The organism is Embleya sp. NPDC020886 (assembly GCF_044333915.1).
Lineage (GTDB): Bacteria > Actinomycetota > Actinomycetes > Streptomycetales > Streptomycetaceae > Embleya.
On the sequence record NZ_JBIRRX010000016.1, the window covers coordinates 56,716 to 170,186 of the forward strand.

The window sequence follows — 113,471 nt, forward strand, 5'->3', positions numbered from 1 at the left end:
CGAGTCGGACGGCGGCAACGACTCGATCGGCAGCGACGGTTGGACCACGTACCACGAGTCGTATCGCACCGCCGACACCGCCGCGGGCTGGGCCTTCCTGCTCCTGATCGCCGCCGCCGGCCTGGCCATCGCGGTGGTGGCCCGGATCACCACGTTCCAGTCCGAGTACGAGCGCGCCTTCCACGCGGCGGCCGGCCTGCACCCGATGGCGCCCATGCAGCCGATGGTGCACCCGATGTACACGATGCAGCCGATGTACCGCCCGTACCCCCCATATACAGCGCCCCCGGTACAGCCCGCACCCACCGCCTTCCCGACGTGGCAGTCCCACCCGGCGCCTCCCGACCACGGGCGGCCGGCCGAGGACCACTCGGCGCCGCCGGTCCCGCGCCAACCGCCGGCCAAGCCGCAGCACCCACCGGCACCGTTCTGATCGAGCCGGCGAAGTCCATCGCCTCGGGCAACCCGCGCGTCCCGCGCGGGCACCGGCCCGACCGACCCGTCCCTCACCCGCCCCCGCGCGCCGAGCGCCGGGGTCGGGGGTTCTCGGTCGCGGCGGCGATCTCGCGCAGGGCGAGGGTCGCCGCCTCGATCGCCGCCGCAGGCGCGCCCCGCCAGACCTCGGCGTGCGCGGCGGCGTTGGCGCGGACCGCGTCCTCCGCGACCTGCACCCCGCGCGCGGTCAGGCTGATCAACGTGCCCCGACCGTCGCCCTGGTCCGGGAGGCGCTCGGCGAGGCCCTCGGCGACCAGGTGATTGGTGATGTTGCTGGTACCGCCCGAGGACAACAACAACGCGCGGCTGAGTTCGGTGGGCTTGAGCCGATAGGGCGCGCCGGCCCGACGCAGCGCGACCAGTACGCCGAACTGGGCCGGGGTGAGGCCGAATTCCGGCAACTCACGGCGCGTGGCCTCGTCCAGGTCGGCGGCGAGCAACATGATCCGCTTGCTCAGTTCCGTCGTCGCGTCCAGCACGTCGGGCAGTTCGGTCTGCCACGCGTTGACGAGTGTGCTCGCGCGGTCCTGTGGAGCGGTCATCTTGACAGCGTATTACACACACCTGATAGCTTTCTAAAAAGCTTTCAGGTGAACATCACTCTGTCGGAGGCCCCGATGCCCACTCGACCCACGCCCGCCGCGCCTCTTGCCACCTCGCCCTCCCCCACCCGGCTGCTCCTGCGCGGCGGCACGGTCGTCGACACCGACCCGCACGTCACCGCCCGGCCCGACACCGACGTCCTGATCGAGCACGGCACGATCGTCGCCGTCGGCCCGTCCCTGTCCGCCGAGGGAGCCGAAGTCGTCGACGCCCGGGACCGGATCGTGCTGCCCGGATTCGTCGACACCCATCGCCACGTCTGGCAGTCGGTACTGCGCGCGGTGGCCGTCGACAGCGACCTCGGCGACTACCTCGGCCGGGTACTCGGCCGGCTCTCCCCCGCGATGCGCCCCGAGGACGTGTACACCGGCAACCTCGCCGGCGCGCTCGAATGCCTGGACGCCGGCATCACCACGGTGCACGACTTCTCCCACGTCCAGCACCGCGCCGAACACGGCGACGCGGCGGTACACGGACTGCGCGCGGCCGGCATCCGGGCCGTGTTCGGCTACGGCCACCCGCCGTTCGACCCCGCCGCCCGCGACCCTCGCCTCGTCCGCGACCTGCGCGACCGCCTGTTCCCCGGCGACGACGACCCGGTCACCCTGGCACTCGCCCCCGGCGGCCCCTCGTACACCCCGATCGAACTGGTCGAACAGGACTGGCGCCTGGCCGCCGACCTCGACATCCCACTGGCCGTACACGTCGGCAGCGGCCCGGTCGCGCAGCGCCCCATCGAAGCCCTGCGCGATCGCGGCCTGTTGAACGCGCGCACGCTCTACATCCACGGCAACTCGCTCCCCGACGACGAACTCGCGATGATCGCCGACTCCGGCGGCACGCTCTCGATCGCACCGCACATCGAGGCGCAGATGGGGCACGGCGCACCGATGATCAACCGCGCCCGCGCCGCGGGGCTGGTCACCGGGCTCGGCGTCGACGTGGTCACCAGCGGTCCGGGCGACATGTTCTCGCTGCTGCGCGCGGCCCTGCTGACCAGCCAACTCGCGAACGGCCCACGGTTGTTCGCGGCCGACGTGTTGCGCATGGCGACCATCGGGGGCGCCACCGCACTGGGCCTGGCCGATCGCATCGGGTCACTGGCCGTGGGCAAACAGGCCGACCTGATCCTGCTGCGCGCAAACGCGATCAACCTGGTCGGCGCGGCACACGACATCGCCGGTGCCGTGGTGGCCTCGGCCCACCCGGGCAACGTCGACACCGTCCTGGTGGCCGGCCGGACCCTCAAGCGGGCGGGCCGCCTCACCCACCCGCACCTGGCCGACACCATCGCCGAGGTCCGGAGATCCGCAGCGCACCTGGCCGGTACGGCCTGACCCGCGCCGGAAAACGACACGGGGGCGACCCGGGCACCTCATGTGGCCGCGAAATTCACACCAAACTCCAACGTTCCGTTCGTTGACCAGCAAGCGGTCGTCGTACAGGCTCTGGATCCAGGGTGCGGGGGATCGTCACGGGAGGCACAGGGTGGGGTACTGCGGGGGTTGTTCCGGGCAACGCTGGATCCCGATGGACCAGATCTGCAACGGCTGCGGCGGATCCGGCCAGAACGGCATGGGCTCGGACAGCAACTGGTCCTGCTCCGGATGCGGCGGATCCGGCCGAATGCAGATGATGCAGCCGTGCCCGAGCTGCGGCGGATCCGGCGAGCAGGGCGGTGACGGCGGCCCGATCTACGCACCCCCGAGCGCCCCACTCACCCGCGCCCAACGCGTGAAGTCCCGGCTGATCTCCCTCATTGTCTTCGGCGGCCTGGCGGCGTACGTCTACCACACGACCAGGTAGCCGCCACCGAGCCCGGACGTCGGGCTCAGGACGCCGAGCATGTGTCGTCGAAACGTGAGCAGCCTTGGTGCGGCGCGACGAAAGTTCGTTGGATAGGGAGAAGTCCGCCCCGGCGCGTATCAGTAGTGGGCAGTACAGGGCGCCGTTGTTGTCGACGGCAAGGGCGGCAAGTCGGGCAACCCCCGAAGGATCGTCAGCGCGTCGTCGGTCAGGTCGTCTCCGCCCACGCTCCTGAGCCGCTCGGTCCAGCGAGCGGCGAACTCACGCAGCGCGCCGAGGTCGGCGTTGGCGAGCGCGCGATCAATCTGCGCGGAAGAGCAAAGACGCCGCCCCGCCCTCGTCGCTGCCGCAGCGTTGTCGGCGGGGACGAGGAAGAAGGCCATGTCGGTGGCCACGTCGGCATGATGCCACCGCGCCGACTCGCGCGTCGTCCGGCTCGGAATGTCGTTTCGCCCGGGATCCGGATCGTCGCTCGGCCGCCGGTCCCGGCGGCCGGCCTGCGATGACATCCGCCCGGGATTCGTTCACCGGGCACTGTCCGAGCGCCCGGCTAGTCTCGTTTTCCCGGTAATCGAACAAGGATTCGAATACTCAGCGACCCGCACGCACTTCCCTCCACTCCCCCTCCACTCCCCCTCCCTCGTCGAGTGCTCGGAAAGGGCCCCTGTGAAGGTACGGATAACCCGCGACCGCCTCGTCGAGGGCATCGGCTGGGCCGTGCGCGCACTGCCCGCGCGGCCGATCGTCCCCGCTCTCGCCGCGTTCCGGCTCAAGGCGGCCGACGGCACCCTGGCCATCTCCGCGTACAACTACGAGATATCGGCCGGCATCGAGGTCGCCGCCGAGGTCACCCGGGTCGGCGAGATCCTGGTCCCGGGTCGACTGCTCGCGGACATCGCCCGGGCACTCCCCCGCGACCAACCGGTCGACCTCACCGTGGACCCGGCCCGGGCCCGGGTGACCTGCGCCGGGGCCTACTTCGCGCTGCCGCTGCCGGCCCTCGCCGACTACCCGGCCACGCCGTTGCTCCCGGAGAGCACCGGCACCGTGGACGCGGCGGCGTTCGCCCAGGCCGTCGCGCAGGTCGCGATCGCCGCGGCGCGGGACGAAAGCCTGCCCGTGCTCACCGCGATCCGGTTGCATCTGGCGCACGACGCACTGGTCCTGGCCGCCACCGATCGATATCGGCTGGCGGTCCGTAGGTTGCCCTGGCGGCCGGCTACCGAGGATCCGGCCCGGACGGCCCTGGTGCCGGCCCGGATGTTGGCCGAGCTGACGAAACACTCCGGGATCGACACAGACCTGCACCTGGCACTCGGCCCGGAGCCGGGCCGCCGCGGCCTGCTCGGCCTGGCGGGCAGCGGGCGACAGGCGACGACGCGGCTGCTCGATCACGAATTCCCGCGCTACGACTGGCTGTTCGACAACGAGACCACCGCCGTCGCAACGATCGAGACCGCCGCGCTGATCGAGGCCCTTCGGCGGGTGTCGCCGGTGGTCACCCGCAACGCCCCGGTCCGGTTGTCCTTCGGGCGGGAGTCGCTGCGGGTCGAGGCCGGCAGCTCCGACGAGGCCGAGGCGGGCGCGACGCTGCCGGTCGCCCTGACCGGCGAGCCGACCAGGGTCGCCTTCAATCCGGCCCATCTCCTGGACGGCCTGGCCGCGCTCCGCACACCGACCGCACGCCTGCTGTTCAGCACTCCGACGAAGCCGACCATCCTGACCGACGGCGCACCCACCGAAGCCGACGCCACCCTCCCCCACCGCACATCCGGGCCGGGCGAACCCGACGACCCGGACTATCGCTACCTCCTGATGCCGATGCGCGGCGCCTGATCGACCGGCCGGGGCGAACCGACCCGCACCGGACGGCCGGTCGGCCCGCGTCGGTGGATCCCGCCCGCTCCCCCACTCACCGGGGCGGACCCAGCAGCGCGCCGAGCACCGCGTCCGTATCGGCCAGATCCGCCAGGACCACATCGGCGCCCGCCGCCGTCAGCGCCGCCGCACTCGTCGTCCCGGTCGCCACCGCGACGGACCACGCGCCGACGGCTTGGGCGGTGGCGACGTCGCGCAGGGTGTCGCCGACGATCACGGTGTCCGCGCCGACGTGCCGCCGGCCGAGGTGCTCCTCGGTACGCGCGAAGGCCCTGGCCGGCAGGTCGACCCGCTCGTAGGCGTCCTCGCCGTAGGCCCCGATCCGGAAGTCCACGTGCTCGGCGAGGCCGAAGACCCGCATCTTCAACATCGCGAGCGTGTACAGATTGCCGGTCAGCACCGATTGGCACACCCCGGGTGTCGCACCGAGCGCGACGAGCGCCTCGGCAGCACCGGCGAGGACCCGACCCTCTGCGGCCAACTCGGCCTCGCGGTCCTGGAGTTCGGCAACGATCAGGTCCAGGAACGCCTCCAGCATGCCCCCTTCCGGCGGCAGTCCGTGCGCGCGCAGCACGTCACTCGCCATGGCCAACTCGGTACGCCCGTCGAACTGCCAGGGACTGTCCAGCGAACGCCCGGACACCTGTCGAAAAGCCGCCGCATACGCGCGTCGGGCCACCGTCCCGCCGTCGATCAGCGTGTGGTCGATGTCCCACAACACCAGCCTGGAATCGGCTCCATCAGTCGTCATGAACACTCCGATCATCGACAACCACCCAGCGGGGCGGTTGCCCAGAGCATCGCATTCGGCGTGTTCCCTCCCGACGCCGGGGTCCACTTAGCGTGGCGGACGGATCACGGGGTGCGATCACCGTTCCGCTTCGGTTGGCCACGCGACCCCTCCGCGACCCCGGCCCTCGCACCCCCGGAGCCCAGCGTCGGCCCTTCGGCCGCACTGGCATATCTCGCGAAAAGCGCAATACATAAGCTTTTCAGGCACTTTCACCTTATTTACCGCACCGGTCGATGCGGCCCGGAGCACGGGCCCGGAACGCGTCGGTGCCGACAATTCGGCGCCGTTCATCCTCGGCACGGTCCGACGGCGCCCGGTGAATCGGCTCGATCGGAGCGGTCTTTCGATCGCCTGCGGAATCGGCTGTGAATGCCCTTCAAATGGCGGTTGACCTGCAACTTGCATGGCGAGCTGTGCGGTGATCCGCACGGGAGATTGTTTGGCGATCTGTGCGTGGTGCTGTCCGGGACTCTGCATGGCGAACTGGGTCCCAACCCGTTCGTCAAAGCGCATGGCTGTATGTGCGGGTGTGTGGGCGGCTGTGTGGCGCGGACGACGGATGCACGGAGACGTGGGTGGCCGGTCGGAGCAACGGGCGAAACGGCGGCCCGTGCGGTGGAGCCGCCGGTAGGTCTCGCGGCGGGTGGCACGACGGCGCGTCGGCGCGCTGGAACGGCGGGGCGAACGCTGGTCCGAACGGTGGATCCGACGCTCGCTCAAGCACTGGATCGAACAACGGAGCGCACACTCGGCGCCTGGGTATTCATGCGTGACAGGGGATGGATGTGCGGGTGGATCTTCCAACATGCAGATCGAACACGGCGCTAATGCCTTACTTTCTGGGCTTTTGCGCTGTTCTTGTGATGACCCCATAACGACGGGCGACACGCCGACTCTCCTGACAGGAAGTTATTTGCCAGAGATAGCGATAGGGTTCAGTCGTTGACACGAAAGGACGGTCATGGCCACTTCCCGGGAGCGTTGGACCGTGGCGAGGCTCGCGGCCATCGCGGGTCTGCCCAGCAAGGTGGGCTACGAGGCACGGGACCGAAACGTGCTGCACCCGACGGTGCTCTCGCCCAGCGACGTACTGCCCCTGCTCACCTTCGAGGCATTGCGAAGGATCAGCTGGCCGGGGGAGAACTATGCGCGCAACACGCCACAACGCCTGCGCCTGTGGGAACACCTGGCCATCGAGCACTCACGAGTGGGCGATCTCGCCGATGTCGACCCGATGACCGGCCTCTACGTGCATCCCTCGGGAGCCGACCTGGCCGTTCGACCCAGCGAACACGCCGCGCTCGCGCTGCGGTTCGTCGAGGAAAACACGCCTTACCAGTACCTCACGCTCGGCGCGTGGGCCCAGCAGGCTCTGCGGGCCCTCGCCGCCGAACAGGAGCAGGTCGGACGACGCCACGGTGCCGCCTGACCGCCGCTCGGAAGTACGGCCGCAAAAGCAGAGCGAGTGGCCTAGGAGTCCAGCCCTAGTCCACTCGCTCGCAGCTCAGCGCCCCTAGGGGCGCCGTCGGAGAAAGGAGGCCCGCCGGCCGCTTACACAACCGAACAGTAAGACCCAGCCGTTCCGGTACTTCCACGCGCCGAACGGTCGGGTCGCCCTTACCTCTTTCTCTTCACCAGCTTCAGGAGCAGATCATACCTGCGATCCCCGAGGCAGGCCCAGTGCTGTCTTCAGCCAGGTCCTTGCCCTCTTCAAGTGTGCCCGAATCCTCTGGATTCACGATGCAGGCTCGGGTGCGTGCCGCCTTGCGCGCGGCGCGAGTTCGCGTCGGCGGCGCCCGAGGCGTCGATCCGACCATGCCGGACTCGGTCCGTCGGGCCTCGGTCAAGGTCCCGCTGCGGGTGGTGACCGGCGAGGCGTACAGCGACCTGGCCTTCGTCTTCGCCGCCAAGGTCGGCCACCTGGCGGCCGGCCCCAACCAGCCCGGCTGCATCGCCGACCTGACCACCATCGCCCGCTACCTGGGCCTGACCGTCCGCTCGGTGACCCAGCCCGACGGCCGCGTCGCACTCAAGGCCCCGTCCTCGCTGTACGCCGCGCAGAAGCAGCTCACCGCAGGTGAGGAACTCACCGTCGTACGCCGCACCAAGCCTTCCGGGACCGGGACTTCGGCGGTCCGCCGGTTGCGTACGCCGGAAAAGGGCGAGCCGTGGGTGATGGTGCCCGTCGCCCTCCTGGGCGCGGTCCCGCACCGGCATGCCCGGGCGTACGCGGTCATCTGTTACGCCCGAGCCCGCGGCCACCACCTGACCTATGCCGAGCTGGCCGACATGCTCCGGCACCAGTCCGGCCGGCGGATCGGCGAGCCGGTGAGCGTGCGCGCCGCCCGCGGCGTGGTCTCCGACCTGGAGCGTTGGGGCTGGGTCGAGGTGGGCCGCCGGGAAGGGTGGCAGGGCCGCAACATGCTCATCCCGCTCCGACCGTTCGAGCACCCGAACGACCACGAGCCGGACGCCACCGCCGGTGTGGACACCGAGGCGACCGAGCCCGTCGACATTTTCGCCGCGGCGCCCGAGGAGGAGGCTCGGAATGTCACGGAGATCGCGGAGATCACGCTGGTCGAGGCACGGCCGGTGACACGTGCGGAGACTCCCGAGCGCACGACCGACTGGACGACCGATGGGGCGCGGGTCGTCGTGGGTGCTCGTGTCTCGGCGCGCGGCGCCGTCGGCGCCGTCGGCGCGGACGCCACGGATGTGGCCGCGACTCGCCCGGTGCCGGTGGGGGAGTCTCGAGTGACTTCCGCGACACCTGCGGAGGCCGGCTCGAAGACGGGTTCGGAGGCTGCCGTCGAGGACTCGTCCGAGTCGGTCCGGAACGGCATTTCGGCAGGTCGGAGCCTGGGTGCGGAGGGTCAATGGACGTCGGGTCCGCAGGGGGTTGGGACCTCCGTCACGTATAAGGAAGACACTCCGATTGACCTACGGATGAACGCGGATTCCCGAGGGGGTTCCGCCCGCAGGGCGTCTTGCGTGGTAGACGGGCACGAGCCCGCGACGAGCCCGCAACCGGCTTCGGCGGCGGCACCCGCGTTCGGAACGCCTGCGGCGGAACCCCGTCGAGTGCGCCCGGTCCCGATGCCGGATCACCGGACCACCATCTCGGCGACGGCGGCCAGGGCATTCGCCGGGATCGGGCCGCTGGTGGCCGGGATGAGCACCGGGCAGCGGATCGCGGCCGCCGGGTTGGTCGATCGGGCCGTGGCGGAAGTCGGCGACGCGGAGAGGGTCTTCGCCCGGCTGGCGGACCGCTGGCGGACCCGGGACGGGGCCGTCCGGAGCCCTGTGGGCTGGCTGAGCGGCCGCGGACTGGCCCGGCGGGGGTGCGAGGACCCGAACTGCGAGGACGGCCGCCTGTGGCTGCCTGTGGCCGCTTCCGACGCGGGTGTGGCCGGGGACCCGTTCGCGTGCCGCAACTGCGCTCGGCGGGACCAGGATCGGCGGGCCGAGGCGGACGAGCGTTTCGGGGCCGAACGGCGGGCCGCGCACCGGGCTCGGCAGACGGCGGCGGCGCTCGCGGCGGTGACGCCGGTGGCGGAGGTCCGGTCGACGGGGGCGCCGGTGCCGATCGGGACCTGCGAGGACTGCGATCGGGCGGTTCGCGGGCTGCGGGCGGACGGCGTCTGCGCCGACTGCCGCGAGGACCGGGAACTGGCCGCCGAGGCTGCGGAAGAGGCGCCTCGAACGCTCCAGACGGCCTTCTGAGCGCCTGGGCGGCGTGGGTGGGTCTCGTTGGGTGGCCGGCGGGTCGATGTGCCGTCAGGAGGCCGCTCGGCGGCTCGCTCGGCGATCCCGGCGGCGGCCCGCAGCGGGAGTCGGTCCATCGGGGAGTTCCCGGCGCCCGGCATGAAAGTGCCGTCGGCAGGCACGGGGGACTGGGTGTCCTCCGCACCCGCCGACGGCGGATTACTGCTGGGGCGAGAAGATCTCGGGTCGGCCGAGGGCGCCCTCGGCGTCGAGGCGTTCGAGGAACAGTTCGACGGCGGCCGAGAACAGGTACACGACCAGGCCGCGCTTTTCGGTCGCGGTGAGTTCGGTGTCCAGGTCGCGCGCGAGTTCGTACACGGCCGGGCTGACCCGGTAGCTGGAGGACTGGCTCGGGTCGGTGATCCCGCCCCTGGCACGCAGGAACGAGCGGATCATTTCGATCTGCTCGTCGTTGTCGTCCGGGAGTTCGAGCAATGCCGCGTTGAGGTAGTGGCCGAGGGCCAGCCGGCGGTTCTGCGACGAACGTTTGTCGGCGGTGAGCCGCTTGCCCAGGCGTGCCTTGACGTCGGGCAGGAGCCGGAATCCCCAGGTCTCCCAGCCCTTGGAGTTTATCCGCGCGTCGAGAAAGCTATCCAGCAACGACGCGTGTGCCGACTGCCCTTCGGTGGAGCCGGTGGCGACCGGGGCCGGTGTGGCGGGCGCCGGAGCGGGGGTGCTGCGACGGGAGGAGCGGGCGGCCGGGGGCTTCGCGGACGTCGACGCCTTGGCGGGCTGGGTCGCCGGGGCCTGGACCGGCTCCGGTGCACGGGGCGGCGGCTCGGCGACCGGGGGCTGGGGCTCGCTTTGGGCCTGGGTGGGCTGGGGGGTGGGTGCGGGGGCCGGGGTGGGCTCGGGTGTCGGCTCCGGGGCGGGGGTGGTGTGGGCTGCCGGCTCGGGGCGCGGGGTGTGGGCCGGCTCGTGGGTTCGGGCCTGGGCCGGGGCCGCCGGTTCCGGGGTTGCCGGCGCGGTGGCGGCCGGCGTGGGTTCCGGCGTGGGTTCCGGCGTGGGTTCCGGGGTGGGTTCCGCGATCTGCTGTGGGGCGGGGGCCGGTTCCCGGGCAGGCTGCGATGCCGCCTCGGGGGCCTGCGGCGCTTCGACGCGTGGGGCCGCCGGGAGCGGGGTCTCCTCGGCGGTGGGTGCGGCCGCCGCGTGGACCGGCTCGGGTTCCGGTACGGGTTCCGGGGTCGGCTCGGGTACGGGTGCCGGTACGGCCGGTGCCGCGTTCTTGAACGGTGGCCCCGAGGTGGTACCGGCGGACCCGTTGCCGCCGCCCATCTGTGCCAGAAGCGCTGCCGTCGAGTCGGTGCCCGAGTTGAGGAAGCTGCCGTTCATGGCGTCCTGGAGCGCCGCGGCCAGGACGGACGACTGGACGGCAGGGGCCTTTCGCGCTTTGGCCCTGGACTTGGGCGCGGGCTTCTCGTCTGTCATCAGGCTGCCTGCTTCACACGGTCGAACAGTTCGATGGCCAGCTCGGTGTAGGCAACGCTCGCGGCGATGTTCGGTTGCTCTATGCAGACGGGGCGCCCGATCTCGTACGCCTGCGAGATCCGGCTGTCCCGGCGGATCTGCGTCTGGAAGGGGTCGAGGCCGTAGTCGGCCAGCCGCTGCTCGACCTGGTCGTCCTCGCTGGTGCGGCGGGACGGGGCATTGGCCTTGTTGATGACCGTGCCGATGAAGCGCGGCTCGCACTCGCCGAGGGTGCGCTCGGAAGTGGCCGCGGTCAGGCCCTTGATCACCGCGGCGCCCTGAACGGTCGCGTACAGCGGTTCGCACACCGCGACCACGAAGTCGGCGGCGGCGAGGGCGACCGCGGACAGGGCGCTGACGCTGGGCGGGGTGTCGATCAGAATGATCGTCGGAGTGCGCCGGATCGGTTCGAGGATGCGACGCAGGATCCCGGTGGTGGAGAAGTCCATCCCGGCGATCTTGCGCTCGGCGTCGACCATCGTGCTTTGCACCGAGCCGAAGAGGCTGAGGCTGCCGGTGGTCTCGAAGGACTTGAGCAGCTCGCTGCGGTCGAAGATCATCTCCGGCACGTCGGGCGTCATGCCGTTGAGCTGCGCGTACAGCGCGAAGCCGACCGAGCGCTGGGGCTGCGGGACCACGCCGAGGGCGACGCCGGCCTGGGCCTGGGGCTCCAGGTCGACCACGAGAGCGTGAAAGCCGTTGATCGCCAGAGCGCTCGCGAGGTTCACCGTCGTCGTCGTCTTCCCGGGACCCCCCTTCTGGCTGGCCACCGCCACAACTGCACCCATCGTGCGTCCTCTCGAAGTAGAGCGACCGAACGCCTGCGGGAGCCGGGTTTCTGCCGGTGGCCTGTCAGAGCCGTCCGCTGCACCTGACAGGGAAGACGACGCACCTCCGGGGTAGCTGCTCGATACTTCCGTCGGAAGCCCGAAAGCGCAACGAACCAGGATCTAGCGGGCAGAACCTTCAAGACGTCCTTGAGGGGTCCGGCCTAAGTTTTGTCTGTCAGGTTAGCAGCGGAATCCCAAAATTCACTGTGACACTCGGAAAACCCACCCGTATGTCCCGGTTAACCCGTTTGGTCGGCCGAATCAACGCCCCCAACAGACTCTTTTGGCGCACGAATTGGCGATGGAACTCTCGATTTATGGGCCATCTGTTCGACATATCGAGACACAGGCCGAATCCTCACCTCCGCCGGCCGACCCCAAGGACACCCGGACGGGCCGGCCACATCACCCCTTCGCGCGTGGTCTGTCGCTCCGGGGGGCGAATCGGTCGGGAGACGGCCCTTGGGCGGGCGGACGGATTGCGCACACCGGGCTGCGGAGTTGGGCGGGTTGCTTGGGCTGATCCGGGCTGATCCGGGCTGATCCGGGCTGTGCCTGCTGTGCGGTGCGGGGGCTTGGGTTGGGTTGGGCTGTGAGGGGGTGGGTGGCCGGTCCGGTTCCGGGTGGGGCGGCCCGGGTCGGGTTGGCTTGGTCGGCGTGAGATGCGCTGGGTCGCGTCGCCTGGGTTGGGCTGCGTCGTGTGGTGTGGGCCCAGGCGGGTTGGGCCCAGGTGGGCTGGGCGGGGCCGGGTTGGCCCGGCTTGGGGCGCCGTGGCTGGGTTGGGGCCAAGTCGAGCCGGTTGGGCCGGGTCATGCCGGTCCGGAGTGTGTCGCGCGGGGTTGTGACGTGCCGAGTCTGGCCCGTGATGGGTTGGGGCCTGGTCGGGCCTGGCCATGCCCGCCACACCGGGTTGGGTCGGGCCGGCAGGGCTGCGCCGCCGAGTTGGGCCGAGAGTGGACGACCCAGGCAGGTGGGGCTCCCCCGCATCCGGGCGGCGCAAGCCGGTGCGCCGAGCCGTGGGTCCGAACGCGAGACCAACCCACGGACGAAATGGCGACGTTGCGAGACCGCCCCCATCTGTGCCGGCCGGGAGCAACCACACACGCTCGTCCGTCGGTTTGTCCGTCTGTCCGTCCGCCCGCCTGCCCGTCCGCCCGTCCAGGTGTCTGTCCGGGCATCCAGGCACTCGTTGCAACAGGCGCTCGTCGGTGCGTGTGTTCGCCCGTCCGTCCGTCGAGTGTCGGTGCCACGTGACCAGCGGGTGTGCGACGGATCGTTCTGTCGTCCGTGAGAGGCGTCCAGCGGTCGTTCCGACGTTCGGCTGTGTGCTTCGCCCGTCCGGGCCGCCACAGAGCCGCAGAGAGGCCCTGCCGGCCGTAGCTCCGTACAGCGCGAGCTTGTGTGTGTCGGCCGCACGCCGATACGAAGGCCGACCCGCCTGTGGTTCGTTCGGGCCGTCGGTCGGTCGTGTGCGGCACGGTTCGAGCGAGCCATCGTGCCGGTCGCAGATCGCGCCGACCGTCCCGTGAGCCGTGGCTCGGTTGTTCGCAAGACTGTCGGATCGGGCCGAACGTAGGTCCGGCCACAGGTCCGGCCACAGGTTCGGCCACCCAGCGCGCGGCCCACCGTGCGGGCGGCGGATCGATCGATCCGCAGACACGGCCGGCCGTCCGCTCGTCGTTCGGCCCGACCGCCCGCCGTTCCGGCCGCACACCCGCCGACACCAACGCAGAGCGTCTCGTCCACCCGGCCGCTGCTCCACCGTGCCGACCGTCCGAACGCTCATCCGTCGTTCCGTGCGCCCGAAGGCCGACCGAGCCACCGCTCGCTCCGTCCGTCGGTCCATCCGCACGCCCGCAGAGCCGTCCCACCGCCCATCCATTCGTGCACCCGTACGCCCGCACCTCCGCACCTCCGCACGCCCAGCCACGCACCCGCCCGAACACCCGCTCACCCACCCGCAGACCCACAGGTACGCCCACCCGAAGATCTACCCGCCCATCCGGCGATCGCTCGATCCATCCACAGAAACACCCGCCCATCCGAAGGAACGTCCGCCCGCCCCGACATCCCTCCATCCAGCCGCACATACATCTGTGCGCCCACCCGGCCGTCCACCCGGCCGGCCACAGATCCGTAGATCCATCCGACCACCCATCGTTCGGCCCGCCCGCCCGTCCTCCCGAATACCCGTCCACCCGTCCGCACACAGTCACAGCCATCGCAATGCCCGCATCACCATCCGTCGTTCGCTCCATCCATACGTCCGCACATCCATCCGTACGGTCACCCGCCCATCTGCACATCAGCCCGTAGATCCATCCGCCCGTCCATAGATCCGCACACCCATCCATACGGCCGCAGCAACACCCGCCCGCACACACGCCCGTACACCCGCCGTTTTAACGTTGCAAGTTAAAGAACATATCCCGTAGCAGTTTGCAGAATACTTCTCGCTCTATCATCACGCACATCTTCCCATGCGATCTACGATCCATCTTCCGACCCAGTGTCATGGACATTCATCCGAACATGTTGCCATGCAGTTCACGCCTCAGTCTCCGTTGCATGTTGCGTTGTATGAGTTGTGAACTTGTGAAATATGCAGCTCGGAGCCATGATCATCTGGACTCCAGTCGGTTGGTCTCGGGCGTGCCAAGCCGTGATACCTGGCCACTATTCCACCGAGATTGACATCAAGGATCCGCTCCAAAAGCCGTCCCTGCCCCTTGCTGAAGCCGTGGTTCTTCCGCGCTTCAGACCTTCCCAGCCCTGAATGACCCTTCCGATTACTGTCTTCAACAGCACCTCGATAGCAGCTCGCGCGCCGCAACCGTGCTCGCACCCACATTGAACGCACGCCTCATGACGGCGGATCCCACCCGATCCACACAGGCGCGATTCGCAAGAGATACAGCCCGCACGCGTGCCACCCAGAGGTGATCAGATGGGGATCAGCGATGTCCCTCATCCCACGTGTCCCGCAGAGTATCGCGAGCTCTGCGCACCATCGGCACGCTGTGAACAGGTTCCCCAGCCTGTAGGGACGCGTACAGAAGAGAATTGAGGGGCCGTCCAGTGACGGTCAAGCGGCTCGACGCCAAGCGGCTTGGCGGCCACCACCCTGGCAAGGATCCCCCCGCGCCAAAGGATCCATCCGGCGAGCCCACACTCGGGGTTCCTCACTCGGATGTTGATGGGCCATCATCACGGCCAACTCGACGGACCTAAGGATGACCATCACCCGTCAATACCCGGGTCTGCCGCACATCAGCACGCCGACCACCACCCCTCGCCGCCGTGCCTTCTCGGCGCACTCCCCTGCCGACCCCTCCGGGAAGAGCGCCGCCTGACGACTGCAAAGCTGCCGAGCAAAGCAGGTGGACGCGCGCGGACTCAACCGTACGGAGGCTCGACCGCGAAGCAGATGCCATCTCACATGAGCGCGCGCACGCGACCACAAGTAGCAGAAGGGTCACTCCACACGCAGATGATCTATGCGTGCAAGGCCCACGCGCCCACCGCCCGCTCCGCACGATCCGAACGGCCTTGGCCTGGGAGCTTTCCCGAACGACGACATTTCTTGGGTCCCGCCCTCAAGCAAGCAATCCCCCACGCGGTGCCGAACCGACCCGGTGTCGACTCGCAGGTTGTCCTGGACCGATCAGCCGCGAGACGTCACTCGCCCCAACGCACCTGGCGCTTGCACCTCACCAACGCACCCGACCGCCTCGCGCCCCCCACCCACCTCGAAGCACCCTTCGGCCTCCGCCCGGCACACGTGAGAGTGACGATTCGGCAGGATCGGTCCGAGACCTGCCCTCGGGGCCCGATGGACCCCCTCTGACCTGCGTATATGCGGGAATTCCTGTGTATGCCCGCAGCCGCCCGTGGTCGGTATGATCCCCTGCGCCCCTCAGTTTCGGCCTCTTAGACCGGCACACACGGCATCGTCGCAGGTCAGAGCGTCGTCGAAAACGCTTTCTCATGCCTTTCAGCCAGTGTGAGAGACCCGGCCGGCCGCCAAGCAATGACGGCTCACCGGTGACGTAGTCGTCTGGAGGTGTCAGAGGTGCGCGGTAACGTCGCCGTATCTGACAGGGAGGGCCGCATGACGATCAGGTGGAGCCTGACGATCGACTGCGCGCAACCAGCGAAGCTCGCCAGGTTTTGGGCGCTTGCCTTGGGCTATGCGGAGAAGCCCGCGCCCACAGGGTTCGGGAGTTGGGAGGAATGGTTCGCTCACCATGGGATCCCGGAGGACGAGTGGGATGAGGGTGCGTACCTCTCGGATCCGGACGGGGCGGGTCCCAACCTCTCCTTCCTGCAGGTGCCCGAGCCGAAGGTTGTGAAGAACCGGCTGCACTTGGACGTGCAGGTCGGCGGCGGTCGTGAAACACCGTGGGAGGTGCGATGGCCACGTGTGGTGGAAGCGGTGGGGCGGTTGACTGCTGCGGGTGCGACCGTGGTCCGGGAGGACGATTTGCAGGGCAGGCCCGATCACGTGGTGATGTGCGATCCGGAAGGAAACGAGTTCTGCCTGGTCTGACGGATGTCGGCTGGGGTCGGCCTGCGGTGGCGGCCTGTTCTCGCGCCGCCCCGGTGCCGGCGAGCCGGTAGGACTCGGCGCCGGTCCGCAGCTTTCCGCAGCTCCGGCCAGACCGACTCCAATGCGGCCTTCACCGCCCGGAATCCGACTCCGTGCTCCCGTATCAAGGCCCGGTACGACACCCCGGGCATCAGGCGGATTGCGGCGTCCAAGCCGACTTTGGACTTCGGCGGCGCCACCGCAGCCTGCGTCCTGCAGAACACGTCTGTGCTCCCACCCCAAGCGCCGAACCGCTCCCGCCAAGAGCGGGGTCCGGGATGGGATGGTCATTTGATGTGATGTGATGTGGGTGTTCGTGGGGGCTCGATCAATGGCCGGTGGAAGCTGATCGAGCCGTTGTTGCCGGATCGCACGCCTCGGCGGGCGGGCGGTGGACGGATCATCGTGCGGTGTTCGACGTGGTGGCGTTCAAATACCGCAACAACCTCGCCTGGCGTGACCCGCCGGCGGAACGCCCGCCGTGGCAGACGGTGTTCGACCGGTTTGCCTGCCGGGCCCGAGACGAACCCGGCAGCGCGTCCCGTCGCGCTGCAATCCCGGGCGGATGCCGACGGGGATCCGAATCGGCTCGTCGGCGTCGACTACACGACGGTCCGTGCGCATCGGCACGTGGCGGCGCTCGAAAAGGGGCGCCCGTCGGCGAGCCGGCCGACCATGCCCTCGGCGATCTCGCGGTGGACCGACGATCAAAGCCCACGACGCGGCCGACGGCCGGTGTCGTTCGCTCGCGTTCGTCGTGATCGCCGGACAGGCGGGCGACGCGCCGCAGTTCGAGAACGTCATGGCCGTGATCCGGGTCCCGTGCGCGGTCGGTCGCCTGCGAGTGCGCCCGGACGTCGTTGCTCGCCGACCGCGCGTACTCGTCCCGGGCGATCCGCTCCCACCTGCGCAGACGCGGGATCCGCGCGGTGATCCCGGAACCCGCCGACCAACGAGCCGATCGCACACGACGCGGCCGCCGGGGTGGCCGGCCGCGCTGCCTACTGTCTGCGCAACCCTGCCGGTCACAGCCACTCGTTGATGGCCGCTACGAGGACGGTGGCCTCATGGCGGATTGCGGGCTTGCTAGTTGCCGGGCCGTCCTGCCGTGAGCACGAGGGGCATGGGCTTCTGTCCCTGCTTGATGGCCGGGTGCGGCTTGGTGGTGAAGCCGCCGCGCGAGCGTCCGAGGGCGTGATCATCGGGCTCGGCGACGACCCCGACTGGTGGTTCCTTCCGCAGTTCACCCTGCTTGCGCCCGGTCGCGTGCTGATGAGCGCGGCACACCGTGGAGTGGAAGATCCCGTGCCGGGTGCCGTCCCTCTGCCATTGGCGGAACAGGTCATGGACCCGGCCCCATGGTCCGTACTCGACGGGCACGTCCCGTACGGAACACCGGTGCGCAGCCGGAATCGTATGCCGTCGATCGGCCGCCGCCGAGGCCGGACGGGCGGTTGTTCTGTCCGCGTCGCCTTCGGCAATAACGGCTCCGGCACCGCCCACTGGTCATCCGTCAGATCTCCGCGCCCCATGAACCGTGATCATCCAACGTTCAAGATCCACTTTCGGCACACGGCCCAGACCGGTGCGAACCGTCCGGGCTTTGCTCGGCCGCACCGAGGCTGCCCGTGCGCGGCGAGTAGTTGCGGCGCGACCGGCTGGAGCCAGGCACCAACCTTGCCGAGGCGACGAGGGCCTGCGAGGACGCCAAAAGCGCCTGCGACGCCTTCGTGGAGGCCGCCGCCGTGTACTTCGCCCGCACCGCCCGAGCGTCCCGCCACCCAGGCCGGCCACGTGCTCCTTGGCGTGAACGGCAGAAGCTCAGGACCTCCGATTGTCCGGGGCCAAGCCGAGCATTGCGCTGCGGGCTCGGGGCCGCCGAGGTCACTCACTGTAGTCGTTGCTGGGGTCGAAGTCGTAGGCGGGGTCGGTGAACAGCCGACCCGGCCGGTGATGCGGACGATCCCGGATTCCACGAATGCGCAGGTCATTGGGTGCAGGGTCATCCGAAAAATGCAAGGGCTCTGCCGCCCTCGCGCTTGACTGTGATGTCCCTCACATTTTTGGCCCACCATGATGAAACGATTCCATAGACTGTTCTTACGGTGAGTGATTGCCGTGGATCAGGCTTTACCTGGAGGTTTGCATGACCGATCTAACATTCAGCTCCGCAGGTCAGCTCGCTGCCGCCGTCGCGGCGAAGGAGGTGTCGAGCGTCGAATTGCTCGACCACTACCTCGCCCGGGTGGAGAAGCTCGGTCCGCAGGTGAACGCCGTTGTCGCCCAGGACGAGGAGGGTGCGAGGGCTGCGGCGCTGGCGGCCGACCACGCGGTCTCCCGCGGTGAGCCGCTCGGCCGCCTGCACGGTGTCCCCGTGACGATCAAGGACAGTCTTGAGGTTGCGGGCATGCGGACCACCGGAGGTTCGACCCGCTGGGGACATCACGTCTCGACGCACGACGCCGAGTCGGTCGCGCGGATCAGGAACGCCGGAGCGATCGTGTTCGGCAAGTCCAACATGCCGCCCGACGCCCGGGACTGGCAGACCTACAACGAGATTTACGGGACCACGAACAATCCGTGGGACCCGACCCGCGGACCGGGCGGTTCGTCCGGCGGATCCGCCGCGGCACTCGCCGCGGGACTGACCGGACTGGAACTCGGCGGCGACACGGCAGGCTCGATTCGGGTGCCTGCCCACTTCTGCGGCGTCTACGGGCTGCGCCCGTCGTTCGGGATCGTGCCGAGGTACGGGAGTGTCTCTGGACATGCTCCCGGGACGCTCGCCGATTTCGACATGGCGGTACTCGGCCCGCTCGGCAGGCACGCCGATGACCTCGACCTGGGTCTCGACGTGCTCGCAGGAGCAGACCACGACCGCGCCCCGGCATGGCGACTGGAGCTGCCCGCCGCCAGGGCGAACTCGCTGCGGGAGTTCCGGGTTGCGGCATGGCTCGACGACCCGTTCTGCCCCGTCGACAGCGAGTTGGTCGAGATCATGCAGGCGGTGCTGGAGGCCGTTCGGGCCGAGGGCGCTGCCGTGGTCGAGGGCAAGGGGCCGGTCGGGCTCGACGAGACGATGGCTCTCTATCAGCCGTTGCTGATGGCGCAGAGCGGGCTGGTCGAGCCGGACGAGTCGTATGCCGGGCTTGTGGACCTTGCCGCGGCCGAAGGGGCCGCGGGCGGGTTCGCGTCGGACCTGACGGTCAGCTTCCGTGAGTGGCACGCGCTCGACGAACGGCGGCAGCACTCCCGCCGCCGCTGGGCCGAGTTCTTCCGCGACGTCGACGTGCTCCTGTGCCCGGTGAGTCCTACGGCTGCCTTCCCCCACGACCATCGACCCGATCCGAGCTGGTCGGTCCGAACACTGCGGGTCGACGGCGCCGAGCGGCCGTATCGCGAGATGCTCACGTGGATGGCGCCGTCGTCGGTCAACCATCTGCCCGCGGCGGTGGCGCCTGTCGGGACGACCCGGGACGGGCTGCCGGTCGGCATTCAGGTGATCGCGCCGTACCTGCACGACCGCACCGCGGTCCGGTTCGTGCAGCGCCTTGCGGAGGTGATCGGCGGGTTCCGCCGTCCGCCGGGATTCTGATGCCGCCACCGGGCTGCCCGCCTGCGCTGTAGCGGCGGGCGACCCGATCGCCGCGTGATGGTCGAGTGCGGAGCACTTCGCCGGCCGAGGGTGCCTACGGGCAGGCACCCTCGGCCGGCTCGGTCGTGGTCGACCCGGTCCACGAGCGGGGAGGCCCTTGGCGCGGAGATGCCTGGCGCGAGTGTCGCCGGGTCAACCGTGGACGGGCTGAAGGGGGTGGCCTCGACTTCCAGTGGTCCGGCGAGCGGTAGTGGCGATACCTGAGTACGCCGCGTGATGGCAGCCGGTGGCTGTCCGGCTCGGCCGCTTCCGGGTGCTTGCGGGGTGCAAGGCGACAGTGGCGGCTTGGCCGAGGGGCTGTCGAGCGGTTGGCAGTGGCCGAGGAGTTGGTGGTGGGTCGAGGGCACAGCGGTGACGCGCGGGGTGCTGTCCCGGCCGCGCCGCCGTACGGTCACGCCTTGGTCGTGCGGCCCGCTCGGCGGGCTCCGGGTCGCTGGTGCGGAGGCAGTCCGCGACCTTGCCTGGCATGTCGAGAACGACCGGCAGCTCCGGGGCCGCGGCGCCTGGTGGGCAGTTGTGCGCCGGCACACCGCGTCCCGCAGCGCGATCAGGATGTACAGCTCGTACGGGATGCGCTCGACCCGGCCCTTGTCGTTCACCACGCCCGCCCGCTACAGCCCGGGCATCACCCCCGCAAGCGCCACCGTTTGTGCCGGATCGATGAACGCCCCTCCTTCAACGGCTGCTTCGGATACAGCTTGAGCAGGTCGATCGCATCCATCACCGGCCGGTACGCGGGTTGTTGCACTCCAGCTCCAGCGCACCCGGCAGCGGCGAGAGCATTTGCCGCCAGTGCGCCGAGTACGACGACCACAGCACTGTGCGAACCCGCGCCTTGTACGGGTTTCGTTCGTCGCAGCCTCCGCAGCCAGGGCTCAAGCGTTGTCTCCCCGCCGACCACCGGGTAGATCACCCGCCGCACCGTGCCGGACGGCTCGGACAATGCCGGCCCGGCAACCCACAGCAAGCATGTCCTCCTTGCCCCGGATCCTTCCTCAGCTCGGCGTTCGGCTCCCTGTCGACCTTCCGCTCTGCTCGCGTGTTGATCTTCGGCACGAGCTGCATGAGCGGGTCCATCCGCGAGTCGGTGATCCCCGTTTGCCGCACATGGCACAGCGCGGCTGGGAGCGTGAGGCTGCGGGCGGGCTTCATTCGCTCCGGATTCGCCGGGTACTCCTTCAACGCCCGGCGCCCGCCACGCCTCCACCAGCTTCTCCTGCACGTCCGCGAATTGGTCCGTGGGCAGCTCCAGCCACCGCACCTGCTCCAGCTTGTTCACCTCAGCGAGCAGGCTCTCCAGCCTCGGCGCCCGGGCCCGGTCTTCAACTCGGCGCAGTGCGAGGGCCCTGCGGCCGGGAGCGGGTGTATGCGAGATTCGCTCACTCTGGTGCGGCAGAACCGGGCCTCGGAGTCCGTGACCGCCCGGCCCACCAGCCGCTGGACCTTCGCCGGGGCCGGCGGCTCAATGCGGCTATTGCGGCACCGGGCCACCACCGCTGCCATCGGGCGCTCGCGACAGAGCTCCATCAAGTACAGCTCCGCGGCGGGCCACTCTGCCGGTCGTTCCTGGTTCTCCTGAGTACCCGCGCGGAATCCTTGGTGGGCGCCGCTTTCGTTCTCGTGTGGGCTACTCGGCGGGGGCGTGTGGGACGGTGTTGCGCCGAGTCGTCGTCGGCGTTCGGTTCGGTGGTTCGCGGTCGAGGACCGCCGGCTACGGTTGGACCGGGCTCGGGATCGGCGCGTCCCCCCGATGGCGAGGCCGCGCCGTGCGGCCCCTTTGTGGCTGCCCACGGCCGCGTGTTGGCGAGCGGGGCCGGCTCGGTTGGGGTGTGGGTGGGGGTGGGAGGGGTCGCGGTTACCGTGGGGACAGGCGGTTCAGTGCGGACTGGCTTTCGTCGTCTGCGGCGCGGTAGATCACCAGACGTTGGTCCTGGTCCTGGAGCGGCGTGAGTACTTCGAAGTGCAGTGCGATCGCGCCCACGTCGGGGTGTCGCATCAGTTTGTGTCCTCGGCCGTTGACCCGGACGTCCTGTTCGTCCCACAGTCGCGCGAATTCCTCGTCGTGTGCGGTGAATTCGGCGATGAGGTCGGTCAGTGCCCGATCCTCGGGATGTGCGGCCCAGGCGGCGCGCAGGTGGGCGATCCCCTCTCGCACGACGCGTTCGCGGTCGACGTAGAACTCGCGAATCTCCGGATGCATCAGGCACAGCCACATCGTGTTGCGCTGCGACGGCGGCAGGGTGTCGAAGTCGACCAGCAGCATGGCCATTTCGTTGTTCCAGGCCAGGATGTCGTAGCGGTGGTTCAGCAGCATGGCCGGCAGCGGCGCCAGGTCGGCGACCAGTCGGGCCAGCGGCGGTGCTGCGGCGGTTGCGAGCTTCTCGGCCTTGCGGGGGCGGTGCCGGGCCAGGTCGAAGAGGTAGGCGCGTTCATCGGGGGCCAGGCGCAGCGCTCGGGACAGCGCTTCCAGTACGTCCACCGAGGGCCGCAGGCCGCGGCCCTGTTCGAGTCGCACGATGTAGTCGATGCTGACCCCGGCCAGTTCGGCGACCTCTTCGCGGCGCAATCCCGGGGTCCGCCGGGACTGCCGACGTGACGGCAGCGCGAAATCGTCCGGGTCCAGGCGTTCGCGCCTCGTTCGCAGGAACGCGGCCAGTTCGTGTGTCGCATCCATGGTGCGGGTCATCACCGTCGAGCGTACATCCAGGGTGGGACCGGCCTTCCCAGGAAGTTCCTTCCCTTATCCCCGGCTCGCGGCGTCCACAGACTGATTCTCGACGACGGATCACGAGCACAGGAGGACACGATGTCACTCACCCTCGACAGCTACCGGCTGCTGGGCCGTTCCGGGCTGCGGGTCTCACCGCTGGCTCTGGGTGCGGCGACCTTCGGCACGGAGTGGGGCTGGGGCGCCGAGCGGGACGAGTCGCGCAGGTTGTTCGACCGCTACATCGAGCACGGCGGCAACTTCATCGACACCGCCGACACCTACACCGGTGGCAGTTCCGAGCGCCTGCTGGGCGAGTTCACCCGCGACAACCGGGAAAGCCTGGTGCTGGCGACGAAGTACTCGACGCTGCGGCGGCCCGGCGATCCCAATTCCGGGGGCAACCACCGCAAGGCTCTGTTCTCGTCGGTGGAATCCAGTCTGGGGCGGTTGAATACGGACTACATCGACCTGCTCTATCTGCACCTGTGGGATTTCACGACGCCGGTCGAGGAGATCCTGCGCGGGATGGACGATCTGGTTCGGCAGGGCAAGGTCTTGTACGTGGCGATCTCCAACATCCCGGCCTGGCAGGTGTCGCGCATGCAGGCGATCGCCGACCTGCGCGGCTGGTCGCCGCTGGTCGCGTTGCAGATCGAGTACAACCTGATCGAGCGCACCGGGGAACGCGACCTGATCCCGATGGCCCGCGAGATGGGGTTGGGGGTGATTCCGTGGTCACCGCTGGCCGGCGGGGTGCTCACCGGCAAGTACGGCCGCGACGACCTGAACGCCGCTGCCACCACCGCAACCGGCGACGGCACCCGCAGGAGCGTCACCATCGCCAATGGCGCGCTCACCGAACGCAACCTCGCGATCGTGGACGTCGTGAGGGAGGTTGCCGCAGAGTCCGGCCACACACCCGCCCAGGTCGGGCTGGCCTGGACTTTGCGGAACCCGGATGTGACGGCAGCGATCATCGGCGCGCGCACCTCCGCGCAACTGGAGGACAATCTGGGCGCGCTGGGGGTCGACTTCACCGCCGCCCAGGCGGCCCGGCTGGACGCGGCGAGCGCGATCGACCCGGGCTTCCCGCACGCCATGCTCGCCCGGGACACGACCCTCGCGTTGACCCGCGGTGACCTGAGGGTCGAACCCCGCCGCTGAGGTGCGCGCGGTGGGGCGGTCGGCGCGTGGGTCGTGGGCGGTGGGTCCAACGCGTGGGTCGTGGGTGGTGAGTCCAATTGGACTCATTGGACGGGCGGCTGTGGGCGGACCGCTGTTGCGTCGACCTCGAAGAGCATGTCGGGGAGGGCCAAGGCGGCGACGCCGAGCAGGGTTTGGGCCGGCGGCCGGTCGCCCCAGATGCGGGTGATCACCGCGAGGAGGGCTTCGAGCTTCGCGTGGTCGTGATCCACGATGTAGGTGCCGAGGCGGGCCACGTCCCGGAAGCCCAGGCCGGCCGCGGCGAGGGCGGTGCCCAGGTTGGCGAAGGAGCGTTCGACCTGGGCCGCGAAGTCGGCCGATTCGACGGCGCCGGTCGGGTCGGAGCCGTACTGGCCGGCGATGATGACCAGGTCGGGGTTGGGGGCTTCGACGATGTGGCTGTAGCCGAAGGTCACCGGGTTGTGCAGGTCGGCCGGGTTGGTGATGCAACACCCGGCGATCCACCCCGGCGGCCGACACGGCGATCACCGGCGCAGCGAACGCCGCAACGATCCCGGGCGCGGTGACCATCAGCCCGCCCGCGCCTTCCGAAACGCCGAACGTGTCGCCGACGGGCGTCAGGAGGCCCACGGGCAGCAACTCGGACGTCATGAGCGAGAAGATGCCAAGCGCGACGGCCCCCACAGCGAACGAGGCCCGCAACATCGAGGGAGGTTCCGGCGACGGCGGCGGCCGCGGCCGGGATGGTGCTGGTGACGGAGGTTGTGACTCGGCATGGGCTTGGGGTCTGGGGCGGGGGCTGGAGCGTGACGGCGTGGGCGCATTGGAGGGGTGCCTGGGCCGGGGAGGTCAGTTTCGGAGGGTGAGGGAGCTGGGGGATCCGGGGGTTCCGGGGATCAGGCGTGTGGTGGGGGGCCAGGGGCCGCCAGCGTTGGAGATGCCTCCCCAGGGGACGACTATGGCGCGGGTGGCGTTCTTCTTGTGGGTGAAGACGAACAGGGCTCCGGCGCTGGAGAAGTAGTCGGAGCCGCCGGCGCTGCCGTCGGGGAGGTCGAGGCGGTCGCCGGTGGCGGTTTCGATGTCCTTCGCGGAGGCGCCTTCGAAGAAGACGTACACGTCGTCCCAGGCGAGGTGGTCATGTCGCGGATGGCGCCTTCGCGGCCGTGTTCGCCCAGGTCCTTGATGCCGGCGACGAGTCGGTCGTAGGCCTTGCCGTTGATTTCGACGTCGATGCGGTTCGAGTCGCCGCATGCGGCCAGGAGAAGGCCGAGGACCAGCGCGAGGGTCGCGGCGGTGGCGCGGGTGCGGTGGCGCGTCGACTGACGGTCGATTCGTTGGCGACGCGGCTTTCGGGGTTGCAGCCGCTGTTCCGGGGCTGGTCGTGTGGGGCGTCTGCGGGTGGCGCTCCGTCGGTGGGGGCAGGGGTGGGGCGGGTTTGGGGATCACGGTGGGATGGCTGATTTGTTGCGGGTCGCTGTCGGACGACGAGGTCGTTGTCGTACAGGTCCATGGCCTCGTTGCTCATTGCCCTTCCCGGGGCTGACGCAGTCACGTTGAGCGCGAGGCCAACAGCGCCCGGGGCCGTTGGGACGGGTTTCGGAAGTGGATCAAGGTCGGGTGCCGCGTGCGGATTCCCTTGTGGGCGGGGGAGGTTCGGGACCGCGACGCGGGAGCGGGTTGGTGAGGGCCATGGCTTGGGCTTGCTGTCTCGGCCGGCCGGCGGGCGACCTTGTCGCGGTCCGGTGGGTGCGCGGGGGCGAGGGTGCGGTGGAGGTTGTGAAGCATGGATCCCGTGGCCGATTGCTCTGTGGGTGGGGCGGGAGAAGTGGTTGACGGTCGGTTTACGGTGGGTGGATGACGAGCGCGCTTCGGTTGGGTGCGGTTACGGCGGACAACGTCGATGTTGCGATGGGGTTGAAGGTTCGGCCCGATCAGGAGCACTTGGTTGCGCCGGTTGTGAAATCCCTGGCTCAGGCGTATGTGTATCCGGACAACGCTTGGCCTCGCCTCATCTTCGACGGTGATCGAGCTGTCGGGTTTGTGATGGCCTTCTTCGACATCGATTTCGCGGAGGACGGCGCGGGCCCCGATGTTCGCTCGGGGTTGTGGCGGCTCAACATCGCGGCCGGCGAACAGGGCCGGGGCTACGGGCGTTTCGCCGTCGAGTCCGTGGCCGCCGAGATCCGCCGTCGCGGCGGTACGCGCCTGACCGCCACCTGGCATCCGGGGGAAGGCGGTCCCGAGGGCTTCTACCTGGGGCTCGGCTTCCGCCTGACGGGCGAGCTGCGCGGGGACGAGATGGTCGGGGAGTTGGGGTTGGCCTAGAGCATGTCTTGGGTCTCCCGTCGGGTACCACGACCCCGGCATCCGCCCTTCGGGCTCCTCGCTCGGTTCAGCCGACCCAACGCGTCGTAGGCGAGCGTGCGTTCGGCGGCGTCCCAAGGCAGTCCGCCCGGCACGATCGTGGGGCGGTAGGTCGGGTGGGTGGGCGCCGACGGGTGATACCCGGTGCGTCGACGGCCCGTCGCTTGGCGAGTCCCTTGTGGCCAACGGAAGTTGCGCGTCGGACGGCGCGGCGGGACCGGCGGCCGGGGTGGGCCGACGGCGGCGGCGCGCTCGGCCCGGCCGAGCGCGCAACACGCCCCGGCCGAGTCGGGTCAGGGGGTTTCGTCGGTCGTTGGGGTTGGAGCGGTTCGGCCGTGGCGGTGGGTGGTCATCGCGTAGGCGGTCGGGACGGTTGCGGCGAGGAGTGCGGCGGCTGCCGCCAGGGCGTGTTGTGCGCTGGGGCCCGCGGCCTGTCCGGAGCCGTGGCCGGTCAGGTAGATGCCGCCGACGACGGCGACGCCGAGGGTGCCGCCGAGTTGTTGGGCGGCGTTGAGCAGTCCGGCCGCGGAGCCGGTCTCCTGCGGCGAGACGTGGCGCAGCGCGGTGGTGAAGAACGGCGCGGTGAACAGGCCCACGCCGAGGCCGGCCAAGGCGAGGGCGAAGGGCAGGCCGAGTGGGTAGTGGCCGGCGGGCGCGACCCGGTAGGCCAGGGCTGCGGCGGCGATGCCGGCGGCGAGGCAGCCGATGCCGGCGTGCAGGACGCGGGTGCCGTAGCGGGGGAGCAGTCGGCTGCCGGCGGCCCAGGAGGCGACGGCCAGGCCGGCGGACCAGGGCAGCAGGGTGAGGCCGGCGGCGAGCGGGCCGTTGCCCAGGCCCAGTTCGAGGTGCAGTACCACGGTGATCATGACGCCGTTCATGACGGCGAAGAACAGCGTGGAGGTGGCCAGCGCGGCGGGAAAGACACGGCCGCGCAGCAGGGACGGCTCGACCAGCGGGGTGCGGCCGGCCGCGGCGGCGCGGCGCTGGTGGGCGGTGAATACGATCAGCACGAGGGCGCCGAGCGCCGCGGCGGCCCAGGCGCCGGGACCCGGTGCGCCGGTGCCGGCGGTGAGCGGGCACACCAGCAGGGCGATGCCGACCATGGCCAGCGCGGTGCCGGTCGGGTCGAGGCGGGGAGGTACCGGTGCGCGGTCCTCGCGCAGCCGCGGGGCGATGGCCAGCACGGCGGCCGCGAGCGGCAGGTTGACCAGGAACACCGCGCGCCACGAGGTGCCGAACAGGTCGGCGTGGGTGAGCACACCGCCGAGGACCGGGCCCAGGACCGCGGACAGCCCCATGACCGGGCCGATGGTGCCCAGTGCCTTGGGCAGTTCGGGGCCGTCGAACATGGCGCGGATCAGGCCGAACGTCTGGGGGATGATCAGGGCGGCGGCGGCACCCTGCGCCGCGCGTACGCCGATCAGGACGCCGGCGGTGGGGGCGAGCGCACACGCCAGCGAGGTGAGGGCGAACGCGGTGACGCCGATGCGGAACACCCGGCGGCGGCCCGCGATGTCGCCGAGGCGGGCGGCGATGAGCAGGCCGAGGGCGAAGGTGAGGGTGTAGGCGGCGCTGTACCAGGGGATCGCGGCGGCGGGGCCGCCGAGATCGGCGTGGATGACGGGGCCGGCGACCTGGACGATGGTGGCGTCGAGGAGGTTCATCGCCTCGGCGGTGAGCAGCGCGATCAGGGCCGTCCACCGCCGGCGGTAGGCGACGGGAGCCGGCGGGCCCGGTGGCGCGGCCGGGGTGTCGTGGGTGGCGGTGCCGCCGGCGGGCGTGGTGGCGTGCTCGGTCATGGGATCCCCCGTGAGTGGTGTGCCGCGCCGGTCGACGTCCCGGCGTCCTGCCTGACATCACCCTGGTCCGGCGTCCGGATCCCGTTCCACTTTTGGTGCTCGGATCGATGATTTCATCCATCCGAGTCGGATATTTTGAGGAGCATGCTCGAACTGGACGATCTCGACCGGGGCCTGATCCACGCCCTGCACGTCGATGCCCGCGCTCCGTTCACCCTCATCGCCGACGTCCTCGACTCCTCGACCCAAACCGTGGTGCGTCGCTACCGCCGCCTGCACGCCGAAGCCGGCCTGCGGGTGGTCGCCCTGCCGACCCCGCGCAGCACCCGCGCCCACCAGTGGTTCGTCCGCCTGACCGCGGCCACCCGCACGGCGCACGACATCGCCGTCGCGTTGGCCCGCCGCCCCGACACCTCATGGGTCCGGCTGACCTCCGGCGGCACCGAGATCGTCGCGATCATCCACACCGCGCCCGGCGGCCCGGACGCGCACTCCCTCCTGCTGCGCGACATCCCACGCACCGCCGGCATCACCGCGGTCTCCGCGCACTACCTGCTGCACACCTACCTGGGCGGGCCCACCGCGTGGCGCGGCCGGGTCGGCACCCTCACCTCCGAACAGCAGGCCCGGCTGCGCGCCCACGACGCCCCGGCCGCCGACGCCGCGGACGGCGACCCGTACCCGCTCACCGATGCCGACCTGTGCCTGCTGGCCGCGCTGCGCGAGGACGCCCGGGCCGGCTACGCGGACCTGGCCGCCGCGACCGGTTCCACGCCCGCCACCGTGGCCCGCCGGCTGAGCCGACTGCGTTCGCGCGACGCGTTGTTCTTCGACATCGACATCGAACCGGCCTTCCTCGGCGCCGGCGTGTCCGCGCTGCTGTGGATGCAGGTCGCGCCCAGCCGCCTCGACCAGGTCGCCACCGAGCTGGCCGGTCACGCGGAACTCGCCGTCGTCGCCGCCACGACCGGCCCCACCAACCTGGTCGCACACGCCCTGTGCAGCGACGCGGAGGCCCTGCACCACTACCTGATTCGCCGGGTCGCCCTGGACGCCATCACCCGCATCGAGACCGCGCCGGTGCTGCGCACCTTCAAGGCCGCCGCCACGCTGCGCGGCTGACGTGGCGCCGCCGGCGCGGGAACGCGGAACGCGGCGAAATCGTGGGCGGTTCGCTCAGCCGGCCTTCACCGTCGTGTGCAATCGGGCCAGGGCCAGGCGTAGTTCGCGCTCCGCGCCGATCGGCACGATGGCGGCTCGACCCGGTACCCGGACCCCACCGGTGAGCGCGACCCGGGTCGTGTCGTGCTCGGCGACCGCGGCCATGCCGATGATCACGAATCGGCTCTGCAGCCAGCACCACCCCGGGCGCAGGATCCCGTCGAAGCGGGCCCGCATGCCGTAGCGGCTGCGCGCGTGGGCCTCGACCCGATCGCCGTCGCGCCGGGACACCCGGACCCGGCGCATGTCCGGCTGGAACCGGCCGAAACCGTGCTCCAGGTCGCCCATCACCGCCCAGACCTCGGCGAACGGCGCGGGCAGCACACCCTCGACCACCCGGGCACCCGCGATGCCGGCGGTCAGCGCCCGCAGCCGGGCCACCGCGTCGACGTGGACCGGCCGGATGCCGGTGGCCTCGCCTGCCGCCGGTGTCGTTTCGGCGGGTTGTCCGTCGGGCGATCCGGTGTTGTCGGGGTCGAGTGGCTCGGTCATGCCGTCCACATCCTTCGGAATCCCGCCCGGGCGCGATGCAACCGGGACTTGACGGTGCCTTCGGGGACGCCGAGCAGGTCGGCGGCGGTCTGTTCGTCCAAACCCTCGACGTCGCGCAGGACCAGGACGGCGCGGTGCTCGGGCGACAGCCTGCCCAGTACGTCGTCTATGTCGGTGGCCAACTGCGGGTCGCCGGGCGCGTGCGGTTCGGTGGCCTCGACGGGGGTGTCGCGCCCGGCGCGGCGGGCGATCCGGATCGCCTCGCGCACGGCGATCGCCCGGACCCAGCCGTACAGCGCCTCCGGTTCGTCGAGGTTGCGCAGCGCGCGGAAGACCACCACCAGCGTCTCCTGGACCGCGTCCTGACGGGCGTCCGGGGCGATCGGACCGCAGATGGCGGAGACGTAGGGGATCAGGTGGTCGAGCAGGTCGCTCATCGCGAGGGTGTCGCCGCGACGGGCGGCGCGGGCGAGGGCGACGCCGCGGGTGCGCCGGTCGGCGGCGCGGGCGACGCGGTCCTCGGCCCGACCCCGGGTCGGGTCCCGGCTCGGGTCTTCGGTCCGGCGATCCGGCACGGTGGTGATCATCTCCCGGTGGCCCGGGGCCGGGGCGCTCGGCTCGACGTCGGGCGGAATCCGGTCCGGGCCAGGCGCGCCGCCGCGTAGCCGAAGGTCAGGCATACCGGCGTGTAGACGGCGAGGTTGAGGCGGTGGAACGTACTGTCCGGGTCGGTCCCGATGCCCGCCGCCCAGACCAGGCCCACGGTGCCCCGGATCGCGAGTCCGGCGGCGACCGCCGCGGTGATCAGCGCGCCGACCCGGCCGCCTCGACCCCGGCTGTGCGCGAACACGCCGACGGCGCCGGTGCCGAGCAGCGCGCAGAGCGGCAGCAGGGTGCGCGGGGTGAACGGGACGTCGGCGTTGAGCAGCCCGCGGGAGAGTGCCTCGGTGCCGTCGGCGGGCCAGGTCGAGCCGGTCGCCCAGAACGCGTGCAGGAGGGCATCGGCGGCGAGCAGCGCGGCCACCGCCGTGCCGGCGCGTCTCGCAACGCCGGCGGTGGCAGTGGAGGCGGTCGGCGCGGCGGTTCCGTCGGGTCGGGTGGGTTCGGCCGGTTCGGTGCCTTCGGCACCTTCGGCAGGCTCGGTGCCTCCGGCGGCTCCGGTGGTGATGTCCACGACGCGGTCCCCTCTCCGGGCTGACGAGTTGTCAGCCGGTCGTCGGGAAGAGGACGCCGGGCCCGAAAAGGTTCCGTGTGACGCCAAGCACACCGCAGGGAGGGTGGTGGCGAAGCGTGACGACCGATTGCCGCCGGCGGGTGGGTGGTTCGAGTGGTCACGATGGGTTCATGAGTTTCGACAGGACGGCCCCGACGAGGACGACCGAGTCCGCGTCCATGCCCCGACCCGAGCCCGGATCCGAACCCGAGCCCGCACCCCGACCCGAACACGATGCGCGTGCCGTCCTGGAGGCGTTCTTCGCCGCCGAGGCCGCCTATATCGGCGCCGGTGGTCGAGGCAGGGCGAGCTTCGCCGAACTCGCCGCGTGTCTCGCGCCGGACGTGGTCATGTACCAGGCTCCGGGACTGCCCTACGGCGGGCCCCGGTACGGTCCGAGCGGGATCGAGGACTTCATGGCCGCGATGAGCGAGGCGTGGCGGGAGATGGAGTTCCTCGAACAGCGCTTCGCGGTCGACGGGGAGTCGGTGGCGATCCTGAACCGGGGTCTGCTGACCGCACGGGCCACCGGGCGGGTCCTGGACACCTGGGTGATGCAGATGATCACCGTTCGGGACGGCCTGATCACCGAGATTCGCCCGTTCTACTGGGACACCAAGGCGGTGGACGCGGCCCTGACGCCCTGATGTCGCGGCGCCCGGGCCTGGGCTCGGGCGCGGATCGCTCGGTCAGGCGATGTCGGCCGGCTGCAGGGCCGGTGTCGACGACGGGGCCGGCTCCGGGAAGCGGTTGCGGAAGGTGAAGGCGTACGGGGTCGGGCCGTGTTCGCGCAGATGGTCCAGCCGGGTCCGACCGTCGGCGGAGGTCGGGATGATGCCGGCCGGGAGCCACCACAGGACCTGGGACATCTCGGCGATGTGCGCGAACCAGTCCTGGCGGCGGCGCAGGTATTCCAGGTGGCCGCTGCGGTAGACGAACTCCCAGAGCTGGTCCGGGGTTTCCCAGACCGACATGGTGACGATCGTGTCGGCGTCGTACGGACGGATGTCCGTCGCGTCGCGGGCACCCTCGTCCTCGCCCTTCAGCCGCCAGACGAAGCCGGGCGCGTGGTCCGCGAGTTCGTTCATCGGATCGAGGCCGGCGACGAACTCGGCCATCGTCGGGGTGTCCAGCGGGGCGAGCATGCGGGCGACGTTGAACTGGGCGATGTGGTGGGTCGAAGGCATGGGATCACCTCACCAGGCGCCGAGCTCTATGTCAATGAGAATTGTTTTTAGAGATTCGCGGGCCGCTCCCGGGATTGGCCGGGGGATCCGTCGCGGAACCGTCCGCGACACCCGGTGCGTGCGGATCATCCGGTCGAGCCCTCCTGGTTCGCCCCCGTCGCCCGTTCGACGACCACGCAGCAGCGACCCGGCACGGAGTCCAGCCCGGCCCGGTATCCGGACGCGCCCAGACCGTCCAGGAGCCCTTCGAGGAGGGCCAGATTCATGCCGCACACCAGCGGCGGGAAATCCTCGGCCAGTTGGTGGAAGGGACAGTTCCGGAGCAGGATCCGGGAGGCGCCGTGCGGCTCGTCGGCCGCCGCCGGGACCGGTTCGTATCCGCGTGCCGTCAGCGCGGCGACCACCCGATCGTGCTCGTCGGCGCCCTCCGCCGGCGGCCCGCCGAGCGTGCGCCCGGCGACCAGTCCGGTGTCGTAGGCGGCCCCGCGCACCGCCCGATCCGCACCCGCCCGCTCGACCGCGTCCGCGAGGATCTGCCCGGCCGTGTCGTAGGCCCGCGGCGGCAGGCTCACGCTGGTCTCGACGGCGCTGCGCCGGTACAACTTCGCCGGTCGACCGGCACCCGGGCCGCTGCGACCCGCCGGCCGCGCGAATTCGGTACTCAGCAGCCGTGCCTCGACCAGTTTGTCCAAGTGAAACGCGGCGAGCGTGCGCTGGATCCCGACCGCGTCGGCCGCCGCCGCTCGTCCGACGGGCCCCTGGGCCGCGGCGACGTGGCGGTACAGCGCCCGGCGTACCGGGTCGGCGAGCACCGCGACCGCGTCGAGTGCGTCGTCGCCGGGCGGGGGAGGCGGGGGCGGGGAGGTCAGGTCGGACACAACCGGAGTGTAGGCGAGTCGGCGCCACCGACCCCGGGACGGTCGGGCGCGCCGCGACGGCACGGGCGGGATCGGGCAGGTGCTTCGGGGCGGGCGTCCGGTGGCGCACTTCCCACGGGAACCCGCGTCGTGGCGCCGGGCGAGCCGGAGCGGCCGTCGTCTCGGCCGCGCGGGTCCGGGGCCGTGCCGGGAGTGCGTCGGGCCTGCTGCGATGATGCGGGCATGTCCGATCCCGAGAACCTCGCCGACGTGCGGGCCCGCATCGACGCGCTCGACCTGGAGCTGACCCGGCTGCTCGCGCGACGCCAGGAGCTGGTGCGCGCGGCAGCCGACTTCAAGGCCGACGAGGCGGCGGTACGAGCCCCCGACCGGGTGGAACAGGTGGTGGCCGCCGCCCGGGAACGGGCGACGGTCGAGGGCCTGGCCCCGGAGGTGGCCGAGGCCGTCTGGCGCGCGATGATCGCCGCCTTCATCGAGTTCGAACTGGCCCGACACCGGGACTCGACCCGCTGATCCAGGTGAACGCGCGGTGGCATCGCGACGAGTGGGGCCGGCGCCCGGGAACCGGCCGGCGACGAGGCGGTGGTGTCGGTGGGGCGCGGTAGCGTCCGGCGGATGAGTATCGAATCAACCCGTGCCGGTGGGGCCGAGGTCCGCGTCAACCTGTCTCCCGAAGCGGTGGAACGTGTGCGCGCGCTGATCGGGCTCGGGCTCGCCGCGTCCATCGAGGACTACGTGGCCGACTCCGTCCGCAACCGCCTCGCCGGCTTCCAGGACCTCGCCGCCGGCACCGTCCGCCGCCCCGACGGCGACCCGAGGGAATGGGTGCTGCCCGGGCGGTAGTCCGCGCTCCCTCCCACCGCGCGGGAAGGCGTTCGCGGGTCGGGCTCCCGCGCGCCGTCGCGCGCGGAGGGCGCCGCCCGCGCACCCGGGTGCGCCCGGGTTCACGAGCTCGGCGGTGCGCCGGTCGTGGGTCCTGCCGTCGAGTCCTTCGGGGCGGGCACCACGACCTCCTTGCGGAACTGGAGGCAGTCGGCGGCCGGATTGTCGCGGGTGCATTCGAGCATGTAGTGCAGGTAGCCGCGGGCGGTGTCGAGTCGCTGCATCTGCGCGTCGAGGGCGGCGATCCTGGAGGTGACGGTGTCCCGCCAGGTGTGGGTCGCGGTGCGGCCGGCCAGGACGGCGGCGATCTCGTCCAACGACATCAACCCGGTGTCGCGCCACAGCCGGATCAGCGCGATCCGGTAGAGCTGCTCGGCGTCGTAGTACCGCCGGCCCGCGAGCCGGTGCGGCGTGACCAGCCCGCGGCGCTCCCAGTAGTGCAGCGTCGAGATCGGCAGGTCGAAGCGGTCGGCGACGTTGCCCACCGGTACCAAGGTGTCGCTCATCGGTTCAGTTGACCTCAACCCGGGTTGAGAAGGCAAGGTCGTTCCCACGCGATCCGGCCCCGAGCGCGAAGGTCCGCATCGGCGGCGCGCCGGTCGATCACGCACGCCTGGGGAGGATCGATGAAAGCCGACGTCACACCCTCGATCGAGCAGCGGACCGAGCGACGGCGCGAGCGCCTGGTGCTGGTCCTGGCCTGTGCGGGCACGTTCGTGGTGGTCCTGGACGCGACCATCGTGTCGGTGGCGCTGCCCGACATCCGGGTCGACCTCGGCTACTCCGCCGCCGCGCTGCCGTGGGTGGTCAACGCCTACACGCTCGCCTTCGCCGGGTTCCTGCTCCTGGGCGGGCGGTGTTGTGATGTGTACGGGCTGCGCCGGATCCTGTGCCTCGGCATGGCGTTCTTCACCGCCGCCGGCCTGTTCTGCGGCCTGGCCGTATCGCCCGCGATGTTGTCGGCGGCCCGGGCGGCACAGGGGTTGGGGGCGGCGTTCCTGATGCCCGCCACGCTGGCCGCTTTGACCGCCACCTTTCCCGAAGGGCCGCGTCGTGCCCGGGTGTTGGGCACCTGGAGTGCGGTCGGCGGGATCGCCGCCACGGCCGGGCCGGTGCTCGGCGGGGTGTTGACCCAGTGGCTGGGCTGGCGGTGGGTGTTCCTGGTGAACGTGCCGTTGGGCATCGCCGCCGTGCTCGTCACGCCGGGCGTGCTCGCGCCGAGTGCGGGCGGTACCGGCGGGCGCCGACGGCTCGACGTGGTCGGCGCGGCGCTGGTCACCGCCGGGTCGGCGGCGGTGGTGTTCGCGGTGATGCGCTCCGAAAGCGCGGCGTGGGCGAGCCCGTCGGTGTGGCCGGTGCTGACCGGCGGGCTGCTCGTGCTCGGCCTGTTCGTGGTGCATCAGGGACGCTGGGCCGCGGACGCGCTGCTGCCGCCGGGACTGTTCCGGCTCCGGTCGGTGCGCAGCGCGAACGCGGTGATGTTCCTGCTGACCCTGGGGTTCGTCGCGACGCTGATCCTCCTGTCGTTCGATCTGCAGTACGTACACGGCTACGCGCCGCTGCGGGCCGGGGCCGGCTTCCTGCCGATCGGCCTCGGCATGATGATCGGGGCCCGTACCGCCGGGCCGCTCAGCCTTCGGCTCGGCCCGCGAGGGGCCGTCGCGCTGTATTGCGCGCTGGGCGCCTTGGGGTTGGCCGGGTTGGCGGCGGGCGCGACCACCGGCCCGGACGGTCCGTATTGGTCGACCATCGCGATTCCCGGAGCGCTGTTCGGGATCGGGACGGCGGCGGCCTTCACGCCGATCACGCTGGCCGCCACGGCCGGGGTCCCGCCCGCCCGAGGCGGCGTGGCGGCCGGGCTGCTCAACACCGTTCGGCAGGTCGGCGGCGCCGTGGGCCTGGCGGTGCTGAGCACGGTGGCGGCCTCGACGACGGCCGCGCGCGCCGGCGATCGTGCACCGACACCGGCCGCGCTCGCCGACGGGTACGCCGCGGCGTTCGCCGTGGCCGCGGGGTGCGTGGCCGGCGCGGCGGTGTTGGCGCTGGTCGCGATGCCGCGAGCGGTGGCGGGCTCGGCGAGCCGAAGGGGCTCGGCGAGCCCGGAGCAGGAGGGCAGAGGGAGGGTCAGGGCCGGGGGGTAGCGCTCGCCCGGCCCTTGCCCGGCTCGGCCGAGGCCGCGAGCGTGTCGGTGGCGGCGCGGGTGAAGGCTTGGGCGAGGGGCGAGTAGGCGGCCGTGCGCCAGACCAGGCCCCACGCCAGGGTGGGCGCGTCGTCGATGGGGATGTAGGCGATGTCGCCGCGCGGGAAGTACTTGACCGCGTGCAGGGGCACCGGCGAGATGGCCAGCCCGGCCGCGATCGCGGTCAGCGTCTCCTGGGCCGTCGTGCTGGCGGGGCCGCGCGGGATCGGCCTGCCACTGGGCGTCTGGCTCGGATTGATCGCCTCGGCCCAGTACGCCGGGACCGAGTCGTCGATCCGGAACACCGGCCCGATCGCCAGGTCTTCGAGCGAGACGGAGGTACGCCCGGCGAACTCGTGCCGGGCCGACACCGCGAGCACCAGCGGTTCGGTCAGCACGATCGGACCCACCGTCAGATCGGGCTCCTCGACCGGCAGCCAGACCAGTTGCAGATCGACCTCACCGCTGCGCAGCAGCCCGAACGGGTCACCGAGGTGCGCCTCGCGGATGCGCAGCTCGCAATCGGGATGCCGGGTCCGGAAGGTGTCCAGGACGTCGGGGATCTCGGCCAGTGTCGCGTCCATGGTGCCCAGCCGCAGCGTCCCGGACAGGCCGCGCGCCGCCGCCGCGGCCCGCTCGATCCCGTCCTGGATGCGCTGATAGCCCACCGCGAGGTCGTCGCGCAGTTGCCGGCCGATCGGGGTCAGCGCCACGCGTCGGCTGGTCCGCTCGAACAGGGGGGCGCCGATGCGGCGTTCCTGCTGTTTGATCGCCTGACTGACCCGGGCGGAGGAGACCAGCAACCGCTCGGCGGTGCGGCCGAAGTGCAACTCCTCCGCCAGCACCAGGAAGATCTCGATGTCCCGCAGCTCCATACGCCCCCGCCGTTCGTCGCTGTGCCCAGTCACGCCGTGCGGCGCCCTGCGGTGCCCGGTGGGATCGGCCGATCGCAGCCGGTCTCGATTCCCGGTTCCCTCTCGTCATCGGTAACCCCTGGGTTAACCGGGGTTGCGAGCATCGTCGTTGCTCGGGCGCCGCCCCGGCACGATCGTAGAGATACGCCGAGCGGAACGCTCGAACAGGGAATCGGGGATCACCATGGCCAAGACCGCGCTCGTCACCGGCGCGACCGGCGCGCTGGGCCTCGCGCTGGTGCGCGGGCTGTGCCGCTGCCTCGGCGACGACGGCGTGGTCTACCTGACGTCCCCGGACCCGGAACGCGGGCGGGCCGCCGTCGCCCGGCTGCGCGCCGAGGGGTTCGCGCCCAGGTCGGCGACCCTGGCACCCGACGATCCGGCCGGCGTCGGCACGCTCGCCGACACCCTCGGCGCCCGACACGGTGGCGTGGACGTGGTGATCGCCGGCGCCGCCGCCCGGATCGCCTTCGGGGTACGCAACCAGGACCAGGTCGGGTCCTACGTACGGACCGACAACCACGACACCCACCGGCTGATCGAGGCGTTCCGGCCGCTGCTGCGCGACGGGGCCCGATTCGTACTCCTGGCGGGCGACTTCGGCGAACTGCGGCATCTGCCGTACCGGCTGCGCGCGCGTTTCGACGTGGAGCGGGCGAGCCTGGCCGACCTGGCCGAGGTGATGGACGACTACGTGCGCGCCGTCGAGGAGGGGCGGGCGGCGGCCGAAGGCTGGCCGGCGTGGATCGGCGTCCCGTCGATGATCGGCCGGGTCGCCGCGATGCGGATCCTGGCCCGAGAGCTGACCGAGGACGCCTCCCGGCGCGACATCCTCGTCAACGCCGCGAGCGTGTGCCGCGCGGATCCGGCCGAACCGATGGAGCCCGCCGAGCGGGACGCGGCGGTCGAGCGCGCCGCCGACGACGTGCTGTGGCTGGCCACACTGCCCGCCGACACCGCCGAGCCGTACGGGCAACTCGTCCGCGCCCGCGCGGTGTTGCCGCTCCGGGCGTGAGCGCGCCCCCGGGGGTCGGCACGAGGGGTCAGGGCCCCGGATCGGATCGTGCTATCACCGGCTGGCATCATCCGCGCCGCTTGCCGGCGGGGACACACTCGGCCTGACCGGAGTCCCCCCGGAGTGTGCCCGGTGTCCCACCGGCGACCGGGGATCCACCGGCACGAATGGAGTCTCCCCATGAATCGTCGCAAGACGGTGTTCTCGGCGGTGCCGGCCCTCGGCCTGGTCGCCGCCCTGATGGCGGTGCCCGCCGCCGCTGCTCCGTCCCAGGCCGCCCCCCATGCCGCCCCCCGGCACCATGCGACCTCGACCTACGCGGGCTCGCCCGCCCAAGAGGCCGCGAACAAGGCGTTCTTCGCCGCGGTGATGAAGTCCGTGCAGGCCAAGCAGGCCACCCACCCCGGCCTGCAGACCGTCACCATCACCTACGACGCCAGTCAGGCGCCGTCCTTCGCGTCCGAGATAGCGCAGAGCGCCCAGATCTGGAACGACTCGGTGGGCAACGTGCAATTGAGCGAGAGCAGCGGGAACGCCGACTTCGCCTACTACGAGGGCGACGACCCGCAGGGCTCGTACGCCGACACGGACGGACACGGCCAGGGATACATCTTCCTGGACTACGCCCAGAACCAGGAGTACTACTCGGTCCGCGTCACCGCGCACGAGACCGGCCACGTGCTCGGCCTGCCGGACGACTACTCCGGTCCGTGCAGCGAGTTGATGTCCGGCGGCGGCCCGGGCCCGTCCTGTACCAACCCGAATCCGGACGCCCAGGAACGCAGCACCGTCGAGTACCTGTGGCAGAACGGCCTGGCCGGCGTCACCGACCGGGCACCGATCTTCAGGACGATCCGCTGACCCGAAACACCGATCCGAAGGCACGGCAGCCCCCGGCCCCGCCGACCACGAACCGCTCGTGGCCGGCGGGGCCGCCGCCTTCGCCCGCCGGCGGCGTGCGGGAACGCACGTCCCGGCGTGGGGAAGTCGCCGGGACGTGCGCGCTGGTGCGGGGCCCCGCCGCGACCCGTCGGTCAGCCGCTGACGCTCTCCCGGCCGTTTTCGATGTGGCCGGCCAGGCGTCGGGTGAAGCCGTCGGAGCCCTCGATCGTCACCGTGACGTCGTACCAGCCGTCGGCCGAACCCGTCGACCAGTGCACCGTACGGTCCCGACCCGGCTTCAGGGTGATCGTACGCTCACGGTCGGAGCAGCCCTGACCGTAGGCGTTCGGGGTGAGCTTGAAGGTCACCGACTGGCGGCCGTGGTTGGCCAGTTCCAGATCCAGCACCCGGCCCGTGCCCCGGATCCGCGAGGTGACCTCGACGCCCGCCGTCGCGGTGGCGCCGGCGAACTCGCGGCGGAAGCCGTTCGGGCCCACCAGCGTCAGGTCGTAGCGGTCGCCCTTGAGCGCGATCGTCTCCGAGCGCCGCCCGCGCACGTCGTAGTGCTTGGGCTTGGGCAGGTCGCCCGTGTACGGGAACAACTGGAGGTGCACGCTGGACTGCCCGCCGTTGGCGAGGTCGAGCGTCAGCGTGCGCTTCCCCGCGTCCAGCCGGGCGGACGCGTCCGGCTGGTACGGCAGCGGGCGAGCCGGGCGGCGACCGCGCTCGGGCTCGGGCAACTTCTGGTCGGCGGGCGGCGTGGGCCGCCAGCGCGAGGTGAACGCCGGGGCCGGGGCCGGGCGCGGCGGTACGTGCGAGCGGCGGGCCCGATCGAAGTCGAAGACGCCGGTCAGGTCACCGGAGACGGTCCGTCGCCACTCGCTGATGTCCGGCGCGCGCACCCCCGTCCAGGTCTCCAGGAACCGGGTGACCGAGGTGTGGTCGAAGACCTCCGAGGAGACGTAGCCGCCCACGGTCCACGGCGACACCACCATCATCGGCACGCGGGCGCCGAACCCGATCGGCAGGCCGTTGTAGTACTCGTCCTGGACCCCTTCCGGCGGGCACGGCGCCGGCACGTGGTCGAAGAAGCCGTCGTTCTCGTCGAACGTCAGCAGGACGACGGTCGAGTCCCAGATCTCCCGGTTCGAGGCGATCGCGTCGAGCACCTGGTAGGTGAGTGTCGCGCTGGCGGCGGGCGAGGACGCGCCCGGGTGCTCGGAGTCGGCCGCCGAGGGCACCAGGTAGGACACCTCGGGCAGGGTGCCCGCCGCGATGTCGGCGCGCAGCGAGTCGGCCAGCGAGTGCGGCCGACCGCGACGCAGACCCCGCTCGTACAGCTCCCGGTCGGCGGCCGGCAGCGCGGCGACGCCCTGCTCCAGCTTGGCCAGCAGCGGTTCCTGCTCGGCGGCCGGCAGCTTGCGGAGCTTGCCGTAGAACTTGTCCAGGCTCTTGAAGTCGCCGGCGGCGGCCAGCGCCTTGCGGGCGACCTGCTTGAAGGAGACGTAGAACTCCAGGTTGTTGTCCTGGTAGTTGTCCCACTCCTGGTAGACCTTCCAGGACCGACCCGCACGCTGGAGCTGCTCGGCGTAGGTGGTCCAGGCGTAGCCCGCGTGGGTGTCCTCGGAGTAGGCGGCGTTGTCGATCGCGCGCCGGGTGCTGCTGCCGGGCTCGTAGCCGGTGTAGCCGCTGACCAGGTAGTTGCGGTTGGGCGACGTCGAGGACGGCAGCGCGCAGTGGTACGCGTCGCAGATCGTGAACGTGTCCGCCAGCTCGTAGTGGAACGGCAGGTCGGTGCGGTCGTAGTAGGCCATCGTGGCGGGCGTCTTGGCGCCGATCCAGCCGTCGTTCCAGCCGTCGTTCCACGCCTTGTGGCCGCCGTCCCAGCCATGGTCGAGGTCGCCGATGTACTGGAGGTCCTTGGACGCCTCCTGGGCCGCCTTGCGCACCGAGAACGGCAACACGCGACCGGCGGGGCCGCCCGGCTGCTCGAACACGGTGTGCCCGTCCCGCAGCCGGATCGCGTTGTGGTCGCCGAAGCCCCGGACGCCGCGCAGCATGCCGTAGTAGTGGTCGAACGACCGGTTTTCCTGGACGAGCACGACCACGTGCTTGATCGCCTTCAACCCGCCGCGTCGGGGCGGGGAGGCGAGGGCCTGCTGCACGGACGGCGGCAGGAGCGAGCCGGCGACGGCGAGTCCCGCGCCGCCCGCGCCGAGCTGGAACAGGCGGCGGCGGGACACGCCGGAGGGAGGCTGGGGGGAGGCCGACACGAAGTGCCCTTTCGGATGTGTCCGTGCGAGGGGTTCGCACGGAGGTGGTGCTACGGGTGTGCCGAGCCGCTCGCACGCGCCGCGGTGGGTCGGGCGTGCGGCGGTGTTCCAAAGTGCGGAAGGTTCGGACGAACGCAGTTCATCGCTCCGCCGTCGACCGGGGAGCGGATCACGGGTGACGGGCAGGCAAACTTCCGCCACCGCGCGGGGCACGGTCGCGCTGCGTACCCGGGTCGTCCGGGTGCGACGCGGCCGGGCCCGGTCTGCCGGCCTCGATCGGCACCGCGGGCGGGAACGTGTCTACGGTCCGGAGCCGATCGCGTGCAGCGCGGCCCGCACCAGGGGGACATCGACCGTGGGGACGGCGAGTTCCCAGTGGCGATCGGCGCCCTGCACGGCCACCAGGCGAAACCGGAGCCTGTCGATCGTGTGACTTCCCGGGCCGTCGACCGGTCGCACCCCGTGCACGTGGAACGGAGCGGCCAGGACGACGCCTTCGCCGGGTCGGCGGAGGGCTCGAAACCGCAGCCACACCGCCGGTGCGGGCGCGGCGGGATCGAGAATCGGCATGCCTTGCCGAAAGCGGCCGTCGTCGCGACTGAACGCGGCGACGGCGCGTGCCTCTCCGGCGTTCCAGGCGGCGAGGTCCGCCTCGGCGCGGGCCGAGGTGTCTCCGGTGAGCAGTTCGAGCATTCGCTTCGGATTTCGGATCAGCTCCGAAAACGTCTGCGTGCCCGCCGCCCGACACACGTGTCGTTCCATCGCTGCCCCCCGGCGCCGGAACCCGATAGGGCACGGACGGTACCTCGCGGCCACGGCGGGATGTCCGGAATTCGGCGGATGCCGGTGCGGCCCGCGTCGGTCACAGCGAACGACGAGGCCACAGCCGGTGGGCCGGGACCTCGTCGGTCGAGGAGCGGGGGGGTGGGGCTAGGCCGGCGCCGCATCCGGAGTGGCGGCGGCTGCGGCCTTGGCCGCTGCCTGGAGGGTCTGTACGGGGGTGTTCGTGCGCAGGGCTTCGACGTAGATCAGTGCGTCCGGGGCGATTCGGGCGCGCAACTCGCCTTCCTCGATCCGGGCCTCGGTCAGCCAGCCGTCCGTGACGAGGGTCTCGGCGGCGGTCGTCACCCGGTCGGCCGCGGTCGCGGTGAGGTCGGTGAGGAAGGCGACCTCCACCCGGGCCTCGCCGTTCGCGTCCGAGTGGGAGGTGATGCCGAGTGCGGCCAGCCGTACGTGCGCGGGTTGCTTGCGCAGCTTCTTGTGCGAGATCAGCCGGGCCACCCAACCCGAGGACCGGGTCCTGGGCAGCTTGCCCAGGGCGAAGCCCTCGGCGCCGGGGACACCGCACCCGACCGGGTCCTCCTCGGTCGCCAGCAGGTCCTCGACATCGACGGTGAGCCAGCCGGACGCGGTCAGCTCGCCGACCGCGAGTTCGGCCTCCTTGCCGCACACGCCGCGCAGGTCCGGCCCGGTCAGGTTGGCCACGCCGGAACCCACCCCGCGCAACAGGCAGACCAGCGCGAGCAGTCGGGCGACCGGCGCGGTGCCGGGGGCGGTCCGGCCGATGTAGGTGAGCGCGCCGCGCACCGGCTCGCCGAGGCCGCTCACCGCCCAGTGCCCACCGGGCTCCGCGTCCGGACGGGCGCTTTCCCACGGGATGCCGCGCTGCTGGGCCAACTGCTGGAGGGTGGTCTCGTACGCCCGGCGGGCCCGGTCGGCCTCGGCCCGGACCAGGCCGGTGCCCAGCGGATAGGGCGCGTCGGCCCACAGGGTGAGTGCGGCCGCCTTGCGTTTGGTCAACTCCGCGACGACGGTCAGGTCGGCGACCCCGCCCGCCTGGTGCGCGCGGAACCCCTCGACGATCGCGGTGAGTTCGGTGAGCAGCGGCTCCGGCAGGCCGGGTGGCACGGTGAGCACGCCGAAGCGCTTGAGGCCGGCCTGCTCGCCGCCCTTGGGCAGCTTGGGCTCGCGCGGCCGGCGGGCCTCCTTCGACGACCCCGGCTCGGGCGCGGTGCGCGCGCTGCGGGTCGGCGAGGCGGCGGCCGGCGCGGCGACCGGTGCGGTCGGCTCGCGCAGCTCGGGCAACAGCGGCGAGGCGGGGCGCGGCAGCGCGGGTGCGGGCTCCGCGGTGTCCCGGCCGGCCACGGACACCTGGATGGGCCCGTCCAGGCCGACCACGCCCAGGGGCGGGGACAGGGCCAACAGGCCGCTGTCGACCAGGTCGCCGGCGATGCTCATCGCGCTGCGCGAGCCGATCGTGCGGCCGTTGGGGCCGGCCAGCCCGGCGACCTCGCGGATGGTGATGCTCTGCCCCGCCGCGGCCGCCGCGGCGAACAGTGCGAACACCCGCAACTCCACCGGGGCCATGCGGTTCACATCCATCGAGCCGACCCGGGCGGCACGCGTCTTCAGAGGCATGTCCCCCTGTCTACCGCACCGGGCCCGGCCCCGAAGCCCCATTCGGCCCCAACACCCGAAAGGACTAACGAACACGACGTTAACGATCCGGAAATCGGATCGATTACGTTCGTTCCGGGGGTTGTTGTGGCGAATCCCCGCCGAAACCCCGCGCCGCGCCCCGGTGTTCCGTCGCCTCGCCGAGTTCCGGTACGTCCGCCACCGACCCGACGCACGCACCGGATTCACCCGCCCGCCAGACCCACCCCCGCCAACGCGAACCGCACCGTGTGCGCCGTGTCGTCCGGCGTCACCGCCGTGCCGGCGCGCAGGTGGTCGTGCAGCGTGGCCAGGGTCAGCCGGTAGACCGCGAGCGCGTCCGCCGCCGGCTCCCGGGTCGGCGCCGCGGCCAGAACCTCGCGCAGCGGGCGGACCATCGCCTCCACCGAGTCGCGTTGTTCGGCGGGAAACAGGTCGGCCAGCCGGTCCTGGTGCGCGACGAACGGGCGGGTACGCGCGGCGGCGACCGGATCGCCGGCCTGCGCGAGGACCCCCTCGATCCAGGCCGCGACCTTGCCCGAGGCGTCGGGGGCGGCCGACATCCGGCGGTCCAGGTAGTCGGCCATCCGCCGCCGGCCGTCGTCGAGCAACGCGACGAGCAATTCGTCCTTGGATCGGAAGTGCCGGTAGAACGCCTGATTCGACAACCCGGACTCGCGCATGATGTCGCGCATCGTCGGATCCAGGCTGCCGGTGCGCTCGACCACCCGGTAGGTCGCGTCGACCAGCCGCCGGACCTCCTCCTCGTACACCGCCCAGCGCGCCGCCAGCGGCCGGCGGACCGCATTGCCCATCAGACCGGCGGAGTTCGCCGCCGCTTCGATCCCGTCCACCGGCGATCCCCACCTTCGATCCCGCGCCGCTCTTGTTTGTCGGAACGCCGCATCCTACTATCCGGAACAACGTTCTGGGCCATCCGTACCTGCACTGTTCCGAGCCGCCCGGCCGGTCGCGAAGGGGTCTCCATGCAGCGTGAGGTTCTACTGACCGGGATCGGCGGCCAGGGCATCCAACTCGCCACCGCGCTGTTGGCCGCCGCCGCGGTGGCCGAGGGCCGGCACGCGATGTACTTCGGGTCGTACGGCGGCATGATGCGCGGCGGCAACTCGGACACCACGCTGGTCCTGGGCGACGACCCGATCGAGAGCCCGCCGACGATCGGCTCGGCCTGGTCCGCCCTGGTCCTGCACCCCGCACACGCGAGCGGCGTGTACTCGCGGCTGCACGACGACGGCCTGCTCGTGCTCAACACGAGCCTGTGCGATCCGGTCGACACGCCCACCGTCGGCCGACTGGTCCCGGTCCCGGCCTCGGAGTTGGCCGCGAGCAGCGGCAACACCTCGGCGGTGACGATGATCGCGCTCGGCGCGTACGCTGCGGCCACCGCGGTGGTCGGCCTGGACACGCTGCTGGCCGAGGCCGACCGGGTGTTGCCGCCGTACCGGAGGCAGCACGTCGAAGGCATCCGCGGCGCGCTGCGCACGGGCCACGCGCACGCCGGACCGGCGCTGCGGGCCTGGCCGGTGCACGCATGACCGCGCGCGGGTCGACCCCGGGGCCCGAGGAGCCGGTGCTCAGCAAGGGCACCCTCGTCATCGACGTCGACGCCTGCAAGGGCTGCGACCTGTGCATCGACGCGTGCCCTGCGGGCGTGTTGCGGATGACCGTCGAGGACGTCAACGACCGCGGCTACCGCTATCCGCAACTGCTGCCGGGGTGCATCGCCTGCAAGGCGTGTTCGGCGATCTGCCCCGACTTCGTCTTCCAGGTCTATCGCTACGACGAACCCCGCGACGAAACCGGAGGCACCCGCGGATGAATCCGACCGGTTCTCGGCCACCCGTACTGCCCGGCTCGGCCGCCATCGGCGAGGCGATGATCGCGGCCGGTTGCCGGTTCTTCGCCGGCTATCCGATGACGCCGTTCACCGAGGTGCTCGAACACATGGCCGCCCGGCTGCCCGAGGTCGGCGGGGTCTGCGTCAACGCGGAGAGCGAGTTGGAGGCGGTCGGGATGGCGTGGGGCGCCGCCGCCACCGGCACACCGGCCGCGACCGGGTCGACCGGGCAGGGCCTGTCGCTGATGCAGGAGTCGCTGGCCGAGATCGTGTACGCGCGGTTGCCGCTCGTGGTGCTGAACATGGCCCGCGCGCAGGGCGACTACTTCCAGGCCACGCGCGGTGGCGGGCACGGCGACTACCGGCACCTGGTGCTCGCGCCGTGCGATGTGCGCGAGGCGGTCGAGTTGACCCAATACGCCTTCCACCTGGCCGAGTTCCGGCGCAGCCCGGTATTGGTGATGGGCGACTACTACCTGGCCCACACGCACGTCTCGGTCGACGTCCGGCCGCGCGACTTCGGCCCGCTGCCCCCGCGGGACTGGGCCCTGGACGGCTCGACCGGCGGTACCGGCGCGGCCAGGCTCGTCTCGCCGCTGTCCGACCGCAAGCAGCGGCACGCCGGCGATCGCAGCGACGCCGGCTACGACCTGGCCGAGTTCTACACCCGGCACGGCGCCGCGATGGAGCGCATGGTCGCCGAGACCGAACCCCGCGCGGAGACCGGCTTCCTGGCCGATGCCGAGGTGGTGGTGGTCGCGTACGGAACGCCGGCGCTGTACGTGCGCCAGGCCGTCCGCGACCTGCGGGCGCTGGGCCTGCGGGTCGGCTACGTACGGCCGATCACGCTGGTGCCGTTCCCGAGCGAGATCGTGCGCGCCGCGGCGACGGGCGCGCGGGTGGTGGCCGTGTACGAGAACAGCGGAGGACAGATGGTGGACGACGTACGCCTGGCCGTGCTCGGCGCGGCGCCGGTGCGCTTCATCGGCCGACTCAGCCTGGATCCGTCCGGCTTCGGCATCGCGCCCGATCTCGACGTCGGCGCGATGCGGCGCCGGATCGAGGCCGCGTTCGGTCCGGTCGACGAGGGATCGACGGGCGCTCCGGCGGCCGGGGCCGGTCCGGTCGGCGAAACCCGGCGGGATCCGCGATGAGCGCCGGAACGCCGGCGGCGAGCCCGTCCGGCCCGCAGCCCGCCGGGCGCCGCGAGTTGCCCGTCCTGACCACCACGGCCGCCGCGCCCACCTGCGGTGCCCGGCTCGTGCACGACTTCACCCCCGACCTGATCGACGTCGGGGCGCACCACCTGTGTCCGGGCTGCGGCGAACCGATCGCGATGCGCTCGATGGTCGAGCAGGTGCAGGAGGTCGACCGGGTCACCAAGGCGATCGCGGTGTTCGGGATCGGCTGCTACACGGCCTACTCCAACAACCTCGACATCGAGGTGCTCCAAGCCCTGCACGGCCGGGCCCCGTCCCTGGCGACCGGCGTCAAACGTTGCCGGCCGGACACCCTCGTGTTCACCGTGCAGGGCGACGGAGACATGGTCGACGAGGGCCTCCAGGAGGTGCTGCACACGGCGGCACGCGGCGAGAACGTCACCTGCTTCATGCTCAACAACGGCGTGTTCGGCGAGACCGGTGGGCACATGACCGCCACGACCGTGCTGGGACAGCGCACGAAGAACACCCTCGGCGGGCGCGATGCGGCCCAACACGGCTATCCGATCCGGCTCGCCGACCTGATCGCCGGGCTCGACGGCGCCGCGTACGTCGCCCGCGGCGCGGTCGACGACATCGTCAACATCACCCGGACCGCCCGGATGATCAAGAACGCGTTCCGCACCCAACTGCGCGGCGACGGATTCTCGTTCGTGGAGATCCTGACCATGTGCCCGACCGGCTGGTTCGTCGACACCGCCGCCGCGCCGGACTATCTGGCGAACACCCACGCCGCCACCCACACCCTCGGCGTACTGAAGGACCGGAGGACCACCGCGTGATCGACGCGTCCGAAAGCCGCAGGCCGGCCCCCGACGCCCCCGAGGCGGCGCCCATCGTCGTCGGCATCATGTACCCGGCCGGGTGGGACATCCGTCCCGCGCACGAGCTCGCGGCCGACCTGGACGCGGTGCGGGCCCTCGATCCCCGGCTGGAGATCGTGGACTGCCGCTACGTCGAGCCCGAGGGGCTGCGCACCGCACGCGGCCGGCCGGGCGCGGCGGACCGGCCGGAACTGCGCGACTTGGCACCGGTGTTGACCGCCGAGCAGCGCGACCTGCTGGCCCGGGCCGAGATCGTCCTGGTGGCCGATCTGCCGTTCGACGTGGCGGATTTGGCGCCGAGGTTGCGCTGGGTCCAGAGTTGTGCGGCGGGCAACGGGCAACTGCTCTCGGCCGGGCTGCCGAGCGAGCGCATCCGGCTGACCACGGCGGCGGGCGTGAACGGCGCGCCGATCGCCGAGTTCGTCTTCGCCCGGCTGCTCGCCTTCGTCAAGCGGCATCGCGACCTGGACGCGCTCCAGCGCGCGCGGCGCTGGCAGCCGACCTTCGGCGGGTCGATCCAAGGCGGCACGTTGGGGCTGATCGGCGTCGGCGGGATCGGTTCGCAACTGGCGCGCCGGGCCAAGGCGTTCGGGATGACGGTGCATGCGACCCGGCGGCGGGTGCAGGTGCCCGCCGAGCACGTCGACCGGCTCTTCCACCCGGACGACCTGCACGAGATGTTGGCCGGTTGCGACGCGGTGGTGTCGGCGGCGCCGGAGACCGCGGACACGGTCGGCACGATGGACGCCGCCGCGTTCGCCGCGATGCGCGAGGGCGCGTTCTACTGCAATGTCGGGCGCGGCTCGTTCGTCGTCGAGCCGGACCTGATCGCGGCGCTGCGGGCCGGCCGACTGGGCGGCGCGGCGCTGGACGTGGTCGCGACCGAACCGCTGCCGGCCGACGACCCGCTGTGGGATGCGCCGAACCTGTACCTGTCCGCGCACTGCTCCAGCGCGGCCCTCGAACACTTCACCGAGGTCTTTCGGCTCTTTCGGGACAACCTGGCCCGGTATCTCGCGGGCGAGGAACTGCGCAACCGGGTGGACGCGCAGGCGGGGTGCTGAACCCGACCCATTCACTCACCTTCACCGGAGGCAGTTCGCATGAGCGACGAAATCGCACCCGTCGGGGACGAGCCGGCCGCCGAGCGCACGCTCGGCGGGATCGGTACCCGCGTGTTGTTCGAGGACGACAAGGTCCGGATCTGGGAGCTGGAACTGGCTCCGGGCGCGCGCAGCGACGCGCATCGGCACGAATTGGACTACTACCTGGTGCAGATCGCGGGCGACCGGATCGCGGTCGAGCCGGAGCCGGACAGTCTGGGGGAGTACCGCGAGTACTTCGCGGCGGACGTGGTGCCCGGCGTGGTGGTCCCGATGCGGCGCGGTGGCGTGGAGACCGCGGTCAACGTGGGCGAGCAGCGCTATCACGAGATCATCGTCGAGCTGAAGGACCGCTGAAGGGGGCGTGGTGATGGCGCGGGACGGTCTGGTGATCGGTGCCGTGTTCACGGGCGCGGCCCGGGCCGTCCCGGATCGGCCGGCGGCGGTCCTGGGGGAGGACGTGCTCACCTTCGGCGAACTGGACGCGGCGGCGGACCGGGTGGTGGGTGCGCTGCGCGGCGTCGGCGTCCGGCGGGGCGACCGGGTGGTGTGTTGGAACCGGACCACGCTCGACGTGTTGCCGGTGTTCGTGGCGCTGGCCCGGATCGGCGCGGTCCATGTCCCGCTCGGCCCGGCCCTGTCCGCCGACGAGGCGACCGCGACGGCCCGGGTGGCCCGGCCCGTGTTGCTGATCGCCGACGACACCGTGCCGGGGGCGACGGTGGGGGCCGCGATCGGGGTGGCGGTGGTCGGGCTCGACGGGTCGGCGGGTCCGACGGGTGGCGCGCCGACGCCCGAGGGCGCGACTGCGCCCGATGTCGCCGAGGGGCCGGGCGAGACCGACCCCCACGTAATCTTCTTCACCTCCGGCAGCACCGGCCGCCCCAAGGGCGTGATCCTGTCCCACCGCACCAACGTGCTGCGCACGCATCCCGGTTCGCAGCTCGAACCGCGCGGCGCGATGGTGTGTCCGTATCCGCTGTTCCACATGGGCGCCTGGACCATCGCGCTGCAACAGTGGCAGGCGCGCGACACGGTGGTCCTGGTCGCCAGGGCGGACGGCGCGGAGATCGTCGCGGCCGTGCGTCGACACCGCGCGACTCGGCTCAACTGCGTGCCGGCGGTGTGGCAGCGAGTGCTGGACACGCTCGCGGCCGAGGGCGGCCCGGGGCTCGCCGGCGGCACGCTGGAGACGTTGCGCTTCGCCGACACCGGGACGTCCCGGACGCCGCCGGAGTTGCTCGCGGCCATCGCCGAGGCCGCGCCGAACGCGGTGCTCCGGGTCTTCTACGGCTCGACCGAGGCGGGCAACGTGGCCGCGCTCGACGGCGTGGACGTAGCGCGCAAGCCCGGGAGTTGCGGTGTGCCCGGCCCGTTCCAGGAGGTCGAACTCGGCCCGGACGGCGAGGTGTGGGTGCGCGGACCGCTGCTGTTCGACGGCTACTTCGACGACGAGGCGGCCACGCGTGCGGTGTTGCGGGACGGCCGGTACCACACCGGCGATCTCGCGACGATGGACGCCGAGGGGTATCTGAGCATCGTCGGCCGGGTCGGCGAACTGATCCGCACCGGCGGCGAGGCGGTCGCACCGGGGGAGGTCGAGGCGGTGCTGACGCGGACCGACGGTGTTCGCGAGGCGGCCGTGGTCGGCCTGCCGGACGCGACCTGGGGCGAGCTGATCTGCGCGGTGGTGGTGCCGAGCGATCCCGCGAATCCGCCCGACCTCGCCGCGTTGCGGGCCGGCTGTGTGGGGCGTCTGGCCGCGCACAAGCACCCCCGCCGGGTGGTGTACGTGGACGAGTTGCCGCGCACGCCCGCGACCGGCCAGGTGCTGCGCCGGCGCCTGGCCGAGCGGATCACGGTGGCGGCGGTGGAGGCGGGGCCGGCTGCGGTGCGTCGATCGCCGACAATCCCCCCGGATCGCGCTGAGCGTTTCGCTATGCTCGCGGGGAACGGTCGATCGACGGGAAACTCCGCCGCACATCGGGTGGTTCGGGGGCGCGATGACGAACGGAAACGAGCCGCAGGGGCCCGGTGGGCAGGTACCGCCGTGGACTCCGCTGGACGACTTCTTGCTCTACACCTGCGATGTGGTCGCCGACGTGATCGAGGACCGCGTCGCGCAACGGCCGCCGGTGCCCAGCCCGATCCGGCTGGATCCGGGCGATCGGGCGCTGGCCACGGGCCAGGCGGAGCGGTTCACCATGCGGGCGGCGGGCGACGGCAGCTACCGACACAGCAACATGTTCGTGTTGGGTGGCCCGGCGTTCGTGGTCGGCGCGCTGGCGGCCAACGCGATCGGCAACAACGTCCGGCGCAACAACGCCGCCCGGGACGCGCAGCCGCGCTGGATGCCGGACGGCTTCGGCGAGGCCACGGTGACCCTGCAACACGTGCGCCTGGTACATCCGATCGCGCCGCTGTCGTTGTACTGGAACGGCCTGGACGCGGTGGACCTGCCCGGTCCAGGCGTCTTCCAGGCGTCGTTCCAGGACACCTACGGCAACGGCTACATGAGCATCCGGCTGCACTCCGGGTGGGCCTCGCTGATGTTCGCCCTGGCCGCGCTCGACTCCTTCCCGGCACACCCTCGACTGCTCGCCGGCACCTGGCTCCCACCACACTTCGAACACCACGCCGCCGTGCACGGCCGCTACTGCCGCCCGGCGGCGAGATTGGCGACGCACCGGGCAGGTGGCTGAAGCACCGGTGAACCGTCGGGCGCAGGTGGGTCGGTGGTTCAACCCGTGCCGGTGGGTGTCAGGCGGTGGATGACGTCGCGGTCGGCGATGGCGGCACGCAGGCCCTCGCTCGCGAGCCATCGGGCGAGGCGGGTGTGGAGTTCGCCGGCCTGGTCGATGGTCAGGCCGGCGATCGGGATCGGGCCCAGGCACAGGCGCGGATCGGGCGGCGTGACGGTGGGGATCAGGTCGGGTCGATGCCGGGCTAGGTGGTGCAGAAGCACGAGCCGGTGGTGCTCCTGGACATGCGCGATCACGCCGGCCTCCCCGTCGGCAGGCGCCACCAACACCCGCAACCGCAGCCCGAATCCGTCCCGCACCAGCCGGGCGCGCCCCGGCGTGGGCTCGTCGGGATGTCCGGGCACCATCAGCGTCCCGGCAAAGTCGCCGGCCTCGGCATCGGTCAGGTGAACGGTGGCCCGATCGGGCTCGTCCCCGACGGGATGCACCCCGAGCGAGAAGAAGTCGACCCGCCAGACCCCCAGCCCACTCGGCCCGAGCCGAACACTCCAGGCGGGCAGAACCACGACCGGAAGCCCGGTGCCGGTGCCGGTGTCGGTGCCGGAGGCGGTGTCGGAGGCGGGGATGGCGTCGATGTCGGTCATGGGGGCTCCAGGGATGTGCGGGGAGAAGGCGGGCGCATGCTGCCGGACGGGCCGGCAATCGTGCCTCGGTCGGGAGAGCGAGTCGGCAGTCGTCCCGGTGCCGGCGCGTATGTGCACAGGTACCGAGTCGTCGTGATCCCTCCTGCCGAACGAAGGCAACTCGACCGTAATGGAGCTATTACGCAATGACAGGGACGGTTCGTCCCCCATCGCAATGGGGGACGAACCGTCCCTGTCGGGTGTCTCGGTTAGACGGCCAAGACGCCCACCTCCTCGGCGAGCGTCGCCACCTCCCGGTGCAGGGGACCGTGGGTGGTGCGCCAGAGTTCGGCGATCACGGCACGCGAGGCGGGTGTGTATCGCACGGCCTCGGGGCCCACCTCCACGGAGCGTCGCATCAGGTGCAACGCTGCGATCCGGTCGTCGCGCTGGAGGTGGCCGCGGGCCGCCTCGGTCCACAGACGCGACTGCCTTTCCACGCTGGGCATTGCGGCCGGGTTCGCGCGGTTCGCGTAGTCCAGTGCGGTACCCGCAGCCCGCAGATCGGCCGACACACTCACCGCGTGAAAGTCGACGTTGGCCTGTCCGAATACCGTCCAATGGTGCACACAGCCCATTGGCAGGCTCTTCGCGACGGCGTCGGCCCGGCGCCAACTCGCCCAGGCATCACCCTCGTTGCCCTGTCGGGCATGGGTGACCGCCGCATGCAGACGCAGCGCCCCGTACAGTCCCCGGGCGTCGTCCGAGGCGTCGTCGAGATACGGACGCAATCTCTCGGCGGCCTCGATCACCACGGTCAGTGCCTCGCCGGGATCGGCCGCCTCGCGCAGGGCATTGCCGTAGCACCAGGCCGCACCTGCGAGCGCTTCCGGCGTGTCCGCGTATTGCGCGGCGGACATACCGCGATCGGCCACCACCCACACGAGTTCGGCGGGCGCTATGTAGGCGATGTGCTGCTGGGCCAGGTGGTAGATGGTGGCCAGCACGGCATACGCATCGCGACGAGCGGGCCCGTCCAGAACACGAACGGCGGTCTCGCCGTCGGTGATCAGGTCCGGAAGGAGTGCGCCGATCCGCGTACGGTTGAATCGCACGCCGTGCCACAGTGTCCACGCCGCCTCCACCCGAGCCCGGAGCGACGGCACGTCCGGGGCCTCTTCGGCCGTGGGCGTGTGATTACGGCGCTTGACGGCACTCCAGACCTTCGGGATCGACTCGTGATGCAGCGCGGCCGAAACAGGTTGCAGGACGTCGCCGGTCCCGGTGAGGACACCGAGATCGGTCAGCCCAAGGTTCGCCGCGACCCGAAGCAGCAAACGATGGTCGCGCAACGAGCGTTCGCCGCTCTCGATCTTCTTGAGCCAATCGGGCCCGCGTCCACAGAGACCGGCGAGCACCGGTCGGCTCATCCCTCGACGTTCACGAAGCCAACGAATGCGCTCGCCCATGGTCAGGTCGGATGGCATGTTCATGGCGCCCCCGGGGGTGTGGTGTGTCTCTTCCGCCACGGTACGCCTCATATCGACCGATCAGCCGGCGTCCGCGCGAACTGTGGCGCCCGAGCCGCCTGTGCGGGGCGGGGTGATGGTCAGGAGGGCCCGACATACCAGAACCGAGATCAGTCGGCGTTGGTGTCGGCGCGCCCGGCTCGCGTCAATCGTCGCCGCCGAACCCAGGACGACTGCTGCCAAAGCGAGTTCGAACCCTCGAACATGCTCAACCGAAAGCACCTCCGGACCGCGCCCGCCCTCGCCCGCCGACGCGCCGACACGTCATCCGGGCCCTCGTGGCGTTTCGGCCCCGGACGACCCCGTCACGTCGTCCACCCACCCTGCCCCAAACAACACGCCAACTCCCCCACGAACAAAGAAAGATCCCCGATCACACCGCCGCCGGCCATAACGTGCGACACCGGTTCGCACAACATCGAGGTCGCGGCCCCGCCCCACCAACCGGGCGCCGCGACCGACTCGTGCCGCGCCCTACACGACGCACTCCCCACAAAGCGACAAACGCCGAGGCCCGCAAAACCTCCCCGAAGCGGTGCCCCACCCGCTCCCCACCACCCTGAACCGACCGAAGCCGACTGCCCCCACACCCCAACACCCGACACAGGCCCCCCGAACACCCACCCCCGGCGCGTCAGCGCCCCCGAGACAGGCAAGCCGCGCGATCGACGCGCGCAGCGCGGAGAGCGGCGGAGCCGCAAAACAAAGACTTCGTGACCCGTAGCGAAGCGAAGGGACACGAAGTCACGAGCGAGGGGCCACTTTTTTGTGGAGGAGCCCGCGACGGAACAAAAAAGTGGTGCCTCGCGAGCCGGCGCCGAAGGCGCCCAACAAAAAGCAGCGCTGCATCGCCGAAAGCCCCCCACCCCGCCCACCACACCCGCGACCCAGCCCAAAGACGCATGCGGTGCGGGCCATGACGAAGGTCGGCGCACGTGATCGAGCACAACTCGTCTCGTTCGCCTTCCGAGCCGGCCTCTACCCCTGACCCCGCCGAGCCGGCCACCTCGACGGCTCGCCAACGGCATCGGGAAGGCGGTATGCCGATCTCCTCGGGGAGGGTCGCCGCCGTGCTTCGGGGTCCACCGGGGTCAGGTGAGAGCGGGGTCGGTGAGGTCGAGGGTCAGGAGGTTTCTCCAGTCGTTGGTGAAGACGGCGCTTGCTCCTTCGTAGCGCACTCCCGTGAACGGGTTGGAGCAGAACATGGAGGCGACCCACCGCAGGCGGCGGTCGGCGTCGAGACGGGCGAGGTAGCCGATGTTGCCCATTCCGGCGCCGCCGCCGGACAGCCGACCCGACCCGTCCGGCAGCGCGCTCTCGAAGTAGGTGTCCACCTCGTTGGTGCCGCCCTCCTCGATGGCCCGGGCCACGTCGAGCGGGTCTCCGAGGCGGAAGGGGATCGGCTGCCCGGCATCCGGGTGGTAGGCCCCGGGGCCGTCCACATGGAGTTCCAGGCCGGTGTCGTCCGGCCGGTACAGCCCGTCCCACAGAGGTATCTCGCCGGCCGTCCACAGCCGCTCGATCATGCCCACGACCCCACCCTTTCGATTCGGCGGCCGGCTGGAGACGACCGGGAGCCCGCACAGCCCTCGACGGCGCATCGAACAGCCGGGACGGGGTCACCACTTCCGGCCGACCGCCGGTTGCCCACCGCGTGTTGCCGACGATAGCCCGCTGTCCGAGGGCATGGCCCGGCGCCGCCGCCGACCCGGCGGGATGGGCGGCGGAGCCGTTCGTGCGCGCCGGAGATCCGCCGTCCCCCGGCGCGCACGGGCGATGCCACGGCTGCTTTGTCAGCCCTGCGCGGTCGTCGCCGTCGCCGTCGCGTACGAACCCAGCAGGGTCGCATCGTCGCGGACGAGGTCGGCGGCCAGGCGGGTGCCGAGGTCGCGTTGGAACTCGCGGAACGCGGGCAACTCCGCGAGGCCCTCGCCGTCGACGACGTGGACGAAGGTGACGCCGTCGGTCAGCCGGAAGCTGCTGTACCGCAGGCCGGGCGGCGCCGTGCTCTCCAGTTCGGCGAAGACGTTCTCGACCAGGCGCTGGTTCTCCTCGGCGGCCTCGGGCCTGGTCCGGTAGCGGATGACTGCTGTGGTCATGGGTTCGGGCTCTCCTCGCTCGATTTCGCTGTCACCGACTTCGACAACGCGAAACCCGCGAACTCATCGCAACGAGTGCCACGAGTGTCACGCCCACCACGCCCACCACGCCCACCACGATTACTTCGCCCCTCCGCAGTTGTCGGTACCGATGAGAGCGGACTTCTGGAGGGACCTTCGTGAGCAGCAGGGAACGCACGACCGTCGAGCAGCGCTGGGTGCTGGGCCTGACCGCGATCGGCTCGGTGATGGTGGCACTCGACGCGCTGGTGGTCGCGGCGGCACTGACCACCATCAGGCAGGATCTCGGCGCCTCGATCGAGGAGTTGGAATGGACGGTGAACGCCTACAGCCTCACCTTCGCGATGTTGTTGCCGGTCGCGGCGGCGATCGGTGACCGGTGGGGTCGGCGTCGGATGTTCGCGACCGGCCTCGCCATCTTCTCCGTCGCCTCGATCGCGTGTGCGCCGGCGACCTCGGTGTCGTGGCTGATCGCGGCCCGTGTCCTCCAGGGCATCGGGGCCGCCGTCGTGATGCCCCTGGCGATGGGTCTGCTCGGCGCCGCCTTCCCGCCCGAGCGTCGCGGCTGGGCGATCGGCATCTTCAGCGGCCTGACCGGCCTGGCCGTACTCAGCGGCCCGATGGTCGGCGGCGCCGTGACGGAGGGCCTGGCCTGGCAGTGGATCTTCTGGATCAACGTGCCGGTCGGCGCGCTCGCCATCCCGCTCGTGCTCCGCAGGATCCCGGAGAGCCGAGGGCCGGCCCGCCGAGTGGACGTCCGCGGCGCCGTCCTGATCTCGTCGGCCGTCCTCGGCATCGTCTGGGGCGTGGTTCGCGGCCGAGCGGCCGGCTGGGCCGGCGTCGAGGTGCTCGGCTCGTTCGTCCTGGGCGCGCTGCTGCTCGCGGCGTTCGTGGCCTGGGAGCGGCGTGCGCCACAGCCGATGGTGCCGCTGTCCTATTTCCGTACCCGGGCGTTCTCGGCCGGCAACGCGGCCGGCTTCTTCCTCACCGCCGCACTCTTCGGCGCGGTCTTCTTCCTCGCCCAGTACATGCAGACCCTCTTCGGTTCCGGACCGATGGAGGCCGGCCTGCAACTGTTGCCCTGGACCGCCACCCTCTTCCTGACGGCACCGATATCCGGCCGCCTGGTGGACCGGATCGGCGAACGCCCGCTCGTGGTGGCCGGACTGGTTCTGCAAGCCGTCGGCATGTTCTGGATCAGCCTGGTCACCGACGCCTCGGTCCGCTACGTCGAACTGTTGCCTGCGCTGATCGTGGCCGGCTGCGGTGTCTCGATGGCGATGCCGGCGACGCAGAGCGCCGGTGTCGGAGCACTGCCCCGCGAAGCCGTCGGCATCGCCTCCGGCATCTACGGCATGATGCGCCAACTCGGCGGTGTCGTCGGAGTCGCCGCCCTGGCCACCGTGTTCGCCGACGCCGGGGGCTACGCGTCGCCGACCTCGGCGTTCGCCCGGGCCCTGGCCGGGTGCGGCGTACTGTCGCTGCTCGGCGCACTCGCCGGACTCGGCATCGGGGCTCGGCGCACCCCCGGCCCGGCGGGTCCGGCCGGTTCGGCGCCCCGCCGGGAGTCGGTCGAGGAGGCGGTATGAACCTGGAAGACGAATTCGCGCGACATCGGGGCGAGTTGATCGCGCACTGCTACCGCATGCTGGCATCGCGGCACGACGCGGAGGACGCGGTACAGGAGACGTACCTGCGGGCCTGGCGAGGGTTCGCGGAGTTCGAGCAACGCTCGTCGATCAAGACCTGGCTGTACCGGATCGCCACCCGGGTCTGCCTGAACGCGCTGAAGCACAGCAGCCGCCGGATGGTGCCGTCGGCGCTGGGCGCGCCCGGTACCGACCCCGACGACCTGGAGTCGCCGGCCGCGGAGGTGACCTGGTTGGAGCCGTTCCCGGATCTCCTCTCGAACGCCGATCCGGCCCTGGTCGTGGAGACTCGGCAGAGCCTCCGGTTGGCGATGATCGCCGCGTTGCAGCACCTGCCGCCACGCCGGCGCGCGGTGTTGATTCTGCGCGACGTCGTGTCGTGGCGGGCGTCGGAGGTGGCGAATCTGCTCGGCACGACGACGGCGGCGGTGAACAGCTCGCTCCAGCGCGCCCGTGCGGAACTCGCCCGACTCGCCCCGGAGGAGGACCAGTTCGCCGAACCGGACGAACCGGCACGCCGCGCGCTCCTCGATCGGTATGCGCAAGCCTTCGAGCAGGCCGACATGGCGGCCCTGGAGAGTTTGCTGACCCAGGACACCCGCTGGGAGATGCCGCCGATTCCGACCTGGTTCGACGGTCGCGCGAGCGTATTGCGGCTGCTCGCGGCGAAGCTGCGGCCGGGTCCGGGACAGCGGATCCTGGTCGAGACGTCGGCGAACGGGCAGCTCGCGTTCGCGATGTACGTCCACGGACGGGACGACGCGTTCCACGCACACGCGATCCAGGTGCCGACGGTGACCAAGGCGGGCATCTCGGCCGTCCTCGCCTTCCACCGAGCGGACCTGTTCCCGTCCTTCGGCCTGCCGATCGTCAGGGGTGCGGCGTAACGATCCGCGGTCGCGCGGAGCCGCTGCCCGGCGGGTGACCGTGGCGCGGCCTCGGGTGTTCCTCGCCCGGCCGGGGCCGACCGTCCCGGGCCGTCGCCGTCGTTCGCCGCGCCGTGCGCCCACGCGTCGCTTGCGGAAACGGAACCATGTTCCGTATGGTTTCGGAATGCGGTTCCGTTTTGGTGATGCTGCCGAGACGGGACCGGCAGGCAAGCCATGCACCGCACCACGCTTCACTCGCAATGAGGAGACACGGTCATGCAGTACCGCACCTTGGGCCGCACCGGCGTGCAGGTCGGCAGCCTCGCGCTCGGCGCGATGAACTTCGGCAGGATCGGGCGCACCACCCAGGACGAGACGACCGCCATCGTCGACGCCGCCCTGGAAGCGGGGATCAACCTGATCGACACCGCCGACGTGTACAGCGGCGGCGAGTCGGAGGAGATGGTCGGCAAGGCCATCGCGGGCCGCCGCGACGACATCGTGCTCGCCACCAAGGCGACCATGCCGATGGGCGACGAGCGCAATCGCCGAGGCGGCTCGCGTCGCTGGCTGATCACCGCGCTGGAGGACAGCCTGCGTCGGCTCGGCGTCGACCACGTCGACCTCTACCAAATGCACCGGTGGGACCCGAACACCGACGACGAGGAGACCCTGTCGGCGTTGACCGACCTGCAGCGCGCGGGAAAGATCCGCTACTTCGGTTCCTCGACCTTCCCGGCCCACCGCATCGTGCAGGCCCAGTGGGCCGCCCGCGAGCACCACCTGAGTCGGTACGTCGTCGAACAGCCCAGCTACTCGATCCTGCAGCGCGGTATCGAGGCCCACGTGCTGCCGGTGACTGAAGAGTACGGGCTCGGCGTGCTGGCCTGGAGCCCACTGGCCTCGGGCTGGCTGTCGGGCTCGATCCGCGCGGGCAGTGAGATCACCACCAGCCGCTCGACGTTCATGCCGCAGCGCTTCGACCTCACCATCCCCGCCAACCGGGCCCGGCTCGACGCCGTCGAGCAACTGGCCGGCGTCGCCGCCGAGGCCGGCCTGACGATGATTCAGCTCGCGCTCGGCTTCGTGACCGCGCACCCCGGTGTGACCAGCGCGCTCATCGGCCCCCGTACCCCGGCCCACCTGCACGCGCAGCTTGCCGCCGCCGACACCACGCTCTCGGCCGACGTACTCGACGCGATCGACGCGATCGTCGCCCCGGGCACCGACCTCGCCGCACACGAGAAGAACGACACCCCGCCCGCACTCCTCGACCCGTCCCTGCGGCGCCGCTGATCGCCCCGGCTGCAACCTCTCGCGTTCGGGTGGTGCCCGCCTGGGATCCGGAGCGACGTCGCCGCGTGCGGATCCGGTGGCTCGCGCGGACGGGCATGGCTCAGAGCGGGGGGTTGCGGCCCTGGCCGGGGACGGATCGTCGCGGTGGTCGGGTCAAGGTGATCTGGCGTACGAGTTGGTGCAGGCAGGCCGTGGTCGCCACCGCGGGAAGGATGGCGACGACGATGCCCTGGAGGGTCATGGGGGCGTGGGTGAGGGACAGCGCCATGGACAGGCCGGCGAAGGCGACGACCACGATCCACGAGTGCAGTGCCCGGCGACGGTGCAGGCTGGAACGCAGAATCGACAGCGAGGCCACCACCCACGGCCCCTGGACCAGGACGGGCCACCAGCGGGCCGGGCCGGCGGGCGTGTCGGCGGTGTGCCGCATCGGTGCCAGGGTGATCAACGCGGCGAGCACGCTGATCGTGGCGACCAACACGACGCTGACCACCACCATGGAGCGGCTGAGCCGGTCCAGTCGCCGAGCGCCGGTGATCGGGAGGGCGGTCTCCGGGGGGCGCCGGCGATGACTGCTCGGTCCCCGGATCGGGGTCGGCAGTTCGACGGTGGTGGGGGCGTCGTCGATCGGGCCGGCCAGGAGTCGGGCGAGGTCGGCCTCGAACGCCGGATCGCCCACCACCGCGAACGACGGGGAAAGCCCGTCCGGTGACACCGCCGTGTTCGCCGTCGGCCACTCCGCCACGTCGGGAGGCGGTGCGGCGCCCGGGGGGAATTGCCTGGCGGGCGGGAGATACGGGTCGTATCCATAACCTTGATACATATGCTTGATTCATTCATGTGATAGGGGGTCTTGGGATGCCGAATACAACATTTCGGATGCCGAATAAAACATTTAAATTGTCGACGGTGGTCCTGAAATTCAGGACTGTGGCTCGTCCAGGACGTCGTCGAGGCGGCGCGAGTACTCGGCGGCGATCAACACCATCGTCAGGGCGAACTGCTCCATGTCGGCGGAGCAATGACGAAGCGGGACGCGCTGCCCCGCACGCTCGATGAACGCGTGCGGGGACCGTTTGCGGAACGTTGCCGCGCGAGGGGTGAGGACCCAATCCCCCATGGGGAAGGCGCGTTGGGCGAGCGTGGGAGGAGCCACGGCGGAGGTGGATGCGCGGGGAGTCACGCCCGGGTAACGACACACCCTCCTGGTTGGATCTGCTCCGAATTGGTGAACAACCACCCGGATGCGCGTCCCGCTCGACTGCGCTCGTGCTTTTCCGAACACCGGGGCGACGGATTTTTCGCCGCCGAGAGCGCGAATTCCGTGCCGTTGCAGGGAAGATGGGCCGTTCGCCGACGGAGTCTTTACTTCCGCAATGGACAACTCACGGGTTGGTAAAGATTCGGAATGCCCTCCCGTCGGCAGTCCTATCTTCCGCCGTGCACATATTCGGCTGGAATCCTTGTCACCCCGGCCGCGCCCCCGAGAACTTTGCGCCGACCCTCTCGTGCCGTTCGGCCGTCAGGACGGCTGGACTTGGTCGAAGAGGGCCAGGGCGTCGGCGGGGTCCGGGCTCACGAGGCGGTCCAGCCCGGCCGTGGTGATCTCCGCCCACTTGCCGGCCCGTGCCCACATCTGTTCCTCGAAGGCGCGGACGGCCTCGTCCGGATCTCCCTGGCAGGTGGTGATGGCCTCGGCGAGTTCGGCGCCCTCCAACATCGCGAGGTTCGCGCCCGCCCCCAGCGGGGGCATCAGATGCGCGGCGTCGCCCAGGAGCGTCACCCCGCGGACGTGGGTCCAGGTGTGCGACACGGGCAGGACGTAGAGGGGGCGGTGCACGAAAGTGCCGCCGCGGTGGAGGAGTTCGAGGACGGGAGCGGCCCAGCCGTCGAATCGGGCCAGCAGACTCGATCGCACGGCCTCGGCGTCGGACAGGTCCAGGTTCGCGTGCCAGTCCAGCGGCGCGCGGAACTGGGCGTACACCCTGACGTGGCCGCCGCTGTTGCGCTGGGCGACGAGGGCTCGGTTCACGCCGTACACGGCCACGGAACCGTCGCCGACCAACCGGGCGAGGTCGGGATGGCGGGTGTCGACGTCGTCCAGGGAGGTCTCGACGAAGGTGACGCCGGTGTAGTGCGGCTTCACCGACGAGAGTGCCGGGCGGACCCGGGACCAGGCGCCGTCCGCGCCGACCACGAGGTCGAACGTCTCCTGTCGGCCGTCCGCGAAATGCACCGATACGCCGTCCTCGGTCCCCGGCACCACCCGGGTCACGCCCTGCCCCCACCGCACGTCGAGCGGGCCGAGCAACAGGTCGCGGAGTTGCCCGCGGTCGATCTCGGGATTGGCCCGGTCGTCCGGACCCGGTGGCCAGTCGCGCAGGACGGCTCCGGCGGTGTCCAGGATGCGCATGGCCTGCCCCTCGGGACGGGACAGCACGTCGAACTCCGCCGACAGCCCCGCCTTGTCCAGCGCGAGTCGGCCCAGTCCTTTGTGCAGGTCCAGCGTGCCGCCCGGGGGGCGGGCGTCGGGGGTGGGGTCGCGTTCGAGGATGGTGACGGGATGACCATGGCGATGCAGCACGCGGGCGAAGGTGAGGCCGGCGGGGCCGCTTCCGACTACGGCGATTCGGTGTCTCATGTCGATACACTGTATTTCCACGATACGTTGCATCGCAACAGTGCGGTGCGTCGGATCGATACGGTGTCCTGCATCGGTACGGTGCCTTGCATCGGTACGGTATGGCCATGACTGTGTGGGACCGGCCGGAGCCGCCGATTCGCCCCGTACCGCTCGACCGGGAGCGGATCGTCGCCGCCGCCGTCGCGCTGGCCGACGAGGGCGGGCTGGACGCGGTGTCGTTGCGCAAGGTCGCCGCGCGGCTGGACGCCGGCCCGATGCGGCTGTACGGATACATCTCCACCAAGGAGGAACTGTTCGACCTCATGCTGGACGAGGTCCACGCCGAGATCCTCCCCGAGGAACAACCCGGCGACTGGCGGGAGGCGCTGCGCGTCCTCGCCCACCGCACCAGGCAGGCCGCTCTCCGGCACGAATGGCTGGCCGACCTGCTCGGCGGTCGCCCGACCCTGGGCCCGAACGGCCTCGCCGTGGCCGAGGCCACGCTGGCCGCCCTCGACGGCCTCGCCGATGTCGACACCGTCATGCGCGCCGTGGAGACGGTCGGCGCCTACTACACCGGCGCGATCAGGCGCGAGGTCGCCAACCTGCGAGCCGAGCGCGCCACGGGGTTGTCCAAGCACGACTGGCAACGCGCCTTCGGCCCACATCTCACCAGGATGTTGGCCACGGGCCGCTTCCCGGCGTTGGCCAAGGCCGTGTACGACGGCACGGATGTGGACGCGGAGGCATCGTTCGTGACCGGCCTGGACTGGGTCCTCGACGCGGTGGCCGCCAAACTCACCGTGCCACCGGCCTGACGTTCGGCTCGCGCGGAAGGTGAGCGGGTCGTTGTCGGTGTCCACCGGCCGTCAGTGCTTCAGCTTTCGCCACCCACCGGCCCGGTTGTTCGCGATGATCTGCTTGAACATCGCCGTGAGGGCCGGCGCGTTGATGCTTTCGCCCTCGCGCACCGCCACGGTGCGAGCGGTCTTGTTGTCGTGCCCACCGGTGATGATCCCCTCGGGATCCGGGACGATCGCCCCGTCGTAGAGGAACACGTTGACATGGTCCTTGGCCGCCAACAGCGCACAGATGTTGCCCTGAAGCACGAAGTACGGCCGCACGGTGCGCTTGATGGTCTCCACCACCTCCGGATCCGCGCCGTGCACGAGATCCCGCACCTCCCGACAGACGGCCTGCTGCCAGCCGGGAAGACCCTCGATGTAGTCGTCGACCCGCGAGTCGGTGTCATACGTCATGACCCCGCACGCTAGCCGACCCCTCCCGCAAATCCCCCACAACGCGCGCGAGATGGTCACGCCCTGCGGATGCCGGCGCCCGGCCTGCCGGGGCGGCGACGCGGGCTGCTCGACCTGCCGGCCCGCCGGGTTGCGGCCTGATTCGAGTTCGCGACGCCCGCTCGGGCGGCCTTCGTCGGGTTGTCACGGAGTGCGGACCCTGTTCCGCGGGTGGCGCGACCTTGCAGGATGCACCCGTGGCCGAAATCATCAGCAAGGGCACCGACATCTCGTCCGCAGTGGCATCGGCAGCGAGCCGTCACCGGCTCGGCCGGCCGAAGGACACATTCGTGGTGCAGCGGTCCTGCTTGGGGATCCGCGGCGCGGGCTACCGGGTCCATCTGTTCGAGGAAGGTCTCGTCCGTGACGACGCGGGCCCGGAGCCCGCCGTCTTCCGCTGGGACAACGTCGTCGAGTGCCTTGTGCTCGTCACCACGATGCTCGACCACAATCGTTATGACGGCACCGTCTTCACGTGGGAGGTGGTCCGTACCGACGGCGTCCGCCTGAAAGCCGCCGGCGTGTATTGGGACCCGCGCCAAGGAGGCAACCCGAACACCCCCGTCGAGCCGGTGCAACGGTACGCCGCGCTCGGCCCGCTGATCGACGAACACGTGGCCCGAGCCCTCCTGCCCGCCGCCCGGGCGACGCTCGGCGCCGGCAAGACGCTCGCCTTCGGCCGGATCACCATTTCCGCCGCCGGCGTCCACGGCAAGCAGGGTGTGGTGCCCTGGGCGCGGATCAGCCACGCGGAGGCCCGGGGCGGCTTCGTGATCATCCGGCGCTTCGAGGCAACCCGACCCGTGGCCACCCAGGAGGTCGGCTTGACCCCGAACCTGTCCCTGTTCCCTGATGCCGGCCGACGCCTACCGGCACGGTGCCGGGCCCGCGCCGAGGTGACGGCGACCGTCGGTCGGTCCGAAGTCGCCTTGTGGTCAAGTGCGTTCGCGGCGTCGCCGGCGGCGGGGCGCAACTGCCCGCGCAGGCGGCGCCGGAGTCCCGCGTCGCCGTCGTGGTCGACCGTGCATCCACGGCAGGGGTGCCATCGATCTCAGGCGCAACAGTCGCAGTCGGGACGGCAGCCGCACGCGTCCGTCTCGGCTGCGACGGCTGCTGCGGGAGAGGCAACCCCGGTGGCCGAAGGCGCGCAGCAGCCTTTGCCCTGCCAGGCGTCGCGGCCTTCCTTCACGGCGACCACCGCGATGACCAGGGCGGCGATCGGGTCGGCCCAGGACCAGCCGAGGGTGGCGTTGAGGATCAGGCCGACCAGGAGCACGGCGGAGAGGTAGGTGCACAGCAGGGTCTGCTTGGAGTCGGCGACCGCGCCGGCGGAGCCGAGTTCCCGTCCGGCCCGGCGCTGCGCCGCGGACAGGAACGGCATGATCGCGAGTGACAGCGCGGCGATCACGATGCCGGGGATCGAGCGGTCGGCCTCGGCGGCGCCGGTCAGGGTGCGCACCGCGTCCACGCCCACGTAGGCGGCGAGCGCGAAGAAGGAGAGCGCGACGATTCGCAGCGTCGTCTTCTCCCGCGCCTCGCGCACGGCGTGCTCGTGGGCGGAGAACTGCCAGGCGACCGCCGCAGCGGAGGAGACCTCGATGACCGAGTCCACGCCGAACCCGACCAGCGCGGTCGAGGAGGCCACCGTCCCGGCGGTGATCGCGACGACCGCCTCGACGACGTTGTAGGTGATGGTCGCCGCGACCAGCAACCGGATCCGGCGCGCCAATACGTCCCGGCGGGCCGGGCCGGGGCTCAGGGACGTCACGGTCATCCGCAGCAGCCCTTCGTCGCGGTGTCCGGGCAGGTCTTGTCCGCCGCGACGGCGAGCACCGCGGTGCGCAGATCGTCCAGAGCGTGGCCGAGGCGCTCGTCGGCGAGTTCGTAGCGGGAGCGCCGGCCGACGGGCACGGCGACGACCAGGCCGCAGTCGCGCAGGCAGGCCAGGTGATTCGACAACCGGGTTCGGGAGATGCCGAGCCGGTCGGCCAGGTCGGAGGGGTGGGCCGGGGCCTCGCGCAACGCGAGCAGCAGCCGGCAGCGGATCGGATCGGCGAGCGCGCGGCCGAAACGGGCCAGCACCTCGATGTCGGGGGCGACGGTCAGCACACCCTGACGGTACACGTATTTCTGAATTCAGGAAATGGTGGATCGAAGGTCGTCGCCACGCCGGGCCCGAACCGTCCTGCGCGGCGGCCTCGTTGCACGCGCCCGGTGGCCGATGCGGGGCGGGGCCGCGGTCGCTTGTGGTTGGCCACCTGCGGCCGCGCTACGCGGGGATCGAGCAGGCGATTTCTGCGGAGGTGGGTCTTTCGGAAGCGGTCGAAGCCTTCGTTGTGCCGCTTTGGGCTCGTGGTCCTCCGCTGGAACTCGTGCATTTCCGAGGGGACTTCGGGGCCCGACCGAATGCCGTGGCGGGCGTGGTCTCGGGCGGACGGGCGGACAGGCGGGCGGCCGGATCGCACGGGGCGTGCACGTGACGGGAGTTGGCCAGGGGAGCGGCCGGCAAGCTGGGGAGCATGGGTGTCGACGAAGTGGGCGCAGTCGCGGATGGCGAACTCGCTGCCTACCTGGCGGCGGAGCGCCGCGCAGGTGGCCCCGGTGCGCGGGAAGTCGGTGCCGTCGAGATGCGGCGGCGGCAACGACAGCGCGTGGTGGGCGGGCCGGCCGGGCCCGAGTTGGCCGAGGTGCGGGACCTTCTCGTGGCGGGTCCTGCGGTTACCGTGTCGCCGATTCCGGTTCGTCTGTACCGGCCCACCCTCGATCCGCTTCCGCTGGTGGTCTTCCTGCACGGGGGAATGTGGACCATCGGCGGCCTGGAATCGCACGATCGGCTGTGCCGTCGGCTTGCCCTCGCCGCGCGGATCGCCGTACTGGCCGTCGACTATCGCCTCGCGCCCGAACACCCTTGGCCGGCCGGGCCCGACGATGCCGCCGCGGCCTTTCGCTGGGCCGCCGAGCACGCGCGTGAACTGTCGGGTGCGGCGGGGCCGCCGGCGGTGGCGGGGGACAGTTCGGGTGGGCATCTGGCGGCGTTGACCTGTCTGCGGATGCGCGACGAGGGCGGCCCGTTGCCGGCGGCGCAGTTCCTCGCGTGCCCCAATACCGACCTGACGTTGTCCCGGCCGAGTACGCGCGACAAGGCCGCCGGCTGGGGCCTGACCACCGACGCCGTCGCGTGGGGCGTGGCCAACTTGCTGCCGGACGTGGCCCGTCGTGCCGATCCGACGGTCAGTCCGCTGTTCGCCGCCGACCTGTCGGGCCTGCCGCCGGCCGTGGTCGTCACCGCCGAACACGACCCGCTGCGCGACGAGGGCGACGAGTACGCCGCCCGCCTCGCCGCCGCCGGGGTCCGGGTCCGGCATCGCCGCGAGCCCGGGATGATCCACGGCTTCCTGTCCATGGACCGGGTGGCGCCGTCCGCCGCCGCGGCCGCCGACCGCTTCTTCGCCGACGTCGCCGACGTCCGGTACGACTGAACCCGACCGGGCCGGCGTCCGGCAGGCATCGAGGAACACCCCGATCGGGGTGACGGACCTGTGCTGTCGTCGGCCGGTTCGGGAGCAATGGTCGGATCGCTCTCGGACATCCGGGATCGCCCGGTATCACCGATGTGGTCGACATCGCGGAGTGTCGCGTGTCCCGAAAGGGGGTTGCCGGTCGGGGCTCTGGCATGCTGGGCGGCGTCCGAGTACCCGTGATGGGGAAGCCAACGGAGGTCCCAGATGAGCCCTGCCCGTAGATCGGCGGCAGTGCCCAGAGCCAAAGTCGTGGTCGTCATCAACCGCAAGGGTGGTGTCGGCAAGAGCACCATCGCGGTGAACCTGGCCGCCGTGCAGGGGCAGAACTTCACCCCCACCGGGCCGATCGCCCCGGACGCCGACGCACCCGTGGTCGCCTGCGGAATCGACCCACAGGGGTCGATGGAGGACTGGGCGGATCGGGTACCCGAGGAACTCCTGCCGTTCGACTACATGTCCACCAAGGGCAAGCCCGGCATGCTGGCCGAGTTGAAGGCCGACCCGGGGGTCGCGCGCATCGTCGTGGACAGCCCCGGCTTCATGGACACCGACCCCGAGGCCGAACTCGCCACCGACCCACTCGGGCACGGCGCGGCGGCGGACGCCCTGCGCGACATGCTCGAAGTGGCGGACCTGGCGGTGGTCCCGATCACGCCGGAGTTCATGAGCTGGTCGCCCAGCGAGTACACGATCGAGCGGGTGCTCAAGCCGCGCGGTATCCCGTACATCGCGGTGGTGAACCTGTGGGATCCGCGCGACGGGGAGACCGATCGGGCCCGGGTCGAGGCGTGGATAGACGAACGCGGCTACCCCCGGGCGCGGGAGCCGATTCGCAAGTACAAGATTCACGCTCATGCGGCGGAGGGCGGGCTCGTGGTCACCCAATACAAGGAGAGCGGTACGGCGTTGCGTGCCCGCGAGGACTTCTACAAGCTCGCCCTCGCGATCGAGCAGGCGATCTGATGGGCCGTCAACGTACTCCCAGGACGGCCGCCGAGCCGCGTCGGCTGCGGACCGCCGCCGATATGGCCAAGGAACTGCCGGCGCCGTTTCGGCCGCTGTCCGACAGTCCGGTACTGATCGACGACGAGCAGCGGCAACTGGCCGCGTGCGAGGCGGCGATCGAGACGTTGCGGGTCGCGTTCTGGGCGGCCGGCAAGGCGTTGCAGATCGTTCGGGACGCTCGGCTGTACCGCACCCGCTACGAGAGCTTCGAGGACTACTGCCTCGACCGCTGGGACATGCAGCGCCGGTACGCGGACCGGTTGATCCAGGCGTGGCCGATCGCGGAAGCGTTGAGTCCGATCGGACTCAGGGCCGTGAACGAGGCCCAGGTCCGCGAACTGGTGCCGCTCGCGGGTCGGTACGGGAACGAGGCAGCGGTGACGGTGTACCGCACGGTCGCCGAGGCGGAGTCCGTACCGCTGACGGCGGCGGTGCTGCGCGGTGCGGTGGCGGCGGTCGGCGAGGCGTTCTCGCCGGCGGCGGCGGTCGAGCAGGTGCGGAGCTATCTCGACTCGCTCGGCATCGAGCCGGAGGCCGAGGGTGATCGGGTGGTCGACTACACGGCCAAGGCCGCGGACACCATCCCGCGGCGTTGGCTGACCACGCTGGCTCGGCAGGACCGGGCGGCGGCGGTGGCCTACCTGGACGAACTCGAACGTCAGGTGGCTCGGGTGCGACGGGAACTTGCGGAGACGGATGGGGTGGTCGGGGGCGGTGCCGATTCCGGTGCCGATTCCGGTTCTGGTTCTGGTTCCGGGGTGGATGTCGGGTCCGAATCGGGGGCGGGGTCGGGCGCGGTCCCGGGGGCCCGCTCGGATGCGGGTCGGGGCGTCGTGTCGGCGTAACGGGGGCGATGGCCGCCGGGGCGGGGCAGGCGGGGCGTTGCTTCGGGTGAGTCCAATTGGACTCGGCCGGGGCGCGGTTGCGGGCGGGGTGTGGGACGCGCGTCGTCGGGTCTCGGTGATCCGGGTCGCCCGGGCGCTCCTGCGTCTTCGCGGCCTGCACGCCAGGCACGCATGTGCGTCGGCCGCGTCGGCTTGGCCCGTCCGCGCGTCGGTCGGGTGTGCCGGCAGGTCGGCGGCGCGTACGTACCTGCCCGTCGGCGCGAGCGGGTGCCGGTTGTTGCCGGTGCGGTGAAGGTGATGTCTGCGGCGCCTGATCGCATTGCCCCGGGATGCGATCGTTCGTCGCCCCCTCGCCCCTGTTCCGTCACATCTCCGGCTGCTTCGTATCCACGGCCGCATCGAAAGTTGACGATCGCACCACCGACCGAGCCCACCGGCACGTGCAGCACACGCAGCGGCGTGCAGCACGTGAAGACGGGTGCCGAAAGTGGACGCTCAGCCCGCGAAGGTAGGTTCGCCCACCGAAGGACCGTCTCCATCGAACACACGGTCCCGTCCGAAGGATGGTCACTTCCGACCGTCGGAGGATCCTCCACCGGCGCTCGACCCCTCTTCCGCGACCCGAATCACCCATCGACACGAGCACTTCCCGAGTCGGACCCGTGCCTCCCGCGCGGGACGAAGGAGATGTCGTACACATGCTGGACCTCGCGCGCTGGGACTGGTCCCGGCACTGGCCCTATCTGGCCGGAGCCCTCGTCGTTCTCGCCTCGGCCGTCCTCGTCGAACGTGCCCGCCGCCGCGCGGTCGCCGAACGGGCCCGGGTCGCGGCCCTGCCCGAGGAGGCCCGCAAGGCACTCGAGAACGACCGGACCGCGACCAGGGACCGGCGCGGGCGGCGGGTCGAGGACCTGCTGACGGCGGCGGTCGCGGCCGCGGCGGCGGGTCTGTCGGCGGCCCAACTCGGCAAGTTCGGTCGGGACGTCATGGGCCTGTACGGGCCGTGGGCGTATCTGCCGTTCGTCGCACTGGACTTCGCCGCGGTGGTCTGCGCGCTACGGGCTCGCCGGCGGGCCGCGCGAGGCGCCGCGGCGGGCCTGTCGGGGGCTCTCGTGTGGGTGCTCGCGCTGCTGTCCGCCTCGATGTCGGCCAGTGAGGGGGCCAACGTCGGCGAGGCGTTCGCGCTGGGGATCTGGGCGCCGATCGCCGCCGTGTTGTGGGAGCTGGGTCTGGCCGAGGAGCGGCACGCGCGGACCGAACGGGCCGACCGTCGGGTCGGCTGGATCCGCTGGTTGCACCCGATCGAGCGGGTGCTCGTGCTGGCCGAACTCGCCGCCGACGAATACCTGGGCGCGGCGGACGCGACCGAACGTGTCCGCGAGCGCCGCGCGGCCCGCGCGCTGTACCGGCTGCGGCAGGCCACCGAGGCACGCGCCGTCGCCCGGGTCGACGGGACCGGTCGTTCGACCACACGGCCCAGGCGCGGCCTCGATCGCCGGTACCGCCGCGCCGAGGCATTCGCCCAACGCACGGCCGCGCGGGTACGCCTGGCCGACGCCGAGGTGGAGGCCGCCGTGCTCCCGCAACTACGCGTCCTGGTCGACGTCGGCCGGCTCGCCAACATGACCTGGCCCACCCCGGACGCCACCGCCCCGACCCACCACCGAGACGGCCGGCCGCACCCCGGCACGACGCCCCCCGAGGGCGGCACGCCACTGTCGACCCTGACCCGCCGTGTGGCCGGCGTCGCCGTCTCGACCCCCGCCGGCCCGGCGTCCACGACGCACGCTGCGACCGTCCCGGGCCCGCGTCACGCCGAGCACCTCGACCACCACCCGGCCCTCGGGATGCGCAACGCGGGCGGCCCGACCCCGACTTCACCCGCCGCCGTGGGAGATCCGAGCCGCGCCCCGAGGCCACCCTCGCCCGCTTCGGACACCCCGGCCGCAGCCCCCGGCCGACCGGCGACCGAGTCCCCGACCCGAGTCGCGACGAGCCGCCCGGCAGCCACCGCACCGATGCCGATGACCAAACCCGCGCCCCGGATCCCCCACTCCCACCCGGCCGCCCCGCTCGCGCCGACCGGCTCCGCGACCCCGGGGGCGACAGGCACGATGGAGCACCCGGACGGGTCGAGCCACACGCCGCTGCCCGCTTCGTCGGGCAGCGGAGACGCGGACGGCCGGCACGGGGGTTCGCAGGCCGCGTCGTCGGAGGCCGACGTGCCGTACCCGGGCGGTCCCTCGGTTCGTGCGGCGGCGGGTGTGCGTGAGTGGAACGGCGTGGAGCCGTTGGCTTCTTTGGACGGTGGAGACGGGGACGGCCGGTACGTGGATGGCGCGTATCGGGGTTCGCAGGCTGTGTCGTCGGAGGCCGACGTGCCGTACCCGGGCGGTCCCTCGGTTCGTGCGGCGGTGGATGTGGGGGAGTGGGACGGCGTGGAGCCGTTGGCTTTTTTGGACGGTGGAGACGGGGACGGCCGGTACGTGGATGGCGCGTATCGGGGTTCGCAGGCTGTGTCGTCGGAGGCCGAGGTGTCGTACCCCGGCGCGTCCTCCGGGCTCGGGGCGCCGAACGGGCGCGCCGAGGTCGGGCGGTTGCCCGCCCGGGACGAAGGCGTGGCGGCGCCTCCGCCGGATGAGCCGAGCTTCCGAGCCGGCGAGCCGGAGGTGTCGTGGGACGGGGCAACCGCGGTTCGCGGCACGGCGGCCGGCCTGCCGGGGCCTGCGGACCGCGACCCGGGCGCGGCGATGATCGCGACGGACACCGGAGCCCTCCGCGTCGGCAACGCGACCGGGTCGCCCGAGTCGCCGGAGCGCACGGCCGATCGCCGGACGGTTGCCGGGGGCGCCGTGGTCGCGCCTCGTGAGGCGGGGGCCGCGTCGTCGGGTGGCGGAGGTACCCGCCATGACGGCTCACGTGGCGCCGGTGGGCGTCGGCATGTCGCGGACCGGGCGGTGGCGGGTGCCACGAACCCGCCTCGTGACGTGCGCCCCGAGTCCTCCGGCCGAGCGGGCGCCCACCGCCAAACGACCGGCGCGTGGCCGGACGACGCGGACCCGGACCCCGACCCTGCGGCGCGTATCGCGGCATCGCATCCGGACCCCACTCGCGTCGACGCCCACCGCGCCCCCGATGCCCCGACCACCGCGCCGGATACCGAAGGACCGCTCCGCTCCCATGCGGCGGCCACCGACCTGTCGCCGGTCGGGACCGACGACGGTCGCCCTGCCGATGCGGCACGGACGGGCACGGTCGGCGCGTACCGGCAGGATGGGGCCGGGTCATGGGTGGACGGAGACCTGCACCAACCCCCGACCGCCGACGTGCGTTGGCAGGAGGACCCACACCACCCCGGGCCCGGCGCATCGCCGAACCCCACGCCCACCGACGCGGTGCCCAGGTACGCAACCAAGAGCATCACGCCCCCCGGCCCGACCGGTCCGAACTCGGATCCGAGCAGCCGGCGAGCCCCGAAGCCGGACGCCACCCCGCGAGCGTCGGACCGGCCGGTGGACCCCCTGTCGGGCGCGCAGTCGAACCGGCCGGTGAACCCACCATCGCACGCGCAGTCGGACCGGCCCGTGGACCCGCCGAGCATCGACGTCGTCGTTGAAACCCCGCGCGCCGCCCCTCCCATCGACTACGACCACAACCACGACATCCCGAACCAGAGCCGCAGAGCGGACGGATCGGCGCTCACCAGCGCCGCGCGCCGCGACCACCGCGTCCTCGCCCTGGTCTCCCTCCTCGCGGCCGAAACCGACCTGACCGTCGAGGAGGTCCGCCACCGACTCGACGTCAGCGAGCGCACCGCCGAACGCCTTCTCCAACAAGCCCACGAGGAACTGACCGCCCGCCGCGCCCAGGCCGAAGACCCCGACCTGGCCGACGCCGGCCTCTGACCCACCACAACACACCCACCCACAGCACCGAGGCCGTCGCCCAACGCATCCCCACGGCCTTCCGGCGACATCACCGGAAGCCGTCTCGACCCCTCCATCGGAGGTCATGGCCGCATGCTCCCCGCGAAGCTGCTGTGGCGGGATCCACGCCCCATTCCCCGCGGCAACTTTCAGGAGATCGTGGTTCACGTCGTCCTGGACCCGGAGTTCCACGAACCGACAGAAGACGACGTCTGCCCGGCCTTCGGCTCCGTGTGCCTGATCCACGACCGCCTGTACTCACCCGGAGGGTGCGGTGAAGGCCCCCACCTGGTCGCCCTGAACTGTGCCGCACACGGCTATGAAAACCTCGGCCCCCAGCCCCTGATGCATCGTTACCCCGCCGGATTCATGCCGCCACTCACGGCGGAACAATTCGCCGAGGTGGAACTCGACCTCTACCCCGAGGGCTGTCTCCCCCGGGTTCCTCCCGACATCCGGCAACATCCCACCTCACCCGGACCCGACTTCGCAGCCGCCAACGGCGCATCGCCTCGACCGTTCAAGCCCCGCCACCCACCCATGGCACCACCGTCACCGAGGAAGTAGGCGTTGCCCGCCGACCCGAGCCCACAACCCGGCGAAGCCCCTCGACAATCGCCGCTCCCGCTCGCCCGGCCCGCCCCTGCTCCGTGGCCCCGCCCGCCCCACGCCGGCAGATGCCCATCGGCGCGCCGTGCCGATCCCCGATCGGGGCCGCCCATGGTGCACGGCGCCCACCCGCGTCCAGGGCGCTCGCGGCCGGTGGCCGACGGGGGTGGCCCGGTCGGTCGCGCGTCGCATGGCCGAGCCGTGCCCCGAGCCGCGCCCGCCGATGCCTGAGCCGGCCGGCGCGACACCTCCGGCCGCGTGGGCGGCGATCCGTACCCCGGCCCGGCATCGCGGCCCGAACGCGGTTCGTTTCGGCGCACCGATGTGACGTCGATGTGACGCCGAGCGCAGCGGCCGATGACCCTGGTTTCCCCATCGTGGCTATGGCACGATCCGTCACCTCTGGTCATGGGCGCCTGTTCGCGCGCCACACCGCTCTCGTGCGATGGAGTGAACGTATGTCGATAGCCCACGTGTCCGGTCGGTTCGACGGCAAGACCGCGGTGGTCACCGGGGCGGGTTCCGGGGTCGGTCGCGCGACCACGCTGCGCCTGGCGGCGGAGGGCGCGAACGTGCTCGCGCTGGACATCGCGGCGGCGGCGTTGGACGAAACCGCGGAGCTGGCCGCCGGGCTCGCGGGCAAGGTCGTGACCCGGATCACCGACGTGTCGGTCCGCGAGGAGTGCTTCGCGGCCGTCGCGGCGGCGGTGGCCGAGTTCGGCGGGCTGGACGTGCTGGGCAACGTGGCCGGCATCGCGCGGGCCGAGCACGTACTCGACGTCACCGAGGCGGACTACCGGCGGATGATGGGCGTCAACATCGACGGCTACTTCTTCATGTGCCAGGCCGCCATCCCGCACCTGCTGGAGCGTTCCGGCAACGTCGTCAACATCGCGTCCAACGCCGGGGTGATGGGCTTGGCGTACGGCGTCGTCTACACCATGAGCAAGGGTGCCGTGGTGCAGTTGACCCGGTCGCTGGCCTGGGAGTTCGCCAAGCAGCCGCTGCGCGTGAACGCGATCGCGCCGGGTGGCATCGACACCAACCTGGTCGCCAACTACCAGATGCCGGCGGACGTGGACTGGGACCTGGTCGGCCGGGCGATGACCCCGCGTCCGATGGCCCAGCCGGAGGACATCGCCGCGATGTTCTCCTACGTCGCCTCCGAGGAGGCCCGCAACGTGCACGGCGCCATCCTGCACAACGACAGCGGCCTGACCGCCGGCTGACCCACCGGCCACCACGACACGGCTCCGGTCCGCGCCCACCCGCACCCGAGCCCGGACCGGAGCCCCACACCACCGGCAGACCCCGCACGGGGAAAGGGTTGGACGTGGTGATGTCGTGGCTTGTAGCTTGCATTCGGCCGTGACCCCGCCCGAGGAGGTGAGACCCATGAACGCTGTAGCGAAATGGGTGCTCCCCCCTGCCGTCACGGTTGGGCGATCGATGTAGGTGTCGCCGGGAGCACCTTGCCAATAAGGCACTCCCGAAAGGCAACATCCATGAACTCTCCGAAGTTCACCCCCGAGCCGGCGTCGAACGACCCGGTCGAGCGAGACTTCAGTGTGGGCGACGTCCCCGGACTCCGGGCGCCGGCTGCCGGCACCGATCGTGCGCCCCTCGTGTTCGACGTGATCATCGCCGGGTGCGGGCCGACCGGCGCGATGCTGGCCGCCGAACTGCGGCTGCATGGCGTGCGGGTACTCGTTCTGGAGAAGGAAACCGAACCGGTTTCCTTTGTTCGCGTGGTCGGTCTGCATATTCGCAGTATCGAGCTGATGGCAATGCGCGGACTGCTGGATCGCATTCTCGAACACGGAAGACGGCGACCGGCCGGCGGATTTTTCGCCGCCATCAACAAACCCGTGCCCAAGAATCTGGATTCCGCGCACGCCTATCTGCTGGGCATTCCCCAGCCGGTCATCGTCGAGCTGCTCGAAGGACATGCGATCGCACTGGGTGCGCAGGTCCGGCGTGGTTGTGCGGTGGTCGATTTCGCGCAGGACGAGGAGGGCGTGACCGTCGAGTCGGCCGACGGTGAACGATTGCGTTCGCGCTATCTCGTCGGTTGCGACGGCGGACGCAGTACGGTGCGCAAATTGCTCGGCGTCGGGTTCCCCGGCGAGCCTTCGCGGACCGAGACGCTGATGGGCGAGATGGAAGTGGGGGCACCGCCGGAGGAGATCGCCGCCAAGGTGGCCGAAATCGGCGAGACCGAAAAGCGGTTCTGGCTCAGGCCGTTCGGCGGCGGGGCATACAGCGTCGTCGTCCCCGTCGCGGGAGGCGCGGGAGGCGCGGAAGTCGGCGAGCGCGCGGAACCGCCGACCCTGGAGGATTTCAAGGAACAGCTTCGCGCCATCGCCGGAACCGATTTCGGCGTGCACTCCCCGCGCTGGTTGTCCCGCTTCGGGGATGCCACCCGGCTGGCCGAGCGTTATCGGGACGGGCGGGTGTTGCTGGCCGGCGACTCGGCGCACATCCATCCACCCACCGGCGGGCAGGGCCTCAATCTGGGTGTTCAGGACGCATTCAACCTCGGCTGGAAACTGGCCGCACAGATCCGCGGCTGGGCGCCGGAAACGCTGTTGGACACCTACCAGGCCGAACGTCGTCCGGTCGCCGAAGAGGTGCTGGACAATACCCGCGCCCAGATGGAACTGCACTCCACCGAACCGGGCGCGCAGGCCGTACGCAGACTGCTCACCGAATTGATGGACTTCGACGAGGTGAACCGCCATCTGATCGAGAAGATCACCGCGATCGGCATCCGCTACGACTTCGGCGCGGGCCCCGACCTGCTCGGCCGCCGACTGCGCGACATCGACGTGAAGCAGGGCCGGCTCTACGATCTGCTGCGACGCGGCCGCGGCCTGCTGCTGGACCGCACCGAACACCTGACCGTCGGCGGCTGGTCGGACCGGGTCGACCACCTCGCGGATCCCACCGCGGCACTGGATGTGCCGTGCGTCCTGCTACGTCCCGACGGCCACGTCGCCTGGATCGGCGACGATCAGCAGGACTTGGACGACCATCTCTCCCGCTGGTTCGGCAGGCCCGCCGACTGATTTCGCCCGAGCGACCGGGTTTCGCCCGAGCGAGCGAATAGGCCGTGAGAAGGATCGAACGGCCGTAGCGACCGACCATCGCAAGACCGGAGGCGGCATCAGCCGTGGTGCTCCGACGCCGGGGTCGACCCGCGAGGAGGTTCGTCCTCCCCGAGTGACGACGGGAAGACCGGAAGACGGCGGAAGAGCACCACGGGTGGGTCGGCACAGGCGGCCATACGGTTCGTGCCACGGCCACCTGCGCCGACCATGGCCGACGGCCGCCCGCTCCCGGCCCCAGGCACCCCGACTGCCCCGACCACCCATCGCCTGGGCGGACGCCGCAGCGCTCGCGGGCCACGCGGGCCACGCGGACCCTGCGGACCCGCGCGAGCAAAATCACCGGCCTCCCGCCCGCCGGCCCGGATGGAGCTAGGGTCGAGCAGATGACCCATGAGTACCTTCCGCCCGAGCAGTGGTACGCGCAACTGCCCGCCCTCTACGCCGCCGCCTCCGCCCTGATCACCGATGCCGAGGGGCGCGTGCTCCTGGTCAATCCCAACTACCGGGACTACTGGAACCTGCCCGGCGGTTTCGTCGACCGCAACGAGCCACCGCACGTGGCGTGCGCGCGCGAACTGCGCGAGGAACTCGGACTCGACCTCCCCGTCGGCGAGTTGCTGGTGATCGACTGGGTGCCCGAACTCGACCCGAGGCCGCGGCCGTTGACCGGCTGGATGTTCGACGGCGGCACGCTCACCCCCGAGCAGATCGCCGCGATCCGGATCCAGGAGGAGGAACTCGACGAGTACGCGTTCGTCACCCTCGACCGAGCCGCCGAACTGCTCCCGAGCACCGTGGCCCCGCGCGTCCCGGCCGCGATCGAGGCCCGCGCCCTCGGCCGCACCGTCTACCTGCCGAGGCCCGACCCGACCGGACGCTGAGGACGCCGACCCGAGCCGAAACGCCGAACGCGGCCCCGGCCGGTGCCGATCTTCGCGCGTATATTCGACGCCTGTTTCGCGTTTCGCATTCCTGGCGAACGCCGTCGACCGCCTGTCCGGAGGCACCGTGCACTTCCGTTCCACCACCCCGAGCGATCTGCCTCGCGTGCTCGCGTGCGAGGTCCGGGAACCGATCGGTTCGATCTCCGCCGACCGCTACCTGGCCGAAGCCGCGGACGGGATGTACCGCCCGGAGTGGACCTGGATCGCCGAGCGGGACGATCGGGTCCTGGCCCGGGCGTTGTGGTGGGGGCCGACCGACAGCGCGCATCCCGCCGCGCTGGACTGCCTGTACGTCGACCCGACCGTCGCGGACCGGGCCTCGGTCGGCGCCGAGCTGATCGCCGCGAGCCTGCGGGCGTTCGCGGCGGCCGGGGCCGAGCGGCCGCCGCTGTACAACGTGACGCTGACCGAGGGGTGGCGCGCGGATGCCGCCGTCTCCGCCGCGCTCGCCTGGCGCCGCGAGGCCGCGCTCGCGGCCGGTCTGAGCCACGAGGTCGAGCGGTTGCGTTTCGAGTGGTCGCCGGACCTGGGCGTGCCGATCGGGTCCGGCCGACTCACCTTCACCGAGGCCGACGACGCCGCGTTCCTGGCCGTGTTCGGGCGGATCGCCGAGGGCAGTCTGGACGCGGAGACCCGCCGGGGGCCGGCCGCCTACGGCCCGGAAGCTGCCGCCCGCAAGGAGATGGACTTCTACCTCGACTGCCCGGGCGAGCGCGACTGGTGGCGCCTCGCCCACACCGCCGACGGCACCCTGGTCGGCCTGGCCATCCCGTCCGCGACGCCGTACCACCCCAACGTCGGATACCTGGGCGTCGTCCCGGAGTTGCGCGGCCGAGGCTACGTCGCCGACCTGCTCGCCGAGATCACCCGCCTGCACGCCGACCGGGGCGCCGAGGTGATCACCGCGACCACCGACATGACGAACGCCCCGATGGCCGCCGCCTTCCGCCGGGCCGGCTACCGCACCACCCAGGTACGGATGATCTTCTCCGCCCCCGAGTAGCCGGCCGCCTCCCGAGCAGCCACGCGTTCCCGAGCGGCTACCCGTTCCCGAGCAGCCACCCGTCTCCGAGCGGCTACCGGTTTCCGAGCACCTACCGCTGCCCGAATAGCCCCGCCCCCGAAGTCCGGTCGGACGTCCGCCGATTCGCCCCCGGCGGACGCTCGGCCGGTCCGGCGCGGTTCCCCACCTACACCAACTCCCGCCCCGGCGCCACCATTTGGCCATTCCGGTCACATCGCCACCCGCTTCCCCGGTACGTTTCCGGCGATGCACCGACGAATCGCGATCCGTGATTCGCGGCCGTCTCGATTCGGGTGGGGCCCGAGTGCCGTACGGGGCGGGGATCGACGTGCCCTGGTGGAGACGGCCCGGTGTGGTCCAACTCCAGGGAGGGGATCCCGATGTCGCTCCATCACGCACCGCCCGGCCGCAGGCGCCGCGGTTTCTTGGCCGAGCCCCCCGATTCGCACCACCCGCGACCCGCCACCGGGCAGCGCCGGAATGCCCGCCGTCCCTTATCCGCGACGTTGCCCCGCCGCCCGATCGCGCTGCTCGCGACCGTCACGCTGATCGCCGCCGGCCTCGTGGCCGGAATGGTCGGCCGAGCCACGCCCGCCGCCGCGGCCCGTCCCGGCGTCTCCGCGTACGTGGCCAACTCCGGCTCGAACACGGTCTCTGTGATCGACACCGCGAACAACACGACGACGGCCACCATCCCGGTGGGCCGGGGCCCGTACGGGCTCGCCGCCAACCACGCCGGCACCCGGGTCTACGTGGCCGACTTCGACGACGCCGGCATCTCGGTGATCGACACCGCCACCGACACCGTCACCGGCACGATCGGCACCGGCGGCAAGCCGTTCGCGATGGCCGTCGACCCGACCGACCGCCGCCTCTACGTCGCGCAGGGCAATGCCGTACTCGTGGTCGACACCGCGACCAACACGGTCGCGGCCACGATCCCGGTCGGTACCAACCCGATCGCGGTCCTGGTCGCCCCCGACGGCGCCCACGTGTACGCGGTCAACAACGCCGGCCGCAATGTCTCCGTGATCGACCCGGCCACCGCCACCGTCGGCGCGACCATCACGCTCCCCGGTTCGCCCGACGGGGCCGCGCTCAGCCCCGACGGGACACACCTGTACGCCGTCGACGACCAGTCCGGCCTGTGGACCCTCGACCTGACCGCCGGCGGCGCGCTCACCGCGACCGTCCCGATCACCGACGCCAGCAACGTCGCGGTGAACGCGGCCGGCACCAGGGCCTACGTCTCCGCCTTCCCGGCGGCCGTCAAGGTCGTCGACCTGACCACGAACACGGTGACCGACACCGTGCCGGTGGGCAGTTACCCGGCCAACCTCACGCTGCACGTCGCGGGCGGCTTCGTCTACACCACCAACGCCGTGTCCGGCGACGTGTCGGTGATCGACACGGCGTCCGCCGCGGTGGTGGCCACCGTCCCGGTCGGGAGCACCCCGTACGGCATCGTCGTGGTCGGCGTCCCGCAACCACGCACCGTCACCTCGGTCGCCCCGAACTTCGGCCCCACGGCCGGCGGCACCTCGGTGACCGTCACCGGTACCCACTTCACCGGCAGCACCGCCGTCGCGTTCGGCGCGACCCCGGCCGCATCCTTCACCGTCGTCAACGACACGACCATCACCGCCACCGCGCCGCCCGGCGCACCCGGCACCGTCGACGTCACCGTGACCGGGCCCGGCGGTACGAGCCCGACCTCGGCCGCCGACCGATACACCTACACGGCCGTGCCCGCGGTCACCTCGATCAGCCCGAACTCCGGTCCCGAGGCGGGCGCTACGGTGGTCACCGTCACCGGCAGCAACCTCGCGGGCGCCACCGGCGTCACCTTCGGTCCGGGCCGGCCCGCGACCTCGTTCGCGTGCACCGCGACCTCGTGCACGGTGACCGCGCCGCCGGGGCCGGGGGCCGGCCAGGTGGACGTGCGGGTGAGCACCGCCGGCGGGACCAGCGCGAGCGTTCCGGCCGATCGGTACACCTATGTCGCGAGCACGGCCGATGTGGCGGTCGCGCTCCAGGCAACCGGCGTGCCGTCGTTGTTCGACGCGCACATCGACTACACGATCACCGTCACCAATCGCGGGCCGGACGCACTCGGTTCGGCGACCGTCAGCGCGCCGCTGCCGGTGCCGATGCTCGCGACCTCACCCGACTGCGCGGTGGCCAACCGCACGGTGACCTGCACGGTGGGCCCGCTGGCCAAGGGCGCGGCGACCACCCGCCACTTCACCGCCCCGGTGGCCCTGCTCAGCCTGGGCCTCGCCTACGAGGTCACCGCGACCCGCACCGCGAGCACGCCCGACGACCCCAACCCGGCCGACAACGCCTCCTCGGCCTCGTGCACCGTGATCACGTCCCTGATCATCCTCTGCTCGTGAACCCCGGGCGGGCCGGCGGGTCGAGCCGCAGCCGGTGAACTCCCGGGCCGCTCCCGGGCCTTCCGGAGGCCGTTCCCGACGGCCGACCAACACACCTGCGGCGGGCCGGACATCCGGCCCGCCGCGGCTACGCCGATCGCGAACGCGCGGAGAACGCGCTGTTCCGAAACAGACGACGCGGTGATGATGGGCCCGCGCACGTGCGCGACTCGCATCGGACCGGGCCGGACCTCGGTCGGCCCGTACCCCGGTGCCGTGCCTCGGCTCCCCGATGAGCGCACCCGGACCCACGAAAGCGAACGAATGAGACCCTCCTCGGCTCCCGGCGACGCCGATCGAAGCGACGCCGCGATACCGGCGCCGCCCTCACCGACGGACCCCGCCTACCGGCCCGCCCTCGAAGCCACCGAAATCCCCGTCGGAACCGCCACCGAAGTCCCCCTGGAAACCACCGACGAAATCCCGATCCGACTCCCGCACGACCCCGCCGAAGCACCCGTCGAGGCCGAGCGGCCCACCGGCGTGACGCCGATCGAGTTGTTCTTCGACCTCGTCTTCGTCTTCGTACTCACCCAGGCCACCCACCAGGTGGAGTCCCACCCGGGCTGGAGCGGGTTGCTCCAGGGCATGTTGCCGCTGGCGGCGATGTGGTGGATGTTCGGCGCGTTCAGTTGGTTGACCAACGCGGTGCGCCCGGACGCCACCGCGGTGCGGTTGTTGCTGGCGCTGACGATGACCTCGTTCTTCGTGATGGGCCTGGATCTGCCCTACGCGTTCGACCCGGACGGCTGGGCGTTCGGCCTCGCGTTCCTGGTCGCGGTCGGGATGCACGTCGCGCTGTTCCTGACCGCGGCCGAGCCCTCGGCCCGCTCCGGGATCGTGCGGCTCGCGCCGTTCAACGCGGCCGGCGGGCTGCTGATCCTGATCGCCCCGCACCTGCCCGACGCCGGCACCTGGGCGTGCTGGGCGGCGGCCGTCGCCGTGTTGTACCTGTCCATGGTGATCGGACGCGTTCGCGGCTTCGTGGTCGAGCCGCACCACTTCGTCGAGCGACACGGACTGATCATCCTGATCGTGCTCGGCGAATCGGTGGTGGCCGTCGGAATCGGCGCGGGTGGTCGGCCGGTCGACTGGAGGCTCGCGGGGGGCATCCTGCTCGGCATCGCGGTCGCCACCGGCATCTGGTGGACGTACTTCGGCGGCGACGACGAACGCACCGTACGGGCCATGTCGGACGCGTCCGTGGAGCGTCGGCAGATGCTCGGCTACGTGGCGTTCGGCCTGGCGCACGCGGTGATGATCGCCGGCATCGTGCTGGTCGCGGCGGGCATCTCGGACGGCATCCACCACCTGGGCACCGACACCAACCGCTGGTGGCTGGGTGCCGGCGTGGCAACCTTCCTGCTCGGCCACGCCTGGCACCGCCACGTCCTGGGCACCGGACCGGTCGCCGCGCAGATCACCGCCGCCGTCGTGGTGATCCCGCTGACCGCATCGCTGGCCGGCGCGGGTTGGGCCGCACTCACCGCCGCCACGCTGGTGCTGACCGCCATGACCGTGACCGAACACCTGCGCCGAACCCGCCCGACCCGGACCCCGGAGGTGCGCCCCACACCCGCGGCGGCTTGACCGACCGGGCCACAGCGTGCTGTCGGCGAAGCAGGGTGACCCCGTGGTGTGGGGCCACGGGGTGGACCACTCGTGGTCGGGCGCGGAGGAATCGGTGGCGCCGACGGTGCGTTGGCCGTCCGTACCGGGCTATCGGGTGGACGAACTCACCTGAACCACGCACCGACCGCCACACCGGTAGCAACGGTCGAAGCCGCCGCACCGAAGCCGCCGCACCGAAGTCGCCACACCGGCAGCGCCGTGCCGGCGCAACGAGACGGGGTGTGCCCCGGGCGAAAGCCCGGGGCACACCCCGTCTCGGTCGTGCGTTGCGATCAGACGCGAACCGCGTCCCGATCCGGGTCGACGTCGCGCCCACCGCGGTCCGTCGGGTCGAACGGGTTCGCCTGCGCCTTCGCGGCGGCGGCATCGTCGCCCAGGTACTTGCGCAGCCCCTCGCCCTCGACGTCCACGTTCGGGATGAGCTTGTTCAGCCACGCCGGCAGCCACCACGCGGACTTGCCGAGCAGCGCCAGTACGGCCGGCACGATCGTCATCCGGACCACGAACGCGTCGAACAGGACGGCGGAGGCGAGACCGAAGCCGATCATCTTGACCATCGAATCGGGCGCCCCGATGAAGCCGGCGAACACCCCGATCATGATCAACGCGGCGGCCGTGACCACCCGCGCACCGTGCTTGAACCCGCTGACCACGGCCTGCCTCGGGCTCTCGCCGTGCACGTACGCCTCGCGCATCCCGGTGACCAGGAAGACCTCGTAGTCCATCGCGAGTCCGAACACGATGCCCACCAGGAAGATCGGCATCATGCTCATGATCGGCCCGGTCTGGTCCACCCCGATCAGGCTGCCGAACCAGCCCCACTGGAACACCGCGACCACCGCGCCGAGCGAGGCGACCACCGAGAGCAGGAAGCCGCCGGCCGCCTTGAGCGGCACCAGGACCGACCGGAACACCGCCATCAGCAGCAGGATCGCGAGGCCGACGACCAACGCCAGGTACGGCAGCAGCGCGTCGTTCAGACGCTGCGAGAAGTCGATGTTCAGCGCCGGACCGCCGCCGACCAGCGTCTCGGCACCGGTGCGGGCCTTGGTCTGGTCCGCCGTGGCGCGGATCGCGTGCACCAGGTCCTTGGTGGCGTTGCTGCTCGGCTTCGAACTCGGCGTGATCTCGATGATCGCCGTGTTCTCCGCCTTGTTGAAGGTGGCGGGAGCGATCGAGGCGATGCCCTTGACCTTGCCCAGCGCGTTGGTGACCTCGGCCGCCGCGGCCCTGCCGTTGTTGTTCTTCGCGGCGTCCACCACGACCAGGAGCGGCCCGTTGAAGCCGGGGCCGAAGCTCTCGGTCAGCAGGTCGTAGCCACGACGCTGGGTGGTGTCGGTCGACTTCACGCTGTCGTCCGGCAGGCCCAGCTCCATGCTCGCGGCGGGCAGCGCCAGCGCGCCCAGACCCAGTACCGCGACCACCAGCACCTTGACCGGACGGCGCAGCACGAACCGCGCCCACCGGGTGCCCATGTTCGGCTTCTCCGAGCCCCGTCGGTGGCCGGTGCCGCCGGCGGCGATCTCGGCGTCGCGCTGGGCGAAGCGCTTGCGGTCCTTGCGGCCGAATATGCGCTTGCCCGCGAAGCCCAGGATGGCCGGCACGAAGGTCAGTGCGACCAGTACCGCGACCGCGACGGTGCCGGCCGCGGCCAGGCCCATCTCGGTCAACATCGGGATGTTGACCACGGCCAGACCGGCCAGCGCGACCACCACCGTGAGGCCGGCGAAGACCACCGCCGAACCCGCGGTGCCCACCGCCCGGCCGGCGGCGTCCTCGGGTTCGCGGCCCAGGGTCAACTCGCTGCGATAGCGCGAGACCACGAACAGCGCGTAGTCGATGCCGACCGCCAGGCCGAGCATCATCGCCAGGGTCGAGGTGGTGGGGGAGAGGTCGAACACACCCGCGAGGGCGGTGATGCTGCCGACGCCGACCGCGACCCCCAGCAGCGCGGTGAGCAGCGGCAGACCCGCCGCGATCATCGCGCCGAAGGTGATCGCCAGGACCACGGCCGCGATCAGGACGCCGACGATCTCGCCGTTGCCCGGGCCGGAATCGTCCTGGAGCGCGTCGCCGCCGACCTCGACGGTCAGGCCGGCCGCGCGTCCCTGCTGGGCCGCGTGCGTGAGCGTGTCGCGGGTCTTGTCGTGCAGCGTGTCGGCCGGGTCCTGGTAGGCCACGGCCGCATACGCGGTGGTGTGGTCCTTGCTGACCGTGCCCGCCTCGAACGGGTCGGCGGCACTGGCCACCTGGTCGGTGCCCTTGAGCGCGCCGACCACCTGTAGGACGGCCGCCTTGTTCTTGGCGGAGTCGATCTGCTGGCCGGCGGGCGCGCGGAAGACGATCCGCGCGCTGGCACCGCCGGCGGCGGCCTCGGGCGTGCGGGCCTCCAGCAGGTCGACGGCCTTCTGCGCCTCGATGCCGGGAACCGAGAAGGGTTTGGCAGCCGGGGAGGACGCCGTCGAGGCGCCGAATCCGACCAGGGCGAGGATCGCCACCCAGAGCAGGACGACCAGGCGTCGCCGCCGGAAGGCGGCCCGACCGAGTCGGTACAGGAATGTGGCCATGAAGGAGTCTCCAGGCTCGTGCGAGTCGGGACGTGAGGGCAGGACGTGCGGGATCGCCCCGGGGCGACACGTGTCGCCGGCACCGGGTGGGATCCGAAATGGGTGTGGAGCGGTCGGGTATGGGCAGGCGCAAGCAGAGGTATGGCAGTTGTGAGCTGGTCACATGCCCGAACGGCCGAGCTGTTCTACTAGCCGGACAGTAGAAATTATGCCGGGCCGCAAGCCCCACGTATGTCCTTCCGAAGGTGTGGACACACGTACTACGTAGGGCGTACTTTCTACTGGCCGTACAGTAGATATAGGCGTCGGACGGCACACGCAGCGCCTGCAGTGGGGAAGGAGTCGCACGTGACCGGCCAACGAGGCGACACCCGGCGCAGGGTCCGCGAGACCGCGTCGACCCTGTTCGCAGAGAAGACCTACGGCGCCACCACGCTCCAGGACATCGCCGACACGATGGGCGTGACCAAGGCGGCCCTGTACTACTACTTCCGGACCAAGGAAGAGATCCTCGCCGACCTGGTCGAGCCGGCCATCGTCGAGCTGGAGGCGATCCTGGACCGGGCCGAGGGCCAGTCCTTCTCCCCTGCGGCCACCCGCGAGTTGTTGCTCGCGATGGGCGAGTTGTACGCGGCCGATCGCCGCCGGCTGATCATCCTCATGTTCGACCGGACCTTCAAGACCCAGCCGGTGCTGGGCGAGCGGGTGATGGTGTGTCGACAGCGCACCCAGCAGGCGCTGGCCCGTGGGAGCGCGCACGACTCGGCCGGCGACGTGCGCGCGATCGCGGCGTTGGCGGCGCTGACCGTTCCGCTGGCGGCGCTGGAGGGGTACGAGGACCTGCGGCCGTTGGTCGCCCCGTCGGTGGCGGCGGCCTGCGCGGTGCTCGGCATCCGAGCACCGCGCGCGAACGCGTCCGCTGCGGGGGCGGCGGCGAAGACGGCGCCCGAGACCGCGTCCACGGCGGGTTGAGCCGGGGCGTCGATCGCCGACCCGCCTCGGCTCCACCGACGCCGACGCCGACACCGACACCACGCGTGGGTGGCGTGACGGGAAAGCCTCTGCCGCGGCACGCCGGCATCGCCTACGGTCGTCGCCATGGGCGAAACCGTTGATCTGTCGGCGATGTTGCTTCGTGACGAGACGGGCCGGGGACTCACCGGCTATCTCGCCCGCCCGAAGGGCAAGGGCCCGTGGCCGGGTGTGGTCGTCCTGTACGAGGGCACGGGCCCGGACGCGGTCAACCGCCGGCACGCGGACCGGATGGCCGAGACCGGCTACCTGGCGCTGATGCCGGACCTCTATCACGGTCGCAGCCCGAACCGATGCCTGATCTCGATGATGCGCGCGGTATCGACCGGGCGCGGTCGGCCGTACGCCGACATCGAGGCGGCCCGGCAGTGGTTGTCGGCCGCGACGGAGTGCACCGGCCGGATCGGGGTGATCGGCTTCTGCATGGGCGGCGGCTTCGCGCTGGTGCTCGCCGGGCAGGGCACCTATGACGTGGCGGCGGCCAACTACGCCCAGTTGCCCCGCGATCCGGACGTCGCGCTGCGCGGCGCGTGCCCGATCGTCGCCTCGTACGGCGGCCGGGACAAGGCCTTCGGCGGCGCCGCCGTCAAGCTGGAGGCGGCGCTGCGTCGCGCCGGCGTCGAGCACGACGTCGAGCTGTATCCGGACGCGGGCCACTCGTTCCTCAACGAGGCCGACAACGCGGCGCCGCTGCTGCGCCCGGTGCTGCGCCGCATCCTGGGCATCGGCCCCGAACCGGTCGCCGCCGCCGACGCGTGGCAACGCATCGAGACCTTCTTCGCCCGCCACCTGGCACCCGACGCGCCCACCGAGCCCGGGACGGAGCCGGCGGCCGACCACGCAGCCGAGCCGGCAGCCGAGCAGGCGACGGAGACACCGACCGACTGACCACACCGGCACCCGGACCGCACCCGCACCCCAGCCGCGCCCGCGCTACTCCCGGGGGCTACGCGAGGTACATCTCCAACTGGATGTCGTTCGGGTCGCGGAAGGCGATCAGGGTGAAGCCGGTCGAGGGGGTGACCCGGATTCCCGAGTGGGTGACGCCGGCCTCGGTCAGCCGGGCCTCCCACGCCTCCAGCTCGGCGCGGGTGTCCACCGTGAAGGCCAGGTGGTCGAGGCCGGTCGTGCGTTCGTTGAACGCCGCGCCGGCGTCGGCGTGCCGGTGCCGGGTGAGCGCGATCACCACACCGCCGGGGTGGCGCATGATCCGCCGGTCGAAGTCGTCCGTGTCCCACGGGAACACCGGTACGAAATCCAGGACTTCGGAGTACCACCGGATCGACGCGTCCAGGTCGCGGACGTTCAGCGCGACGTGATGGACCCCGGAGAAGCTCGCCTTCGACACGTGTTCCGCCCTTCGTGGCCGACCGTGCCCGCTCACTCGTTCGAGCGGGATCGCCCGAGCCTACTGCCCGAGGTCAGGCCCCTCGCGCGCGGCCGTCCGCGCGATCGCCGCCGCGACGTACGCGGTGTGCGCCCGTACCTGCGGCAACCACTCCTGCCAGTCCTCGTCCTCGGCGCCGAGATAGCCGGCCCGCGCGCGAGCGAGCACGGGCCGATGCTCGACCGGCAGCCGTGCGAGCACCCAATCGGCCGCGGCGTCCTTGGAGTGGATCGTCCCGGTCTCCAGCGTCGTCCGGATCCGTGCCAGGGTGAGCAGCACGTTGCGGGTGTCGGTCTCCGCCTCGGCGAGCAACTCCGGTACGCCGGCCACGATCGCGCGCCGCAGGTCCGCGTGCGGGACCGGGTCGAGCACCTCGTCCGGTGGCGGTCCCACCAGGGCGGCCCGGCCGAGCAACACCATCGTGAGCAGCGGTGCCAGGTCCGGGCTCGGCTCCGGCGCCGGTGTCGTGCCGCGCTCGTACTCGGTGCGCAGCCATTCGCCGTACTGGAACTCGCAGCGCGGCGGATAGCGCCACGGCCGGACCTCGGATTGCACGACCACGGTCAACTCCACGGGCCGGGCGGGGCCGCCGAGGGCCCGCTCGCCGGAGATCGCGAGCAGGCCCTCGACCAGTGCCCGTCGCCGCACGGCCGTGGTGGCCCGGCGGACGACGACCAGCACGTCCACGTCACTGCGTGGCCGCAGTCCACCGAGCACCGCGGAGCCGTGCAGGTAGGCGCCGACGATCTGCTCCGCGCCGAGCGTGTCGCGGACCAGTCGAACGATGTCCTCGGTGGATGCCATCGGGGTTCCTCAGCTCAGGATCGGCGTCGTCTGGGCCGACGCGATGCGCCAGCCGTCGTCCTCCTTGACCATGACATAGGTGAGTTGCCCGGAGGACGCGGGCAGGGCGGGGGTCGCCGAATCCTCGCGGTCGACATCCTCGCGCCGGTCGAAGACCCGCTTGAGGCACGCCACGATCGCCACGTCCGGGCGCACGAAGTGCACGTCCTGGATCTCGGCGGTGGTGGCCACATCGGCCAGCGGCGAGGCCATCGCCCCGCGCATCGCCTCGGTCAGCGTGTCCCGGCCCGAGACCCGCCGGCCGCCGAAGTTGACGATGTTCACGTGTGCGGTGTGCAGCGGGATGAACGTGTCGACGTCGTTCTGGAGCCGCACGGCATCCGCGACGAGTAGCCGGATGGCGGCGAGGTCGGCCGATTCGGTGCTCATTGGAACTCTCCCGTTGCCAGAGGTTGTTGCCGAGGACCGAGCGCCCCCTGGAGAGGAGTATGGAACTTCAAGGAAACTTGAGGTCAACCGGTCTCGCGCGGCACTGCGAAGCGTGTGGGCGGACCCCGACAACGCAACGGTCCGCCGACGTCCGACCGGAGTCGGGGCGTCGGCGGACCGGAGCCGGGGCGCACGCGGGGGTCACGCCTGCTTGGCCTCGATCTCCAGGACGATGGTGATCTTGTCGCCGACCGCCGCGCCGGCCGGGCCGCCGGTGACGCCGAAGTCGCCGCGGCTGATCTCGGTGGTGGCGGTGAAGCCCGCGACCGGGCTGCCGTCGAAGCCGGTGCCGAAGCCGTTGAGTTCGAGTTCGAGGGTGACCTGCTTGGTCACGCCGCGCAGCGTGAGTTCGCCGTCGACCAGGTAGACCACCGAGGACTCGGCGCGGATGCCGGTGGATACGAAGGTGAGCTGCGGGAACGTGTCCGTGTCGAGGAAGTCCTCGTTGCGGATGTGGTCGTCGCGCATCTTGTTGTTGCTGTTGACCGAGGCGGTCTCGATGGTGGCGGTGACCGAGGACTCGAGCGGGTTCTCGGCGGTGACGATCGAGCCGGCGAAGTCGTCGAAGCGACCGCGGACCTTGGCCACGCCCAGGTGGCGAACGGAGAACGAGACGTCCGAGTGGACCTGGTCGATGGTCCAGGCGCCTGCGACGTAGCCGGGGATGGTCTCGACGGAGGTGGTCATGGGGAGCTCCTTGGGTGGGTGCGCAGCGGTGTGCGGCGGTATGCCGTGCGGTGGGGTGCCCGGTGGTTGTTGAACGCTCAGAAACATAGCACCCACAAGTTGATCCTTCAACAACCCTTATGCTGGCGTCATGAACGACGACGCTCCGCTGACCGCCTCCGAGCAAGAGATCTGGCGGTCGTACTTCACCGGGACCAGGGAACTCGCGGCCCATCTGGACCGGCGGATGCGCCGCGAGACGGGCATGCCGATGACGTACTTCGAGATCCTGGGCCTGCTCGCCGAGTCGCCGGATCGGCGGATGCGGATGAGCGAGCTGGCCGCCGCGTCGTTGTCCTCGACCAGCCGGGTCTCCCACGCGGTGACCGCGCTGGAGAAGTCCGGCTGGGTCTCCCGTCGCCCGGTCGAGGGGGACCGCCGGGGCTGGGTCGCGCATCTGACCGACGAGGGCCTGGCCGCGCTGGGGGCGGCCGAGCCGACCCACGCGGCCACGGTGCGGCAGTACCTGTTCCGGGTGCTGACCCCGGCCCAGGTGGCCGCGCTGGCCGAGATCGGGCGCGCGATCCAGGACGGCCTGGGCGTGGTCTGCGCGAGCGCGCGGGCGGCTGCGGCGGGGGAGCACCCGGACGCCGACGCGGAGGTCGAGGAGATCGACACCGGCATGGACTGCCCGCTCGACGACCCGGAGTAGGCCGCCGACGGCGGACGGCGCGGCCGGGAGCGGGGAGACGTGCGCTCCCGGCCGCCCGGTCTAGGCGATGGGCCGGGTGCCGATCACCACGGTGGCGTACCACTCCTCGGACTCGACGACCTGCGGAAGCAGACCCGCGTCGCGAAAGACCGCCATCGCCTGCGGTGCCTGGCGCTCGCTCGTCTCGACCAGCAGTCGGCCGCCGGGGGCGAGCCAGTGCGGCGCCGCCGCGGTGACCCGGCGCTGGATGTCCAACCCGTCGGCGCCGCCGTCGAGGGCCACCCGGGGTTCGTGGATCCGGGCCTCCGAGGGCAGCAGTTGCAGCTCCTCGGTCGGCACGTAGGGCGTGTTGGCGACCAGTACGTCGATCCGCCCGCGCAACGATGCGGGCAGCGGTGCGAAGAGGTCGCCCTCGAAGACCCGGTCGGCGGCGATGTTGCGCCGCGCGCAGCGCACCGCCGCCGGGTCGATGTCGGCGGCGTACAACTCGACCCGGTCCACCTCGGCGACCAGGGCCGCGCCCAGCGCGCCCGAGCCGCAGCACAGGTCGACCACGACGGCTCCGGGACGCGCCGCCGCGACGGCCTGCCCGACCAGGAACTCCGTGCGCCGCCGCGGGACGAACACCCCGGGGTCGACGGCGATCCGCAGACCGCGGAACTCGGCCCAACCGAGCACGTGTTCCAGGGGCAGACCGGCGACGCGGCGATCCACCATGACGGTGAGTTCGGCCGGGTCGGTCGCGCCGGCGACGAGCAGTTCGGCCTCGTCCTCGGCGAACACACAACCGGCGGTACGAAGCCTGGAGACGATCGCGGAGGTGCGGCCGGGCGATGCGGGAATCGACATGAGAGCCTTTCGGATGCCGAAGGGTGCTCTCGCGGACTCACCTATGCCAAGTGGACCGCACGGTCGTGGAAGGAGAGCACCCGACCTGAAACAGCGGTAATCGGTGCCACCTCCTCGAACTCGAACCCGGTCCGCCCAGGGTTGGGCGCGGCGGCAACACTACCCGACACCGGCGGCGTTACGCGCCGGCGTCCCTCGACTCGCGCCCCTGTCCCACACCGCACGCCGGGGGACACGGCGCGGGCGACGGTCGCGGGGCGTCGGCGGGACCGCGCCGGTCCACCGCGACCAGGACCAGACCGGCCAGGACGAGGGCGGCGGTGCCCAGGAAGCCCACCGGGTAGCCCGCCGCGCCGATCAGCACGCCGAAGCCGACCGCGCCGATCCCCATGCCCGCGTCGAACGCGAGGTTCCACAGCGCGCTGACCCGGCCGAACTCGCGTTCCGGGACGCGCGCGAACATCAGCGACTGGGTCACGTTCTGCGCCACGCCGAAACCCGACCCGAACACCGCCGCGCCGACCAGGACGGCGACCGGTGCGCCCGGACGGGCCAACAACGCGGTGCCCAGCGCGGTGGCCGCGATCGAGGGCGCGAACAGCCGCGCGTGCCCGTGCCGATCGCCGAACCACCCGGCCCACCAGCGCGCCATCGGGGTGGCCCCGGACTGCACCAACAGCGCCGCCGTGATCAACGGCAACTCCCGTGACGAGGCCGCCAACGGCAGGAAGGTCACGATCACCCCCGCCGCGAACGTGCACGCCGCGAAGGTGATCGCCGGCCGGGCCAAGCCGCCGATCCGCAGGCCGCCCAACACCCCGCCCCGCGCCGTCGAGACCGCCGGCCGATTCGTCGGCAACGCGAGGGCACTGCCCACCGCAGCCAGTGACAACACCGTCGCCAACGCGAACACCCAGGTGTAGCCCACGTGTTCGCTCAGCCACAGCCCCGCCGGCAGACCCAGGATCGCGGGCACGCCGACCGCCGCGCCATACAGCCCCAGGCCCTCGCCCCGTCGTTCCGGCGGCACCAACTCCGCCGCCAACGCGGTACCCACCACCATCAGAATGCCGAGCCCACCACCACGCAACACACAGACCCCGACCACCAGGGGCAACGACGCGGACACCGCCAGGGCCATCGTCGGCAACCCCAGCAACAACAGCCCGAGCACGAACACCGTGCGATACCCGAACCGGGCCAGCAGCGCCGGCACCGCGAGTTCGGCCGCCACGGTGGACGCCATCAGCGCGCCGGTGACCAGACCGGCCGCCCCGGCCGAACCGGGCGAGCCCTGTGCCACGTACAACGGGACCACCGACAACAACAGGTAGAAACTCGCCATCGCACCGCACGCGGTGACGATGGTCGCCACCATCGAGCGCCCGAGAATCCCCCGCGCCACCCCACCGTCGACCGACACCCGCGACCCCGCATCCATGCAAACCCCTCCCGGAATCGACCCGTTCGAACACCGCCCACCCTCGCCTGCCGGCGGCCCGCCGCACATCGGGCAAACTCCCCGATCCGCCCCGGCCGACCTCCCCATATCGCCGCCCGAGCACCCCCTCCCCACCCCGAGTCGACCGGTGTGCTTCGTGGCGCGTCCGCGCCCGGGCCGCCCACGCGGGGCTGCCATGCTTGCCCCGTGGACACGGACGAGGGGTGTGCGGCGGCGCTGGTCGGGCGCGAGCGGGAGTCGGCCGTGCTGGCGCGGGCCTGGCTGCGGGTGGGCGCGGAAGGCGCCGGGGTGCTGCTCGTGCGCGGGGACGCGGGACTGGGCAAGTCGCGGCTGGTCGCGGAGTTCGCCGCCGGCCTCGGGTCCTCCCGGGCCCGGGTGTTGCGCGGCGGCTGCCTCGACATGGGGCCGGACAACCTGCCCTTCGGCCCCTTCGTGACTGTGCTGCGCAGGTTGACCCGTGATCTCGGCACGTCGGCCGCCGCCGCGCTGCTCCCGTCCGGCGGCCGACGCGGACTGGCCCGGTTGTTGCCCGAGTTGGGCGAGCCGACCCCCGAGGTCGACCCCGATCTCGGTCGGGCCCGGCTTTTCGAGGAGGTGCTGATCCTGCTCGAACGCGCCGCCGAGGGAAGGCCGTTGCTGCTCGTTCTGGAAGACCTGCACTGGGCCGATCGGTCCACCTGTGAGCTGCTCGCGTTCCTGGCCCGCAATCTCGACCAGCCCGGCGTACTCCTCCTGGGTACCCACCGTCCGCTCGCCCCGCACGCCGACGCGCCGTTCGCCGCGCTCCCCGCGCTGCTCGCCCGCCTCGCCAACACCGAGACCCTCGACCTGGCCCCGCTCGCCCGTGCCGACGTGGCCCGCCAACTCGCCGACCTGATCGGCCGGGTGCCCGACCCCCGGCATCTGGAACGGGTGTTCCGCCGCAGCGAGGGCAACCCGCTGTTCGTCGAGGCCCTCGCCGGTACCGACGCGCAAACCCCGGCCCCGCTGCGGGAGTTGCTGCTGGCGGAGGTGCGCTCGATCCCGGACCCGGGTCGGCGGGTGTTGCGTGCCGCCGCCGTCGCCGGCAGCACGCTCGGTCACGCGCTCCTGCGCACGGTCACCGAGTTCGACGAGGTCGCGCTGGAGGACGCGCTGCGCCCGGTGGTCGACGCGCGCCTGCTGATCGCCACCGGCGACGGATACGCCTTCCGGCACACGCTGATTCGCGACGCGGTGTACGGCGACCTGCTGCCCGGGGAGCGCATCCGGCTGCACACACGGTGCGCGCGGGTACTGGCCGCGGAACCGGCGTTGGCCCCCGAAGGCCGCGCCGCCGCCGAACTCGCCGCGCACCGGTACGCGGCCGGCGACCGGGCCCGGGCCTTCGCGCCCGCCTGGCACGCGGCGGTCGCCGCCGGCACGGCCTACGCCTACGCGGAGCGGCTGGCCATGTCGGAACGTGTCCTGGACCTGTGGGACGCGGTGCCGGATCCGGCCGGCGAACTGGGCACGGACCGGATCGGGGTGCTCGAACTCGCCGCCGACGCGGCCGTGCACGGCGGCGCGGCCGATCGGGCCGAGCAGCTCCTGACCGCCGCCCTGCGCGACTTGGACCCCGCGCGGGAGCCCGAACGCACCGCGCGGGCCCTGGCGAGCCGAGCCGCCGCCCGCGCGCGCACCGGCCGGGACGCACTGCCCGACCTGGAACGCGCGCTACGCCTGACACCCGCCGACCGGCCCGGCCCGATCCGAGGTCGGCTGCTCGCGTCCCTCGCCGACACCCTCGCGGCCCGGGGCCGGGACGAGGTCGCGCGCGAGCACGCCCGGGACGCGTTGCGGCTCGGCGAGGCGCTCGCCGACGGCTCGGTGCGGGCCCGCGCGTTGACCACGTCGGCGATGCTGACCGCGCGAACGGGCGAGGTGGCGGCGGCGGTCGAGCTGTACGAGCAGGCCGCGCGGATCGCCCGTGCCGAGGGGTGCGACGACGATCTGCTCGCCGCGCTCGCCGGGCAGGCCGACGCGCTCCAGGCCGCGGGGGAACATCGGGCCGCCGCCGAGGTGGCCCGCCGCGGCATGGCCACCGCGCGCACCCTGGGCCTGGCCCGCTCGCGCGGCACGCTGCTGGCCGCGAACCTGGCCGAACCGCTGGTCGCGCTCGGCCACTGGAGCGAGGCGGTGGAGATCCTGACCGACGCCATCGCGCTGGATCCGCCGCCGGTGTATCGGGCCTGGTTGTGCGTCGTGCGGGCCGAACCGGCGGCGGCCGGCGGCGCCCACGACGTCGCCGCGGACGCGCTGCGCGAGGCCCGGGACGCACTGGGGTCGCCGCATACGCAGGAGACCTGCCTGGAACCGGACGTACTGGCCTGCCGACTCGGGTACGCGCGCGGCGACCTGGCCGAGGCCCACCGGGTACTCGACCACGTGTTGACCGAGCACGACCTCACCCGCAGCCGGCGCTACGGGTGGCCGCTGCTCGTGGTGGCGTGGCGCGTGCAACGACTTCGCCGCGCGCAGGCCGTCCGCGATCCGTCCGGGCGCGCCGCGATCGACGCGCGACTGGCCGAACTGCTCGCGCTCGGCCGCGAACTGCCGACGTCGGGCCGGGTCCAGTACGCGCACCGCCGCACCTTCGAGGCCGAGGCCGGCCTCGGCTCGTGGTCCGACGCGGTCGCGGCCTGGCGGGCGATCGAGCAGCCGTACGCGCTCGCCGACGCGCTCCTGGGCAGCGCGGCGGATGCCCTGACGACCGGCGACCGGGAGTCGGCCACCGCGTACGCCCGCGAGGGCCACCCGCTGGCCGACCGACTCGGCGCCCACCCGCTGCGCGTGCAGTTCGAGCAACTGGCCCGACGCGGCCGGTTGAACCTGACCCCGGAGCCGGGCCCCGCCGCACCCGAATCGGTCGACGCGCGCGGCCGACTCGGCCTGACCGCCCGCGAGTTCGAGGTGTTGGCGCTGGTCGCCCAGGGCCTGGGCAATCGCCCGATCGCCGAACGGCTCTTCATCGCGACGAAGACCGCCGGCGCCCACGTCTCCAACATCCTGGCCAAACTCGACGTCGGCTCCCGCACCGAGGCCGCCGCCCTGGCCCACCGCCTCGACCTCTTCCCGTCCCGGCCCGGCTGACCCGGGCCGATCGCCCACCCACCCATCCGACGGACGAGGTCGAATCGGCCGACCATCGGGCCGATCACGGCCAACGATGGCCTGCGGCGCCGCCGTCCCAACCGCGTGGCCGGCCGCGCACGTCGAGCAGGTCCGCGACGTATTCCGGCACGGGCAGCCCGCCCCCGACGATGCGTCCCCGGCCGGCCCCGGGGCGGCGGGCGACGCTGCGGACGTTCTCCCATGCCCACGCCTCCGTGCCGGCCATCCGGTGGTGCATCGCCGAAACGCAGCGCCGCAGCAGGAGTTCGGTGTCCGGATCGGTCGAGGCCGCACCGCCGAGGCCGCCCTGGAGGGCGCGCCGGGCCGTCATGAAGTCGGCCACCCGATCCTGGATCCGAATCGCCACCGCCGCCTCCGCGTGCTCGCGCCCGACATGCTCGGTGTACGCCAGCACACCGACCAGGTCGGCCGGCGAGTCCGGTCCGGCACTGTCCCGGGACGCGTAGTAGTCGCTGGTCCAGGACACCACGTCCGCCTCGGCGTTGCGGATGTCGTCGTATGCCGCGCCGTCCCGGAGCGCCGTCGGAAGCTCGCCGCCCGCGATGAACTCGTCGAGCAACAGGCACGGGAACTGGCCCCCGGCCAGCCGCCGATAGCGGATGTACGCGTCCACGCCACACGCGTGTTCCCGGGCCGCGGGCACCGCGCCCGCCGGTGGGTGGGCCACCCGATGCAGCGTCTGTACGGACTCGGTGACGAAGCGCTCCCGCCACTGTGCGCTCATCGCCGGATAGACCCGCCCCAGCACCTCCGCGAGGGCGTGCGCCATCGCCGCCGCGGTCGACTCCGCCCGGCCGGTGTGGAAGACCGACTCGATCTGGTCGATCAGGTGCTCGCCCGGGTGCGCGGGGTGTTCCTCGGGTTCGGCGTAGCGGTCGTGGGTGAGGAACTGCCAGGCGATGAACTGCGCGTACAGGCACAGCAGATCGGGTGCGGCATCGGGGTGGGTGTAGGCGGCGAGGTCACCGAGTCGGGCCCCGAGCAGCCGCCTCTCGGCGCCGGGACGGTCGAGCAGGTGGTGCCGTCGCGCCCAGTCCAGCAGCCGGCATTCCGCATCGGGCGCGTGCGGATTGCGGTCGAGAGCGAACGGCAGCGGTATTCGCGGGGGATGTGCCTCGACCATGGGGGACTCCATTCGTCGTCGAAGGGTGGTGCGGCCAAGGGGTTTCCGCATGTTGCGGACCTGCTCGACCACCACCGGCTCCCGAACGCGACGATGCCGGCGTCCGACGCGTCGCACACCGATATCGCCCGTTTCCCTCTCGGGGCGATTGTCGATCTGCTATGGATCGTCCGGACACCTCCTGGGTGGGTGCGGCCGGCGACCGGTTCGGCCTCCGGTCGCCGGCCGCACCCCGCCACTCAGCCGGGCAGCAACGCGCCCACCAGGAGCGCGAATTCCTCCGGATCCATGATCTGCACCCCGAGCTTCTCCGCCTTCGCGCGCTTCGCCCCCGCCTTCTCGCCGGCGACCACCAGGGCGGTCTTCGCGGACACGGCCGAGGACGCGATGCCGCCCGCGCGCTCGATCAGTTCGTTCATCTCGTTGCGGGACAGCGCGGCGAGTTTCCCGGTCATCGAACCGGTGACCACCACCGACTTCCCGGTCAGCGGGCCGGCCTCGACCGCCGCCGCGTCACCCGCCTGCTCGGCGGCAGCGGCGCCGGCCGGCTCGCTCGCGCCCGCCCCCGCCCCCGGCTCGCTCATGTTCACCCCGGCCGCGACCAACTTGTCGATCACCTCGGCCAGTTCGACCAACTCGGCGACGATCACGGCCGCCTTGCCGGGGCCGATGCCCTCGACCTGTGCCATCGCCTCCACGTCCGCCGCGCGGATCGCCTCCATCGTGCCGAAGTGCCGGGCGATCCGCCGGGACATCGACCGACCGGTCAGCCGTACGCCGAGCGCGCACAACACCCGGCTGAGCGGCTTCCCCCGGGCTTCCTCGATGCCTGCCAGCAGCCGGTCGGCGATCTTGTCCACCCGGTCCAGGGCCAGGAACTGCTCGCGGGTGAGCGTGAACAGGTCGGCCACGTCGGTGACCGCGCCGGCGGCGATCAACTGGGCGACGATCCGGCCGCCGATGCCCTCGATGTCGAGTTGGTCGCGGCCCACCGCGTACAGGATCCCGGCCTGGAGACCACACGCGCGGCCCTGCGTGCACCGCCAACGCTGCTGGGTGGTGTCCAACTCGCCGCCGCACTGCGGGCATTCGGTCGGAAACTCGATCGGCGTCTCGGCGCCGGTGCGCAGGTGCACCAGCGGCGCCTCGACGCGCGGGATGATGTCGCCGGCCTTGTAGACGCTGACCTGATCGCCGATCATCAGCCCGCGCCGCTCGATGTCGGCCGGGTTGTGCAGTGTGGCGAAGCCGACGATGCTGCCGTCGATCTCCACCGGGTCCAGGATCGCGCGCGGCGCGATCACGCCGGTGCGGCCCACCGCCCAGTCCACGCCGGTGAGTCGGGTGATCTTGTGCACGGCGGCCAGCTTGTACGCGATCGCCCAGCGCGGCGCGCGGGTTCCGCTGCCCGCGTCGGCCTGGTCGAGCGCCGCGTCGGCCTTGATCACCACGCCGTCGATGCCGAACGGCAATTCGGCCCGCGCCGCGGCGATCTCGTCGACCGCGGCCTGCACCTCCTCGATGCTCGTACACACCCGCAGCCGTGCCGAGGTGCGCCCGGTGGTGAGCACGCCGAGCGCCTCGACCCGGGCCATCACCGCGGAGTGGTCGGCCGTCCGCAACTCCTCGGCGAACGTGCTCTCGTCGTCCGCCAGAGGCAGCGCGACATAGCCGAAGAAGGTCATCGGGATCACATACGGCCGATCCTTGGCCCGCAGCGTGCCGGCCGCACCACCACGCGGGTTGGCGAACACGGTCGCGCCGTGCTCCCGGCGGATCTCGTTGGCCGTCTCGAACTGTTCGGCCGTCAGCAGGACTTCGCCACGCACCTCGATCGACACCGGCTCGCTCAACCGCTCCGGCAGGCCGACGATGGTGCCGATCGCGTGCGAGACATCCTCGCCGGCGATGCCGTCACCGCGAGTGACCAGCCGGTCCAGTCGGCCGTCGCGGTAGCGCACCGCCACCGCCAGGCCGTCCATCTTCGGCTCCACCGTCAGCGCCGCGACCGGCCGCTTGATCCGGCGCTCCAGCGACGCGGCCCACGCGGTGAGCCCCTCGGGGTCGAACACGTTGTCCAGGCTGAGCATCGGCACCGTGTGCGGCACGTCCCCGCCCGGCAGCGCGCCGGCCGCGACCTTGCCGACCGGCGATTCGGCGAGCACCCGGTCCGGGTGCTCCTGCTCGTACGCGCCGATCCCGCGCAACAACCGGTCGTACGTGTCGTCGTCCACGGTCGAGTCGGCGCCGCCGTAGTAGGCCCGCGCGGCGGCGGTCACGGCCTCGACGGCCTGGGTGTACGCGTCGAAGTCGGCGAGAACGGCGGCCGGCGCCGGGGTGTCGGTCATGCGCACATCCTCTCGAACGGCACCGACATCGCCCGGAGCGCCCACTCCCGACCCGATCCCATCCCGACCGGGGCTTCGCACCCCCGCTCACGCCTCCCGAAGCACCGGTGCCGGGTGCGCCCGCAGCCCCGCCGCCAGGGTCAGGGTGACCGTGACGGACGCCGCGGCCAGCACCGTGATCGCCGTCGTCGGCGAGGTGACCTGGGCGATTCCGCCCGCGATCGACGCGCCGATGCCCTGCATCGCGACCATCCCCGACGAGTGCAGCCCCAGCGCCTGCCCGCTCAGCTCGTCCGGCGTCATCGCCATCAACCGCTCCTGGAACAACAACGTCGCCGAATAGCCGATCGACGCCACCGCGACCACACCCAGCGCGAACGGCAGCGGCGGATGCACCGCGAACAACAGGTACGGCGTGGCCAGGAGCAGCAACATCGGCGCCCCGAGCCGGCGTCGCCACGGCGCGGGCACGAACCGCCCGCCCACCACGTCCCCGGCGAGCATGCCCACGGCCGCGAACGCGAAGAGCAGCCCCGCGTGGTCCGGCGCGAGCGGGATGAACAACGACTCGCAGCCGACGATCAGACCGTTGGGCACCCACAGCGCGAGATAGATGTAGCGGCGCGGCTTGACCGACCACAACACCGTGTTGTTGCGCCAGGTCTCGGCGACCGACGGCCGACCGGCCGCCCGCGGCGCCCGCCGGGCCAGGCCGAATCGGGCCACGATCGCCGCGAGCAGGTACAACCCGGCGGCCACCAGGAGCGTGCCGCGCGCGGACAACACGGTGACCAGCACGGCGCCGAGCGAGAAGCCGACGATCTGGAGCACCCCGTTGCTCATGTTGAGCACGGACCGCCCGAGCAGGAAACCGCCCCTGGGCAGGATCTCGTTGAGCAACCCGTAGCGCACGCCGCCGCCCACCGCGGCCACCGCGCCCTCGCCCAGCACGATCGCGAACAGCGCCCACAGCGGCAGCCCCGGGATCGCCACCGCGGCGGTGCCCGCGGCGAAGATCAACCCGATCACCGTCATCGCGGCCCGCGGCGGCAACCGGTCCGCCGCCGACATCAGCGCGGTCGCCCCGATCACCTGCGCGAGCGAACCGCCGAACATGCCCAGCGCGGCCAGCAGCGGCGAACCGGTCCGGTCGTAGACGAGGGTGCCCAACGCCAGTCCGGCGACGTTGGTTGCGGCCAGTTGCGCGGAGGACGCGGCGAACAGCGGGGTGTACTCCGGCGCGCGGAAGAGCTCTCGGTAGGTGCGCATGGCCAGAGCTTCGAGCCCGGCGGGGCGCGGGCGTTACTGTTTCGCCGGGAGGCGAAACCATGGGGTGGTGGCAGATCGACGCGGACACCCTGGCCGGCAGCCGATTCGCGGTCTCGCCGCTGGCCGAGGTCACCGCGACGCTCAAGACGCTGCAACGCGGTACGGCCGCGCATCCCGGCGAGGGGATCTGGCTGGACGCACACCTGCCCGCCTACCGGGCTCGGCTGGCCGAGGACCCGATCACCGCACTGCTGCTGCGGATCGGCTTCGGCGGCAGTTGGAACGCGGACTTCCTCACACCCCCGCCGGCGATCGGCGAAGCGGCCTTCGCGGCGGAACTGGCCGGTATCCGGGCCACGTCGGACCCGGACGCCCGGGCCGACCTGGAGGTGTCGATGGGCGGTCCACTGCCCGCCGCGCTGGACGGCCCCGAACTCGGCCCGCGCGCCGCGGACATCCTGGACTGGGTGTGGACCCGGGTGGTCCGACCGGACTGGCCGCGGCGGCGGCGGATCATCGAGGCCGACATCGTCGCCCGCACCGGTCAACTCGGCCGGGGCGGCTGGGCGGCGGCCCTGGACGACCTGCGTCCGGGCATGCGCTGGCTGGGCGCGAGCCGACTGCGGATCAACACCTACGACTACCCGCCGCGCGAACTCGGCGGCGCCCGCCTGTCGTTCGTGCCGGTCACGCTCGGACGCGGCTGGGTGGCCTGGGCGGGGGAGCGGCACTACGCGGTGGTCTACCCCTGCTCGGGCACCCTGGCCGACGCGCACCGCCCGGCCGGCCCCGACCCGCTGGCCCGCCTCCTCGGCCCGGCCCGGGCCGGCGTGTTGATCCGCCTGGACACCCCCAAGAGCACCACCCAACTGGTCGCGCTGACCGGCCAGGGCCTCGGCTCGGTCGGCCGCCACCTCAAGATCCTGCTGGACGCCAACCTGGTCCTGCGCCGCCGCTCCGGCCGCTCGGTCCTGTACTACCGCTCACCCGTCGGCGAGGCCCTGATCACCGCCCAGACACCGGCTCGCCCGCCCCGGACCCGCAACCCCGCGGGACCCCGCACAGCCCCGCCCGGTCCCCGGGCACGAACGACCGAGCCCGGGAACGGACGCGCAGCCGTGCGGGATGGGACACCATGACCGGATGAGCACCGAAACCGTCACACCGTTGTCCCCGCGCGGCATTTCGCACGTGCTGCTCACCCAGCGCTGGAGCGAACTCACCTTCCTGCACTGGGCCGTGCCGCCCGCCGCGGTCGCCCCACTGCTCCCGGCGGGCATCCGGCCGGACGTCCTGGACGGCGTCACCTACGTCGGCCTGGTGCCGTTCCGGATGGTGGGCGTCGCCTTCCTGCGGCTACCGGGCGTGCCGTGGCTCGGCACTTTCCCGGAGACCAACGTGCGGCTGTACTCGGTGGACGGGGCCGGCCGGCGCGGCGTGGTGTTCCGCTCGCTGGAGGCGGCCCGCCTGCTGCCGGTGCTGACCGCCCGGGCCACGCTGCGACTCCCGTACCGGTGGGCCAGGATGCGCATCGAGCACACCGGCGACCGGGTGCGCTACACGACGCGGCGACATCGCCCGGAGGGCGCCCCCAGGGGCGGCACGGTCGAGGTGCGCGTCGGCGCACCCGTGACCGACCCGAGCCCGCTCGAACACTTCCTCACCGCACGCTGGGGCCTGCACACCCGAGTCGCCGGCCGCACCCTCTACCTGCCCAACGCACACCCGCGCTGGCCGCTGCGCCGCGCCGAGTTGCTGCACCTGGACGAAGACCTGGTCGCGGCCGCGGGCCTGCCCGGGGTCGGCGGCGCACCGGACAGCGTGTTGTACTCCCCCGGCGTCCCCGTCCGCTTCGGCCCACCCCTCCCGGTCGACCCCGGCGCCCCGTCCGAGCCGTCCGGGCCGGGGGAGTAGCGTGCCGCGATGACCGAGACGTGGAGTACGCACGACATCGAGTTCCGTGACGACGTGGTGGTCAAGCGGTTTCGCTCGCGCGAGCGCGCCGAGCCGCTGCGCGAATGGCAGGCGCTGAGCCTGCTGGCCCGATACGCACCCGGCCTGGCACCGGAGCCGATCCGCGAGGACATCGACGGCGAACCGCCCGTCGTCGTGATGTCCCGACTCGGGGGCGTGCCGCTGCGCGGACGAGACCTCGGCCGGGAGCAACTGCGGGCGCTGGCAGAGGCGATCGGCACGCTGCACGACGCGGTTCCGACGGAGACGATCCTGGCCCTGCCGGCCTGTACCTGGTATCCGCCCGTGGTCGAGGGCAAGGCGCGGGCGTGGAGTACGGGCGGGCGGGAACTCGGCCCCGACCCGATGGTGGCGCGGGCCTTCGAGGCCGGCCGCGCGTGGTTGGCGGAACGGGACACGCCGGCGGAACCGGGGCCGGGCATCCGGCCGGTGTTCGGCCTGTCGGACGGAAACCTGGCCAACTACCTGTGGGACGGCGCGCGGGTTCGCCTGGTGGACTTCGAGATCTCCGGCCGCAGCGACCGGGCGTTCGAACTGGCGGAGCTGGTCGAGCACGTCTCGATGTGGCCGGACGGCACCGAGGCCGATACGACGTTCTTCCTGTCCTGCTTCGAGTTGAGCGATCCCGAGATCGCACGACTGCGGGACTTCCGAGCCCTGTTCGCCTTCGTCTGGCTGCTGATGTTGTTGCCGGACAGCCCCGGTCATCACCGCAACCCACCCGGAACCCTGGAGCGCCAGGCGGCCCGGCTGTCGGCCCGTCTCGACCGGATCGGGTAGTCGGGCGGAGGCGCCGGCGGACTGCCGATCGGTGCGCACGACCCGCGAAATCCGGCCGGCCGGTGGGCACGACGAAGTGAGGGCGGACGCCCGGACGGATCGTCGTATCGATCACACCCCCCGAGGCACCGACCCCACGCCGGCCACCTCCGAACGCCCGACCCCACGTCGGACGCCCCACCGCCCCCACTCGCCCCGCTCGTCGCACCCCACCGGTCGACGACGAGCCGGCCGTACCCACTATCTGGTCATCGCCTCCAGCAATCGTTCGACGTCCTCGACATCCTTGGCCCGACGCGGCCGATGCGGCATCCACGTGGGGGTCATCAGCTTGATCTCGACCTGCGCCTCGGGCGAGATGATCGGGCAGGACAACCCGCCCAACCTGCCCGGCGGCGTCTCCAGCATCCTCTCCGGCCAGCGTGCGCCCGCCCACGGCCCACCGGCCACGATCACGTGACCCTCGGGATCGAGGGCCAGGAACGCGAAGCCCAATTCCACCCCACCCGCCGCGTAATCGAGTTGTTGTTCGACCGGCGCCTGAGCCAGGCGAACGAATCCTCGCGCGGAGAACGCTTCGGTGAGCGCCGGGGCGTCCTGTGCCCACGCGAACCAGTCGACGTCTGCATGTTCCCGGGTTATCCGCCCCAGGTAGAAATCCATTGCCCATCCGCCCCGCAACCAGACCTGAATACCCAACTCCCGGGCCAGGTCCTGGACTTCGACGATCAGTGCGATCTGCCGGTCGGCATCCGACGACACAGTCATGGGTTTACCGTAGGGCTCCCGCCGCCCGCCCCGGCACGGTCTCGTCACGACGTCATCTACCCGTGACCGAAAACGATTCTTCGTCGCCCCGTCCGCGCGCCACCGCGGCCTCCTCGGTCCACGCCTCCCCGGCCTGCTCGGGCCCGGCTTCCCGGTCTCATTCCGTCCCGCCGGCGAGCCCGTGTGCGCGGCGATACGCGCGCAGCTCGGCCGCCGTGGGCGGGTTCGCCCCCGCCCGGGAACAGGTGAGGGCCGCGACCACCGACGCGTCCGCGAGCAACGTGCCCAGCGTCGCCGGGTCGAGACCTCGGATGCCGGCGGGGTGCAACAGGTCCCGGCGGCGCAGCGCGTCCAGGAGGCCGGCCGTGTACGCGTCGCCCGCGCCGACCGTGTCCACCACCGGCACCGCCCGGGCGGGCGCCGCGGCCCGCCCCGCGGCGCACACGCCGTACGAGCCCTCGGCGCCGCGGCTGACCACCACCAGGCCCGGCCCCAGCGCCAGCCAGGCATCCGCCACGTCGGCGAAGTCCCGGGTCGGATGGAGCCAGGCGAGGTCCTCGTCGCTGACCTTGACCACATCCGACAGGGCCACCAGCGACTCGATCCGCTCCCGGGCCGGCCCCGGAGCGCCCATCAGGGACGGCCGGCAGTTCGGATCGTAGGAGACCACCGCCTCCCCCTTCGCGTGTTCGGCGGCCAGGAGGCGCCGCACCGGGTCCGCGCCCGGGGCCAGCGTCGCCGCGATCGAACCGGTGTGCACGCACCGGGATCCGGTCGGGACGCCGACCGACTCGGGCAACTCCCAGTCGATGTCGAAGGTGTAGGTCGCCGCTCCGGCCGAGTCCAGGTCGGCTCGGGCCACGCTGGTGCGACCCGCCGACCGGCTCTGCGGCGCCACCTCGACCGCGCTCGCCGCCAGGTGCGCCGCGAGCAACTCGCCGTGCGGGTCCGGTCCGTAACGGGTGATCAGATGCACCGGCGCGCCGAGTCGACCCAGCCCCACCGCGACATTGGCCGGACTGCCCCCGGGATGGGCGACCGGATCGCCGCCCCGGACGGATACGAGGTCGATCAACGCCTCGCCGATCACGGTGATCATGCGGCGGCCCTCCTGGTGGGTTCGTGGTGCCGAGGGGCGGCGCCCGGTCGGGCGGCGGCGCCCGTACCGTCGGTCACGGACCGACCTCGCCGGAGCCGCGCGGGATCAGCCGGGTGCGCATGTGGATGTGTTGTACCGGGGTCACATCGCCCGCGAGGCGGCGGAACAACAGGTGCGCGGCGGCCTGTCCGATGCCGAACGGGTCCTGGGCGACCACGGTGACGGCCGGGGTGAGCATGTCCGCGAGTTCGAAGTCGTCGAAGCCGACCAGCGCGGGCTGCACCGGCGAGCGGCGGATCTCGCGCAGCGTCTCGACGGTGAATCGGCTGTTGCCGCAGAAGACCGCGGTGGCCGGATCGGCCCCGCCGAGCATCGCCCGCAACCACGCCCGCAGTTCCGCACCGTACGGCGGCCCGTTGTACACCAGCCGCGGATCCGGTTCGATGCCCGCCTCGGTCAACGCCTCGCGGTGGCCGCGCAGTCTTTCCCGGGCGGTGAAGATCTCCAGCCGGTCGCCGATGAACGCGATCCGTCGATGGCCGTGCCGGATCAGGTGTTCGACTCCGGTCCGGGCCCCGCCGACGTTGTCCACGAGCACGGTGTCCGCCTCGATGTCGCCCGGTGGGCGGTCGATGAACACGCACACCATCCCGGCCTCGATCTCCGGCAGCAGGTAGCGGTGACTGCCGCCGGCCGGGACCACGATCAGGCCGTCCAGGCGCCGTGCGCACAGGGCCAGGACGAGGTCGCGCTCCTTGTCCGGATCCTCCGCCGACGACGCGCTGAACAACACCGTGCCGTGCTGGTGGGCGATGTCCTGGATGGATCGGGTGAGGGCGGAGGAGAACGGGTCCGCGGCGTCCTCCAGGACCAGGCCGATGCTGGAGGTGTGCCCCGAGCGCAACTGCGCCGCGCTGTCGTTGCGCCGGAATCCGGTCTGCGCGACGGCCGCCCACACCGCCTGCTGTTTCCCGGCACTGACGTTCGGCTCACCGTTTATCACCCGCGAGACGGTCTTGATGCCGACACCGGCGAGGGCGGCCACGTCCTTCATCGTGGTACGACCGCGCCCGCGCGGGCGCTCCGGAATCGTCGGGCCGGCCATCGGGGGTCCTACCTTTCGAGCGGCCGGGTTCGCATCCGGCACCCAGGGTGCGGTGCTCCCGGAACCGGGAGCGGGGGAGTGGGGCCGGCCCCGAGCGGACGCCGGCGGTGCGAAGCGGCAGTCGGGGTCGGTCGGTTCAGCGGCGGTCGTCGGTTCGGCGGGCGGCTCGACGCAATGCCTCGGCGAGGGTCGGTGCGGACCCCAGCCGGGGCAGCAGGGTGGCCTGTACCGCGTGGTACACGTCGGGTTTCCCCTGCCAGACGGTGGCCGAGGGCCGCGCGTCGGGGTCGAGTTCGTGATGCCAGCTACCGTGCTTCCGGTCCAGGAACACTGCGTCGGCATGCTCCCACCACGCTCGGTACAGGTCATCGTAGTAGGCGACCCCGGTGGCCCGACGCAGTGCCGCCGCCGCCGCGATCGCCTCGGCCTGGACCCAGTGCATCCGGGTGCGTACCACCGGCCGTCCGGTCCAGTCGAGCGTGTACACGAAGCCCGGCCGGCCGTCCGCGTGGCCGCCTTCGCGCACCGCCGCCGCGAACAGCGCCTCCGCGTCGGTACGCAACCAATCGGGCGGGTCCGGCAACGACGCGGCAAGCGCGAGCAGCAGCCGGGACCACTCGAAGCCGTGGCCGACGGTGGCGCCGTAGGGGCGGAACGGATCGGCGGGACGGTCGTGGTGGTACTCGCGCTGCGGCGTCCAGTCCGGGGCGAAGTGCTCGACCAGCCGCCATCGATCGGCCCGCGCGTGGTCGTGCACGACCCGCTCGGCGATGCGCAGGGCGCGGGTGCGCCAGTGCTGTTCGCCGGTGGCGTCGGCGGCGGCCAGGAACGCCTCCACGGCGTGCATGTTGCTGTTGGCGCCCCGGTACGCCTCGCCGGTGGTCCAGGCCCGGTCCCAGGATTCGGCGCAGGCGCCCCGGTCGGCCTCCCAGAACCGGCGCTCGACGACGTCCAGGGCCTCGGCGAGCAGGGCGGGCGCGCCGCGATGGCCGGCGGCGCACGCGCTCGCGGCGGCCAGCACGACGAACGCGTGGTCGTACATGCGCTTGCCGTCCGGGCGTTCGGCGTCCGGCACCGGCCGCCCGGACCGGTCCACCAGCGGATGCCAGCCGCCGTGCTCGCCGTCCCGCAGCAGATCCGTCAACGCGGCGATTCCGTGCGCCACGAGCGCGGCCGCCTCGTCCGGCCCGACATCGCCGGCGTCGCCCCCACCCGCGCCCTGCCCCGCACCGCCGACCCCCCGCAACCGCGCCAACGCGAACACGTGCGTCATCCGGGCCGTCACCCACGTGTGCACCACCCCGTCCGCGACCGGCCGACCGGTGTCGTCCAGCCAGCCGAACCCGCCCTCGGCCAGCCGGGCGCCCCGGGCGAACCGGATCAGTCGGTCGCATTCCGCGTCCAGCCAGGCCGCGTGTTCGGGGGAGTCCCCCAGGGGTTCAGCCGCCATGTGCCGCACACTCCCTCTGACATCGTTGTCACACGGACCGTACCGGGCCGTCGACAAGCTGTCGACATCCCGCCCGCCGGCTGCTTCCCGGATCGGCCGCCGAGCCGGATCGACTATGGCCATTCGCCGCAATCCCCAACAGATCAGCGTGAGTTCCGGGCCGAACCCGAGATCCGCGAAACCCTTGACACCCGCCCATCGGGCCAGCACTGTACTGACACCGTTGTCAGGCGGTCGGCGACCCGGTTCGCTCTCGCCTCCGTCCTGACACACGTGCGAACTCGTGGTGCCCCGGCCCCGGCCGAGCCGGCTCGCGGTGAACGACCCGACAACCCGAAGGAGTTGGGCACGTGCAACCCCTGATCGAAGGTCGGGGCCTGGTCAAGCGGTACGGCCAGGTCCAGGCCCTGCGCGGCGCCGACTTCGCCGTCTTCCCGGGCGAGGTCGTCGCGCTGATCGGTGACAACGGCGCGGGCAAGAGCACGCTCACCAAGACCCTGGCCGGCACCGAACGACCGGACGCGGGCGAGATCCTCTTCGAGGGCCGGCCGGTGAGCATGGAACGACCCACGGACGCCCAGGAGTTGGGTATCGAGACGGTCTACCAGGACCTGGCCCTGGCGCCCGATCTGGACGGCGCGGCCAACCTCTTCCTGGGCCGCGAGCTGCTGCGCCGCGGTCTGGCCGGGCGGTTGGGCGTACTGGACAAGGCCACGATGCGCGAGCGGGCGATCGAGGCGTTCGCCCGGCTCGGCGTCGAGTTGCAGGACATCGACGCCCCGATCGGGACGCTCTCCGGCGGCCAGCGACAGAGTGTGGCCATCGCCCGCGCGGTCGCCTGGGCGGACAAGGTGATCTTCATGGACGAGCCGACCGCAGCGCTCGGTGTGCTCCAGCGCGGTCGGGTGCTGGAGGTGATCCGCCGGGTCCGGGACAACGGCATCGCGGTCGTGCTGATCAGCCACAACATGCCGGAGGTGTTGTCGGTCGCGGACCGCGTCGAGGTGCTGCGGCTGGGTCGACGCGTGGCGAGCCTGACCGCCGCGGACACCACGGTGGAGGACCTCGTGGGCGCGATGACCGGCGCCCTGGACGGACTCGACGGGCAAGGAGCACCGGCATGAACCTCGACAAGACGGCCACCCCACCGGGGCACCCGGACCCGGACGGCGACCGAGCCGACGGGCAACCCGCGACACGCGGCGGTCGGGAACACCCGGCGCCCGTGCCGCAGGCCGACCAAGTCCCCCCGGACGCCGGATCGTTCCTCCGCCGTGTGGTGTGGCGCCGGCTCGCCCGGAGCAACTCGTGGTGGACCTTCCTGGTCCTGATGGTGCTGGTGACCGCCTTCTCCGTCATGCGACCCGAGCAGTTCCCCACCACGTTCAACCTGCGCAACGTGGCCACCGACGCGGCGGTGTTGCTGATCGTCGGAGTCGGGATGACCTTCGTGATCATCATGGCCGGCATCGATCTGTCGGTCGGCTCGGTCCTGGTCTTCGCCGGCGTCGCCGCGGCCAAGACGATGACCGCCGTCGCCGGACCGGACGCGGGCTGGGGCGCGATCCTGCTCGGCGTACTCGCCGGTCTCGCCGCCGGCGCCGGCTGGGGCGCGTTCAACGGCTTCCTGATCGCCAAGGCGCGGGTGCCCGCGCTGATCGTCACGCTCGGCAGCCTGGGCATGGCGCTGGGCCTGGCCCAGGTGTTGACGGAGGGTCAAGACGTCCGGGGCGTGCCCACCCGGTTCACCGACACGATCGGCAACGGCCGATTCCTGGGCGTTCCCTGGCTGGTGGTGATCGCGCTCGTGGTCACCGTGCTGGGTGCGCTCGTGTTGGCCACGACCCGCTTCGGCCGGCGTACCTACGCGGTGGGTTCCAACGCCGAGGCGGCCCGGCGCGCCGGGATCGCCGTCGATCGACACATGATCGAGGTCTACGCCCTGTCCGGCACCCTGGCCGGGCTCGCCGGGGTGTTGTCCCTCGCCCGCTTCACCACCACCACGATCGGCGGCCACGCCAACGACTCGCTCGGTGCCATCGCGGCCGTCGTCCTGGGCGGCACCAGCCTGTTCGGCGGCATCGGCACCGTGGTCGGCACGCTGATCGGCGTCTTCATCCCCGCCATCCTGCAGAACGGCTTCGTCATCCTGGGCGTGCAGCCGTTCTGGCAGAGCGTCGCGGTCGGCGCCGTGTTGATCGCCGCCGTGTACGCCGACCAGTTGCGCCGCCGCGGCCGGCAACGCCGCTGACCACCGCGGCCGTTCCCGGACCGCCTCGATCCGACCCGCCACCCGCTCCGGCCCACCCCCGCCGCACGGCCGATCGTTTCGCCCCACCACCGCCAGGAGGCACTGCCCGATGAAGACACCGACGTACGTCGCCGTGACCATCGCCCTGACCGCGGTCGCCACCCTCGGCGGGTGCAGCGACGACGGCGGCTCCGGGGGCGGACGCAAGATCACCTTCGTCCAGGGCGTCAAGGGCGACGAGTTCTACATCTCGATGGCCTGCGGCGCACAGCAGAAGGCCAAGGAACTCGGCGTCAAGCTCGATGTGACCGGCGCGGACAAGTGGGACGCCTCGCTGCAGACCCCCGTGGTCAACGCCGTCGCCGCCAAGAGCCCGGACGCCGTACTGATCGCTCCCACCGACACCCAGGCCCTGCGCCAACCCGAGCAGCAGCTCAAGTCCCGGGGCGCGAAGGTGATCGAGGTGGACACCAAGCTCGACGACGGCTCGATCCGCGAGACCGCGATCTCCTCCGACAACGAACGCGGCGGCATGCTCGCCGCCCAGACCCTGGCCGGTCTGCTCCAGGACCGGGGCACGGTCGCGGCGATCAGCGTCAAGCCCGGCATCTCCACCACGGACGCCCGCCTGAAGGGCTTCGAGACGGAGATCAGGAAGCACCCCGGCATCACCTACCTCGGCGTGCAGTACAACGACGACGACCCGGCCAAGGCCGCCTCCATCGTCACCTCCACGATCGCCTCGCATCGCGACCTGGTCGGCGTCTTCGCGGCCAACGTGTTCAGCGGGGAGGGCGCGGCCACCGGCATCGAACAGGCCGGCAAGGCGGGCCAGGTCAAACTGGTCGCCTTCGACGCCACCCCGAAGCAGGTCGAGGCGCTGCGCAAGGGTTCGATTCAGGGCCTGATCGCGCAGAAGCCGTTCGACATCGGCTCCCAGGGCGTCGAACAGGCCGTCGCCGCACTCGACAAGAAGCCGGTCCCCAAGAACATCTCCACCGACCTGGTCGCCGTCACCAAGGAGAACGTGGACCAGCCCGACGTGAGCAAGTACCTGTACAAGGGCGCCTGTTGACCCGACCCGAACCCGACCCGGCGACCCCTCGACCGCTCGGCCCCGCCGGCTCGACCCCACCCGTTCGAAACACGTGATCGGCCCCCGTAGGCGACTACGGGGGCCGAGGTCACGCCGACGCTACTTGACGATCGTGGTCAGCGGCTGCTTGTCCTCGCGCTCGATGATGCACGCCGCCTGGTGGTTGCCGTGGTTCCACGACTCCATGTCGAGCGGGTACGAGTACGAGAAGCCGAGCTTGGGCGACGCGGGCTGCCGATCCAACAGCGGGCCGATGTACTGCTCGCACAGTTCGCCGACCTTGTCCTCGTAGCCCGCGGTGAGCGGCGTCACCGACGCCGGCAGGTCGAACGCCTTGCCGACCTGGCCGCTGTGCGGCTTCGCGCAGGAGACGTCCGTGGTCTTGGCGCCGTCCTGGTTGATGCACTGGCCGGTCTTGTACGTGAAGGCGTCGATGATGTCGGCCGTGGACGTGCCCGTGGCGCTGCCGGTCGGCTTCGTGGTGCCGCTCGGCTTGCCGGTCGGGCTCGTGGTGGCCTTCCCCGTGGATGATGCGGTCGAAGAGACGACGGGAGCCTTGCTGCCCTTGTCGTCCTTGTCGTTGCCGAGACAGCCGGACAGCAGACCGGTGGCGGCGACGACTCCGGCCACGGCCGGCGCGAGTACGCGCAGGCGGTGGGAGGTGGGCATGTGGGACACAACCTTTCGCTTTGGGACGCCCAAGATCCTGTCGCGATCCCACACCGAAATGTGGAGGGAAACGGCGCTTGCTTTTTTGCGAAGTCGAGAGGATCAGTCCGCTCGTGGTTCACCCCGCGCCGCACCCGTTCCCGGTCCGCTGCCATCGTCGCCCGTCGGCGCCGCCCGCACCAGCCCCCGGCGGGAAGTTCGTCGCCCGCCCGGCGGCGCGATCCGGCGCACCGCCACCCCGACCACCTGGTCCCGGTGCACGAAACCGTACGCGCGCGAGTCCCAGCTCGACGCGGCGTTGTCGCCCAGCACGACCAACGCGCCGGCGGGCACCGCTTCCCCGGCGGCGTCGCGCAGCACCGGGAAACGGTCCACCGGCACCGGATCACCCGCCACCGCCACCGCACGCTTGACCATCAACCGCCCCCGCGGCACCGGGGCCAGATCGGTGCGTTCCGGGATCGCGGCGAGCACGGCCGCGTCCAACCGCCGCAACCCCGGCGGCAGTCCGGCCACCACCGGCGGATGCGGGACCCGGACGACCACCACCCGACCGGTCCGCACCCGCCCGGTGCGACGCACCAACAAGCGATCGCCCGGGAAGAGCGTGGGTTCCATGCTCGGACCCTCGACCGTGGCCACCAGGTAGCGCCGGCGCACCCACAGCAGCGCCGCCGCGCCCGCGCCCGCGCCCACGAGCACAACAGGCGCGATCCGGGCCGGGTTCACTTCGCCTCCCGATATCCGGCCGCCTGGAGCCGGAACAGGCTCGCGTAGTGGCCCTCGTCGTCGAGCAGTGCCTCGTGCGAGCCCTGTTCGACGATCCGACCGCGGTCCAGGACCACGATCAGGTCCGCGTCGCGCACCGCGCCGAGCCGGTGCGAGATGAGCAGACTGGTGCGACCCTCGCGGTGTTCGCGCATTCGGGCGTGCACCTCGTGCTCGGCCTGCGGGTCCAGGCCCGAGCTGGGCTCGTCCAATATCATCAGCTCCCGCCCGGCGCGGACGAACGCCCGTGCCAGGGCCAGGCGTTGCCACTGGCCGCCGGAGAGCACCACGCCGGTGTCCGGGTCCTCCTTGTCGGCCTCGCTGAAGAACATCCGGGTCAGCAGCGTGTCGTAGCCGCGTGGCAGGGCGGCGAGCCGGTCGTGGATGCCCGCGCGTTCGGCGGCGGCCTCGATCCGGGCCCGGTCGCCCAGGCTGTCCGGGTCGCCCATGGCGATGTTCTCCGCGGCGGTCAGGTCGTAGTTCATGTGGTCCTGGAACACCGCGCTGATCCGCCCGCGCAGTTCGGCCGGCGCGATGTCGCGCAGATCCACGCCGTCCCAGGTGATCCGCCCCCGGGTCGGGTCGTACATCCGGCACAGCAGCTTGACCAGCGTGCTCTTGCCCGCCCCGTTGAGTCCCACCAAGGCCACCGCCCGACCGTGCGGGATGCGCAGGTCGACGCCGCCCAGCACCCAGGGGTGGTCGTCGCTGTAGCGGAACCACACGTCGTGGAACTCGATGCCCACGCCCGGCTCCGGCGCGGGTGCGCTCTCGGTGGCCGAGGCCAGATCGGGTTCGGCGCGCACCACCGCGACGTAGTGGGTCAGGCTCAGGAGTTGGCCGTGCGCGGAGGCGATCGAGGACACCAGTCGGTCCAGGGCCGCCTGGATGCCGCCGACCGCGGCCACGAACATGGTCACGTCGCCGACGCTGAGGGTGCCGCGCCGGGCGGCGGTGACGGCCCACCACAGACCGCCGCCGGCGACCGCGGCGCCGAGTGCGCCCAGCACCGCCTGGGTGCCGAACTCGCGCAGGTCCATTCGGCGTTCGGCCGCGTTGGCGCGGCGCCGCTCGTGCATCATCCGGGTACGCAGGAACGGGCCGACGCCGAACAGCCGGATCTCGGTGGCCGCTTCGACGTCGGTGAGCAGTCGGCCGTAGAAGAACTCCCGGCGGTGCACCTGTTCGAAGTCCCACTGCATGCCGGCGCGCAGTCGGGACAACCGCAGTTCGGCGACCAGCACCGGGATTGCGGCGAGCAGGACCAGCCCGGTCATCGTCGGGCTGAGGATCAGCAACGAGCCGACGAAGCCGAGCAGCGTCAGCGCGCCCTGCACGGTGCCGCTCGCGCCGTCCACCAGGACGCCGAAGCCGGCGGTGCTGCTGCGTCCCAGGC

98 protein-coding genes and 5 pseudogenes (2 of these 103 only partly in view) are annotated in these 113,471 nt (G+C 71.7%); 53 read left to right on the top strand and 50 right to left on the bottom strand.

Translation table 11 applies throughout. The annotated features are described in order from the left end of the window. Positions 1 to 433, top strand: the 3' portion of a protein-coding gene (locus ACH4U8_RS37720) for a DUF4328 domain-containing protein (protein ID WP_395782698.1). It extends 665 nt beyond the left edge of the window; only the last 433 of its 1,098 coding nucleotides appear in the window; the start codon falls outside the window, past its left edge; the stop codon is at positions 431 to 433. A 73-nt stretch (positions 434 to 506) separates the two neighbouring features. Here the strand turns inward: ACH4U8_RS37720 and ACH4U8_RS37725 are convergent, their stop codons facing one another. After that, positions 507 to 1,037: a MarR family winged helix-turn-helix transcriptional regulator gene (locus tag ACH4U8_RS37725; RefSeq protein ID WP_395782699.1), complete on the bottom strand. Its 531-nt coding sequence runs from the start codon at positions 1,035 to 1,037 to the stop codon at positions 507 to 509. A gap of 75 nt (positions 1,038 to 1,112) precedes the next feature. Between ACH4U8_RS37725 and ACH4U8_RS37730 the strand changes: the two genes are divergently transcribed. Both ACH4U8_RS37730 and ACH4U8_RS37735 read left to right on the top strand, forming a co-directional pair. Then, entirely contained in the window at positions 1,113 to 2,435 is a 1,323-nt protein-coding gene (locus ACH4U8_RS37730; RefSeq protein ID WP_395782700.1) for an amidohydrolase family protein, read from the top strand. Between the two features lie 193 nt (positions 2,436 to 2,628). Continuing rightward, positions 2,629 to 2,904: a hypothetical protein gene (locus tag ACH4U8_RS37735; RefSeq protein ID WP_395782701.1), complete on the top strand. Its 276-nt coding sequence runs from the start codon at positions 2,629 to 2,631 to the stop codon at positions 2,902 to 2,904. A 119-nt stretch (positions 2,905 to 3,023) separates the two neighbouring features. On the opposite strand, the gene ACH4U8_RS37740 is transcribed toward ACH4U8_RS37735, so the two are convergent. Next, positions 3,024 to 3,299, bottom strand: a complete 276-nt coding sequence (locus ACH4U8_RS37740; protein ID WP_395782702.1) for a hypothetical protein — start codon at positions 3,297 to 3,299, stop codon at positions 3,024 to 3,026. A gap of 271 nt (positions 3,300 to 3,570) precedes the next feature. On the opposite strand from ACH4U8_RS37740, the gene dnaN reads away from it, so the two are divergent. Continuing rightward, a complete protein-coding gene (dnaN, locus tag ACH4U8_RS37745; protein ID WP_395782703.1) occupies positions 3,571 to 4,740 on the top strand; it encodes a DNA polymerase III subunit beta in 1,170 nt (389 codons plus the stop codon). A 76-nt stretch (positions 4,741 to 4,816) separates the two neighbouring features. On the opposite strand, the gene ACH4U8_RS37750 is transcribed toward dnaN, so the two are convergent. Continuing rightward, the gene (locus ACH4U8_RS37750) at positions 4,817 to 5,533 is read right to left on the bottom strand and encodes an HAD family hydrolase (RefSeq protein WP_395782704.1); all 717 of its coding nucleotides are present in this window, start codon (positions 5,531 to 5,533) and stop codon (positions 4,817 to 4,819) included. 1,003 nt (positions 5,534 to 6,536) lie between these two features. Here ACH4U8_RS37750 and ACH4U8_RS37755 point away from each other — a divergent pair. Then, complete coding sequence (locus ACH4U8_RS37755; protein ID WP_020554288.1) at positions 6,537 to 7,004, top strand: hypothetical protein; 468 nt, start codon at positions 6,537 to 6,539, stop codon at positions 7,002 to 7,004. A 386-nt stretch (positions 7,005 to 7,390) separates the two neighbouring features. Then, entirely contained in the window at positions 7,391 to 9,298 is a 1,908-nt protein-coding gene (locus ACH4U8_RS37760) for a hypothetical protein (RefSeq protein ID WP_395782705.1), read from the top strand. 201 nt (positions 9,299 to 9,499) lie between these two features. Here the strand turns inward: ACH4U8_RS37760 and ACH4U8_RS37765 are convergent, their stop codons facing one another. Both ACH4U8_RS37765 and ACH4U8_RS37770 read right to left on the bottom strand, forming a co-directional pair. Beyond that, a complete protein-coding gene (locus ACH4U8_RS37765; protein WP_395782706.1) occupies positions 9,500 to 10,768 on the bottom strand; it encodes a hypothetical protein in 1,269 nt (422 codons plus the stop codon). Next, positions 10,768 to 11,595, bottom strand: coding sequence for a ParA family protein (locus ACH4U8_RS37770; RefSeq protein ID WP_079026817.1), 828 nt, complete (start codon positions 11,593 to 11,595; stop codon positions 10,768 to 10,770). The genes ACH4U8_RS37765 and ACH4U8_RS37770 overlap by 1 nt, the downstream gene beginning before the upstream one ends. A gap of 4,153 nt (positions 11,596 to 15,748) precedes the next feature. Between ACH4U8_RS37770 and ACH4U8_RS37775 the strand changes: the two genes are divergently transcribed. Together ACH4U8_RS37775 and ACH4U8_RS37780 are read left to right on the top strand one after the other, a co-directional pair. Next, positions 15,749 to 16,186, top strand: a complete 438-nt coding sequence (locus ACH4U8_RS37775; RefSeq protein WP_395782707.1) for a VOC family protein — start codon at positions 15,749 to 15,751, stop codon at positions 16,184 to 16,186. Between the two features lie 377 nt (positions 16,187 to 16,563). After that, positions 16,564 to 16,986: a transposase gene (locus ACH4U8_RS37780; RefSeq protein WP_395782708.1), complete on the top strand. Its 423-nt coding sequence runs from the start codon at positions 16,564 to 16,566 to the stop codon at positions 16,984 to 16,986. Positions 16,987 to 17,311: 325 nt separating this feature from the next. On the opposite strand, the gene ACH4U8_RS37785 is transcribed toward ACH4U8_RS37780, so the two are convergent. Together ACH4U8_RS37785 and ACH4U8_RS37790 are read right to left on the bottom strand one after the other, a co-directional pair. Beyond that, the gene (locus ACH4U8_RS37785) at positions 17,312 to 17,605 is read right to left on the bottom strand and encodes a hypothetical protein (protein WP_395782790.1); all 294 of its coding nucleotides are present in this window, start codon (positions 17,603 to 17,605) and stop codon (positions 17,312 to 17,314) included. Between the two features lie 47 nt (positions 17,606 to 17,652). Then, positions 17,653 to 17,757 (bottom strand): annotated as a pseudogene (locus ACH4U8_RS37790) (IS5/IS1182 family transposase); the annotation flags it as partial. Positions 17,758 to 18,338: 581 nt separating this feature from the next. Between ACH4U8_RS37790 and ACH4U8_RS37795 the strand changes: the two are divergent. After that, positions 18,339 to 19,820 (top strand): amidase, encoded by a 1,482-nt coding sequence (locus ACH4U8_RS37795; protein ID WP_395782709.1) that lies wholly within the window; start codon positions 18,339 to 18,341, stop codon positions 19,818 to 19,820. 685 nt (positions 19,821 to 20,505) lie between these two features. Here ACH4U8_RS37795 and ACH4U8_RS37800 read toward each other — a convergent pair. Next, positions 20,506 to 20,847: a hypothetical protein gene (locus ACH4U8_RS37800; protein ID WP_395782710.1), complete on the bottom strand. Its 342-nt coding sequence runs from the start codon at positions 20,845 to 20,847 to the stop codon at positions 20,506 to 20,508. An 888-nt stretch (positions 20,848 to 21,735) separates the two neighbouring features. Continuing rightward, the gene (locus ACH4U8_RS37805; RefSeq protein ID WP_395782711.1) at positions 21,736 to 22,566 is read right to left on the bottom strand and encodes a helix-turn-helix transcriptional regulator; all 831 of its coding nucleotides are present in this window, start codon (positions 22,564 to 22,566) and stop codon (positions 21,736 to 21,738) included. A 120-nt stretch (positions 22,567 to 22,686) separates the two neighbouring features. Between ACH4U8_RS37805 and ACH4U8_RS37810 the strand changes: the two genes are divergently transcribed. Further along, on the top strand, positions 22,687 to 23,754 hold the full coding sequence (locus ACH4U8_RS37810; RefSeq protein WP_395782712.1) for an aldo/keto reductase: 1,068 nt from the start codon (positions 22,687 to 22,689) through the stop codon (positions 23,752 to 23,754). Between the two features lie 83 nt (positions 23,755 to 23,837). On the opposite strand, the gene ACH4U8_RS37815 is transcribed toward ACH4U8_RS37810, so the two are convergent. Both ACH4U8_RS37815 and ACH4U8_RS37820 read right to left on the bottom strand, forming a co-directional pair. After that, positions 23,838 to 24,209 carry a RidA family protein gene (locus tag ACH4U8_RS37815; RefSeq protein ID WP_395782713.1) on the bottom strand — a complete coding sequence of 124 codons (372 nt, stop codon included), beginning with the start codon at positions 24,207 to 24,209 and terminating at the stop codon, positions 23,838 to 23,840. A 394-nt stretch (positions 24,210 to 24,603) separates the two neighbouring features. Further along, positions 24,604 to 24,870 carry a hypothetical protein gene (locus tag ACH4U8_RS37820; RefSeq protein ID WP_395782714.1) on the bottom strand — a complete coding sequence of 89 codons (267 nt, stop codon included), beginning with the start codon at positions 24,868 to 24,870 and terminating at the stop codon, positions 24,604 to 24,606. A gap of 738 nt (positions 24,871 to 25,608) precedes the next feature. On the opposite strand from ACH4U8_RS37820, the gene ACH4U8_RS37825 reads away from it, so the two are divergent. After that, positions 25,609 to 26,079, top strand: a complete 471-nt coding sequence (locus ACH4U8_RS37825; RefSeq protein WP_360319167.1) for a GNAT family N-acetyltransferase — start codon at positions 25,609 to 25,611, stop codon at positions 26,077 to 26,079. 332 nt (positions 26,080 to 26,411) lie between these two features. Here ACH4U8_RS37825 and ACH4U8_RS37830 read toward each other — a convergent pair whose 3' ends face one another. Further along, positions 26,412 to 27,917, bottom strand: coding sequence for an MFS transporter (locus ACH4U8_RS37830; protein ID WP_395782715.1), 1,506 nt, complete (start codon positions 27,915 to 27,917; stop codon positions 26,412 to 26,414). A gap of 144 nt (positions 27,918 to 28,061) precedes the next feature. Between ACH4U8_RS37830 and ACH4U8_RS37835 the strand changes: the two genes are divergently transcribed. After that, positions 28,062 to 29,039: an Lrp/AsnC family transcriptional regulator gene (locus ACH4U8_RS37835; RefSeq protein WP_395782716.1), complete on the top strand. Its 978-nt coding sequence runs from the start codon at positions 28,062 to 28,064 to the stop codon at positions 29,037 to 29,039. A 54-nt stretch (positions 29,040 to 29,093) separates the two neighbouring features. On the opposite strand, the gene ACH4U8_RS37840 is transcribed toward ACH4U8_RS37835, so the two are convergent. The 3 genes from ACH4U8_RS37840 to ACH4U8_RS37850 are packed head-to-tail and all read right to left on the bottom strand — an operon-like array spanning position 29,094 to position 30,804. Next, positions 29,094 to 29,630: a hypothetical protein gene (locus ACH4U8_RS37840; RefSeq protein ID WP_395782717.1), complete on the bottom strand. Its 537-nt coding sequence runs from the start codon at positions 29,628 to 29,630 to the stop codon at positions 29,094 to 29,096. Beyond that, positions 29,627 to 30,217, bottom strand: a complete 591-nt coding sequence (locus tag ACH4U8_RS37845) for an RNA polymerase sigma factor (protein ID WP_395782718.1) — start codon at positions 30,215 to 30,217, stop codon at positions 29,627 to 29,629. Before ACH4U8_RS37845 ends, ACH4U8_RS37840 begins: the two co-directional genes overlap by 4 nt. Further along, positions 30,214 to 30,804: a DUF3995 domain-containing protein gene (locus ACH4U8_RS37850; protein ID WP_395782719.1), complete on the bottom strand. Its 591-nt coding sequence runs from the start codon at positions 30,802 to 30,804 to the stop codon at positions 30,214 to 30,216. Before ACH4U8_RS37850 ends, ACH4U8_RS37845 begins: the two co-directional genes overlap by 4 nt. Before the next feature lie 170 nt (positions 30,805 to 30,974). Here ACH4U8_RS37850 and ACH4U8_RS37855 point away from each other — a divergent pair, with 170 nt between their 5' ends. After that, positions 30,975 to 31,490: a nuclear transport factor 2 family protein gene (locus ACH4U8_RS37855; protein WP_395782720.1), complete on the top strand. Its 516-nt coding sequence runs from the start codon at positions 30,975 to 30,977 to the stop codon at positions 31,488 to 31,490. Between the two features lie 42 nt (positions 31,491 to 31,532). Here the strand turns inward: ACH4U8_RS37855 and ACH4U8_RS37860 are convergent, their stop codons facing one another. Together ACH4U8_RS37860 and ACH4U8_RS37865 are read right to left on the bottom strand one after the other, a co-directional pair. Further along, entirely contained in the window at positions 31,533 to 32,030 is a 498-nt protein-coding gene (locus ACH4U8_RS37860; protein WP_360319153.1) for a DUF3291 domain-containing protein, read from the bottom strand. A 125-nt stretch (positions 32,031 to 32,155) separates the two neighbouring features. Beyond that, positions 32,156 to 32,908 carry a helix-turn-helix domain-containing protein gene (locus tag ACH4U8_RS37865; protein ID WP_360319151.1) on the bottom strand — a complete coding sequence of 251 codons (753 nt, stop codon included), beginning with the start codon at positions 32,906 to 32,908 and terminating at the stop codon, positions 32,156 to 32,158. A gap of 222 nt (positions 32,909 to 33,130) precedes the next feature. Here ACH4U8_RS37865 and ACH4U8_RS37870 point away from each other — a divergent pair, with 222 nt between their 5' ends. Together ACH4U8_RS37870 and ACH4U8_RS37875 are read left to right on the top strand one after the other, a co-directional pair. Continuing rightward, entirely contained in the window at positions 33,131 to 33,421 is a 291-nt protein-coding gene (locus ACH4U8_RS37870) for a chorismate mutase (protein WP_395782721.1), read from the top strand. Positions 33,422 to 33,523: 102 nt separating this feature from the next. Beyond that, positions 33,524 to 33,751 (top strand): hypothetical protein, encoded by a 228-nt coding sequence (locus tag ACH4U8_RS37875; RefSeq protein WP_360319147.1) that lies wholly within the window; start codon positions 33,524 to 33,526, stop codon positions 33,749 to 33,751. 101 nt (positions 33,752 to 33,852) lie between these two features. Here ACH4U8_RS37875 and ACH4U8_RS37880 read toward each other — a convergent pair whose 3' ends face one another. Next, the gene (locus ACH4U8_RS37880; RefSeq protein WP_360319145.1) at positions 33,853 to 34,296 is read right to left on the bottom strand and encodes a MerR family transcriptional regulator; all 444 of its coding nucleotides are present in this window, start codon (positions 34,294 to 34,296) and stop codon (positions 33,853 to 33,855) included. A gap of 120 nt (positions 34,297 to 34,416) precedes the next feature. Between ACH4U8_RS37880 and ACH4U8_RS37885 the strand changes: the two genes are divergently transcribed. Next, positions 34,417 to 35,931 (top strand): MFS transporter, encoded by a 1,515-nt coding sequence (locus tag ACH4U8_RS37885; RefSeq protein WP_395782722.1) that lies wholly within the window; start codon positions 34,417 to 34,419, stop codon positions 35,929 to 35,931. Here ACH4U8_RS37885 and ACH4U8_RS37890 read toward each other — a convergent pair. Continuing rightward, entirely contained in the window at positions 35,915 to 36,844 is a 930-nt protein-coding gene (locus tag ACH4U8_RS37890) for a LysR family transcriptional regulator (protein WP_360319141.1), read from the bottom strand. The two genes, ACH4U8_RS37885 and ACH4U8_RS37890, sit on opposite strands and share 17 nt — an antisense overlap. A 223-nt stretch (positions 36,845 to 37,067) precedes the next feature. Here ACH4U8_RS37890 and ACH4U8_RS37895 point away from each other — a divergent pair, with 223 nt between their 5' ends. Next, positions 37,068 to 37,898 (top strand): hypothetical protein, encoded by an 831-nt coding sequence (locus tag ACH4U8_RS37895; protein ID WP_395782723.1) that lies wholly within the window; start codon positions 37,068 to 37,070, stop codon positions 37,896 to 37,898. 180 nt (positions 37,899 to 38,078) lie between these two features. Continuing rightward, a complete protein-coding gene (gene snpA, locus ACH4U8_RS37900) occupies positions 38,079 to 38,759 on the top strand; it encodes a snapalysin (RefSeq protein ID WP_360319137.1) in 681 nt (226 codons plus the stop codon). Positions 38,760 to 38,932: 173 nt separating this feature from the next. Here snpA and ACH4U8_RS37905 read toward each other — a convergent pair whose 3' ends face one another. The 4 genes from ACH4U8_RS37905 to ACH4U8_RS37920 all read right to left on the bottom strand — a co-directional run bounded on the left by ACH4U8_RS37905 (position 38,933) and on the right by ACH4U8_RS37920 (position 44,343). Next, on the bottom strand, positions 38,933 to 41,053 hold the full coding sequence (locus ACH4U8_RS37905) for a phosphocholine-specific phospholipase C (RefSeq protein ID WP_395782724.1): 2,121 nt from the start codon (positions 41,051 to 41,053) through the stop codon (positions 38,933 to 38,935). A 300-nt stretch (positions 41,054 to 41,353) separates the two neighbouring features. Next, a complete protein-coding gene (locus ACH4U8_RS37910) occupies positions 41,354 to 41,815 on the bottom strand; it encodes a hypothetical protein (protein WP_395782725.1) in 462 nt (153 codons plus the stop codon). Between the two features lie 168 nt (positions 41,816 to 41,983). Beyond that, positions 41,984 to 43,471 (bottom strand): hypothetical protein, encoded by a 1,488-nt coding sequence (locus ACH4U8_RS37915; protein ID WP_395782726.1) that lies wholly within the window; start codon positions 43,469 to 43,471, stop codon positions 41,984 to 41,986. Positions 43,472 to 43,695: 224 nt separating this feature from the next. Beyond that, positions 43,696 to 44,343 carry a TetR/AcrR family transcriptional regulator gene (locus ACH4U8_RS37920; RefSeq protein ID WP_395782727.1) on the bottom strand — a complete coding sequence of 216 codons (648 nt, stop codon included), beginning with the start codon at positions 44,341 to 44,343 and terminating at the stop codon, positions 43,696 to 43,698. Between the two features lie 132 nt (positions 44,344 to 44,475). Between ACH4U8_RS37920 and ACH4U8_RS37925 the strand changes: the two genes are divergently transcribed. The 8 genes and pseudogenes from ACH4U8_RS37925 to ACH4U8_RS37960 all read left to right on the top strand — a co-directional run bounded on the left by ACH4U8_RS37925 (position 44,476) and on the right by ACH4U8_RS37960 (position 51,196). Then, positions 44,476 to 45,045: a 2-oxoacid:acceptor oxidoreductase family protein gene (locus ACH4U8_RS37925; RefSeq protein ID WP_395782728.1), complete on the top strand. Its 570-nt coding sequence runs from the start codon at positions 44,476 to 44,478 to the stop codon at positions 45,043 to 45,045. Further along, on the top strand, positions 45,042 to 45,329 hold the full coding sequence (locus tag ACH4U8_RS37930; RefSeq protein ID WP_395782729.1) for a 4Fe-4S dicluster domain-containing protein: 288 nt from the start codon (positions 45,042 to 45,044) through the stop codon (positions 45,327 to 45,329). Before ACH4U8_RS37925 ends, ACH4U8_RS37930 begins: the two co-directional genes overlap by 4 nt. Continuing rightward, entirely contained in the window at positions 45,326 to 46,501 is a 1,176-nt protein-coding gene (locus ACH4U8_RS37935) for a hypothetical protein (protein ID WP_395782730.1), read from the top strand. Before ACH4U8_RS37930 ends, ACH4U8_RS37935 begins: the two co-directional genes overlap by 4 nt. Beyond that, positions 46,498 to 47,349 (top strand): thiamine pyrophosphate-dependent enzyme, encoded by an 852-nt coding sequence (locus tag ACH4U8_RS37940; protein WP_395782731.1) that lies wholly within the window; start codon positions 46,498 to 46,500, stop codon positions 47,347 to 47,349. The genes ACH4U8_RS37935 and ACH4U8_RS37940 overlap by 4 nt, the downstream gene beginning before the upstream one ends. Then, entirely contained in the window at positions 47,346 to 48,455 is a 1,110-nt protein-coding gene (locus ACH4U8_RS37945; protein ID WP_395782732.1) for a D-2-hydroxyacid dehydrogenase, read from the top strand. The genes ACH4U8_RS37940 and ACH4U8_RS37945 overlap by 4 nt, the downstream gene beginning before the upstream one ends. Positions 48,456 to 48,494: 39 nt before the next feature. Next, entirely contained in the window at positions 48,495 to 48,851 is a 357-nt protein-coding gene (locus ACH4U8_RS37950) for a hypothetical protein (RefSeq protein WP_379990291.1), read from the top strand. Positions 48,852 to 48,864: 13 nt separating this feature from the next. Continuing rightward, positions 48,865 to 50,250 (top strand): annotated as a pseudogene (locus tag ACH4U8_RS37955) (class I adenylate-forming enzyme family protein); the annotation flags it as partial. Between the two features lie 247 nt (positions 50,251 to 50,497). Continuing rightward, on the top strand, positions 50,498 to 51,196 hold the full coding sequence (locus tag ACH4U8_RS37960; RefSeq protein WP_360319113.1) for a hypothetical protein: 699 nt from the start codon (positions 50,498 to 50,500) through the stop codon (positions 51,194 to 51,196). A 38-nt stretch (positions 51,197 to 51,234) separates the two neighbouring features. On the opposite strand, the gene ACH4U8_RS37965 is transcribed toward ACH4U8_RS37960, so the two are convergent. Both ACH4U8_RS37965 and ACH4U8_RS37970 read right to left on the bottom strand, forming a co-directional pair. Beyond that, the gene (locus ACH4U8_RS37965; protein WP_395782733.1) at positions 51,235 to 51,840 is read right to left on the bottom strand and encodes a hypothetical protein; all 606 of its coding nucleotides are present in this window, start codon (positions 51,838 to 51,840) and stop codon (positions 51,235 to 51,237) included. 248 nt (positions 51,841 to 52,088) lie between these two features. Further along, entirely contained in the window at positions 52,089 to 53,360 is a 1,272-nt protein-coding gene (locus ACH4U8_RS37970) for a helix-turn-helix domain-containing protein (RefSeq protein ID WP_395782734.1), read from the bottom strand. A gap of 883 nt (positions 53,361 to 54,243) precedes the next feature. Here ACH4U8_RS37970 and ACH4U8_RS37975 point away from each other — a divergent pair. Next, positions 54,244 to 54,336 (top strand): annotated as a pseudogene (locus ACH4U8_RS37975) (DNA-binding response regulator); the annotation flags it as partial. Positions 54,337 to 54,439: 103 nt separating this feature from the next. Here the strand turns inward: ACH4U8_RS37975 and ACH4U8_RS37980 are convergent. Continuing rightward, positions 54,440 to 54,874, bottom strand: a complete 435-nt coding sequence (locus ACH4U8_RS37980) for a hypothetical protein (protein WP_360322766.1) — start codon at positions 54,872 to 54,874, stop codon at positions 54,440 to 54,442. 267 nt (positions 54,875 to 55,141) lie between these two features. Further along, positions 55,142 to 55,447, bottom strand: a complete 306-nt coding sequence (locus ACH4U8_RS37985) for a hypothetical protein (protein ID WP_395782735.1) — start codon at positions 55,445 to 55,447, stop codon at positions 55,142 to 55,144. Between the two features lie 179 nt (positions 55,448 to 55,626). Between ACH4U8_RS37985 and ACH4U8_RS37990 the strand changes: the two genes are divergently transcribed. From ACH4U8_RS37990 to ACH4U8_RS38000, 3 genes are all read left to right on the top strand, one after another. Then, positions 55,627 to 57,057: a DHA2 family efflux MFS transporter permease subunit gene (locus ACH4U8_RS37990; protein ID WP_395782736.1), complete on the top strand. Its 1,431-nt coding sequence runs from the start codon at positions 55,627 to 55,629 to the stop codon at positions 57,055 to 57,057. Further along, on the top strand, positions 57,054 to 58,004 hold the full coding sequence (locus tag ACH4U8_RS37995) for a sigma-70 family RNA polymerase sigma factor (protein ID WP_395782737.1): 951 nt from the start codon (positions 57,054 to 57,056) through the stop codon (positions 58,002 to 58,004). The genes ACH4U8_RS37990 and ACH4U8_RS37995 overlap by 4 nt, the downstream gene beginning before the upstream one ends. Positions 58,005 to 58,262: 258 nt before the next feature. Continuing rightward, positions 58,263 to 59,282, top strand: a complete 1,020-nt coding sequence (locus tag ACH4U8_RS38000) for an aldo/keto reductase (RefSeq protein ID WP_379991181.1) — start codon at positions 58,263 to 58,265, stop codon at positions 59,280 to 59,282. Positions 59,283 to 59,382: 100 nt separating this feature from the next. Here the strand turns inward: ACH4U8_RS38000 and ACH4U8_RS38005 are convergent, their stop codons facing one another. The 3 genes from ACH4U8_RS38005 to ACH4U8_RS38015 all read right to left on the bottom strand — a co-directional run bounded on the left by ACH4U8_RS38005 (position 59,383) and on the right by ACH4U8_RS38015 (position 61,923). After that, positions 59,383 to 60,027 (bottom strand): DUF2637 domain-containing protein, encoded by a 645-nt coding sequence (locus tag ACH4U8_RS38005; protein ID WP_395782738.1) that lies wholly within the window; start codon positions 60,025 to 60,027, stop codon positions 59,383 to 59,385. Between the two features lie 177 nt (positions 60,028 to 60,204). Continuing rightward, positions 60,205 to 60,438, bottom strand: coding sequence for a hypothetical protein (locus tag ACH4U8_RS38010; RefSeq protein WP_360322752.1), 234 nt, complete (start codon positions 60,436 to 60,438; stop codon positions 60,205 to 60,207). Between the two features lie 366 nt (positions 60,439 to 60,804). Then, on the bottom strand, positions 60,805 to 61,923 hold the full coding sequence (locus ACH4U8_RS38015) for an FAD-dependent oxidoreductase (protein WP_395782739.1): 1,119 nt from the start codon (positions 61,921 to 61,923) through the stop codon (positions 60,805 to 60,807). Between the two features lie 107 nt (positions 61,924 to 62,030). Here ACH4U8_RS38015 and ACH4U8_RS38020 point away from each other — a divergent pair, with 107 nt between their 5' ends. Beyond that, a complete protein-coding gene (locus ACH4U8_RS38020) occupies positions 62,031 to 62,723 on the top strand; it encodes a TetR/AcrR family transcriptional regulator C-terminal domain-containing protein (protein ID WP_360322748.1) in 693 nt (230 codons plus the stop codon). Positions 62,724 to 62,774: 51 nt separating this feature from the next. Here the strand turns inward: ACH4U8_RS38020 and ACH4U8_RS38025 are convergent, their stop codons facing one another. Then, positions 62,775 to 63,164 (bottom strand): DUF1801 domain-containing protein, encoded by a 390-nt coding sequence (locus tag ACH4U8_RS38025; protein ID WP_360322746.1) that lies wholly within the window; start codon positions 63,162 to 63,164, stop codon positions 62,775 to 62,777. A gap of 476 nt (positions 63,165 to 63,640) precedes the next feature. On the opposite strand from ACH4U8_RS38025, the pseudogene ACH4U8_RS38030 reads away from it, so the two are divergent. Continuing rightward, positions 63,641 to 63,988, top strand: a pseudogene (locus ACH4U8_RS38030) (DUF6585 family protein); the annotation flags it as partial. Between the two features lie 266 nt (positions 63,989 to 64,254). Here ACH4U8_RS38030 and ACH4U8_RS38035 read toward each other — a convergent pair. Together ACH4U8_RS38035 and ACH4U8_RS38040 are read right to left on the bottom strand one after the other, a co-directional pair. Beyond that, on the bottom strand, positions 64,255 to 64,977 hold the full coding sequence (locus tag ACH4U8_RS38035) for a cation transporter (protein ID WP_360322742.1): 723 nt from the start codon (positions 64,975 to 64,977) through the stop codon (positions 64,255 to 64,257). Beyond that, complete coding sequence (locus ACH4U8_RS38040; RefSeq protein WP_360322740.1) at positions 64,974 to 65,312, bottom strand: metalloregulator ArsR/SmtB family transcription factor; 339 nt, start codon at positions 65,310 to 65,312, stop codon at positions 64,974 to 64,976. The genes ACH4U8_RS38035 and ACH4U8_RS38040 overlap by 4 nt, the downstream gene beginning before the upstream one ends. A 410-nt stretch (positions 65,313 to 65,722) precedes the next feature. On the opposite strand from ACH4U8_RS38040, the gene ACH4U8_RS38045 reads away from it, so the two are divergent. The 11 genes and pseudogenes from ACH4U8_RS38045 to ACH4U8_RS38095 all read left to right on the top strand — a co-directional run. Next, entirely contained in the window at positions 65,723 to 66,682 is a 960-nt protein-coding gene (locus ACH4U8_RS38045; protein WP_395782740.1) for an alpha/beta hydrolase, read from the top strand. A 273-nt stretch (positions 66,683 to 66,955) separates the two neighbouring features. Next, entirely contained in the window at positions 66,956 to 67,687 is a 732-nt protein-coding gene (locus ACH4U8_RS38050; protein WP_395782741.1) for a ParA family protein, read from the top strand. Then, the gene (locus ACH4U8_RS38055; RefSeq protein ID WP_360322735.1) at positions 67,687 to 68,574 is read left to right on the top strand and encodes a hypothetical protein; all 888 of its coding nucleotides are present in this window, start codon (positions 67,687 to 67,689) and stop codon (positions 68,572 to 68,574) included. The genes ACH4U8_RS38050 and ACH4U8_RS38055 overlap by 1 nt, the downstream gene beginning before the upstream one ends. Positions 68,575 to 69,272: 698 nt before the next feature. Further along, entirely contained in the window at positions 69,273 to 72,479 is a 3,207-nt protein-coding gene (locus ACH4U8_RS38060) for a hypothetical protein (RefSeq protein WP_395782742.1), read from the top strand. 1,088 nt (positions 72,480 to 73,567) lie between these two features. Then, entirely contained in the window at positions 73,568 to 74,338 is a 771-nt protein-coding gene (locus ACH4U8_RS38065; protein ID WP_360322731.1) for an SDR family oxidoreductase, read from the top strand. 276 nt (positions 74,339 to 74,614) lie between these two features. Next, positions 74,615 to 76,177, top strand: a complete 1,563-nt coding sequence (rox, locus tag ACH4U8_RS38070; protein WP_395782789.1) for a rifampin monooxygenase — start codon at positions 74,615 to 74,617, stop codon at positions 76,175 to 76,177. A 425-nt stretch (positions 76,178 to 76,602) separates the two neighbouring features. Further along, entirely contained in the window at positions 76,603 to 77,100 is a 498-nt protein-coding gene (locus tag ACH4U8_RS38075) for an NUDIX hydrolase (protein WP_360322717.1), read from the top strand. Between the two features lie 127 nt (positions 77,101 to 77,227). Then, positions 77,228 to 78,166, top strand: coding sequence for a GNAT family N-acetyltransferase (locus ACH4U8_RS38080; RefSeq protein WP_395782743.1), 939 nt, complete (start codon positions 77,228 to 77,230; stop codon positions 78,164 to 78,166). Positions 78,167 to 78,693: 527 nt separating this feature from the next. Next, a complete protein-coding gene (locus ACH4U8_RS38085) occupies positions 78,694 to 80,583 on the top strand; it encodes an IPT/TIG domain-containing protein (protein ID WP_395782744.1) in 1,890 nt (629 codons plus the stop codon). Between the two features lie 303 nt (positions 80,584 to 80,886). Then, entirely contained in the window at positions 80,887 to 82,212 is a 1,326-nt protein-coding gene (locus ACH4U8_RS38090) for a low temperature requirement protein A (protein WP_395782745.1), read from the top strand. Next, positions 82,205 to 82,366: pseudogene (locus ACH4U8_RS38095) on the top strand (signal peptidase I); the annotation flags it as partial. The gene ACH4U8_RS38090 and the pseudogene ACH4U8_RS38095, both read left to right, overlap by 8 nt. A gap of 160 nt (positions 82,367 to 82,526) precedes the next feature. Here ACH4U8_RS38095 and ACH4U8_RS38100 read toward each other — a convergent pair. Beyond that, positions 82,527 to 84,821 (bottom strand): MMPL family transporter, encoded by a 2,295-nt coding sequence (locus ACH4U8_RS38100; protein ID WP_360310760.1) that lies wholly within the window; start codon positions 84,819 to 84,821, stop codon positions 82,527 to 82,529. Between the two features lie 348 nt (positions 84,822 to 85,169). On the opposite strand from ACH4U8_RS38100, the gene ACH4U8_RS38105 reads away from it, so the two are divergent. After that, the gene (locus ACH4U8_RS38105; protein WP_360310762.1) at positions 85,170 to 85,793 is read left to right on the top strand and encodes a TetR/AcrR family transcriptional regulator; all 624 of its coding nucleotides are present in this window, start codon (positions 85,170 to 85,172) and stop codon (positions 85,791 to 85,793) included. A gap of 126 nt (positions 85,794 to 85,919) precedes the next feature. After that, positions 85,920 to 86,741, top strand: a complete 822-nt coding sequence (locus ACH4U8_RS38110; protein ID WP_395782746.1) for a dienelactone hydrolase family protein — start codon at positions 85,920 to 85,922, stop codon at positions 86,739 to 86,741. Positions 86,742 to 86,799: 58 nt separating this feature from the next. On the opposite strand, the gene ACH4U8_RS38115 is transcribed toward ACH4U8_RS38110, so the two are convergent. The 4 genes from ACH4U8_RS38115 to ACH4U8_RS38130 all read right to left on the bottom strand — a co-directional run bounded on the left by ACH4U8_RS38115 (position 86,800) and on the right by ACH4U8_RS38130 (position 89,220). Beyond that, positions 86,800 to 87,201, bottom strand: coding sequence for a VOC family protein (locus tag ACH4U8_RS38115; protein ID WP_395782747.1), 402 nt, complete (start codon positions 87,199 to 87,201; stop codon positions 86,800 to 86,802). Between the two features lie 60 nt (positions 87,202 to 87,261). Continuing rightward, a complete protein-coding gene (locus tag ACH4U8_RS38120; RefSeq protein ID WP_395782748.1) occupies positions 87,262 to 88,044 on the bottom strand; it encodes an aminoglycoside adenylyltransferase family protein in 783 nt (260 codons plus the stop codon). A gap of 9 nt (positions 88,045 to 88,053) precedes the next feature. Further along, positions 88,054 to 88,473 (bottom strand): SgcJ/EcaC family oxidoreductase, encoded by a 420-nt coding sequence (locus ACH4U8_RS38125; protein WP_395782749.1) that lies wholly within the window; start codon positions 88,471 to 88,473, stop codon positions 88,054 to 88,056. A gap of 201 nt (positions 88,474 to 88,674) precedes the next feature. Then, entirely contained in the window at positions 88,675 to 89,220 is a 546-nt protein-coding gene (locus ACH4U8_RS38130; RefSeq protein ID WP_395782750.1) for a YceI family protein, read from the bottom strand. A gap of 130 nt (positions 89,221 to 89,350) precedes the next feature. Between ACH4U8_RS38130 and ACH4U8_RS38135 the strand changes: the two genes are divergently transcribed. After that, positions 89,351 to 89,911 carry a MarR family winged helix-turn-helix transcriptional regulator gene (locus tag ACH4U8_RS38135; protein WP_395782751.1) on the top strand — a complete coding sequence of 187 codons (561 nt, stop codon included), beginning with the start codon at positions 89,351 to 89,353 and terminating at the stop codon, positions 89,909 to 89,911. A 60-nt stretch (positions 89,912 to 89,971) separates the two neighbouring features. Here ACH4U8_RS38135 and ACH4U8_RS38140 read toward each other — a convergent pair whose 3' ends face one another. Continuing rightward, a complete protein-coding gene (locus ACH4U8_RS38140) occupies positions 89,972 to 90,760 on the bottom strand; it encodes a putative protein N(5)-glutamine methyltransferase (protein ID WP_395782752.1) in 789 nt (262 codons plus the stop codon). A 178-nt stretch (positions 90,761 to 90,938) separates the two neighbouring features. Continuing rightward, entirely contained in the window at positions 90,939 to 92,201 is a 1,263-nt protein-coding gene (locus ACH4U8_RS38145; RefSeq protein WP_395782753.1) for an MFS transporter, read from the bottom strand. A 207-nt stretch (positions 92,202 to 92,408) separates the two neighbouring features. On the opposite strand from ACH4U8_RS38145, the gene ACH4U8_RS38150 reads away from it, so the two are divergent. Then, on the top strand, positions 92,409 to 95,333 hold the full coding sequence (locus ACH4U8_RS38150; protein WP_395782754.1) for an ATP-binding protein: 2,925 nt from the start codon (positions 92,409 to 92,411) through the stop codon (positions 95,331 to 95,333). A 64-nt stretch (positions 95,334 to 95,397) separates the two neighbouring features. On the opposite strand, the gene ACH4U8_RS38155 is transcribed toward ACH4U8_RS38150, so the two are convergent. From ACH4U8_RS38155 to ACH4U8_RS38165, 3 genes are all read right to left on the bottom strand, one after another. Next, positions 95,398 to 96,498, bottom strand: coding sequence for a hypothetical protein (locus ACH4U8_RS38155; protein ID WP_395782755.1), 1,101 nt, complete (start codon positions 96,496 to 96,498; stop codon positions 95,398 to 95,400). Positions 96,499 to 96,737: 239 nt separating this feature from the next. Beyond that, complete coding sequence (ligA, locus tag ACH4U8_RS38160) at positions 96,738 to 98,846, bottom strand: NAD-dependent DNA ligase LigA (protein WP_395782756.1); 2,109 nt, start codon at positions 98,844 to 98,846, stop codon at positions 96,738 to 96,740. Between the two features lie 87 nt (positions 98,847 to 98,933). Then, the gene (locus ACH4U8_RS38165) at positions 98,934 to 100,115 is read right to left on the bottom strand and encodes an MFS transporter (RefSeq protein WP_395782757.1); all 1,182 of its coding nucleotides are present in this window, start codon (positions 100,113 to 100,115) and stop codon (positions 98,934 to 98,936) included. Between the two features lie 59 nt (positions 100,116 to 100,174). Here ACH4U8_RS38165 and ACH4U8_RS38170 point away from each other — a divergent pair, with 59 nt between their 5' ends. The 3 genes from ACH4U8_RS38170 to ACH4U8_RS38180 are packed head-to-tail and all read left to right on the top strand — an operon-like array spanning position 100,175 to position 102,869. Continuing rightward, positions 100,175 to 101,254 carry an ArsR/SmtB family transcription factor gene (locus ACH4U8_RS38170; RefSeq protein ID WP_395782758.1) on the top strand — a complete coding sequence of 360 codons (1,080 nt, stop codon included), beginning with the start codon at positions 100,175 to 100,177 and terminating at the stop codon, positions 101,252 to 101,254. A gap of 4 nt (positions 101,255 to 101,258) precedes the next feature. Beyond that, positions 101,259 to 102,029 carry a YqjF family protein gene (locus ACH4U8_RS38175; RefSeq protein ID WP_395782759.1) on the top strand — a complete coding sequence of 257 codons (771 nt, stop codon included), beginning with the start codon at positions 101,259 to 101,261 and terminating at the stop codon, positions 102,027 to 102,029. Positions 102,030 to 102,038: 9 nt separating this feature from the next. Next, a complete protein-coding gene (locus ACH4U8_RS38180; RefSeq protein ID WP_395782760.1) occupies positions 102,039 to 102,869 on the top strand; it encodes a phosphotransferase family protein in 831 nt (276 codons plus the stop codon). A 240-nt stretch (positions 102,870 to 103,109) separates the two neighbouring features. On the opposite strand, the gene ACH4U8_RS38185 is transcribed toward ACH4U8_RS38180, so the two are convergent. The 4 genes from ACH4U8_RS38185 to ACH4U8_RS38200 form a co-directional block, all read right to left on the bottom strand. Further along, positions 103,110 to 103,637, bottom strand: a complete 528-nt coding sequence (locus tag ACH4U8_RS38185) for a nucleotidyltransferase domain-containing protein (protein ID WP_395782761.1) — start codon at positions 103,635 to 103,637, stop codon at positions 103,110 to 103,112. Positions 103,638 to 103,794: 157 nt separating this feature from the next. Continuing rightward, the gene (locus ACH4U8_RS38190) at positions 103,795 to 104,736 is read right to left on the bottom strand and encodes a carbohydrate kinase (RefSeq protein WP_395782762.1); all 942 of its coding nucleotides are present in this window, start codon (positions 104,734 to 104,736) and stop codon (positions 103,795 to 103,797) included. A 73-nt stretch (positions 104,737 to 104,809) separates the two neighbouring features. Then, entirely contained in the window at positions 104,810 to 105,841 is a 1,032-nt protein-coding gene (locus ACH4U8_RS38195; RefSeq protein WP_360310798.1) for a LacI family DNA-binding transcriptional regulator, read from the bottom strand. A 136-nt stretch (positions 105,842 to 105,977) separates the two neighbouring features. Continuing rightward, positions 105,978 to 107,291, bottom strand: a complete 1,314-nt coding sequence (locus ACH4U8_RS38200; RefSeq protein WP_395782763.1) for an AGE family epimerase/isomerase — start codon at positions 107,289 to 107,291, stop codon at positions 105,978 to 105,980. Between the two features lie 350 nt (positions 107,292 to 107,641). Here ACH4U8_RS38200 and ACH4U8_RS38205 point away from each other — a divergent pair, with 350 nt between their 5' ends. The 3 genes from ACH4U8_RS38205 to ACH4U8_RS38215 all read left to right on the top strand — a co-directional run bounded on the left by ACH4U8_RS38205 (position 107,642) and on the right by ACH4U8_RS38215 (position 110,617). Beyond that, positions 107,642 to 108,415 (top strand): ATP-binding cassette domain-containing protein, encoded by a 774-nt coding sequence (locus ACH4U8_RS38205; protein ID WP_395782764.1) that lies wholly within the window; start codon positions 107,642 to 107,644, stop codon positions 108,413 to 108,415. Continuing rightward, the gene (locus ACH4U8_RS38210; RefSeq protein WP_395782765.1) at positions 108,412 to 109,542 is read left to right on the top strand and encodes an ABC transporter permease; all 1,131 of its coding nucleotides are present in this window, start codon (positions 108,412 to 108,414) and stop codon (positions 109,540 to 109,542) included. Before ACH4U8_RS38205 ends, ACH4U8_RS38210 begins: the two co-directional genes overlap by 4 nt. A gap of 109 nt (positions 109,543 to 109,651) precedes the next feature. Continuing rightward, positions 109,652 to 110,617: an ABC transporter substrate-binding protein gene (locus ACH4U8_RS38215; protein ID WP_360310806.1), complete on the top strand. Its 966-nt coding sequence runs from the start codon at positions 109,652 to 109,654 to the stop codon at positions 110,615 to 110,617. 120 nt (positions 110,618 to 110,737) lie between these two features. On the opposite strand, the gene ACH4U8_RS38220 is transcribed toward ACH4U8_RS38215, so the two are convergent. From ACH4U8_RS38220 to ACH4U8_RS38230, 3 genes are all read right to left on the bottom strand, one after another. Beyond that, on the bottom strand, positions 110,738 to 111,307 hold the full coding sequence (locus ACH4U8_RS38220) for a septum formation family protein (protein WP_360310808.1): 570 nt from the start codon (positions 111,305 to 111,307) through the stop codon (positions 110,738 to 110,740). 102 nt (positions 111,308 to 111,409) lie between these two features. Beyond that, positions 111,410 to 112,036, bottom strand: a complete 627-nt coding sequence (locus tag ACH4U8_RS38225; RefSeq protein ID WP_395782766.1) for a S26 family signal peptidase — start codon at positions 112,034 to 112,036, stop codon at positions 111,410 to 111,412. After that, on the bottom strand, positions 112,033 to 113,471 hold the 3' portion of the coding sequence (locus ACH4U8_RS38230; RefSeq protein ID WP_395782767.1) for an ABC transporter ATP-binding protein. Its footprint extends 379 nt past the window's final position; only the last 1,439 of its 1,818 coding nucleotides appear in the window; its start codon lies off the right edge, out of view; its stop codon occupies positions 112,033 to 112,035. Before ACH4U8_RS38230 ends, ACH4U8_RS38225 begins: the two co-directional genes overlap by 4 nt.

Bases quoted from the DNA above. Each gene is read 5' to 3' on its own strand.
- ACH4U8_RS37725 (WP_395782699.1), bottom strand. From the start codon at position 1,037: ATGACCGCTCCACAGGACCGCGCGAGCACACTCGTCAACGCGTGGCAG.
- ACH4U8_RS37970 (WP_395782734.1), bottom strand. From the start codon at position 53,360: ATGAGGCGTACCGTGGCGGAAGAGACACACCACACCCCCGGGGGCGCC.
- ACH4U8_RS38145 (WP_395782753.1), bottom strand. From the start codon at position 92,201: ATGGATGCGGGGTCGCGGGTGTCGGTCGACGGTGGGGTGGCGCGGGGG.
- ACH4U8_RS37935 (WP_395782730.1), top strand. From the start codon at position 45,326: ATGAATCCGACCGGTTCTCGGCCACCCGTACTGCCCGGCTCGGCCGCC.
- ACH4U8_RS38025 (WP_360322746.1), bottom strand. From the start codon at position 63,164: ATGACGTATGACACCGACTCGCGGGTCGACGACTACATCGAGGGTCTT.
- ACH4U8_RS37860 (WP_360319153.1), bottom strand. From the start codon at position 32,030: ATGCCTTCGACCCACCACATCGCCCAGTTCAACGTCGCCCGCATGCTC.
- ACH4U8_RS38015 (WP_395782739.1), bottom strand. From the start codon at position 61,923: ATGAGACACCGAATCGCCGTAGTCGGAAGCGGCCCCGCCGGCCTCACC.
- ACH4U8_RS38195 (WP_360310798.1), bottom strand. From the start codon at position 105,841: ATGGCCGGCCCGACGATTCCGGAGCGCCCGCGCGGGCGCGGTCGTACC.
- ACH4U8_RS37840 (WP_395782717.1), bottom strand. From the start codon at position 29,630: ATGACCGAGCCACTCGACCCCGACAACACCGGATCGCCCGACGGACAA.
- ACH4U8_RS37835 (WP_395782716.1), top strand. From the start codon at position 28,062: ATGCTCGAACTGGACGATCTCGACCGGGGCCTGATCCACGCCCTGCAC.
- ACH4U8_RS37765 (WP_395782706.1), bottom strand. From the start codon at position 10,768: ATGACAGACGAGAAGCCCGCGCCCAAGTCCAGGGCCAAAGCGCGAAAG.
- snpA (WP_360319137.1), top strand. From the start codon at position 38,079: ATGAATCGTCGCAAGACGGTGTTCTCGGCGGTGCCGGCCCTCGGCCTG.
- ACH4U8_RS37995 (WP_395782737.1), top strand. From the start codon at position 57,054: ATGAACCTGGAAGACGAATTCGCGCGACATCGGGGCGAGTTGATCGCG.
- ACH4U8_RS37845 (WP_395782718.1), bottom strand. From the start codon at position 30,217: ATGATCACCACCGTGCCGGATCGCCGGACCGAAGACCCGAGCCGGGAC.
- ACH4U8_RS37930 (WP_395782729.1), top strand. From the start codon at position 45,042: ATGACCGCGCGCGGGTCGACCCCGGGGCCCGAGGAGCCGGTGCTCAGC.
- ACH4U8_RS38075 (WP_360322717.1), top strand. From the start codon at position 76,603: ATGACCCATGAGTACCTTCCGCCCGAGCAGTGGTACGCGCAACTGCCC.
- ACH4U8_RS37965 (WP_395782733.1), bottom strand. From the start codon at position 51,840: ATGACCGACATCGACGCCATCCCCGCCTCCGACACCGCCTCCGGCACC.
- ACH4U8_RS37805 (WP_395782711.1), bottom strand. From the start codon at position 22,566: ATGACCCGCACCATGGATGCGACACACGAACTGGCCGCGTTCCTGCGA.
- ACH4U8_RS37875 (WP_360319147.1), top strand. From the start codon at position 33,524: ATGAGTATCGAATCAACCCGTGCCGGTGGGGCCGAGGTCCGCGTCAAC.
- rox (WP_395782789.1), top strand. From the start codon at position 74,615: ATGAACTCTCCGAAGTTCACCCCCGAGCCGGCGTCGAACGACCCGGTC.
- ACH4U8_RS37895 (WP_395782723.1), top strand. From the start codon at position 37,068: ATGGCCAAGACCGCGCTCGTCACCGGCGCGACCGGCGCGCTGGGCCTC.
- ACH4U8_RS38155 (WP_395782755.1), bottom strand. From the start codon at position 96,498: ATGGTCGAGGCACATCCCCCGCGAATACCGCTGCCGTTCGCTCTCGAC.
- ACH4U8_RS38165 (WP_395782757.1), bottom strand. From the start codon at position 100,115: ATGCGCACCTACCGAGAGCTCTTCCGCGCGCCGGAGTACACCCCGCTG.
- ACH4U8_RS38130 (WP_395782750.1), bottom strand. From the start codon at position 89,220: ATGACCACCTCCGTCGAGACCATCCCCGGCTACGTCGCAGGCGCCTGG.
- ACH4U8_RS37735 (WP_395782701.1), top strand. From the start codon at position 2,629: ATGGACCAGATCTGCAACGGCTGCGGCGGATCCGGCCAGAACGGCATG.
- ACH4U8_RS38020 (WP_360322748.1), top strand. From the start codon at position 62,031: ATGACTGTGTGGGACCGGCCGGAGCCGCCGATTCGCCCCGTACCGCTC.
- ACH4U8_RS37885 (WP_395782722.1), top strand. From the start codon at position 34,417: ATGAAAGCCGACGTCACACCCTCGATCGAGCAGCGGACCGAGCGACGG.
- ACH4U8_RS38210 (WP_395782765.1), top strand. From the start codon at position 108,412: ATGAACCTCGACAAGACGGCCACCCCACCGGGGCACCCGGACCCGGAC.
- ACH4U8_RS38180 (WP_395782760.1), top strand. From the start codon at position 102,039: ATGACCGAGACGTGGAGTACGCACGACATCGAGTTCCGTGACGACGTG.
- ACH4U8_RS38190 (WP_395782762.1), bottom strand. From the start codon at position 104,736: ATGATCACCGTGATCGGCGAGGCGTTGATCGACCTCGTATCCGTCCGG.
- ACH4U8_RS37950 (WP_379990291.1), top strand. From the start codon at position 48,495: ATGAGCGACGAAATCGCACCCGTCGGGGACGAGCCGGCCGCCGAGCGC.
- ACH4U8_RS38000 (WP_379991181.1), top strand. From the start codon at position 58,263: ATGCAGTACCGCACCTTGGGCCGCACCGGCGTGCAGGTCGGCAGCCTC.
- ACH4U8_RS37915 (WP_395782726.1), bottom strand. From the start codon at position 43,471: ATGCCTCTGAAGACGCGTGCCGCCCGGGTCGGCTCGATGGATGTGAAC.
- ACH4U8_RS37855 (WP_395782720.1), top strand. From the start codon at position 30,975: ATGAGTTTCGACAGGACGGCCCCGACGAGGACGACCGAGTCCGCGTCC.
- ACH4U8_RS38045 (WP_395782740.1), top strand. From the start codon at position 65,723: ATGGGTGTCGACGAAGTGGGCGCAGTCGCGGATGGCGAACTCGCTGCC.
- ACH4U8_RS37775 (WP_395782707.1), top strand. From the start codon at position 15,749: ATGACGATCAGGTGGAGCCTGACGATCGACTGCGCGCAACCAGCGAAG.
- ACH4U8_RS38065 (WP_360322731.1), top strand. From the start codon at position 73,568: ATGTCGATAGCCCACGTGTCCGGTCGGTTCGACGGCAAGACCGCGGTG.
- ACH4U8_RS37830 (WP_395782715.1), bottom strand. From the start codon at position 27,917: ATGACCGAGCACGCCACCACGCCCGCCGGCGGCACCGCCACCCACGAC.
- ACH4U8_RS38220 (WP_360310808.1), bottom strand. From the start codon at position 111,307: ATGCCCACCTCCCACCGCCTGCGCGTACTCGCGCCGGCCGTGGCCGGA.
- ACH4U8_RS38090 (WP_395782745.1), top strand. From the start codon at position 80,887: ATGAGACCCTCCTCGGCTCCCGGCGACGCCGATCGAAGCGACGCCGCG.
- ACH4U8_RS38215 (WP_360310806.1), top strand. From the start codon at position 109,652: ATGAAGACACCGACGTACGTCGCCGTGACCATCGCCCTGACCGCGGTC.
- ACH4U8_RS37760 (WP_395782705.1), top strand. From the start codon at position 7,391: ATGCCGGACTCGGTCCGTCGGGCCTCGGTCAAGGTCCCGCTGCGGGTG.
- ACH4U8_RS37730 (WP_395782700.1), top strand. From the start codon at position 1,113: ATGCCCACTCGACCCACGCCCGCCGCGCCTCTTGCCACCTCGCCCTCC.
- ACH4U8_RS38170 (WP_395782758.1), top strand. From the start codon at position 100,175: ATGGGGTGGTGGCAGATCGACGCGGACACCCTGGCCGGCAGCCGATTC.
- ACH4U8_RS38120 (WP_395782748.1), bottom strand. From the start codon at position 88,044: ATGGCATCCACCGAGGACATCGTTCGACTGGTCCGCGACACGCTCGGC.
- ACH4U8_RS38185 (WP_395782761.1), bottom strand. From the start codon at position 103,637: ATGACTGTGTCGTCGGATGCCGACCGGCAGATCGCACTGATCGTCGAA.
- ACH4U8_RS38175 (WP_395782759.1), top strand. From the start codon at position 101,259: ATGAGCACCGAAACCGTCACACCGTTGTCCCCGCGCGGCATTTCGCAC.
- ACH4U8_RS37960 (WP_360319113.1), top strand. From the start codon at position 50,498: ATGACGAACGGAAACGAGCCGCAGGGGCCCGGTGGGCAGGTACCGCCG.
- ACH4U8_RS37910 (WP_395782725.1), bottom strand. From the start codon at position 41,815: ATGGAACGACACGTGTGTCGGGCGGCGGGCACGCAGACGTTTTCGGAG.
- ACH4U8_RS37980 (WP_360322766.1), bottom strand. From the start codon at position 54,874: ATGATCGAGCGGCTGTGGACGGCCGGCGAGATACCTCTGTGGGACGGG.
- ACH4U8_RS38140 (WP_395782752.1), bottom strand. From the start codon at position 90,760: ATGTCGATTCCCGCATCGCCCGGCCGCACCTCCGCGATCGTCTCCAGG.
- ACH4U8_RS37890 (WP_360319141.1), bottom strand. From the start codon at position 36,844: ATGGAGCTGCGGGACATCGAGATCTTCCTGGTGCTGGCGGAGGAGTTG.
- ACH4U8_RS38200 (WP_395782763.1), bottom strand. From the start codon at position 107,291: ATGGCGGCTGAACCCCTGGGGGACTCCCCCGAACACGCGGCCTGGCTG.
- ACH4U8_RS37770 (WP_079026817.1), bottom strand. From the start codon at position 11,595: ATGGGTGCAGTTGTGGCGGTGGCCAGCCAGAAGGGGGGTCCCGGGAAG.
- ACH4U8_RS38035 (WP_360322742.1), bottom strand. From the start codon at position 64,977: ATGACCGTGACGTCCCTGAGCCCCGGCCCGGCCCGCCGGGACGTATTG.
- ACH4U8_RS37825 (WP_360319167.1), top strand. From the start codon at position 25,609: ATGACGAGCGCGCTTCGGTTGGGTGCGGTTACGGCGGACAACGTCGAT.
- ACH4U8_RS37870 (WP_395782721.1), top strand. From the start codon at position 33,131: ATGTCCGATCCCGAGAACCTCGCCGACGTGCGGGCCCGCATCGACGCG.
- ACH4U8_RS38060 (WP_395782742.1), top strand. From the start codon at position 69,273: ATGCTGGACCTCGCGCGCTGGGACTGGTCCCGGCACTGGCCCTATCTG.
- ACH4U8_RS37755 (WP_020554288.1), top strand. From the start codon at position 6,537: ATGGCCACTTCCCGGGAGCGTTGGACCGTGGCGAGGCTCGCGGCCATC.
- ACH4U8_RS38055 (WP_360322735.1), top strand. From the start codon at position 67,687: ATGGGCCGTCAACGTACTCCCAGGACGGCCGCCGAGCCGCGTCGGCTG.
- ACH4U8_RS37940 (WP_395782731.1), top strand. From the start codon at position 46,498: ATGAGCGCCGGAACGCCGGCGGCGAGCCCGTCCGGCCCGCAGCCCGCC.
- ligA (WP_395782756.1), bottom strand. From the start codon at position 98,846: ATGACCGACACCCCGGCGCCGGCCGCCGTTCTCGCCGACTTCGACGCG.
- ACH4U8_RS38100 (WP_360310760.1), bottom strand. From the start codon at position 84,821: ATGGCCACATTCCTGTACCGACTCGGTCGGGCCGCCTTCCGGCGGCGA.
- ACH4U8_RS37810 (WP_395782712.1), top strand. From the start codon at position 22,687: ATGTCACTCACCCTCGACAGCTACCGGCTGCTGGGCCGTTCCGGGCTG.
- ACH4U8_RS38110 (WP_395782746.1), top strand. From the start codon at position 85,920: ATGGGCGAAACCGTTGATCTGTCGGCGATGTTGCTTCGTGACGAGACG.
- ACH4U8_RS37880 (WP_360319145.1), bottom strand. From the start codon at position 34,296: ATGAGCGACACCTTGGTACCGGTGGGCAACGTCGCCGACCGCTTCGAC.
- ACH4U8_RS38135 (WP_395782751.1), top strand. From the start codon at position 89,351: ATGAACGACGACGCTCCGCTGACCGCCTCCGAGCAAGAGATCTGGCGG.
- ACH4U8_RS37925 (WP_395782728.1), top strand. From the start codon at position 44,476: ATGCAGCGTGAGGTTCTACTGACCGGGATCGGCGGCCAGGGCATCCAA.
- ACH4U8_RS38125 (WP_395782749.1), bottom strand. From the start codon at position 88,473: ATGAGCACCGAATCGGCCGACCTCGCCGCCATCCGGCTACTCGTCGCG.
- ACH4U8_RS37985 (WP_395782735.1), bottom strand. From the start codon at position 55,447: ATGACCACAGCAGTCATCCGCTACCGGACCAGGCCCGAGGCCGCCGAG.
- ACH4U8_RS37750 (WP_395782704.1), bottom strand. From the start codon at position 5,533: ATGACGACTGATGGAGCCGATTCCAGGCTGGTGTTGTGGGACATCGAC.